At 69.3% G+C, this 115,343-nt stretch carries 89 protein-coding genes, 2 rRNA genes and 2 pseudogenes (1 of these 93 running past the window's edge); 39 read left to right on the top strand and 54 right to left on the bottom strand.

Annotation, left to right across the window (positions count from 1 at the left end; all coding sequences use genetic code 11):
- Window positions 1–542 carry the 5' end (the start) of a plasmid partitioning protein RepA gene (gene repA / locus BIX52_RS19905; protein WP_075222882.1) on the bottom strand. The gene continues 709 nt to the left of window position 1, outside the view, so only the first 542 of its 1,251 coding nucleotides appear in the window; it begins with the start codon at window positions 540–542; its stop codon lies beyond the left edge, outside the window.
- A 469-nt stretch (window positions 543–1,011) separates the two neighbouring features.
- Here repA and BIX52_RS19900 point away from each other — a divergent pair, with 469 nt between their 5' ends.
- Window positions 1,012–2,352, top strand: a complete 1,341-nt coding sequence (locus BIX52_RS19900) for a hypothetical protein (RefSeq protein WP_075222860.1) — start codon at window positions 1,012–1,014, stop codon at window positions 2,350–2,352.
- 381 nt (window positions 2,353–2,733) lie between these two features.
- Here BIX52_RS19900 and cuyA read toward each other — a convergent pair whose 3' ends face one another.
- Window positions 2,734–3,753: a D-cysteate sulfo-lyase gene (gene cuyA, locus BIX52_RS19895; protein ID WP_075222859.1), complete on the bottom strand. Its 1,020-nt coding sequence runs from the start codon at window positions 3,751–3,753 to the stop codon at window positions 2,734–2,736.
- 300 nt (window positions 3,754–4,053) lie between these two features.
- Between cuyA and BIX52_RS19890 the strand changes: the two genes are divergently transcribed.
- Entirely contained in the window at window positions 4,054–5,424 is a 1,371-nt protein-coding gene (locus BIX52_RS19890; RefSeq protein ID WP_075222858.1) for a UDP-glucose dehydrogenase family protein, read from the top strand.
- Between the two features lie 276 nt (window positions 5,425–5,700).
- On the opposite strand, the gene bfr is transcribed toward BIX52_RS19890, so the two are convergent.
- The 4 genes from bfr to BIX52_RS19870 form a co-directional block, all read right to left on the bottom strand.
- Complete coding sequence (gene bfr / locus BIX52_RS19885) at window positions 5,701–6,186, bottom strand: bacterioferritin (RefSeq protein WP_075222857.1); 486 nt, start codon at window positions 6,184–6,186, stop codon at window positions 5,701–5,703.
- A 156-nt stretch (window positions 6,187–6,342) separates the two neighbouring features.
- Window positions 6,343–6,618 (bottom strand): (2Fe-2S)-binding protein, encoded by a 276-nt coding sequence (locus BIX52_RS19880; RefSeq protein ID WP_075222856.1) that lies wholly within the window; start codon window positions 6,616–6,618, stop codon window positions 6,343–6,345.
- A 609-nt stretch (window positions 6,619–7,227) separates the two neighbouring features.
- On the bottom strand, window positions 7,228–10,524 hold the full coding sequence (locus BIX52_RS19875; protein ID WP_075222855.1) for a glycosyltransferase family 2 protein: 3,297 nt from the start codon (window positions 10,522–10,524) through the stop codon (window positions 7,228–7,230).
- 164 nt (window positions 10,525–10,688) lie between these two features.
- A complete protein-coding gene (locus BIX52_RS19870) occupies window positions 10,689–11,183 on the bottom strand; it encodes a hypothetical protein (RefSeq protein ID WP_075222854.1) in 495 nt (164 codons plus the stop codon).
- A gap of 379 nt (window positions 11,184–11,562) precedes the next feature.
- Between BIX52_RS19870 and BIX52_RS19865 the strand changes: the two genes are divergently transcribed.
- From BIX52_RS19865 to BIX52_RS19850, 4 genes are all read left to right on the top strand, one after another.
- Window positions 11,563–12,117, top strand: a complete 555-nt coding sequence (locus BIX52_RS19865) for a hypothetical protein (protein WP_139312822.1) — start codon at window positions 11,563–11,565, stop codon at window positions 12,115–12,117.
- A gap of 101 nt (window positions 12,118–12,218) precedes the next feature.
- Window positions 12,219–13,247, top strand: a complete 1,029-nt coding sequence (gene galE, locus BIX52_RS19860; protein WP_075222852.1) for a UDP-glucose 4-epimerase GalE — start codon at window positions 12,219–12,221, stop codon at window positions 13,245–13,247.
- Between the two features lie 157 nt (window positions 13,248–13,404).
- Complete coding sequence (locus BIX52_RS23030) at window positions 13,405–14,193, top strand: heme oxygenase-like domain-containing protein (protein WP_139312821.1); 789 nt, start codon at window positions 13,405–13,407, stop codon at window positions 14,191–14,193.
- Entirely contained in the window at window positions 14,190–16,751 is a 2,562-nt protein-coding gene (locus tag BIX52_RS19850; RefSeq protein ID WP_075222850.1) for an HWE histidine kinase domain-containing protein, read from the top strand. The genes BIX52_RS23030 and BIX52_RS19850 overlap by 4 nt, the downstream gene beginning before the upstream one ends.
- Before the next feature lie 332 nt (window positions 16,752–17,083).
- Here BIX52_RS19850 and BIX52_RS19845 read toward each other — a convergent pair whose 3' ends face one another.
- From BIX52_RS19845 to BIX52_RS19830, 4 genes are all read right to left on the bottom strand, one after another.
- Window positions 17,084–17,353 carry a WGR domain-containing protein gene (locus BIX52_RS19845; protein ID WP_342743856.1) on the bottom strand — a complete coding sequence of 90 codons (270 nt, stop codon included), beginning with the start codon at window positions 17,351–17,353 and terminating at the stop codon, window positions 17,084–17,086.
- A 653-nt stretch (window positions 17,354–18,006) separates the two neighbouring features.
- Complete coding sequence (locus BIX52_RS19840; RefSeq protein ID WP_075222849.1) at window positions 18,007–18,486, bottom strand: biopolymer transporter ExbD; 480 nt, start codon at window positions 18,484–18,486, stop codon at window positions 18,007–18,009.
- A complete protein-coding gene (locus tag BIX52_RS23765; RefSeq protein ID WP_075222848.1) occupies window positions 18,483–19,430 on the bottom strand; it encodes a biopolymer transporter ExbD in 948 nt (315 codons plus the stop codon). Before BIX52_RS23765 ends, BIX52_RS19840 begins: the two co-directional genes overlap by 4 nt.
- Window positions 19,427–20,734 carry a MotA/TolQ/ExbB proton channel family protein gene (locus tag BIX52_RS19830; protein WP_108676631.1) on the bottom strand — a complete coding sequence of 436 codons (1,308 nt, stop codon included), beginning with the start codon at window positions 20,732–20,734 and terminating at the stop codon, window positions 19,427–19,429. The genes BIX52_RS23765 and BIX52_RS19830 overlap by 4 nt, the downstream gene beginning before the upstream one ends.
- 421 nt (window positions 20,735–21,155) lie before the next feature.
- Between BIX52_RS19830 and BIX52_RS19825 the strand changes: the two genes are divergently transcribed.
- Window positions 21,156–21,728 carry an Rrf2 family transcriptional regulator gene (locus tag BIX52_RS19825; RefSeq protein WP_075222846.1) on the top strand — a complete coding sequence of 191 codons (573 nt, stop codon included), beginning with the start codon at window positions 21,156–21,158 and terminating at the stop codon, window positions 21,726–21,728.
- A 211-nt stretch (window positions 21,729–21,939) separates the two neighbouring features.
- On the opposite strand, the gene BIX52_RS19820 is transcribed toward BIX52_RS19825, so the two are convergent.
- On the bottom strand, window positions 21,940–23,328 hold the full coding sequence (locus tag BIX52_RS19820) for a phenylacetate--CoA ligase family protein (RefSeq protein ID WP_083552328.1): 1,389 nt from the start codon (window positions 23,326–23,328) through the stop codon (window positions 21,940–21,942).
- Window positions 23,329–24,086: 758 nt separating this feature from the next.
- On the opposite strand from BIX52_RS19820, the gene BIX52_RS19815 reads away from it, so the two are divergent.
- Entirely contained in the window at window positions 24,087–26,744 is a 2,658-nt protein-coding gene (locus tag BIX52_RS19815) for a hybrid sensor histidine kinase/response regulator (protein ID WP_075222845.1), read from the top strand.
- Window positions 26,745–27,616: 872 nt separating this feature from the next.
- Here BIX52_RS19815 and BIX52_RS19810 read toward each other — a convergent pair.
- The 4 genes from BIX52_RS19810 to BIX52_RS19795 all read right to left on the bottom strand — a co-directional run bounded on the left by BIX52_RS19810 (window position 27,617) and on the right by BIX52_RS19795 (window position 32,094).
- Entirely contained in the window at window positions 27,617–28,210 is a 594-nt protein-coding gene (locus tag BIX52_RS19810; RefSeq protein WP_075222844.1) for a hypothetical protein, read from the bottom strand.
- Between the two features lie 138 nt (window positions 28,211–28,348).
- Window positions 28,349–29,731 (bottom strand): EAL domain-containing response regulator, encoded by a 1,383-nt coding sequence (locus BIX52_RS19805; protein WP_075222843.1) that lies wholly within the window; start codon window positions 29,729–29,731, stop codon window positions 28,349–28,351.
- Window positions 29,732–29,807: 76 nt separating this feature from the next.
- The gene (locus BIX52_RS19800; protein ID WP_245803244.1) at window positions 29,808–30,548 is read right to left on the bottom strand and encodes a response regulator transcription factor; all 741 of its coding nucleotides are present in this window, start codon (window positions 30,546–30,548) and stop codon (window positions 29,808–29,810) included.
- Window positions 30,549–30,765: 217 nt separating this feature from the next.
- Complete coding sequence (locus BIX52_RS19795; RefSeq protein ID WP_075222842.1) at window positions 30,766–32,094, bottom strand: family 8 glycosyl hydrolase; 1,329 nt, start codon at window positions 32,092–32,094, stop codon at window positions 30,766–30,768.
- A 511-nt stretch (window positions 32,095–32,605) separates the two neighbouring features.
- Between BIX52_RS19795 and BIX52_RS19790 the strand changes: the two genes are divergently transcribed.
- From BIX52_RS19790 to BIX52_RS24100, 4 genes and pseudogenes are all read left to right on the top strand, one after another.
- On the top strand, window positions 32,606–33,667 hold the full coding sequence (locus BIX52_RS19790; protein ID WP_157956280.1) for a GGDEF domain-containing protein: 1,062 nt from the start codon (window positions 32,606–32,608) through the stop codon (window positions 33,665–33,667).
- Between the two features lie 259 nt (window positions 33,668–33,926).
- Complete coding sequence (locus tag BIX52_RS19785) at window positions 33,927–34,976, top strand: NAD(P)H-dependent glycerol-3-phosphate dehydrogenase (protein WP_075222840.1); 1,050 nt, start codon at window positions 33,927–33,929, stop codon at window positions 34,974–34,976.
- A gap of 379 nt (window positions 34,977–35,355) precedes the next feature.
- Complete coding sequence (locus BIX52_RS19780; protein ID WP_075222839.1) at window positions 35,356–36,558, top strand: hypothetical protein; 1,203 nt, start codon at window positions 35,356–35,358, stop codon at window positions 36,556–36,558.
- 180 nt (window positions 36,559–36,738) lie between these two features.
- Window positions 36,739–36,894: pseudogene (locus BIX52_RS24100) on the top strand (MutS N-terminal domain-containing protein); the annotation flags it as partial.
- An 870-nt stretch (window positions 36,895–37,764) separates the two neighbouring features.
- On the opposite strand, the gene BIX52_RS19770 reads toward BIX52_RS24100, so the two are convergent.
- From BIX52_RS19770 to BIX52_RS19735, 7 genes are all read right to left on the bottom strand, one after another.
- Window positions 37,765–39,207 carry a 3'-5' exonuclease gene (locus BIX52_RS19770; RefSeq protein WP_075222838.1) on the bottom strand — a complete coding sequence of 481 codons (1,443 nt, stop codon included), beginning with the start codon at window positions 39,205–39,207 and terminating at the stop codon, window positions 37,765–37,767.
- 781 nt (window positions 39,208–39,988) lie between these two features.
- Window positions 39,989–40,501 (bottom strand): hypothetical protein, encoded by a 513-nt coding sequence (locus tag BIX52_RS19760; protein WP_075222836.1) that lies wholly within the window; start codon window positions 40,499–40,501, stop codon window positions 39,989–39,991.
- A gap of 169 nt (window positions 40,502–40,670) precedes the next feature.
- Entirely contained in the window at window positions 40,671–42,482 is a 1,812-nt protein-coding gene (locus BIX52_RS19755) for a DUF294 nucleotidyltransferase-like domain-containing protein (protein ID WP_075222835.1), read from the bottom strand.
- A 443-nt stretch (window positions 42,483–42,925) separates the two neighbouring features.
- Complete coding sequence (locus BIX52_RS19750) at window positions 42,926–44,704, bottom strand: sodium:solute symporter family protein (RefSeq protein WP_075222834.1); 1,779 nt, start codon at window positions 44,702–44,704, stop codon at window positions 42,926–42,928.
- A 6-nt stretch (window positions 44,705–44,710) separates the two neighbouring features.
- Complete coding sequence (locus tag BIX52_RS19745; protein ID WP_075222833.1) at window positions 44,711–44,992, bottom strand: DUF4212 domain-containing protein; 282 nt, start codon at window positions 44,990–44,992, stop codon at window positions 44,711–44,713.
- A 156-nt stretch (window positions 44,993–45,148) separates the two neighbouring features.
- Complete coding sequence (acs, locus tag BIX52_RS19740) at window positions 45,149–47,098, bottom strand: acetate--CoA ligase (RefSeq protein ID WP_075222832.1); 1,950 nt, start codon at window positions 47,096–47,098, stop codon at window positions 45,149–45,151.
- A 248-nt stretch (window positions 47,099–47,346) separates the two neighbouring features.
- On the bottom strand, window positions 47,347–47,643 hold the full coding sequence (locus tag BIX52_RS19735; RefSeq protein ID WP_075222831.1) for a hypothetical protein: 297 nt from the start codon (window positions 47,641–47,643) through the stop codon (window positions 47,347–47,349).
- 214 nt (window positions 47,644–47,857) lie between these two features.
- Here BIX52_RS19735 and BIX52_RS19730 point away from each other — a divergent pair, with 214 nt between their 5' ends.
- Entirely contained in the window at window positions 47,858–48,235 is a 378-nt protein-coding gene (locus BIX52_RS19730) for a hypothetical protein (protein ID WP_075222830.1), read from the top strand.
- Between the two features lie 58 nt (window positions 48,236–48,293).
- On the opposite strand, the gene BIX52_RS19725 is transcribed toward BIX52_RS19730, so the two are convergent.
- Window positions 48,294–49,235, bottom strand: a complete 942-nt coding sequence (locus tag BIX52_RS19725) for a LysR family transcriptional regulator (RefSeq protein ID WP_075222829.1) — start codon at window positions 49,233–49,235, stop codon at window positions 48,294–48,296.
- A 145-nt stretch (window positions 49,236–49,380) separates the two neighbouring features.
- Between BIX52_RS19725 and BIX52_RS19720 the strand changes: the two genes are divergently transcribed.
- Together BIX52_RS19720 and rfbA are read left to right on the top strand one after the other, a co-directional pair.
- Complete coding sequence (locus BIX52_RS19720; RefSeq protein WP_075222828.1) at window positions 49,381–49,722, top strand: hypothetical protein; 342 nt, start codon at window positions 49,381–49,383, stop codon at window positions 49,720–49,722.
- Between the two features lie 123 nt (window positions 49,723–49,845).
- Window positions 49,846–50,727, top strand: coding sequence for a glucose-1-phosphate thymidylyltransferase RfbA (gene rfbA / locus BIX52_RS19715; RefSeq protein ID WP_075222827.1), 882 nt, complete (start codon window positions 49,846–49,848; stop codon window positions 50,725–50,727).
- A 260-nt stretch (window positions 50,728–50,987) separates the two neighbouring features.
- Here rfbA and BIX52_RS23980 read toward each other — a convergent pair whose 3' ends face one another.
- Window positions 50,988–51,995 carry a glycosyltransferase gene (locus tag BIX52_RS23980; RefSeq protein WP_075222826.1) on the bottom strand — a complete coding sequence of 336 codons (1,008 nt, stop codon included), beginning with the start codon at window positions 51,993–51,995 and terminating at the stop codon, window positions 50,988–50,990.
- Window positions 51,992–53,674, bottom strand: coding sequence for a glycosyltransferase (locus BIX52_RS19705; protein ID WP_075222825.1), 1,683 nt, complete (start codon window positions 53,672–53,674; stop codon window positions 51,992–51,994). The genes BIX52_RS23980 and BIX52_RS19705 overlap by 4 nt, the downstream gene beginning before the upstream one ends.
- Before the next feature lie 997 nt (window positions 53,675–54,671).
- Here BIX52_RS19705 and BIX52_RS19700 point away from each other — a divergent pair.
- From BIX52_RS19700 to BIX52_RS19685, 3 genes are all read left to right on the top strand, one after another.
- Complete coding sequence (locus tag BIX52_RS19700) at window positions 54,672–58,460, top strand: glycosyltransferase (protein WP_075222824.1); 3,789 nt, start codon at window positions 54,672–54,674, stop codon at window positions 58,458–58,460.
- Window positions 58,461–58,477: 17 nt separating this feature from the next.
- A complete protein-coding gene (locus BIX52_RS19695) occupies window positions 58,478–59,632 on the top strand; it encodes a hypothetical protein (protein ID WP_075222823.1) in 1,155 nt (384 codons plus the stop codon).
- A gap of 378 nt (window positions 59,633–60,010) precedes the next feature.
- Window positions 60,011–60,982 (top strand): UDP-glucuronic acid decarboxylase family protein, encoded by a 972-nt coding sequence (locus BIX52_RS19685; protein ID WP_075222821.1) that lies wholly within the window; start codon window positions 60,011–60,013, stop codon window positions 60,980–60,982.
- Between the two features lie 377 nt (window positions 60,983–61,359).
- Here the strand turns inward: BIX52_RS19685 and BIX52_RS19680 are convergent, their stop codons facing one another.
- Entirely contained in the window at window positions 61,360–62,262 is a 903-nt protein-coding gene (locus BIX52_RS19680; RefSeq protein WP_075222820.1) for a LysR family transcriptional regulator, read from the bottom strand.
- 93 nt (window positions 62,263–62,355) lie between these two features.
- On the opposite strand from BIX52_RS19680, the gene BIX52_RS19675 reads away from it, so the two are divergent.
- Genes BIX52_RS19675 through BIX52_RS19660 form a run of 4 tightly spaced genes read left to right on the top strand, consistent with a single transcriptional unit; the run spans window position 62,356 to window position 66,329 of the window.
- Window positions 62,356–63,507, top strand: a complete 1,152-nt coding sequence (locus BIX52_RS19675) for a mandelate racemase/muconate lactonizing enzyme family protein (protein WP_083552278.1) — start codon at window positions 62,356–62,358, stop codon at window positions 63,505–63,507.
- A 17-nt stretch (window positions 63,508–63,524) separates the two neighbouring features.
- Window positions 63,525–64,514 (top strand): DctP family TRAP transporter solute-binding subunit, encoded by a 990-nt coding sequence (locus BIX52_RS19670; protein ID WP_083660561.1) that lies wholly within the window; start codon window positions 63,525–63,527, stop codon window positions 64,512–64,514.
- Window positions 64,511–65,044, top strand: a complete 534-nt coding sequence (locus BIX52_RS19665; protein ID WP_075222819.1) for a TRAP transporter small permease — start codon at window positions 64,511–64,513, stop codon at window positions 65,042–65,044. The genes BIX52_RS19670 and BIX52_RS19665 overlap by 4 nt, the downstream gene beginning before the upstream one ends.
- A gap of 10 nt (window positions 65,045–65,054) precedes the next feature.
- Window positions 65,055–66,329 (top strand): TRAP transporter large permease, encoded by a 1,275-nt coding sequence (locus BIX52_RS19660; RefSeq protein ID WP_075222818.1) that lies wholly within the window; start codon window positions 65,055–65,057, stop codon window positions 66,327–66,329.
- 439 nt (window positions 66,330–66,768) lie between these two features.
- Here the strand turns inward: BIX52_RS19660 and BIX52_RS19655 are convergent, their stop codons facing one another.
- From BIX52_RS19655 to BIX52_RS19640, 4 genes are all read right to left on the bottom strand, one after another.
- Entirely contained in the window at window positions 66,769–67,653 is an 885-nt protein-coding gene (locus tag BIX52_RS19655; protein ID WP_075222817.1) for an NAD(P)-dependent oxidoreductase, read from the bottom strand.
- 43 nt (window positions 67,654–67,696) lie between these two features.
- Window positions 67,697–69,130, bottom strand: a complete 1,434-nt coding sequence (locus tag BIX52_RS19650) for an aldehyde dehydrogenase (protein WP_075222816.1) — start codon at window positions 69,128–69,130, stop codon at window positions 67,697–67,699.
- Window positions 69,131–69,314: 184 nt separating this feature from the next.
- Window positions 69,315–70,256, bottom strand: coding sequence for a 2-hydroxyacid dehydrogenase (locus BIX52_RS19645; protein WP_075222815.1), 942 nt, complete (start codon window positions 70,254–70,256; stop codon window positions 69,315–69,317).
- Between the two features lie 2 nt (window positions 70,257–70,258).
- The gene (locus BIX52_RS19640) at window positions 70,259–70,936 is read right to left on the bottom strand and encodes an RraA family protein (protein WP_075222814.1); all 678 of its coding nucleotides are present in this window, start codon (window positions 70,934–70,936) and stop codon (window positions 70,259–70,261) included.
- A 105-nt stretch (window positions 70,937–71,041) separates the two neighbouring features.
- On the opposite strand from BIX52_RS19640, the gene BIX52_RS19635 reads away from it, so the two are divergent.
- Complete coding sequence (locus BIX52_RS19635) at window positions 71,042–71,980, top strand: LysR family transcriptional regulator (RefSeq protein WP_075222813.1); 939 nt, start codon at window positions 71,042–71,044, stop codon at window positions 71,978–71,980.
- Window positions 71,981–72,179: 199 nt separating this feature from the next.
- On the opposite strand, the gene BIX52_RS19630 is transcribed toward BIX52_RS19635, so the two are convergent.
- The 13 genes from BIX52_RS19630 to BIX52_RS23020 all read right to left on the bottom strand — a co-directional run bounded on the left by BIX52_RS19630 (window position 72,180) and on the right by BIX52_RS23020 (window position 85,557).
- Window positions 72,180–72,866 (bottom strand): MBL fold metallo-hydrolase, encoded by a 687-nt coding sequence (locus tag BIX52_RS19630; protein ID WP_075222812.1) that lies wholly within the window; start codon window positions 72,864–72,866, stop codon window positions 72,180–72,182.
- Window positions 72,867–72,892: 26 nt separating this feature from the next.
- Window positions 72,893–74,188 (bottom strand): TRAP transporter large permease, encoded by a 1,296-nt coding sequence (locus BIX52_RS19625; RefSeq protein ID WP_075222811.1) that lies wholly within the window; start codon window positions 74,186–74,188, stop codon window positions 72,893–72,895.
- A gap of 204 nt (window positions 74,189–74,392) precedes the next feature.
- Complete coding sequence (locus BIX52_RS19620; protein WP_075222810.1) at window positions 74,393–74,899, bottom strand: TRAP transporter small permease; 507 nt, start codon at window positions 74,897–74,899, stop codon at window positions 74,393–74,395.
- Window positions 74,900–74,920: 21 nt separating this feature from the next.
- The gene (locus tag BIX52_RS19615; RefSeq protein ID WP_157956281.1) at window positions 74,921–75,916 is read right to left on the bottom strand and encodes a TRAP transporter substrate-binding protein; all 996 of its coding nucleotides are present in this window, start codon (window positions 75,914–75,916) and stop codon (window positions 74,921–74,923) included.
- 431 nt (window positions 75,917–76,347) lie between these two features.
- A complete protein-coding gene (locus tag BIX52_RS19610; protein WP_075222808.1) occupies window positions 76,348–77,052 on the bottom strand; it encodes an ABC transporter ATP-binding protein in 705 nt (234 codons plus the stop codon).
- A gap of 1 nt (window position 77,053) precedes the next feature.
- On the bottom strand, window positions 77,054–78,853 hold the full coding sequence (locus BIX52_RS19605; RefSeq protein WP_075222807.1) for a branched-chain amino acid ABC transporter ATP-binding protein/permease: 1,800 nt from the start codon (window positions 78,851–78,853) through the stop codon (window positions 77,054–77,056).
- A gap of 13 nt (window positions 78,854–78,866) precedes the next feature.
- Complete coding sequence (locus BIX52_RS19600) at window positions 78,867–79,727, bottom strand: branched-chain amino acid ABC transporter permease (protein WP_075222806.1); 861 nt, start codon at window positions 79,725–79,727, stop codon at window positions 78,867–78,869.
- Between the two features lie 21 nt (window positions 79,728–79,748).
- A complete protein-coding gene (locus tag BIX52_RS19595) occupies window positions 79,749–80,936 on the bottom strand; it encodes an ABC transporter substrate-binding protein (RefSeq protein ID WP_075222805.1) in 1,188 nt (395 codons plus the stop codon).
- A gap of 64 nt (window positions 80,937–81,000) precedes the next feature.
- Entirely contained in the window at window positions 81,001–82,083 is a 1,083-nt protein-coding gene (locus tag BIX52_RS19590) for a mandelate racemase/muconate lactonizing enzyme family protein (RefSeq protein WP_075222804.1), read from the bottom strand.
- Entirely contained in the window at window positions 82,083–83,198 is a 1,116-nt protein-coding gene (locus BIX52_RS19585) for a mandelate racemase/muconate lactonizing enzyme family protein (RefSeq protein WP_075222803.1), read from the bottom strand. Before BIX52_RS19585 ends, BIX52_RS19590 begins: the two co-directional genes overlap by 1 nt.
- 517 nt (window positions 83,199–83,715) lie before the next feature.
- Window positions 83,716–84,135, bottom strand: a complete 420-nt coding sequence (locus tag BIX52_RS19580; protein WP_075222802.1) for a type II toxin-antitoxin system VapC family toxin — start codon at window positions 84,133–84,135, stop codon at window positions 83,716–83,718.
- Between the two features lie 3 nt (window positions 84,136–84,138).
- Window positions 84,139–84,384, bottom strand: a complete 246-nt coding sequence (locus BIX52_RS19575) for a type II toxin-antitoxin system VapB family antitoxin (RefSeq protein WP_075222801.1) — start codon at window positions 84,382–84,384, stop codon at window positions 84,139–84,141.
- 177 nt (window positions 84,385–84,561) lie between these two features.
- Window positions 84,562–85,557 (bottom strand): helix-turn-helix domain-containing protein, encoded by a 996-nt coding sequence (locus tag BIX52_RS23020; RefSeq protein WP_139312820.1) that lies wholly within the window; start codon window positions 85,555–85,557, stop codon window positions 84,562–84,564.
- Window positions 85,558–85,710: 153 nt separating this feature from the next.
- Here BIX52_RS23020 and BIX52_RS19565 point away from each other — a divergent pair, with 153 nt between their 5' ends.
- From BIX52_RS19565 to BIX52_RS19530, 8 genes are all read left to right on the top strand, one after another.
- Window positions 85,711–87,324, top strand: a complete 1,614-nt coding sequence (locus tag BIX52_RS19565) for an ABC transporter substrate-binding protein (protein ID WP_205647861.1) — start codon at window positions 85,711–85,713, stop codon at window positions 87,322–87,324.
- 11 nt (window positions 87,325–87,335) lie between these two features.
- On the top strand, window positions 87,336–88,385 hold the full coding sequence (locus BIX52_RS19560; RefSeq protein ID WP_083660555.1) for an ABC transporter permease: 1,050 nt from the start codon (window positions 87,336–87,338) through the stop codon (window positions 88,383–88,385).
- Between the two features lies 1 nt (window position 88,386).
- Window positions 88,387–89,229, top strand: a complete 843-nt coding sequence (locus tag BIX52_RS19555; protein ID WP_075222799.1) for an ABC transporter permease — start codon at window positions 88,387–88,389, stop codon at window positions 89,227–89,229.
- A gap of 92 nt (window positions 89,230–89,321) precedes the next feature.
- On the top strand, window positions 89,322–90,302 hold the full coding sequence (locus BIX52_RS19550) for an ABC transporter ATP-binding protein (RefSeq protein ID WP_083660578.1): 981 nt from the start codon (window positions 89,322–89,324) through the stop codon (window positions 90,300–90,302).
- The gene (locus BIX52_RS19545) at window positions 90,299–91,369 is read left to right on the top strand and encodes an ABC transporter ATP-binding protein (protein ID WP_075222798.1); all 1,071 of its coding nucleotides are present in this window, start codon (window positions 90,299–90,301) and stop codon (window positions 91,367–91,369) included. Before BIX52_RS19550 ends, BIX52_RS19545 begins: the two co-directional genes overlap by 4 nt.
- A gap of 2 nt (window positions 91,370–91,371) precedes the next feature.
- Window positions 91,372–92,007, top strand: coding sequence for a glutathione S-transferase C-terminal domain-containing protein (locus BIX52_RS19540; RefSeq protein ID WP_075222797.1), 636 nt, complete (start codon window positions 91,372–91,374; stop codon window positions 92,005–92,007).
- A gap of 89 nt (window positions 92,008–92,096) precedes the next feature.
- Entirely contained in the window at window positions 92,097–92,552 is a 456-nt protein-coding gene (locus BIX52_RS19535; RefSeq protein WP_083660553.1) for a cupin domain-containing protein, read from the top strand.
- A gap of 194 nt (window positions 92,553–92,746) precedes the next feature.
- Window positions 92,747–93,928: an oxidoreductase gene (locus tag BIX52_RS19530; protein ID WP_075222796.1), complete on the top strand. Its 1,182-nt coding sequence runs from the start codon at window positions 92,747–92,749 to the stop codon at window positions 93,926–93,928.
- Between the two features lie 342 nt (window positions 93,929–94,270).
- Here BIX52_RS19530 and BIX52_RS19525 read toward each other — a convergent pair whose 3' ends face one another.
- The 7 genes from BIX52_RS19525 to BIX52_RS19495 form a co-directional block, all read right to left on the bottom strand.
- Entirely contained in the window at window positions 94,271–95,170 is a 900-nt protein-coding gene (locus BIX52_RS19525; protein WP_075222795.1) for an amidohydrolase family protein, read from the bottom strand.
- 14 nt (window positions 95,171–95,184) lie between these two features.
- Window positions 95,185–96,465 carry a TRAP transporter large permease gene (locus BIX52_RS19520; RefSeq protein WP_075222794.1) on the bottom strand — a complete coding sequence of 427 codons (1,281 nt, stop codon included), beginning with the start codon at window positions 96,463–96,465 and terminating at the stop codon, window positions 95,185–95,187.
- A complete protein-coding gene (locus BIX52_RS19515; protein WP_075222793.1) occupies window positions 96,462–96,992 on the bottom strand; it encodes a TRAP transporter small permease in 531 nt (176 codons plus the stop codon). Before BIX52_RS19515 ends, BIX52_RS19520 begins: the two co-directional genes overlap by 4 nt.
- A 1-nt stretch (window position 96,993) precedes the next feature.
- Window positions 96,994–98,004 (bottom strand): TRAP transporter substrate-binding protein, encoded by a 1,011-nt coding sequence (locus BIX52_RS19510; protein WP_108676630.1) that lies wholly within the window; start codon window positions 98,002–98,004, stop codon window positions 96,994–96,996.
- A gap of 57 nt (window positions 98,005–98,061) precedes the next feature.
- Window positions 98,062–99,504 (bottom strand): FAD-binding oxidoreductase, encoded by a 1,443-nt coding sequence (locus BIX52_RS19505; protein ID WP_075222792.1) that lies wholly within the window; start codon window positions 99,502–99,504, stop codon window positions 98,062–98,064.
- Between the two features lie 1,162 nt (window positions 99,505–100,666).
- Window positions 100,667–101,620, bottom strand: coding sequence for a hydroxymethylglutaryl-CoA lyase (locus BIX52_RS19500; protein ID WP_075222791.1), 954 nt, complete (start codon window positions 101,618–101,620; stop codon window positions 100,667–100,669).
- 58 nt (window positions 101,621–101,678) lie between these two features.
- Window positions 101,679–102,602: a LysR family transcriptional regulator gene (locus BIX52_RS19495; protein ID WP_075222790.1), complete on the bottom strand. Its 924-nt coding sequence runs from the start codon at window positions 102,600–102,602 to the stop codon at window positions 101,679–101,681.
- A 356-nt stretch (window positions 102,603–102,958) separates the two neighbouring features.
- Here BIX52_RS19495 and BIX52_RS19490 point away from each other — a divergent pair, with 356 nt between their 5' ends.
- From BIX52_RS19490 to BIX52_RS19470, 5 genes are all read left to right on the top strand, one after another.
- Window positions 102,959–103,936, top strand: a complete 978-nt coding sequence (locus BIX52_RS19490; RefSeq protein ID WP_075222789.1) for an SMP-30/gluconolactonase/LRE family protein — start codon at window positions 102,959–102,961, stop codon at window positions 103,934–103,936.
- Window positions 103,937–104,145: 209 nt separating this feature from the next.
- Complete coding sequence (locus tag BIX52_RS19485; RefSeq protein ID WP_075222788.1) at window positions 104,146–105,150, top strand: TRAP transporter substrate-binding protein; 1,005 nt, start codon at window positions 104,146–104,148, stop codon at window positions 105,148–105,150.
- A 21-nt stretch (window positions 105,151–105,171) separates the two neighbouring features.
- Window positions 105,172–105,696: a TRAP transporter small permease gene (locus BIX52_RS19480; protein ID WP_075222787.1), complete on the top strand. Its 525-nt coding sequence runs from the start codon at window positions 105,172–105,174 to the stop codon at window positions 105,694–105,696.
- Window positions 105,690–106,967: a TRAP transporter large permease gene (locus tag BIX52_RS19475; protein WP_075222786.1), complete on the top strand. Its 1,278-nt coding sequence runs from the start codon at window positions 105,690–105,692 to the stop codon at window positions 106,965–106,967. Before BIX52_RS19480 ends, BIX52_RS19475 begins: the two co-directional genes overlap by 7 nt.
- 15 nt (window positions 106,968–106,982) lie before the next feature.
- Entirely contained in the window at window positions 106,983–108,167 is a 1,185-nt protein-coding gene (locus BIX52_RS19470) for a CaiB/BaiF CoA transferase family protein (protein ID WP_075222785.1), read from the top strand.
- Window positions 108,168–108,922: 755 nt separating this feature from the next.
- Here the strand turns inward: BIX52_RS19470 and BIX52_RS23015 are convergent.
- Together BIX52_RS23015 and BIX52_RS19460 are read right to left on the bottom strand one after the other, a co-directional pair.
- A complete protein-coding gene (locus tag BIX52_RS23015; protein WP_075222784.1) occupies window positions 108,923–109,120 on the bottom strand; it encodes a hypothetical protein in 198 nt (65 codons plus the stop codon).
- 177 nt (window positions 109,121–109,297) lie between these two features.
- A complete protein-coding gene (locus BIX52_RS19460) occupies window positions 109,298–111,472 on the bottom strand; it encodes a malate synthase G (RefSeq protein ID WP_075222783.1) in 2,175 nt (724 codons plus the stop codon).
- A 234-nt stretch (window positions 111,473–111,706) separates the two neighbouring features.
- Here BIX52_RS19460 and BIX52_RS19455 point away from each other — a divergent pair, with 234 nt between their 5' ends.
- The 3 genes and pseudogenes from BIX52_RS19455 to BIX52_RS19445 form a co-directional block, all read left to right on the top strand.
- On the top strand, window positions 111,707–112,945 hold the full coding sequence (locus BIX52_RS19455; protein WP_139312819.1) for a polysaccharide pyruvyl transferase family protein: 1,239 nt from the start codon (window positions 111,707–111,709) through the stop codon (window positions 112,943–112,945).
- Between the two features lie 137 nt (window positions 112,946–113,082).
- Window positions 113,083–114,387, top strand: coding sequence for a polysaccharide pyruvyl transferase family protein (locus BIX52_RS19450; RefSeq protein ID WP_083660551.1), 1,305 nt, complete (start codon window positions 113,083–113,085; stop codon window positions 114,385–114,387).
- Between the two features lie 28 nt (window positions 114,388–114,415).
- Window positions 114,416–114,559 (top strand): annotated as a pseudogene (locus tag BIX52_RS19445) (integrase core domain-containing protein); the annotation flags it as partial.
- A gap of 247 nt (window positions 114,560–114,806) precedes the next feature.
- Here the strand turns inward: BIX52_RS19445 and rrf are convergent.
- Window positions 114,807–114,921 (bottom strand): 5S ribosomal RNA (rrf, locus tag BIX52_RS19440).
- A gap of 320 nt (window positions 114,922–115,241) precedes the next feature.
- Window positions 115,242–115,343 (bottom strand): 23S ribosomal RNA (locus BIX52_RS19435); the annotation flags it as partial.

The following is a 115,343-nucleotide window of genomic DNA, read 5'->3' as shown; positions in this document are numbered from 1 at the left end:
GACACGTCCGCCTCCGGCTGGTAGCCGAACAGCGACGACAGCGAGGCCTGCGGGTCGAGGTCGACCGCCAGCACCCTGAAGCCGCGCATGGCGAGGTGCTGGGCGAGGTGAACCGTCGTCGTCGTCTTGCCCGAGCCGCCCTTGAAGTTGGCCACGGCGACGATCTGCGCCGGCTCCCCGGCCGGGCGCCCCGGCAGGATCACCCGCGACTTCGCCCCGCCCTTGCGCGCCAGATAGGTGCGCAGCTCCTCCACCTGGGAAAGGCTGTAGGCGTGGCGGTTGCCCGGCAGGCGCGAGGGCTCCGGCCCCTCCCCTCCCCGCGCCATGTGGCGCAGATAGGAATCGGTGACGCCGAGCAGCTTGGCCGCCTCCTGGCTGGTGAAGGGGCGCAACGTCTTGGTGAGGTCGGGCTGGAAGATCTGCGCCCGCAACCGCGCGATCTGCGCGCTCAAGGTCGCCGCGTCCCCGGCGATGGTCGCGAACCCGACCGGCCCGCCCGCGTGGAGCCCGGAGCCTGTGAAAGTGCCTGCTGCGCCTGTCATCGTGCCCGCCATGATGCTTGCCGTGCCGCCTGTCGTGCCACCTGTCGCGTGGCGTGATGCGGATGGCGTGCCGGCGCCTGACGCGGCGGCCTGGCACGGGGCCTGGCGCTCACGCGTCGCAGCGCCGTTTTGCGCCGACCCGTCCGTTCACACCGATCCACGCCACCGCCTCCCGGTTGCGTGAGCCATTCTATCGGCCGTGAGGGCTAAGGCGAGGTTAACCGCAGCGCCCGTGCCGCACCGGTCCGGCCCCCGCCGCGACGATCGACAGGCGGCGAAGACGCACGGACGGGGCGCCGGAGGAGGTTCGAAGAGGCGCCGAATGAATTGTGATTGGCATTAATTTCATACAGATTGCATGAACGCCTTCACATCAACTCAAGGTCTGCGCCGCCTCCCATAGACATCCAGGACTCGATCGAGCGCAGACACAGCCACTTCCCGTCCTTCCCCACCAAGGAGACCGGCGATGCCCCTGTTTGAGCGTGAGACGAGCAGCCTCGAACGCGGGAGCCCCGAGCGCAGCGGGCTCGGCACCTCCGCCCCCGGCCTTTTGCAGAGCGAGGGCGCCATCATCGGCGAAGGGCTCATCCTGCCCAGTCTCACCCGCAATGCGCCCAAGATGATCGTCTCGCGCATGCAGGACCACATCGTCGAAACGTCGGGGGGCGAGATGCACCTCGTCGTCAACCTCGCCGGCGACAGGCGCATCACCATCCTCACCAGCACCGACAACGGGGAGAGCTGGGACGTCTCCGCGCGCATTCGGGGCGCTGCGCCGGACTCCTCCTCCGACGTGCGCCTCGTCGCCGGCGAAGACGCCATGCACATGGTCTTCGTCAACGACGAGGGCGGCATCACCTACCGCGAGATGACCTACGACGCGCAGGACATGCGCTGGCGCACCACCGCCACATCAGAGGTCGTGGAAGGCGGGATCGACGCCGCGATCACCAACCCGACCATCGCCGAGGGGGCCAACGGGGCGCTCCTCGTGGCCTACAATGTCAGCACCGAAGAGGGCGTGCGCGGTGTCCTCGCCGCCAGCAATAGCGGCCAGAACTGGGTCACCTTCGACGAGCTCGACACCGAGGCCGACGTCGGCTCGCTGCGCGCTCTTCAGACGCCGGACGGCTTCGGCGTCCTCTACGTGAACCCGGACCACACCTACTGGATCGTCTTCGACCCCAACGAAGGCGGCTTCACCTATGAGGAGATCGATTCCGAAGGTGCCCTCGGTCTTTATGCCAGCCACTTCTCCACCACCAGCGTGGACGGCGACATCATCATGGCCGCCGTCACCCAGAGCAACACCATCAATCTTCTCCATTATGACGGCGAAACCGGGCTGTGGAGCGAGGGGGCGACGCCGGCCGCCAGCGTCGGCGTCCACGTCACCTCGGTGCAGATGAGCGCCGATGCGAACGGCGACCTCTACATGACCTATGACGACTACGAGGCCGGCACCCTGGTGGTTCTGAAGAGCGAGGACGGCGGCGCGACGTGGGCCGAGGAGGCGATCTTGGACGTGCCGCCTCTGTTCGGGCGCGCCCCGGTGCGCTGGTTCGAGACGCCTGAGCATTTCGACGGTGAATTGCTCGTCACCACCCAGTTCTATTTCCCGCGCGCGGGCGGCTTCCAAGGGCCGAACGGGCTCTATTCTTTCGTCATCGACACCGAGGCCGGGACGGTCGACGTGGAGCGCGGCGGCGCCGGTGTGGAGGACGGCCCGCTCTCCTTGATCGCCGCCGAGGGGTTCGCCGATGCGGCCGCGGAGGCCACCCGCTTCGACCCCCTCTGGGCCCTCTGAGGGCCGCGCCGTCACCACCGGCAACGCCGCCGCCCAGTTGTCAGGTGACAACGCCGCCACCCGGTTGTCAGCCGACAACGCCGCCGCCCGGTTGTCAGCCGACAACGGCGCCGCCCCGGTTGTCAGGTGACAACGCCGTCGCCCGGTTGGCAGGTGACAACGCCGCCGCCCCGGTTGGCAGGTGACAACGCCGCCGCCCGGTTGTCAGGTGACAACGCCGCCGCCCCGGTTGTCAGGTGACAACGCCGCCGCCCCGGTTGTCAGGTGCCAACGCCGCCGCCCCGGTTGGCAGGTGCCAACGCCGCCACCCGGTTGTCAGGTGACAACGACGCCACCCGGTTGTCAGGTGACAACGCCGCCGCCCCGGTTGTCGGCTGCCCCCTACGCCGCCTTCGCGGTGGTGTCCGCCCCGGCGAAGGCGGTGCGGTAGCCGAACAGCCCGGCCGAGCCGCCGGTGTGGACGAACACCACCGTCTCCTCCTTGCCGATGACCCCGCGACGCACGAGGTCGATCAACCCCGCCGCACCCTTCCCCGAATAGACCGGGTCGAGCAAAATCCCCTCCAACTGGGCGAACATCTCGATCGCCTCGATGGTGCCGGCATTGGGAATGCCGTAGCCCTCGCCGACATAATCGGTGTTGGCCACCACCATCTCGCGGGGGACCGGCGGGGCGCCGATCTTCTCCGCGGTCGCCTGCGCCAGGGCGAAGACGTTCTCCTCCTGCTTGGCCCGCGGCGCTCTGACACCGATGCCGAGGAGAGGGATCTGCGCGTTGATCGCATGGAGACCCGCGACGAGACCGGCCTGGGTCCCGGCGCTTCCCGTCGCGTGGACGATCAGGCCGACGGCAAGGCTCCTCTCGTTGGCCTGGTGCACCAGCTCCAGCGCGCAATTGGCGTAGCCGAGCGCGCCGACCGGGTTCGAGCCGCCGCCCGGAATGATGTAGGGTCGCTTTCCGGCCGCCTTCAGGCGCGCCGCGACCTCCTCCATGGCGGCGTTCATGTCGCTGCCGCCCGGAACGTGACTGAGCGTTGCGCCGTGCAGATGGTCGAGGAGGACGTTGCCGTTGTCGTTGTAGTCGGGGCCGGGAATGCCTGTGCGGTCCTCCAGCACGGCGTGGCAGTCGAGGCCGAGGCGGGCGCAGAAGGCGGCGGTCTGGCGCACGTGGTTGGACTGGGTGGCGCCCTGGGTGATCACCGTGTCGGCGCCCAGCGCCTCGGCCTCGCCCATCAGGAATTCCAGCTTGCGGGTCTTGTTGCCGCCGGTGGACATGCCGGTGCAGTCGTCGCGCTTGATGAAGAGGCGCGGGCCGCCGAGGGCCTTCGACAGGCGGTCCATCGGCTCCAGCGGGGTCGGCAGGTGGGCAAGGTGAAGGCGCGGGAAGCGGGCGAGGTGCATGGGCGGGACTGTCCGTTGGTCGCGGCGATCTGATGGCCGTGAAGGGGGCCGCATCGTCGGCAAAAGGGGCGCCGGGAGCAAATGCATTCGTATGCCGGCCCTTCGAACAGGCCTCTTCCGGCGTCCTGCCGGAACGCACAGGCGCGCTGTGTGCGCAACCCTACATCGCTGGAGTCATAGCGGGTAAACGATCGCGTGCAGCGGCCCATGCGGACTTGCGTCAAATGCGCCTGTCGGTCATTGCGGAAGCATGAATGTTAAGGCGGTATAGGTCCTGCCGCCGTCAATTCGGGGATTGCCATGCGCGTCGTCATGATCGGGACGGGATATGTCGGGCTCGTGTCCGGCGCCTGCTTTGCCGACTTCGGCCACGATGTCACCTGCATCGACAAGGACGCCTCGAAGATCGAGGCGCTCGAAAACAACGTCATGCCGATCTACGAGCCGGGCCTCGACACCCTGGTGGAGACCAACGTGAAGGCCGGGCGGCTGTCCTTCGCGACGGATGCGGCGAAGGCGGTGGCGGAGGCGGACGTCGTCTTCCTCGCCGTCGGCACGCCGACCCGGCGCGGCGACGGCCATGCCGACCTCACTTATGTCTATGCCGCCGCCGAGGAGATCGGCCGGCTGATCACCGGCTATACGGTGATCGTCACCAAGTCGACGGTGCCGGTGGGGACGGGGGACGAGGTGGAGGCGATCATCCGCGGCGTCGCGCCGGACGCCGAGTTCGACGTCGCCTCCAACCCGGAATTCCTGCGTGAGGGCGCGGCGATCCGCGACTTCAAGATCCCCGACCGCGTGGTGGTGGGGGCCGAGAGCGAGCGGGCCTTCACGGCGCTGAAGGAGCTCTACCGGCCGCTCTTCCTCAACGAGACGCCGGTGGTGACGATGAACCGGCGCACCGCCGAGCTCACCAAATATGCCGCCAACGCCTTCCTGGCGACGAAGATCGCCTTCATCAACGAGATCGCCGATCTGTGCGACGTGGTGGGGGCGAACGTGCAGGAGGTCGCCAAGGGGATCGGCCTCGACAAGCGCATCGGCGGCAAATTCCTGAACGCGGGTCCGGGCTATGGCGGGTCGTGCTTCCCCAAGGACACGCTGGCGCTCTCCAAGACGGCGCATCAGGCGGCCTCGCCGGTGACGATCGTCGACACGGTGATCGCCGCCAACGACCGGCGCAAGGCGCGCATGGCGGAGGTGGTCACCCGTGCGGCGGGCGGCTCGCTGGCGGGCAAGACGGTGGCGGTGCTCGGCCTCACCTTCAAGTCCAACACCGACGACATGCGCGATGCGCCGAGCCTCGTCGTGGTGCCGGCGCTGATGAAGGCGGGGGCCACGGTGCGCGCCTTCGACCCGGAAGGCATGAACGAGGCGAAGAAGCACCTCACCGGCCTCACTTATGCCGAGAGCGTGCAGGACTGTCTCGCCGGGGCGGATCTCGCGGTGATCCTGACCGAGTGGGACCAGTTCCGCGCGCTGGACCTGAAGGCGATGGCGGGTGCGCTGGCGGACAAGCTGCTGGTCGACCTGCGCAACATCTACCGCCGCGAGGAGGCGGAGAGGGCGGGGCTCTCCTACGTGTCGATCGGCCGGCCCGAAGCGGGTTCGGGCATCGCGCTGACGGCGAGCGTGACCGACATCGGCGCCCGCGGCGCACGCCACTGAGGCAGACGCCCCGCGCGGGAGACGTTCACCGCGGGGGATCGCCGAAGGCCGTCACCCGGGGTGCGGCAGGGGAGGGGGCGTTCGTCTTCCGTCCCCGTCCAACTCTCACTGTCCAACTCTCCCGTCTCCGGGTGCGTTGCCATCTGCCAACCATCGGCCGGACATGAAAAAGGGACGCCTCGGCGTCCCTTTCGTTTGTCCGCTTTGTCGGGCCGCTCCGTATGGCGGCGGGCGTGACCGGATGGCCGTGGGCCCGTCCCGGTCGCGCCGGCGGTCTTACTCGGCCTCGTCGGCGGATTTGGCGTTCAGGAGCATGTAGCGCTCTTCGCCGATCTTGTTGAGGAGTTCGAGCTGGGTCTCGAGGAAGTCGATGTGGCCTTCCTCGTCTTCCAGCAGCTTGTCGAACAGCTCTTTGGAGACGTAGTCGCGTTCGGCGTCGCAGATCTCGCGGGATTCGGCGTAGGTCCTCTGCGCTTCATATTCACCGGCGAGATCGGCTTCGAGCACCTCTTTGACGTTGGTGCCGATGCGCAGGGGTGCGACGGTCTGCAGGTTGGGATGGCCTTCCAGGAAGATGATGCGCTGCACGAGCTTGTCGGCATGGTGCATTTCTTCGATGGACTCGGCGCGTTCCTTGTCGGCGAGTTTGCCGAGGCCCCAATCCTCGCACAGGCGGTAGTGCAACCAATATTGGTTGACCGCGCCCAGTTCCAGGAAGAGTGCCTGGTTGAGGCGTTCGATAACCTTCGGATTGCCCTTCATGACGTGCCCCTCGTGCGCGTTGGTCGGTGTCGCGGCTTGGTGTGCCGTTTTGGACCAGGAGCGTCAACAATTTTTTGACTTAGAACAAGTCTAATCTACCCAGGTCCCGGACGGGGAGAGGGGCCGGAGCGCAGAAGGCGGCGAAGAGGGGGCTGTTCAGCCGCGTGACGTGCCGGCGGCGACGCGCTTGGTCGAGGCGGTGGAGCCGGAGAGGGCGGGGCTGTCGACGAGGGTCATGGCTTCGGCGAGCATTTCGTCGACGATGGAGGCGACGAGGGGGAAGCAGGAGCAGCAGCGTCCGCGCTTCTGGAGCTCGCGGTAGATGTATTGGGGTTCGAGCCGGCCGGACGGATCGGCGGCGAGGATCGCGTGCACGGCCTCGCGGATGTCGTTCCGTTTGATGATGTTGCAGTGGCAGACGATCATGATCACCCCGGCGCCGCGGCGATGGTCTCGAAGACGGGCTGGTCCGGCGGGTTGATGCAGCCGGGTCCCGTTGCCTCGATCCTGTGCGGTAGAGGAGGTGTAATGCGCCCCGGAAGAACGATCAAGTCCTTGCAATAACTATGGATTTGGAACACTTCTACAGTACGAAGTCTTGTATTGGAACAGTTTTAATCTGGCATATCTGACGCGTCGGCCGGATCCCCCGCATCCCGTTGCGGCATCAGGGAAAATATGGATCGCCCCCGTCCGCCGGTGCGGGGTGTGAAGCGCGGCCGCTCCGAGGGGGGAGGGCACACCACCGCCAGCCCGGCGACATCCTGCCGCCGCGGCGCTCCCGCCAGCGCCGGCGCAGCGGTCCAAGCCGGGGGTCTGCGGAGCCTGTTTTTCGGAGCCTGCCGTCGCAAGGCCGTCAGGACGCGGGCGGGTTCGGGGTGCAAGGGTTCAAGCGCAGCGGCCCTTGCGCTCCGGGCCCGTCTGCGTCAGGGCGTGCCGCGGCGATGGCGGGCTTCGAAAAGCAGGCGGCCCCCCTGTTTTTTGGAGGGACCCGAGCCCCCTTCCCGCCTCACCCGCCAGCCCGCCTCGACCGGCCCCGCCTCATTCGGCCGCGGCCAGCACCTTGTCGATGATCTCGCTCACCCGGTTGGCGAACATGTGGTGGTCGCGTGCCAAAGCGTGGCGCGCGTCCGCCCCGTCCTGGCCGGCTGCGTTCCATTTCGCCAGCGCCTCGGCGTGGGCGGCGTGGACGGCGGCGGGCGTATAGTCCTCGAACACCGCGACGTGCCGCTCCAACGCGTCCGCCCCCAAGAACTCCAGCGCCGGGACGAGGCCGCGTGGCACCACGGGGATCTGTCCGGTCAGCCAGGCGTCGAAGAAGCGCTGGGAGAGGTCGTTGCGCAGCGGCAGGCACAGCGATGTCTTGTAGCCGCACCAGTCGGCGAAGCGCTCGCCGGCGCTCTTGCCGAAATAAGGCGCCAGATTCATCTCGTCGAGCAGATAGAGCGCGTGCGGCGCGTCGGTCCCGATGAGGTCCAGCACGAGCTGGTTGCGCTTCGAGCCCATGTTGTAGCGCACGAAGCCGCCATAGAGCCGCTCGTCGCGCGCGCCGCCGCCGAAGCGGCGGTAGAGCGTCCTCGCATTGCGCGCCGTCCACTGGGTGACGCAGAGCGGCACCGCGTCCAGCGAGACCGCATCCCGGTTCCTCAGATAATCGGCGAAGAGGACGTGGCTCGGACACACGAAGTCGAGCACGCGCGCGGTGTGGGCGTTCTCGAAATAGGTGTGATGGTTGTCCCAGAACCAGCCGACGATCGGCCCGGCGAAACCGCGGTGGCGGTAGCGCAGGGTGTCCGAATAGTCGCCCAGCACGTGGCACAGGTTGATAATGAGATCGACCTGTCTCGGGTCGAAGGCCTCGGGGCTGTCGAAGAACTCGACCTGGTAGCGCGTCTCGTGGGTGTCGAGCTCGGTGTGGACGTTGGCGGCGAAGATCTTCGCGTAGCGCTTGGAGACGACGGCGACGCGCTTGCCGGAGGTGGCGAAGCGGCGGGCGAGGCGGCGGACGGCGGCCGTGCGGGCGGGCAGCGTCTCGGCGAAGCCGTTTTCCAGGATGAGGCCGGCCTGCTCGTCGATGCAGTCGGGCAGGTCGTCGGTCTTCTGCTCGGCGTGCTTTCTGAAGAAGGCGATGGGGGCGCGCACGCGGGTATAGGTGGCGCCGAGCTTGGTGCAGCGCAGCCAGAACTCGAAGTCCATCGCATAGTGGGCGTCGAGCCGCACCTTGCCGCCCGCCTTCTCCCAGATGGAGCGGGTGAACATCACCTCGGGCTGGTAGAAATAGTCGCCCTTCAGCCAGCGCCCGAAGAGGTCGGTGATGTCTTCGGGGGTGAAGTCGCGCTCCTCGGCCTGGGGCAGGTTGAGGAGCCGCATCATGCGGTTGGAGGTCTCGATGCAGTAGCCGGCGATGATGTCGGAGCCGGTTTCGGCGTAGGTGCGGCCGATCGCGTGGAGGGCGCCGGGTGCCAGCATGTCGTCGGTGTTGAGCCAGTAGAGGAGGTCGCCGGTGGCCCGGCTCATGCCCTTGTTGATGGCGTCCGACTGGCCTTTGTCCGGCTCCACCACGAAGACGTCGAAGTGGCTCTTGTAGCGCTCGAAGACGTCCAGCGTGCCGTCGGTGGAGCCGGCGTCGAAGACGATGATTTCGAGGTTCGGATAGTTCTGGTTGACGATCGAGAGGATCGTCTCCTCGACATATTGGCGCTGGTTGAATGACGGGACGATGATCGAGATCTTCGGCCATCCCGAAGCGCTCTCCGACAAAGCGCGATCTGGTAGAGCGCTCTCTGGCAGAGCGCGATCCGGCAGCGCGTCCGACAGGCCGGTGAGGGCGTAGTAGGGCCAGGGCAGGCCGGCCGTGCTCTGCGGCCAGGCGGCGTCCTTCAGGCGGTCGGCATAAAGGCGGGTGACTTCGGCAAGGCCGGGGCGGCCGCCCATCAGGTCGCCCGCGCCGACGGCGGCGAAATAGAAGTCGAGCGCGGCGATGGGGTCCTGTGCCCCGTCCGGCGCGCCGAGGAGGCTCTGCAGCATGAAGGCGGCGTGGCCGCGCCCGGCCCGGCGCAGCGCCTCGGCCATCAGCCGCACGCGGGTCGCGACGCCCGCCGGCAGCGCCTCGTCCGCGATGGCGGGGTGGCCGAAGCCGGCGTGGATCTCTTCGGCGACGGCGCCGGCGAGGGCTTCGGCGCCGCCTTCGGTGCGCTCCGCCATGGTCTTCAGGAGGGCGAGCACGTCGAGCCGCTCGGCCGAGAGGGCGATGTCGGCCAGATGCACGGCAAGGCTCCGGGGTACCGGGGCGCCGGCGGCGGCGACGCGCTGCAGCATGGCGGCGAGCTCGGTGCGCTGGCGCCGGGGCGAGGCTTTGGCGAGCTCGCGCTCCAGAAGGAGGAGGTCGATGCGGCTCGCCTCGGTGGCGGCGCGCGGGCCGAAGACGGGATCGCCGGTCAGGCGCCTGAAGGCGCGGGCGGCGGCCTCCAGCCGCTCGCAGCGGGTGTCGATGAGCGCGCAGGCATAGGTGAGCGCCGCATCAGTCCCGTGACGGGCGTCGCGGGCGGCGAAGAGGAGGGCAGCGAGATCGCCCTCGTGCTGGCCGGCTTCCAGGAGGGCGAGGCCCATCGCCTCCACCACGAGGCCCGCCGGTGCATCCTCGTGGGCGGCGGCTTCGGCAGAGACGGCGCCGACCGGGCTCGTGGCAGAGGCGGGAGGCAGCATGTGCCACAGGTGGTGGAAGGCGGTGCGGAAGTGCCCGTCCGAGACCAGCCGGGCGAGGCGCAGGAGCGCCATCGCCACACGCGGCGTCAGCCCGTCCGCCTTGGCGTGGCCGAGGAGGAGGGCGAAGGCGGCCGGACGTTCCCGCGGGCCGGCCCAGACCGGGGCGCCGACGGCAAGCTCCGGATTGCGCGCCGCCGCCTCCAGCATCAGCGCCCTGAAGGCGGGCGTGTGCACCGAAGGAAGCCGCGTTCCGGCATAGTCCAGCACGTTGTAAGGCGGGTAGGCGGAAGGGTCGGCCCTGACGCTCGCCGAGAGGGCCTCCACCAGAGCCTCGACCTTCACCGCGCCGGACTGATAGCCGAGGAGCGCGTCGAAGGCGCGGTAGGTGGGGCCGTCCTTGCCGGCGCCGATGCGCCGGGCGAGCTCGCGCCGGATCGCCGCCACCGCGTTGGGGGAGGGGGCGCGGCGCACGAGGTCGACGATGCCGAGCAGCGTGTCCTCGCCGCCGAAGCGCATCAGCACGTCGTCGATCGTCACCACCTCGCCCGGCGCCTCGGGGAAGGCCTCGCCGAATGCCCCGCCCGGCACGGCGTCCAGCACGTCGTCCGGCCCTCTGCCGCCGTTCGCCGTCATTGTGGCCTGTGCCCTCTCCTTCGTCCGGGTCTCTCCTTCTGCTCCTGTGGGCTCTGCCCCTATGGCCTCTGCTCCTCCGGGCTCTACCCCTATGGCCTCTGCCGCTCGGGGCTCTCCTCGGGTCTCTGCTCCTGTGGCCTCACGCGTCGTCTCGCCCAGCATCGTCATGCCACCGGCTCCACGGCGAGGTGGGTGAGGCCGATGCTGCCGGGTTCGCCGAGGCTGAGGTGGATCGCCGCCAGGCGCGGCGCCGTGCCGTCATCCCGGCGGATCCCGAAGCGCGCCCGCCTGACCGCCGGTCCGTCGGCCGGATGGGGGACCGTGCCCGCCGCCACGATCCCGTCGAGGCCGATCCGCAAGGCGGCGAGACGGGCCGCGTCCTGCGGTTCCGCCGCCACCACGATGTCGACCGCCTGATGACGGGCGACCGCCGCCAGGACGAGAAGGCTCTGCGTGTCGGTGAGGCGCCGCCCCGGCACCTGGGAGAGAAGATCCGCGTTCAGCGCCGCCGCCGCCGGACCGGTGAGGGTGCCGAGCGGGGTGCGCGGCTGGGTCGCCGTGTGCATCGGGGCGCGGGTGCGCATCAGAACCCGCACCGTCTCGTCCAGGTGGTCGGCCCGCGCCTGCGCGAAGTCGAGCGCCTCGTCGAACGTCGTCATCGCCGCTCCAGACCTTCCCGTCATATCTCACCTCGTCGGCTAGCATCGACACGCGCCCCTTCCAAGTCTCGTCCCAATCCGAGTGCCGTCCAATCCAAGTCTCGGCCGATCCGAACCTCGTCCGGTCCGAGTGTCGGCGATCCTCGGGCGGGGGGAGGCTCCTGCCCCATTCCCCGCTTGCGCCGTTACGATGTGCGCCCCACATTAACACAACCTAAAGATGCCGCGCGCTGGCTTTGGTCTTGAAGTGGCTTGGTTAAGAGGATACCCGCTGAGCGATCCATCCGCGGCTTGGCCCGGGCACGCGAAGATGCTCGCGGCGGCCTGTGGACCGCGCACGAAACCGCGCACGAACCGCGCACGAAAAAGGGCCCGAGTCTTGGATTCCGAACGCAGGTTGTCCGCCGTCGAGGAGCGTCTCGGGGCGCTGGAAACCACCCTCAGCACCCTTTATGCCAAGAATGTCGCCCTGGTGCCGGACCTGGTGCCGGATCACCCCGTGGCCGAACAGGCCTCGGCCACCCTGTGGCTCGACATGGGATTCGACCATCCCGCCTTCTACACCTACGAGGCGCGCGGGGACGGCCTCGGCTACCACTGGATCGGGCGTGAGAACAGCGCAACCTTCACCCTTCCCGTGACGCGCCGCCAGCCGCGCAGGGTGGACGTCTACGTGGTCATCAGCATCAACGACAAGACGCTGAACGGGCTCACCATCTCGTGCGACGGCCGGACCCCGGCGAGCTACGACCAGACCAAGTGCCCCGATGGGACGATCCGCAAGAGCGCCACCTTCGACGCCGTCCCCGGCTCCGCAGGCGCCGCCTTGACGGACGTGAAGCTGTCGATCGGCGCCAAGGTGGACCTCACCCCCCAGGGCGACCCGCGCACCCTCGCCGTCGGCATCCACAAGATCGTCGTCACGGCGTTGTGATGGCATGGGCCGTGCCACGCTGAAGGTTCGGAAAAGGCGAATGGCCGCCTGACGGCAGAGCTTCTGGCATTGGCTCAAGCAATATTTTTAGGACTCATCAGATGACGACCATCCTCGTGACCGGCGGCGCCGGCTATATCGGCGCACACACGGCCCGCGCCCTCGCCGCCGAGGGCTACCGGCCCGTCGTCTACGACAACCTCCTCAAGGGCCACACGGACGCCGTGCAATGGGGCCCCTTCGAAGCGGGCGACATCGCCGACGAAGTCCGTCTCGACGCCGTCTTCGCGAAGTGGAAGCCGGCCGCCGTCATCCACTTCGCCGCGCTGTCCGAAGTCGCTCACTCCGTGGCCGACCCGCTGCACTTCTACCGCGTCAACGTTGCAGGCTCCCTCACCCTCGTCAGCCGCGCTCTGGCGCACGAGGTGAAGGCCTTCGTCCTCTCCTCCACCTGCTCGGTCTACGGCCAGCCCGAAGTGCTCCCCATCACCGAGGAGACCCCGTGCGCGCCGGTCAACACCTATGGCCGCACCAAGTTGATGGTCGAGACCATGCTGCGCGACGCCGCCGCCGCCTACGGCCTCAACGCCGTCGCCCTGCGCTACTTCAACGCCGCCGGCGCCAGCTTCGAGGCCGAGATCGGCGAGCGCCACGACCCCGAGACGCACCTCGTCCCGCTCGTCCTCGCCGCCGCCGGCGACCCGGACCGGGTCATCGGCGTCAACGGCGCCGACTATCCCACCCCGGACGGCTCCTGCGTGCGCGATTATGTCCACGTGCTCGACCTCGCGAGCGCCCACGTGAAAGCCATCGCCCGGCTGCTGGACGGGCGCTTGAGCGGCTTCGAGGCGATCAACCTCGGCACCGGCAAGGGCACATCGGTGCTGGAGATCCTCGCCCATGCCGAGCGCATCACCGGCCGCCCTGTGCGCCGCGAGATCCGCCCGCGCCGGCCGGGCGACCCGCCGCTCCTCGTCGCCGACCCCGCGCGCGCCGCCGAGCGCCTCGACTGGCGCGCGGTCCACTCCGACCCCGACACCCTGATCGCCACCGCCTGGCGCTTCATGGAAGCCCGGCGCGCCGCCGAAACCGTACCGGCGGCCGAGGCCGGATCGCCCGCCGGAGCCTGAGGCCGCCGCCGGAAGGGGCGGCAGAAGGGCGCGGCAGGAGGGCCAGCCGGGCCGCTCGGGCAAAACGGCACATCCTCATCGAAGGACGCGGGCCCAAAAAAGCCCCTGTCCAAAAACGGATCCCTGCATTAATTGCGCCGGGGTTCACAGGTTGCAGATGCCCGAACTTGCCTGTCCGTCGTCCTTGGAAGGGTCGGCCCGCACCGATCCAGCCAGCCTCAGGCAGCATCTGAGCGCGGCCACGGGCGGCGTCCATCGCGCCCTCGACGCACGCTATGCCGGCATCGTCGATCCGGCCGATCGCCGCCTCTATCACGCCTTCCTCGTGATGACCCATGCCAGCCACACAGTGCTCGAAGCCTGGCTGGCGCCGCACCTGCCGGACGCCGTCGCCGCGCTGCGCCCGGTGCTGACGCAGGCTCTGGAAGCGGACATCGCCGCTCTCGGCCTGCATCCCCGTTCCCCCCTCGGAACGCGCGATCCGCAGTCCGGCCCCCCCTTTGCCGAGCCGATGCCCTTTTCCCTGGACGGAGCCTTTCCCCTGAATGGAAAAGGGGGACTTCCAGAAGCCGCCGGGGTTGTTTATGTCCTGGACGGTTCACGGCTCGGTGCGCGCATGATCCTCACGCAGCGCCGGCGCCGTGAAGAAGAACGCGGTCCCCGGCTTCCGGACGGCCCGATGGCACGCGAAGCCGGTGGCGCTGGTCCAACCCGTCAGGCTGAACCAACCGAGGAGACTCGCCGCGCAGGAAAGCCGGGCCGAGCCGGAAATCCGGGCGAAGCCTACTTGCGGGCCGCCGCACGGCCCGGCCCCGTCTTCGCCGCCTTCGATGCGCTCTGTCCGGCGCTTCGTCCCGGCGACCATGCGCGAACGAGCGCGGCAGCGCAAGCTGCATTTAAACTGTTTGAAAGGGCGTGCCCGCTGACCCTCGACGTGGCCTCATGACGGACGATCCGACGTTCCCCGTGGATCTCTCCAACTGCGACCGGGAGCCCATCCACCTGCTCGGCCGCATCCAGTCCTTCGGCACCCTCGTCGCCGTCTCCATGGACTGGATGATCAGTCACGTCTCCGCCAACATCGCCGAGATCACCGGGCGCACGCCCGACGACTGCCTGGGCCTGCCCCTCGCCGACCTCCTGCCCGGCTCCAGCCTCCACGACATCCGCGACCGCCTGCAGGGCCTTGCCCCCGGCGAAGGCTCCGAGCGCCTCTTCGGCATCGACCTCTTCGGCAACGGCCGCCGGTTCGACGTCGCCATCCACATCACCGGCCCCTCCATCGTCATCGAGGTCGAGCCGGTCATCCCCGTCCCGGCCTCCTCCGGCACCCTCGTCAAGACGATGATCGGGCGCATCGAGCGCACCCCCTCCATGGACGCGCTCTACACCGAAGCGGTGCGCCAGTTGCGCGCCGTCACCGGCTTCGACCGCGTGATGCTCTACCGCTTCGCCCCGGACGGCTCCGGCGAGGTCACCGCCGAAGCCCTGCGCCGCGGCATCGAGCCCTTCCTCGGCCTCAATTATCCGGCGACGGACATCCCCGCCCAGGCCCGGCGCCTCTACGTCAAGAACCGCACCCGCATCATCGCCGACGTCGCCGATCCCACCGTCCCCGTGGTCCCCACCACCAGCCCGGACGGGACGGTGCTCGACCTGTCGCTGTCGGTCACCCGCGCGGTGTCGCCGATCCATGTCGAATATCTCACCAACATGGGGGTCGGCGCCTCCTTCTCGATCTCCATCGTCATCGGCGGCGAGCTGTGGGGGCTGTTCGCGCTGCACCATTATGCGCCGCGGCGGCTGTCCATGGAGCTGCGCGCGACCTTGGAGCTGTTCGGCCAGATCGTCGCCCTCGTCATCGAAGGGCGCCTCGCCAAAGCGCTGCGCCAAAGCGAAGAGGCCGCGCGCGACCTCCACGACAAGGTGGTCGGCCGCCTCGTCTCCACCTCGCCCTCACCGGACGAGCTCATCAACTTCGCCGCCGATTTTCGCGAGATGATCCCCGCCGACGGCTTCGCGGTGTGGTCCGAAGGCAAGGTGAAGACCTCAGGCATCTGCCCCTTCGCCGACGACATGCCAGGCCTCGCCCGCTTCCTCAACCGCGCCGCCGCAAGCCGCGTCTACGCCACCAGCGAGCTGTCCGCCGTCTATCCCAAGGCGCACGACTTCATGGACCGCGCCGCCGGCATCCTCGCCATCCCGATCTCGCGCTCGCCGCGCGACTACCTGATCTTCTTCCGCCGCGAGCTCGTCGAGACCGTCACCTGGGCGGGCGATCCGGCCCACAAGGAGACGAGCTTCGGCCCCAACGGGCCGCGCTTGTCGCCGCGCAAGAGCTTCGAGGCCTGGCAGGAGACGGTGCGCGGCAAGTCCGCCTTGTGGTCGCTCGCCGAGAGGAAATCGGCCGAGGCGCTGCGGGTCGCCATCCTCGAAGTGCTGCTCAAATTCACCGAGGAGAACGAGCGGGTGCGCCAGGCCGCCTCGCAGCGCCAGGAGCTCCTCATCGCCGAGCTCAACCACCGTGTGCGCAACATCCTCGCCGTGATCCGCGCGGTGGTGCTGCAAAGCCGCGGCAGCGCCGTCTCGGTGGACGATTTCGCCAAGATCATCGGCGGGCGCATCCAGGCGCTGGCGCGGGCGCACGACCAGATCACCGATTCGGCCTTCGCCGCGCAGTCGCTGGAAGGGCTCATCCGCACCGAGGCCGAAGCCTATGTCGGCGAGAAGGCCGGTCGGGTGGAGCTCTCCGGCCCGCCCGTCCTCGTCAATGCCGAGGCCTTCTCCACCCTCGCCCTCGTCATGCACGAGATGGTGACGAACTCGGCCAAATATGGCGCCCTGTCCGATTCCACCGGCATCGTCCACGTGGACTGGACGCTGGACGACACCGATTCGTGCGTCATCGGCTGGCGCGAGGCGGGGGGGCCTGCGGTGCAGGCGCCGACGCGGCGCGGCTTCGGCTCCACCATCATCGAGCGCTCGATCCCGCATGAGCTCGGCGGCGAGTCGGAGCTCTTCTGGCGCCTGAAGGGTCTGGAGGCGCGTTTCGTCCTGCCGTCCAAGGTGATCAGCCTCGGCGCGTCGAACGCCGCCCCGGCACCGCGCGCCCCGGAGCCGGCCCCTGCGGAAACCGAGCTGACAGGCCTCACTGCCCTCCTGGTGGAGGACAACATGATCATGGCGCTCGATGCCGAGCAGCTCCTCCTGGAGAAGGGGCTCGGCAACGTCTTGACGGCGATGAGTCTGGCCGATGCGCAGCGCATCGTCGCCGAGGAGCCCGTCGATATCGCCATGCTAGACGTCAACCTGGGCAGGGAGACGAGCTTTCCGCTGATCCCCGTGCTGAACGCCAAGGGGATCCCTTACGTCTTCGTCACCGGCTATGGCGAGACGATGGAGCTGCCCGCCGAGGCCGCTCCCGGCACCCCGTCGATCAAGAAGCCCTATTCGGCCGACGACGTGCTCGAGGCCCTGGCCCAGATCGCCCACCGGCGCGGCTGACGCCGGCCCCCGGCACGGTCGGCGCTGGCACTGCGCACCGGCACGGCTGGCGTCGGCGCCGCCATCGCTGCGTCTGGCGTCGGCACCGCACACCGGCATGGTTGGCGTCGGCACCGCACATCGGTGTGGCTGACGTGAGCGCCCCCATCGGCGCGATTGGCGTGGGCGCCGCACACCGACGTGGCTGACGTGGGCGCTCCCATCGGCGCGGTTGGCGTGGGCGTCGCGCACCGGCGCGGCTGGCGTCGGCGCCGCCCATCGAGGCGGCTGGCGTCGGCGCTGCACAGTGGCGGCGATATGGAGCCTCGTGGGTGCGGCTGAAGCCCTCTTGTTCAGCCCCTGTAGCCGCGGCGGCGCTTGTCTTGCGCCGCGGCGTAGAGCGCGTCGATCGCCTGCCCCGCGGAGGAGTAGCGTTCGGTCTGCACACGGCCGGCATGGCCGAGCCGCCCCGCCTCGCGCACCAGCGTCCATTCCCCGAACAAGGTCGGCTGGATCGACAGGGAATAGAAGCGCCACATGCCGCGTGCCGGGTCGATGCAGCGCAGCCTCATGTCGGTGGGGAAGAGGTCGAGCTGCATGAGGGGGTCGAGCTGCAGGGACAAGGGCACTCCGTTCGAAACGCACAGCGCTGTCGCATCCAAGGCATCCGGGGCGCGGCCGGGCCTTGGATCCCGATGCTCCGGGCTGAGGAGAATAAGGGCTGGGGCGGGAAAGGTTGAGGCGCCCGTACACGTCATCCACCGGCAATGGAGGGGACGGTTCGCATCACGGCCCCGCCCACGCGGCACCCACCGGTGGAGGGGGCACATGGGCGCAAGGCGGCGTTCCGCCCACCCCGGCGGTACCCGGCCCCGGTGGTGCCCGGCCCTGGCGGTCTCCACCCCGGCGGCGCCCGGCCCCGGCAGCGTCCGGCCTCGGTGGCGTTCGGTCCCGGTGGCGTCCGACCCCGGCGGCGTCTGGTCCCGGCCGCCTCGGTGGCGCCCGGCCCCGGTGGCGTCCGACCCGGCGGCGTTTGGCCTCGGCGACGCCCGATCCCGGCGACGCTCGATCCCGGTGGCGTCCGGCCCCGGCAGCGTCCGGCCTCGGCGGCGTCCGGTCCCGGTGACGCCCGGTCCCGGTGGCGCCCGGTCCCGGTGGCGTCCGGCTCCGGTGGCGTCCGGCCTTGGCGGCGTCCGGCCTCGGCGGCGTTCGGTCCCGGTGGCATCCGCTCCCGGTGGCATCCGCTCCCGGCGGCGCCCGGCCGTTCGTAGGGGCCTTAGCCGCCGCTCCCGACGGGCCGCTCGGTCAGGATGCGGATCGCGAGGTCGCCGGCGGCCGCGCGCAGCTCGGCGAGGCGGGTGAGAAGAAGAGGCGCTTCCAGCGTACGGTCGGGCACCACGATGAGAGCAGCTGCGCCATCCCCCTGCGCCGCCACCTCCGTGCCGTCACCACCAGCGGCCGCACCCGTCCCGCCCGCAGCCGCAGCGGCAGCCCTCACGGCGGCAACGGCGGCGGACGCGTCCACCACCCGCCCCGCAACACGCAGCGCCCCCGCCGCGTCGACATAGACGGCCCGCGGATCGAGCGCCGCCGGGTCGAAGGCGGCCGCCCTCGCCAGCTCCACCGAAGGGTCGCGCGGCGCCGACAGCGTCCCCGCCACCAGGAAGAAGACGAGAAGCAGAAACACGACGTTGATGAGAGGGATGGTGCTCTCGTGCTCGGCCCTGCGGCGGCGCGGTTCGCCCAGCCGCCTCATGGACGTGCCCCTCCGGGCGCAGCGCTCTGCGCTCCGGACGGCCCCGCAGAAGAGGGGCCTGCAGAAGACGCTCCCGCCGCACCGGACCGAGCTGCGCCGGGCGCGCCTTCGCCCGGCTCACCCGCAGCGGACGCCCCAGCCCCCGACGCGCCACGCCCGGCGATCCCCGTATTCGTACCAGGAGCTCCCGCACCCTGGCCGGCCGTGCCCGCACCCGCGCCGGACGTGCCCCCACCCGCTCCGGGCGCACCCGCACCCGCGCCGGGGGTACCCGCACCCACGCCGAGGGTACCCGCACCTGCGCCGGACGTGCCCGCGCCTGCGCCGGGCGTGCTCGCACCCGCGCCGGACGTGCCCCCACCCGCTCCGGGCGCACCCGCACCCGCGCCGGGGGTACCCGCACCCACGCCGAGGGTACCCGCACCTGCGCCGGACGTGCCCGCGCCTGCGCCGGGCGTGCTCGCACCTGCGCCGGGCGTGCTCGCACCTGCGCCGGGCGTGCTCGCACCTGTGCCGTGCGTGGCCGCGTTTGTGCCGGGCGTATCGGCGGCGGGCGCTGTGCCGCCGCCCGCCAGCACCACCGGCAAAGGTCCCCTCTCCAACAGGGCGAGGAGGTCGACGAGGTCCTGCACCGCGCTGCCGGGCCCCGCCGTCAGAACCAGCCGCGCCGTCCCCTCGTCCTGCAGCCGCTGCAGCGCGTCGGCCAGCGTCTCGCGCGGGACCGGGGCACCGTCGAGGGTCAGGCCCCCGTCGCCCGACAGACTGAGGAGCGCCGCCGGGCCGCTCGCCGCACCGCCCGCCGCAGCCCCCGCCGAGGCCACCTCCACCTCGGCAAAGCGCAGGAAGCTCGACGACAGCATGAAGAAGAGGAGGAGCAGGAAGATGACGTCGATCAGCGGCGTCAGCGGCAGGCGGCGGCGCCGCCGCGGCGGCAGGCGTTTCATCGCGGCGCCGTGGTGAGGCGGCCGGGCGTGTCACGGTGCGGCCCCGGCCCGTCCTGATCGGCGCCGGCCTGATGCCCATCGGCCCCGGACGCATGCGCATCGGCCCCGGCCTCATGCCTATCGGCTCCCGCCTCCAGGGCACCCCCGTTGCGACGCGGCAGGCGCACATCCCTGCTCTGGCGCGAGGGGCGCACATCCTGGCTCCGGTGCCCGGTGTCCCGGACCTCTTCGCCATCAGGTTGGGCGCTCACCTCATCGCCCTGCCGCGGGGCGCGCTGATGTTCGCCCTGGCGCGGCAGGGGCATATGCTCGCCCTGGCGCGTAACGCGCCTAGGCCCATCGGGGCGCGGATCGCCACGTGAATCGTCGCCGTGGCGCGGGGGGCGCTGATGATCCTCGCCCGGCTCCTGCGCGCGGAGGGGGCCATGACCCGTCCGCTGACCCGCCCCCGCCCGCGGGCCCGCCCGCTGACCCGTCCGCTGATCGGACTGCTGCACCGGTCGGGCCCCAAGGGCGGCCTGCGCCCCGCGTTCCACCGCGGCCTGCGCCCCCTGTTCCGCCGCGGCCTGCGCGCCACGTTCCACCGCGGCCTGCGGCCCGTGTTCCGCCGGCCTCTTGCGTCCGCGCGGCGGAAGCGCCTCGGCCTCGGCCTCCTCGCCGGTCACGATGCCGTTGAACACCTCGGCGATCAGCGCCCCCAGCGCCACCTCCTCGTCCTCCAACCGCCCCTCGAACCAGGAGGCCAGCACGGAGGCCGGCATCGCCACGCCGAGCCCCACCGCCGTCGTCAAGAGCGCCACCCAGATGCCGCCCGCCAGCACCGACGGATCGACCGCCGCCCCCGCACCCTCCAGCGCCTTGAACGCCTCGATCATCCCCAGCACCGTGCCGAACAGGCCCAGAAGCGGCGAGATCTGGGCGATGATGTCGAGCACCCCGGTGTGGCGCCGCATTCCGTGGAGACGCGTCACGGCATAGGTCTCCGCCCCGTCGCGCGCGGCGGCCGGCGGCTCCTTCTGCGCCGCCTCGATGGCAAAGCGCACCACCGCCGCGCTGAGGCTGTGCCCCGCCGCGGCCCGCCGCAGCGCCTCGCCCGTCTCACCTCGTCCATAAAGGGTGAGCGCCTGGCGCGCCCTCTCGTGCCGACCGATCCCGGCCCTGGAAAATTGCAGCGCCTTGGCCCCGGCGACGCAGGCCGCCGCCGCCGCCAGCAGCAAGAGCAGCGCCACCACCGGTCCGCCGAGGACGAGGAAGGCGAAGGCGCTCTGCGCCGCCGCACCGAGACTGCCGAAGATCGCGTCCATCGTCCCCTCCATCGTCCTCGCCGGCCGTCGTCGCGCAGAACGCGGCGGTCTGCCCGTTCTCGTCCGTCGCTCGCGCCGCCCGGCGGCGGCCCATCCACGCGCCGACAGCCATCGGCCGCACCCGCGCACATACCGGCTCGCTGCCGCCGATGCACGTCCCCGGCCGGACATCCCGGCGGAGATCATGGCGGACGTCCCGGCGGAGATCATGGTGGACATCCCGGCCGGCGCCGCACCGCCCGGTTCCGGCCGTCCTCCGCGATGCCCTTCGCGGCCGCACGCCTTCCCGGTGGCCCTTCGCGGCCGCACGCCTCCTCGGTGGCCCTTCGCGGCCACACGCGCCGTGCCCTTCGCGGTTCCGCCCCGTCCGGCACCGCTCGTTCATATTGATTTGGACAAATTCTAAGGTTAGATGCCGTTTATGCGGTTCACCGATCAGACGCGCTACGCGCTGCAAGTCCTCACATATTGTGCGGAACGCCATCCTGATCTTGTGCAGGTCAGCGCCATCGCGGCTGAAACCGGCCTCACCGACTATACGATCTACAAGCTGCTGAAGATCGCCACGAAGGAGGGAATCATCGCCTCCACCCGCGGGCGCGGAGGCGGCATTCGCCTCGCCCGGGCGCCCGGCGCGATCACCGTCGGCTCCGTCATCCGCCTGTTCGAGCCGCGCTTTCGCGAGTGCCAGCCCGCCACCATGATGCGCACCGACATGATGCGCGAGGAGGGCACCCTGCGCCACGCCGACCGCCGCCTCGACAGCGCGCTCGGCGCCGGCATCCGCGCCGTGCTCGACACCTACGACACCATCACCCTCATCGACCTCGCCGGCGGCCCCGGCCCAGGCGCGGCGGGCTCCGCCGACAACGGTTCCGCCACGAATGGCCCAGGCGCGAATGGCCCGGGTGCGAAAGGCCCAGGTGCGAACGCCCCGAGTGCGAACGGCCCTGAGGCAAACGGCTCCGGTACGAGCGGCCCGGCCATCCGCTGAAAGCCGGGCCGTCCGCCTTCACGCCGCGGCAGCGCCCGTCATCGGACGGGCCGCACTCGGGTTGGCCTCACTCGGCTGAGCCGCACTCGGGGATGGGCCCGGACACAGCCGGGCCGCACTCGGAGGGGGCGGGCCCAGGCGGTCAGAGTCGGGCCGTCCAGACTGGGGGCCGTCCAGACTGGGGGGCGTCCAGACTGGGGGCGGTGCGGACTCAGGCGGTCCAAACCTGGCCGCGGCGGTCGTCGACGCGCTTCGCCTTGTGCGTCTCGCGCGGCAGCGTCTCGGCGGGAAGGATCGTTACCGCCGCGCCGACGCCCGTCTTGGTCTTGATCCCGCTCTTCAGCCGCGCCGCCAGCTCGTCGTCGGTGCCGTTGAAACCGTGGATCTTCTCGGCCTCCACGGTGAGCGTGTCGAGGTGGTTCTCCCGTGTCACGATCAGGCGATATTCACCGGTGAAATCGTGGTCCTGGCGCACGATCGCCTCCACGTCCGACGGGAAGATGTTGACCCCGCGGATCACCAGCATGTCGTCGAGCCGGCCGTGCACGCCCATCAGCCGCATCGAGGTGCGCCCGCAGCCGCAGGTGTCCTCGTTGAACGACACGATGTCGCCTGTGCGAAAGCGCACCAGCGGCCGGGCGCGCTTCTTCAAGGTGGTCAGCACCATCTCGCCGCGGCCGCCCGGCGCCACCGGCTCGCCCGTCTCCGGGTCGATCACCTCGACGTGGATGTGGTCCTCGGCCCAGTGCAGCCCGTCCTTCTCCTCGCACATCCCCGCACACGCGCCGAAGATGTCGGAGAGGCCGTAATAGTCGTACACATCGGCGCCCCACAGCGCCTCGATGCGCGCCCGCGTCTCGGGGATCGAGCCGCCCGGCTCACCGGCGACGAAGATCTTCTTGATGGCGAGGTCGGTCTTGGGGTCGATGCCCTTCGCCAGCGCCGTCTCGCCGAGATACCAGGCGTAGGACGGCGTGGTCCACATCGCCGTCGCCTGGAAGGTCTCGAGGATCGAGAGGAGACGCTCGGACGGCACCGTGCCGGCATGGATCGACAGGGCGCCGATCTTCTGCGCCCCCAGGACGCACGGCCCGCCGATGAACAGGGAGAAGTTCAGCGAGTGGGCGTAGCGGTCGCTGGGCCTCAGCCCCGATGACCAGAACTGGCGCGCCTCGTAGTCCATCCACGCCTCGAAATCCTCGGCGGTGAAGGGGGAGACGGTCGGCACCCCCGTCGACCCCGACGAGGCGGAGACGTAGACGACCTCCTCCTCGGGGACGGCGGCGAGGTCGCCCAGCAGCGGGGCGGCGGTCTGACGCTCGCGCAGAACGCTCTTGTCGATGGTCGGGAAGCGGGCGAGGTCGGTCAGGCTTGTGACGTCGTCCGGATGAACCCCGGCTTCGTCGAAGCTTCGCCGATAATAAGGCGCGTTGGCATAGGCGTGGGCCAGGCTCTCCTTCAACAGCTCCAGCTTCATCGCCGCCCAGTCCTCGCGGCTCTGGGTTTCGAGGGCGGGGTCCCAATAAGGGCTGTCCGCGGGCCGGGCTCCGCGCGCCGTCACCGGGGTGGCGGGGGTGCGTGGAGGGGTGTCGTTCGTCATAAGTGTCCTCGTATGGGCCGGGCGGCACCTGTGGAGCATGTCGGCCGACCGGGTGGGGGAGGGGCGGTGCGACGGCCGATCGAACGGGGTTTCGATCGATAGGGGTCCCCAGTGGAACGGCCTGATCACGGCCGACTCGCGCCCGCCGTGCCGGAGCACGTCCTGAAGCGGATGCCCGCATCGGGGCCGTCGCCCGCCCCGTGTCCGGATCCGGCGCCTCGAAAGGTCTCGGCGCCGCCTCGAAAGACCAAAACTTCGCCTTTCGCCTTCGAAAGGTCCGGGCTTCGCCTTGGCCAAGGCGGGCGGCGACCGAGCGAAACGGAGTGTAGCGACCGGCCTGTGAGGGGGCCACCGGGGCGGGGCCAACAAAGGGCCACAAACGCGCCAAGGTTGCGGGCATCAGCCTTGCGCGGGCGCCATAGCTGGCGATCTGGACCGCCTCAGGTTGTCCTTATAGGAGAAAGTGCCCACAACCTGAGACGTATGAACATATCCCCTGGGGTGGTTCAAGTCCGATCAATGGGTTAACTTATGACCATTCTGGGCTCGTTTCGAATCAAGAATAAGGCGAATTTGTTTGAGTTTTTGTGCGTTTGTGTCTAAGTGATATTGCTTTGTATCAAGTTGGTTGTGCGGCCGAATTCGCACTGGACAAAGCCACCCCCACGCAAAATATTGTAATTGCGACGCGAGAACCCCAAGCCTCTGCCATGCCCTATAGGATTTTTCCCCGCCCCGATGGGCAAACTGTCGGGCTGATGGCTCCGCTGCCGACCGATCGTGCCGTCGAGGAGATCGGCGTCACGTTGGCGCCTCTGATGACCCTCGCCGGCAGCCTCACAGGCTATTCGCGTATCGGGATAACCCTGTTTCGCGAAAATGGACACCAGCGCACCATTGCCGCGTCCGACTTCCCGCTCGCCGAGTTGACGGCAGAGGAACAGCTGATCGACCCCGACGCACCGGCGGCGATCGTGGTGGAGGACATGGCCGCCTCGACGTTGGCCTCGAAGTCGACCTGGCTCGATGCGGGGATCGGTTTCGTGGCCGCCGAGCCGATCTACGCCATGACCGCCAAGGACGCGAAGGGCGGGGTCTCCAAGACCGCCGCCGCCAACGGGCACGGCGCCTCCCATGCCGCCAACGGGCACGGCACCTCCCACGTCGCCGCCAACGGGCACGATATCTCCCCGGACGCCGCCGACGGGCATGGCTCCGGCCACGACTCCGGCCATGACGCGGCCGACGACTATGCCGCCTTCAAATGCTGCGCGAAGAGCCTCGGCCTCGTTCATGACGGTGTTCATGACGGGAGCGGGAACGGTGCGGCCCGCTCCGCCGCATCCGGAGGCACGGCGCCCGCCGACCTCGCGGTGATCGGCGTCCTCTATCTGATCGCCGATGCGCCGCACCGGGCGGACCCGGCGCTGGCCGGGCACCTCACCATGCTGGCGGCCAATGCCAGCGCCGTCATTCGCGGCGGCCAGGCCGCCTATCAGCTCAGCACCAGCGAGACGAAGTTTCGCGAGGAGCAGCACCGGCGCGAGCTGCTCGGCCGCCAGGTCGAACGGCTCAGCCAGATCGGCGTCTGGTCGCTCGACGTCAAGACGGGCCACCTCAGCTGGTCCGACAAGGTGTTCGAGATCTACGGCCTGCCGATCGGCGAGACGCCCCCGGTGGAGCAGGCCCTCCTCGCCTATTCGCAGGAGGACCGCGAGCGCATCATGGCGGCGCTGGAGCGGACGAAGACGCACGGCGAGGCCTACTCCTTCGAAGCCAAGATCACGGCCGCCGACGGCGTCGAGCGCCGCGTCATGTCGGCGGGCGACGCGCATTTTTCCGACGGCGAAGTGGTGTCGATCACCGGCGTCATCCAGGACGTGACCCTGCACCGCGAGCGCGAGGCCACCCTCGAATGGGTGCTGGAGATCGTCTCCCATGCCCGTGAGGCCTTCGTGGTCTACGACATGGACGAGAAGGTCGTCTTCTGGAACCGCCAGGCGGGGCGCACCTTCGGCTGGTCGCGCGACGAGGCGATCGGGCGCGACATCGTCGATCTGTTGCAGATCGACCCCGACCTCCACGCGATGCGTCACGACATGATGATGCGGCACGGGTCCTGGTCGGGCAAGGCGATCTACAAGAACCGCTCGGGCCTCAACGTCACGGTGCTCGCCCACAAGACCTTCATCAAGGGCAAGGGCAACATGCAGGACGGCTTCATCGTCGTCTATCAGGACATCTCCGAGAAGATGGTGCTGTCGGAGAAGATGCAGAGCGCCACCCGGCTCGACGCGATCGGCCAGCTGACCGGCGGCATCGCCCACGACTTCAACAATCTTCTGACCGTGATCATGGGCTCGGCCGACATCATGAAGATGCGCGCGCGGGGCAACGACAAGCTGCTCGAGCTCATCGACATGAACCGCGGGGCGGCCGAGCGCGGGCGCGATCTCGTCAACCAGCTCCTGGCCTTCGCGCGGCGGCAGACCCTGGACCCGACCGCCACCGACGTGGCGACGCTGATCGAGGATGCGCGGCCGCTGATCCAGCGCGCGCTCGGCGAGCAATATAGCCTGACGATCGAGATGGAGCCGGACCTGTGGTTCGCCGAGGTGGACCCGACCAAGCTCGACAGCGCCTTGATGAATCTCTGCATCAATGCGCGCGACGCCTGCGAGCCGGGGCGCGGGCGGATCGCCGTCAGCGTGCGCAACGTGGTGATCGACGACGACTATGTCTCGGCCCAGGCGGACGGGCTGGAGGGCGACTTCGTGCTGCTCTCGGTCTCGGACAATGGCTGCGGCATGTCGCCGGACGTGATGCGGCGGGCGATCGAGCCCTTCTTCACCACGAAGGAGGAGGGGGAGCGCACCGGCACGGGTCTCGGCCTGTCGATGGCCTATGGCTTCGTGAAGCAGTTGGGCGGCAGCCTGCAGATCTATTCGGAGGAAGGGGCGGGGACGACGGTTCGCCTCTACTTGCCGCGGGCGAGCAAGGGGGAGACCGCGGCGAAGGCGAGCCCGGAGGAGCTGAGCCCGTCGACGCCGCTGCGCATTCTCGTGGTGGAGGACGATCCGCGGGTGCGCGACAACACCGTGGTGATGCTGGAGGCGCTCGGCCATCACCCGGTGACGGTGTCGTCGGGTCCGCAGGCTCTCCTCCACCTCGAGATCCACCGCAAGGACATCGACCTGATGTTCACCGACGTGATCTTGCCGGAGGGGATGTCCGGCTTCGATCTGGCGCGGGTGGTTCATGCACGCTGGCCGGACCTTCGGGTGCTGTTCTGCTCGGGCTATACGCGCGGGGCGCTGGAGGGGGAGGAGGCGCGTCTGGCCCGCGGCAAGATGCTCAGCAAGCCCTACTCGCTGGCCGAGCTGTCCCACGGCCTGGCGATCATGGGCGCTCACTGACCCTCACGGGCCGGCGCACCGCGCACCACCCGCTTGGGCACCGGTCTTCGCGGCACGGCCTGCGCACTATGGGCCTTCGCGGCACGGCGTCGCCCGCCTGCGGGGGCGCCCCTGCGGTCGGCGCCCCGGCTCCGCGTTTTGCCCCCGACGTTCGCGCTTCCCCGGCCGTGGCGCATCCGGGCCGTCGCGCACGCGCCTTCGCGCACCGAACCGCGGCGCCGTCGATTCGTGGCGCACCTCGGGGGGCGCCTTGGCGAGACGCCGCATGCAGACCCCCGCGTGCAGATCTCGCCCCCCGTGCGCCGAAGATGCCGTGGCGCACGCTTCTTTCATTCGCATTGAGATGGGCGCGGGCGGCATTCGGTGCCGGTGTGCGCGCGATGGTGTGCGCCTGGTGTGCTCGACCCCCGGCCGAGGGTGGGGCGCGGTTCGCCGCTTCTCGTTCCGCTTTCTCGTCGGCCCCTGCCTTCGAGGACCGTGGCGGGATCGAGGATGCGTCCGTGCTCGGCGGCCTCTTTCCCAGCGCCTCATGCCCCGCGCTTCCTGCCATCGCGCGTCCTGCCCCGCGCGTCCTCGCCTGCGGTGTCGGCTCGCGCGGGTGGGGTGGGTCGGGCCGTTGCGCAGCCCCGCGCCTCCGGCACCGGCGATCGGGTGCGGGTGGCGGCGTGGCGCGGGCTTCACGGGGCATCCCTGGGCTCCGCTCGGGCGAACCCGTGCCGGACGGCTGGATCGGTTCGGCCGATCGCGCGACGGGGGCGAAGTCGCCGGCCCCGCCCGTAGCCTGCGCCGCCAAGGGCAGAAGTCAGAGCTCAGAGATCAGCCGGTCAGAAGCCGAGAGCCCGCCGCAGGCCCCGGGCGCCGGGCGGAAAAGTTCAGCGCGCCGGCGCGATGTGGATCTCGCGGGCGAGGCGCCTGATCAGGCGGTGCTCGTCCTTGTCGAGGAACAGGCTGCCTTCCATGCTGAAGCAGCCCATCATGCCGCGCACGCGCCCCGCCTCGTCGACGAGAGGCACGCCGATGTGAGAGCCGAAGGCGAGAGGCGCCTCGCGCAATGAGGCCGCTCCGCCGGGCACCTCACCCTGCGCCCTGCCGAGCCCCGGCACACGAGGGGTGCACTCGGCGACCTCACCGGCGGCGATCCTCACGCACAGGCTTTCCAGAAGCGCGCTGACCTTGCCGAGAACGCCCTCCACCTTGCGCCGGTCCGCCTCCAGCAGATGGAGCCGGGTGCCGCGGGGCGTCATCTCCAGCACGTAGGCGATGTCGGGGCCGCACGGCGCGCCGCCGGTGCGCACGGGGGCGCCGATGACGCGGCTGAGGCGGCGCGTGGCCGCCTGATCGCGAAAGGCACACAGGGCGAGATGAGGCGACAGCGTGCGCCGCCGCCGGCCGCCTCCTGCGCCGCTGACGAAACCGGCGATGGTGCGGGAGAGGGAGCCGCGCTGCGGGCGATGAACATCGAACATGACGAGCCTTGCACGGGCGGCACGGCCGCCCGCAGTGGATGAACGGGGCTGGATGAACGGAGCTGGATGATGTGTGCGCCTGTCCCGCCGTTCCCGCCCCCTTGCGGGGGGCGGGGGCAGGTGCGCCGCAAGGGCGCCCTATTGGAAGGGGGCGCAGACCGGGCTCGGGCTGCAGGAGCGCGCCGAACCTGTCACGGGGGCGGCGGAGGCCTCGGTGAGGGGCACCGTGCGGGACGCCGCGTGCGCCTCGGAGTGCTCGCCAGAGGAGGACCCGTGCGCTGCGGACCCGTGCGCTGCGGACCCGTGCGCTGCGGGCCCGTGCGCTGCGGGCCCGTGCGCTGCCCCTGGGACGACGTCCGCGGGCGGGCCGTCGGGCGCGAACTGCATCTCCAGCATGTCCGCATTGACCGGCCGGGCGAGGCCGAACCCCTGCAGGTGCGAGCAGCCGCAGCGCAGCGCCTCGCACATGATCTCGTAGTTCTCGATCCCCTCCGCGCACACGCTCATGCCGAGCGAGCGGGCAAGGTCCACGGTGGAGGTGAGGATGTTGCGCGCATCCTCGTCGCGGTCGGCGCGCGAGACGAAGGAGCGGTCGATCTTCACCTGGTCGAAGAGCCCGCCCTGCAGGCGCTTCAGCGAGGAATAGCCGACGCCGAAATCGTCGACGCTGATCGAATAGCCGCGCATCTTGAGGCGCATCAGGTTGGCCTTGTCCTCCAGGATGGAAGAGAAGTCGCTGTCCTCGGTGAGCTCCAGCACGAGATCGTGGGGGTCGACGCCGTGCGCCCGGGTGACGCGGTCGATGAGGCCGGGAAGGTCGCGGTTGGCGAGCAGCACCGGCGGGATGTTGATGGCGATGCGCGGGCGGAAGCCGACCCTGTGCCAGCTTTCGAGCTGGCCGCAGACGATGCTCAGCATCTCGCGCGTCAGGTCGAGCCAGGTGTCTTCCGCGGTGATGTTGGGAAGGAACGCGCCGGGCGACAGAAGGCCGGCGGTCGGATGCTCCCAGCGCACCAGCGCCTCGAGGCTCGACAGGGACAGGCGGCGCCGCTCGGAGATGGCGAAGATGGGCTGATAATGGGCCCTCAATTCGCCGGCCTGAAGCGCGTCCTCGACGCGAAAGGTCTCCGCCTGCGGCTCGGCCTTGTTGGCCATGTAGGTGGTGACGACGGTTTCCAGCGCGGCGGTGTCGAGCGGCTTGCCGAATTCGGCGATGACCTCGACGCCGTATTCGTTGGCGAGCTGGCGGGCGGACTGGCGGGTGCGCGCGTCCTGGCCGCTGATGAGGATCATCGCCGGACGGTCGGGCAGGCTGGCGAGCTCGGCGAAGAACTCCACCCCGTCGCAGTCGGGCATCAGAAGATCGCTGATGACGACGTCGACCGGGGTCTGGCGCAGATGGGCGATGAGGTCGAGCCCGTTGCCCCACTGCGACGTCGCAACGCCCGACGGTTCGAGAAGCATGCCGATGAGGGTGCGGATGTCGGCTTCGTCGTCCAGGATCGCGACGTGCTGTGTCATGGGTCTTTCCTCACGAGGCATGCGCCGATCCCGGAAGCGGCATGAAACGGGGGGTCAAGGGAGGCGAAGCGGGTCATCAGTCGATCACGTAGCCGACACGGTGAACGGTGCGGATGATGGGGTCGCTGCCGGCCTTCAATTTGCGGCGGATGCTGGACACGTGGACGTCGATGCGCCGGTCGAGCGGGTCGCGCTGGCCGCCGCCGACGACGACGCCGTAGATGTCGTCGCGCGAGAGCACCTTGCCGCGGCGCTCCAGGAGGGCCTGGAGGGTGCGGAACTCGGGCTCGGAGAGATAGGGGGCGCGGTCGCCGACCTGGCCGTTGGCCGGGTTCACGGCGGAGCGTTTGGCAAGGTCGATCTGCCAGCCGGCGACGTCGTAGACGACGGGCTTGTCGCCGACCGCACCGATGAGGCTCTGGTTGCGCCGGGCATGGCGCTTGACACGGGCGACGAACTCGCGGGCCTCGAACGGCTTGACGATATAGTCCACGGCGCCGAGCTCGATGCCGACCACACGGTCCATCGACGAGCCCCGGCCGGAGACGACGATGACGGCGGTCGCCAAGTTGTCGGCGAGGGAGCGCACGAAATCCAGACCGTCACCGTCGCCCAATCGGAGGTCGACGAGAGCAACGGTGAAAGTCCGGCGTTCGACGAGCGCGCGGGCGGCCGACAGATTGGCCGCGGGCGTCACATCGAAGCCCTCCTCCACGAGGAGGGTCGCGATGATAGTACGAATACTCTCGTCGTCTTCGACGACGAGGATCGATGGAGACGCGGGGGATACATCCGCAAAGGAGCGATATGTCTCCACCAACTCAACCTCTGGCGGTCCGGATCGCAACAAGGAGCAACCTCAAGAAGCGGGTTTAAAACAAGCGTCCAATTGCTTTATCAAAAATGTTGAGCTCTGAGATTATTTTTCAACCTGTCTTTTGAAAATGGTTGTTACTTTGCATGTCCTGGTGCCCGAGAGGCAACATGGGCCGGCAGCCGCGAAATTCCGCGATTTCAGCGCTATAATTCCATATTTACCGCGCTGTGCGAGAGCCGATCATCACCGCGGTGGATGCGTTGTCGCACAGCCCAGCCTTGCGTGCCGCAACCAACCCGAGCATGTGCAAGCTCGACGCGAAATAGGTTGTCGAGCGATAGCTTTGCAGGTGGGCCGGGATCGGGGCGCGCCGCGTGGAGCAGGCCGACAGGGCGGCGACCATCCGGTAGCCGGGGTCGTTCATCTCCTCGGCGACGTCGGTGATGAGGTCGCGCGCCTTGGGGGCGCCGGAGCCGTTGCGGTTCCATGCCGCGTCCTGGGCGGACATGTCGAAGCCGGTCATGCTGGCATAGGCCATGTAGAGGGGAATGCGCACCGCGTCGTAGGAGGCGCGCTTGGCAAAGCCGCGGGCGATGGTGAGATCGCCGCGCGAGACCGACACCCAGTCCGGCACCAGATTGCGGTGCCCGAAGCGCGCCTTGGCGGTCAGTTCGCGGCCGTGGGCGGCGAGCTCGGCCCAGGGGAAGCGCGGCTGCACCACGGCGAAGAGGTCGAACGCGGCATAGAAATAATAGGACAGGTTGACGACCGGGCCGCGGTTGCCCTCCATCCGGTCGAAGCCGGCGGCGCCGGGCTTCAGGATCGGCTTGCCGTTGTCCCAGCCGATGAGCTGTTCGCCGATCGCCTGGACGATGTCGTCGCCGGCCTTGGCATAGTCGGCCGCGTTCCACTTCACCGCCGCGCGCAGCAGCGCATAAGCGACGAGGATGTCGCCGTCGCTGGCATTGTTGATGTCGGTGACGCGGGGGGTGGTGGCCGGATCGTAGCGCCAGGCGAGAAGGGAATCGCCGCGGATCTGCAAGGCCCGGCGGGTGAAGCCCCAGATGCGGTCGAAGGCCTCGCGGTCGCCGGCGTGCATGGCGAGGATCATGCCGTAGCCCTGGCCTTCGGAGTGGCTGATGCCGCGGTTTTCCCGGTCGATCAGGCGTCCGTCGGGGGCGAGGAAGCGGGCCTTGTAATCGGCCCATTCGTGGGCGGCGATGAGGGTCGCATCGGCGCCGGCAGAGGCCGGAGCGCGAGAGACGGGGGCGGACGTGCGCAACACCGGAGCGCGCAGGGCCGGAGCGCGTAGGGCCGGAGTGCGTAGGGCCGGAGTGCGCAGGGCCGAGGCGCGCAGGGCGGTGCGAGAGCTGCGGCGCGGCGTGTGGGCGGCCGCGGCGACGACATCGGCGCGCGTGACGCGGAAGCCTTCGGTGCCCATGGTGGCGTTCGCGGCGGCGGGGAAGAGGCTGATCAAAGCGGCGGTCAGAACACCGGCCGCCCGAGACCGGACACGGCGTATCGAATATCCGTTTTCTTGCAGCATGGGGCCTCTTCCCGGCACAACATTGGCGATGCGCCCAGGTTTGCGGCGATATCGCCGCAATTCAGTGCCGATGATTTGAGGCTCGTGCTTTAATTATCGCGAATTTATTTGCTTCTCGTACGAAGAGAGCACGATTTTGTTCGTGTTTATGGGGTTTTTATTTCTGTCTTTGCCGAGTTGATTTTGCGACAAGCGCGCAAAGGCGGTGGGGCGGACGTGAGTTCTGTCCGCCTCGTGTCGGAGGTGTTGGTGTTTTGTGCGGCGGGGCCGGGGCGGCGTGGGTGGCCCTCTGCGCTCCAAAGGGCGCAGAACGCGGGGCCTTATGGCCGGATCGCCCCTCTTCGCAGGGCGTCGTCCGGCACTACAAGATTGCTACACCATCAACGCAATTTGCCATGAAGTGCAGGAGAGGCCGCGCTCTTTAAGGCTCAGGATCGGACAGCCGCAGGGCAGGTCACCGGTCCTCCTTCGACGTCCACCCCCGTGGCGTCCTCATTGTGCCGGAGCCGCGATGTCTGACGATCTCACTCAAACCGCTCATCTTCCCGCCTCGACGGTGGCGACGGTGCTGCGGGAGGCAAGTTACGACCATATCGCCGAGCTGGGGCGCCGGCTGCTCGAGGTGAGCCTGTGCGCCGTGTGCCTCGGCCCCGATCATCGCTGGCTGTCCCTCGGCGAGGGCGTCTCCCCCGAGCACGCCGACCTGGCCCTTTCGCTGGCCGAGGATGCGGACGCGGAGGCGCAGAGGGAGGCGTCCGTGCACACCCTCAACAGTCCCGTTCTCAATGGTTCGCCTCTCAAGGGCCGCATGCCGAACGGCGCGGCGTCCGCCGTCCCCTCCTTCCGCCCGGTCGTGCGGAGCGGCAAGATGGGCACCGCCGCCACCGCACCGATCTGCGTCAACGGCACCGAGCATGTCGGCCTGCTGCGGGCGATCGATTTCGACAACCGCGTCTTCAAGGAGACCGACATCAGGGCGCTCGCCCATCTCGGCGCCTGCGTGTCGCGCGAGCTGACGCTGGGCCTGCGCTGCGCCACCGATCCCTTGACCGGCGTTCTCGCCCGCACCGCCTTCCTCGACAGCCTGGATGTCGGCCTCGACAACGGGGCCGTGGCGCTCGCCATCCTGGATCTCGATTCCTTCAAGGCGATCAACGACACCTTCGGCCACGTCAACGGCGACACGGTGCTGTCGGGGACCGGGGCGCTGATGCGCCGCGAGCTCGACACGGCGCAGATCCAGATCGGCCGCCTGGGCGGGGAGGAGTTCGGCCTGCTCTTCTGCGACATGACGATGGGCGAGGTGATCGGCACGCTGCATTCGCTGCGTCAGGCGCTGTCCGGACTGGTGTTCGAGTCGGTGGGGGGTATCCGCGTGACGGCGAGCATCGGGGTGACGGCGATCACGCCCGGCCGCACGCGGGCCGAGCTGCTCTACCGGGCCGACCTCGCGCTCTACCGCGCCAAGCGGTTCGGCAAGGACCGGGTGGAGACGGCGGAGGCGAGCGAGGGCCTGCCGACGCCGATCGCCCGGCGTCACCGCGATGCGCCGGTCCGCCAGCACAGCCTGTGAGACCGGCCGGCGCGCGATGAGACCGGCCGGGGCGCGATGGGGCCGCCCTTCGCGCCCCGGCACCGCATCCTCAGCCACCGCGCCGGGCGGGCGCGCTTTTGCTGACGGAGAGCCTGAGCCGGCGGTCCCTTGCGGCCCGTCCGCCTGCCGCAGCGCCCGCGCCGCAGGGGTCCCGCCCTGTTGCGCCGGCGGGCGATCCGGGCCACCTCCCCGGATGCATCCGGCCGAAGCTGGCCATTCGCATCGGGAACCGCCTTCAATGACCGCGATCTGTGTCCTCGGCGCCGGGGCCTTCGGGACGGCCCTTGCCATCGCCCTGTCGTCCGGCGGAGGGGCGGTGCGGCTGTGGGCGCGTGATCCGGAGGCCGTGCGCCTCATGGACGAAACGCGCGTCAATGCGGCCCGGCTTGCCGGTGTCATCTTTCCGCAAAGCCTCGAGGTCACCGCCGACCTCGGCGCCGCGCTCTCTTCCCGCACGGTCCTTCTCGCGGTGCCGATGCAGTCCTTGGCCGGGCTTCTGGCGCTGCCGGCCTTCGACGCGGTGCGCCGCGCTCCGGCCACGCGCGAGGGGGCGAGGGACGGCGAGGACGAAAGGGCCGGCGAGGGGGAAAGAGCGGGGGAAGACGAGCCCCGCTGCTTCGTCGCCTGCGCCAAGGGTGTCGATCTTGAAAGCGGTCTCGGCCCGACCGGGGTCATCGCCGCGGCCTGTCCGGGTGTGGTGGGGGCGATCCTCACCGGGCCGAGCTTCGCCGCCGACATCGCCCGCGGCCTGCCGACGGCGCTGACCCTCGCCTGTGCCGATCCGCGCGCCGGTGCGGCTCTGCAGGCGCGCCTCTCGACACCGCAGCTGCGGCTTTATCTCAGCCGGGACACGGTCGGTGCGGAGCTCGGCGGGGCGCTGAAGAATGTCGTCGCGCTGGCGGCGGGGGTGGCGATCGGGGCCGGCTTCGGGGAGAGCGCGCGGGCGGCCGTCATCACCCGCGGTTTTGCCGAGATCCGCCGTTTCGCCGAGGCGGCGGGGGCCGATCCCGACACCTTGAACGGCCTGTCGGGGCTCGGCGATCTGACGTTGACGGCGACGTCTGAGTCCTCGCGGAACTACCGGGCGGGTCTGGCGCTGGGGCGCGGCGAGGGGGTGCCCCAGGGCACCACGGAGGGGGTGGCGACTGCGGCGGCGGTGGCGCGCCTTGCCGCCGCGCGGGGCATTGCCATGCCGCTGACAGCGATGGTGGCGGCGCTCACCCGTGGCGAGGTGTCGGCGGGTGAGGCGGCGGCCGCACTGCTGGCCCGCCCGCTGAAGGCCGAGTGAGGCGCCACTTCCGCGCCAGCCCGGCCTAACCCCGGCACACGGCGCGGCGCGGCGCGGCGCCCGGCGTGACCCGGCATCCGGCGCGGCCCCGGCATCCGGCGTGGCCCGGCATCCGGGGCGGCCCCGGCATCCGGGGCGGCCCCGGCGCCCGGCGTGGCCCGGCATCCGGTGCGGCACGGCACCCGGCGTGGCCCGGCACTCGGCGTGGCCCGGCACCCGGCGCGGCGCGGCATCCGGCGCGGCCCGCCCCCGCACCGCGGCGGCGCTTCAAAAGGCGGCGGGGTCGCGGCCGCGGGGACACGTCATCTGGGGATCGGATGCGCTGCCGCCCGGTTCGGCCTCTCGACGCTTCGCACGACTTGGGCGACATCATGGGCCCATGGATCAGACCCGCCTCATCTTCCACCTCGGCATGCCCAAGACCGGGACCAGCATTCTCCAGAACAGCGTGACACGTGCGTTGCGCGAGACCGGCCCCCGGCTGATGGTGCCGGCCTTCGGGCGCGGCATGGGGATCGCCCACCACGCTTTGGTGCGCCGGGTGGCCGAGGCCGAACCCGGCTCAACCCTCCCGATCGCCGCCGAGCTTTCCCGCGAGATCGCCGCCCACAGGGCCGAGCAGATGGCGCGGACCCAACAGACGACACGCCCCGAGAAGACACGGGCCGATGGGACACGGCCCGAGAAGACGCAGCCCGAGAAGATGGCGGAGCAGGCGGCCACCCTGGAGAAGGGCGCTGCACAAGAGGGCGACGTGCAGGAGGGCGGCGCACAGGAGAGCGCCGCGCCGGAGGCAGACCTGAGCGGGGCCGGACCGGAGAGCGGCGCAGGCCACCCCCTCACCGTCTTCGTCAGCTCGGAGGGCTTCACCAACCTGTGCGGCGTGAAGCGCGCCGACCACCTGGCCGATTTCATCGACGCCTTCGAGGGCGTCTCGGTGGAGGTGCTGGTGGTGATCCGCGAGCTCTCCGACTTCCTGGAATCGATGTACCTGCAGAGCGCCCGCTTCGGCCACATGAAGGGGACGTTCGCAGACTATCTCACCTCGCGCCGGCGCTGGGTGCGGGACTATTTCAGGGGCCTTCTCGTCCTGCGCGCGCGGCTGGGGGAGCGGCTCGACATCGTCTTCCAGGCGCCCGGATTCGACATCCTGACCCATGCCAACGCGCTTCTGCGGCTGGAGGAGGGGACGTTGACGCGGGCCTCGCGCACGGTGCGCTCCACCGCCAAGCGCGAGTTGAAGGAGCAGGTGGCGCTCTCCTTCCTGGCCGAGACCGAGGCGGCCGCGGGCTTCAAGATCAGCCGCGACAAGCTGATGCGCGTGTTCGACGACCGGCCGGACGTCTTCGCCGGCCGCGTCGAGCGCTACACCCTCTATGGGCCCGAGGCGCGTCAGGCGACCTATGACGACCTCATCGCCGCGGCCGCCGAGACGGGGTTCACGGCGTATCTGGACGCCTTCGGGGGCGGTCTCAAAAGGCGTGACGTTCCGGTTTTCCCGTTCACCTTCGACCAGCTCGGCGCGGCCGATATCGCCGCCATCGCCGCTCTGCGCCCGCAGATCGAGGCGACGCCGCGCTGATCGGCGGCGACACGGCTCTCCCGCTGCCGCTCCTGCTCTCTCCCTCTCCCTCTCCCTCTCCCGCTTCTGCCCGCGTCCGCCCTGAAGACCGGGCGGGACCGGAGACGCACAGCCAGCTTTGCCGAGGACGATGTGGCCGAAGCGGTGTGGTCCGACGCCGAGATCGCCAGCGCCACGCCGATGACGGTGCAATATCTCACCATCAAGGCGCAGAATCCGGACGGCATCCAGTTCCACAGGATGGGCGAGGTCTACGCGATGGCGGACGCGGAGCTGGCCGCCAAGGCGCTCTTTATCCACTGCACCACGCGCGGCACCCATGCGGGGCAAGCCTGGCCTCGCGCCGGTTCCACGCGCCGCCCGTCCTACGCGCCTCTCTCCCATGCGCCCCCGCCCCGTGCACAGATCACCCTCTGGGGAGGGGCGAGCGGCGGTCACGTTCCTCAACGGCCCGGATCAGCCGGTGAGAGTTCGCAGGCCCGGCACGCGGCCTGTGCGGCGCACGAACTGAGGCGCTGCATCTGGATACCGTCGGGCTTTCTTGCCGACCCGTGCCTTCGAGAACCGTGGCGGGGTCAAGCAACCGCCAACAGTCGCCACGCACAGCTCCGAAAAGAGCGAGCATGGGGGAGGGCGCATGCTCGACGCCGCCACGGTTCGCCCCTGCCTCGCAGCCGCCGCTTCCTCTTCAGGATTGAGCGGCCGCCCGCCGGCGAGAGCCGACTGCGCTGCCGCGCAACCGGGTCTCATGGATGCCGCAGTCGGCAAAAATCGGTTCGTGGGCGTGCGAGGGGAACGTCCCTCGCGGCAGCGTTTCCACCCGGCAACGTGCCGGCGGGCCGGTCCAACGGCGCGGGTCCACAACGGCGCGCGGGGGTGCGCGGGTCCGAGAGGCGCGCGGCCGCCGTCGGCCTCATCGCCGTCACGGCACTGATCGAGCGGTCGCACCGCTCCGGCGCGTCCGATTCGGCGCCAGGGCGCACCCGCCGCGGCCTGGCCCGTTTCGGCAAGCACGACGTCGTCGGCCGCACCGTCACCATCAACCGCCCCCGCGCGGGCCCAAGGCCGGCCGATTGCAGCGGGAGCGCGCAACGGGAGAGCACGAAGAGGGAGCGCGCTCGCCGCGCCGGTCCTTTGGCACGGCCTGCGGATCACCGGCGCGACCTCACCTATCCAGCCCACCTCGCCGCCTCACCTCGCCCGGCCTCACCTCGCCGGCGTGGCCTCGGCGGCGAACAGGCGGCGCGCTTCGGGCATCAGGCGCTGGTGGCGGCGCATCGCGGCCTGCGCCTCGCCGAGCGTGGTGATCCCCGCCGCCTCCAGCATCGGGATCATGTGGAGAAGCACCTGACCCGTCGCCACCGCATCGCCCAGCGCGGTGTGGCGGGCGGCGGCGTCGATCGTCACACCCAGCCGCTCGGCGATGGCGTCCAGCGTATGGGTCTCGGCCTCGCCGAACAGAGCCGCCGACAACAGCACCGTGTCGAGCACCGGCGCGTCGAACGTCACCCCCTGCGCATGGCGGCCGAGAATGGCGAGGTCGAAGGGCGCGTTGTGCGCCACCAGAGTCTCGCCCCGCGCGAAGGCGTGGAAGGCGGCGACCGCCGCGGCCGGACCCGGCGCCTTGGCCACCATCTCCCCCGTAATACCGTGGACGCGCGAGGCGGCGGCCGGGATCGGCCGGCCCGGATCGACCAGCGTCTGAAACGCCTCCCCCTTCACCAGCCGCCCGTTGAGGACGCGAATGGCGCCGATCTGCACGAGGGCGTCCCGCTTGGGGTCGAGCCCGGTCGTCTCGGTGTCGAACACCACGAAGGGGAGCGCCTCCAGCCGGATCGCCGGGTCGACACCGCGCACCGGCCTGTCGATGAGCGCGAAGTCGAACACCAGAGGGCGCTCGGGAAGCTCTTCGCGATCGACGTCCATGGAGATGAGATAGCCGCCGCCGCGCCCCGTCAGGCGCAGGCTGGCGGTCAGCCGCCCGGCCCCGTCCGCCGTCGGCAGCGTGGTCTTCAGCGGCACCCCCGCCTGGGCGCGCAGAAGGTCGATCGCCGCCCTCAGCGCCCCTTCGTCGAAATAGCGGAAGATGGAGCGGCCGAGCCCCAGCGCCGCCACGCCGCCCAAGGCATGGACGCTCTGCCGGTCGTAGAGGGTGACGCGGTGATTGTGGTCGACCGCCATCACCGCGAGCGGGATTTCCGACAGGATGTCCGACAGGCGGGCCTTCTCCGCCTCCAGCTCGGCGGTGGCTCGGGCGAGGCGCTGGGCGGTGCCGAGGTCGGCGGCGGACAGGCGTTCGCACACCGCGGCCGCCGCCGGGGCGAGGTCGGCGAGGTGGCGCGCGGTGCTCACCTTGAGCGGCGCGGAGACCTTGCCGTGGGCATGGGCGCGCAGCGCCGCGGCCAGCGCGTCGATCGGCCGGGCGACGTTTTCGTCGAACAGAAGGGCGATCAGCGCGGCGGCGGCCGCGATGCCGAAGACGGCGACCGCGGCGGGGCCGATCAGAGCGTCCGCGGCAATGCCTGCCCGCAGCGCCACCAGTCCGCCGAGGCCGACCGAGAGGATGCCGAGCGCGGCCAGCGCCACGAAGAACAGCGCCATGCGCAGGCGCAATGTGAGCCGCGTGGGGCGCCGCTCCCGGCCGCTCATGGCTGCCCCCCGTGCCCTGGCGTGAGGAGGCCCGGCTGCGCGCCCATGCGGCGCGGATGGAGCGACGCAAAGAGAAGGCGTGTACCGCAGGCGTGGCGAGCTCCGTCTTCCCCCGCCCGCACCGCCCCGCGCCGAACGCCGTCCCTGGCCAAGCCGACGCCGCACTGAGCCGTGCGGCCTCCCTCCTGGGCCACCCGGTCGCCGTGCAGGGCCTCGCGGCTGCCTGGCGAGGCCACGCGATCCCCGTGCGAGGCCACCCGGCCGCCGTGCGGAGCCACGCGGCCGTCATGCGGAGCCACGTGGCCGCCCTGCGGGACCATGCGGTCGCCGTACGGAACCACGCGGTCGCCGTGCGGAGCCACGCGGCCCCCGTGCGGGACCACGCGGCCCCCGTGCGGGATCACGCGGCCCTCGTGCAGGGCCTCGCGGCCGCCGTGCGGAACCACGCGGCCGTCATGCGGAGCCACGTGGCCGCCCTGCGGGACCATGCGGTCGCCGTACGGAACCACGCGGCCGCCGTGCGGAGCCACGCGGCCGCCCTGCGGGACCATGCGGTCGCCGTGCAGAGCCACGCGGTCGCCGTGCGGGATCATGCGGACGCCGGATGGGGCCACGCGAATGCCGCGCGGAGCCATGCCGACAACGAACGGGGTCACGCAATCACAGCGCGGGGCCACGTGGACGCGGTGCGGGACCGTGCGAATGGCGGAGGGGGCCGGGCGCGCGATGGGCGGGTCCCTATCGAGACCACGCAGGACCCCGCACCCCGCCGCGGACAACCTCATGCGCAGACCCGGCGGGCAACCGGATTGTCCGCCCCCGTGTCGTACCACGTCGCCCCGTCCAGGCTGCCGTCCTCGCCAAGACGGGTGGCGCCGGTGATGTCCGCCCGCCGCCCCGCCTCGCAGTCGAACACCGCCTTCACATGCGCCGTCCTCTGCCAGCGCGCGAACACGAAAAGATCCGCCAGCCGCTGCCCCGGCGCATTCTCGTGCGTCAGAATGGAAGACCGGTCCACGGCAATGAACCGGTCGACATATGGATAAGCATAGGTCCACGGCCGCCACGGCGCCTTCGCCTCGTGGGTGAGCGCCACCTCGACCCCCATCGGCAACGCCTCCGACGTGCGCCCGAACCACGAATATTCCAGCGAGATCGCCACCCCCAGCATCCCGCACCCGGCCGCGACCGGCACCGCCCAGCGCGGCAGCACCCGCACCAGACGCCGCAAAATGAGCGCCAGCCCGCCTCCCAGGAATCCCGCCGTCAACACGGCGATCAACTCGAACAACATCTTTGTCCTCCCGTCCGGCGCGCTCTTCGGCAAAGCCGGTGCCCCTCGAGGGCGCTGCCGCAGACCCCTTCTCGCGGGGGCCTCTCCTCGTCTTCGATCGCCCGCCGTGCTGGGCCGCGATGCCTCTCTTATAGGGGCACCGCACGCCCCTCACATCACGCCGCGCCCCTCACATCACACCATGACCCTGGGTCGCCGCCGCCTGCATCTGCCGCACCACCACGAAAGCGTTGCGCAGATGACTCCGCTCGAACTCGCTGAGCACCGTCGGCGCCATGAAATTGTCCGGCCTGTCACCCCGCCGCGCTTGCCGCGCCTGATGCTCCAGCCGCATCTGCGCCACCAGATCATAAGCGTCGATCAGATCGTGCCCGCCACGCTCCGACACCACACCCGCCGCCACCGCCGCCTCCAGCCGCGCCCGCGTGTTCACCGCCGTCAGCCGCCCCCTCAGCGCATAGATCCGCCCCAGATCGACGATCGGCACCACACCGTTCAGCTTCATGTCGAGGTGGTTGCGGTGCTCGCCCGAACGCAGCGTCGCCAGCCCCCTGAGCAGGTTCAACGGCGGCGCATGCTTTAAGGAGTTGGACACCATGTGCGCCACGAAGATCGAGTTCCGCGACGCCGCCTCCAGCGTCTCCCCCTGCAGCCCCTCGTAGAGCGACACCTCGCCGCCGATCGGCCGCAGATCGAACATCACCGAAGCCAGCATCTGCGCCATCGGGTCGGGCTTGGCGATCCATCCCGCGAAATAGCGCCGCCACACCGCCAGCGGCTGACGCCACTTCGGGTTCGTCGCCATCATCTCGCCCGGACAATAGACGTAGCCGCAGCGGTGCAGCCCGTCCGACACGAATGTCGCCAGCGCCGCGAAATAGACGTCGTCCCCCGGCGCCATGGCGTCGGACAGGATGAGGCAATTGTCCTGGTCCGAGGTCCCCGTCTGCTCCCGCCGCCCCTGACTGCCGCACGCCAGCCATAAATAGGGAACCGGCGGCGGCCCCAGCTCCGCCTCCGCCATCCGCAGAAGACGCCGCGTCACCGTGTCCGCCACGTCGGTGATGAGCCGCGTCACCACCTCGTGCCGGTTCCCCGCCCCCACGAGCTGCACCAGAAGCTTGGGGATCCGGTCGGCGACGATCGCGAGCCCCTCGATGTCCGGCGCCGACGCCAGATCGCCGATGAGGTCGGCCGACGTCTCCGCCTGGAACCGCGTCAGATCCGTCTTGGAGACGATGCCGGCGAGCCCCGACACCCCGGCGACCGGAACGTGGCTGATGCCCCGCTCCATCATCATGTGCAGAACGTCGCTGCCCAGCGCGTCCGCCGGCAGCGTCGTCGGGTCATGCGTCATGATGCCGGCCACCGGACGCGACGGGTCCAGCCGCTCGGCCACCACCCGCGCCGCCATGTCCCGCACGGTGACGATCCCCCTCAGCGCCCCCGCCTCCACCACCAGAAGGCTGGAGATGCGCTCGTCGCGCAGGATCGCCGCCGCCTCGGCGATCGGCATCTCCGGCGGCACCGTCCGCGGCGGCGCCGACATCAGCGCCGCCACCTGCGTCTCCGCCAGCGTCTTCACCGCCGGACGCGCCGCCCGCCGCCGGGCGAAGAAGGCGTAAAACTCCTCGCCGCGCTCCAGCAGACGGCGGAAATCGTCCGCCGGAAGCATCAGCAAAGTGACGTCCGACAGCGCGATGGCCGACGCCTGCGCCAGACCGTCGACGATCAGCCCCCGCTCGCCGAACGTGTTGCGCGGGCCCAGCAGGGAGATGGTTTCGCCCGGATTGGCCGGGTCGACGATCTGCACCTGACCCGACACGATGATGAAGAGCCCCTCCAGCGCCTCCCCCTTGCGGAAGACCGCCGTGGCCGAGGGGACGGTGCGTTCGGTGAAACTCTCCGCGATCGCCGCCAGCTCCCGCGGAGCCAGCGCCGCCCAGGGCGGAATCGTCGCCAGAAATTCGGCCGTCGCCATGCCGTGTCCTCCGGCTCAAGCAGCGCGAAGCGCGATAGCCGGAACAAACCGGCTCAAGCAGCGCGAAGCGCGGTAGCCGGGAGAAACCGGCTCGAGTAGCGCGAAGCGCGGTAGCCGGGAGAAACCGGCTCGAGTAGCGCGAAGCGCGATTCACCCGAAGGCTCTGCCGGGAGGCACCGCCCATGCGAGGGGAGTTCCCCCCTCGCGCTCCCTCCGCTTCGCCAGCGGGCAGGCGGTCAGTTCGGGCTAAGAAGCCCGAGACTGACCACCTGTGACAAGGCTTGGAAGAAGCGTGACGGCGTCAAGGACCCGTGCTCCCCATGCTCGCCCGCCCCCCAAGAGGGCGGCCTGCGCGTGGGTCCGCGCGGATCCTTGACCCCGCCCCGCTCCTTCAGACGAAAATGATGAGAGGAGGGGGGCGCGAGGCCCCCCCTCCGCCGTCCTCAGTGGGCGCTCGCCGCACCCGCACCGCGCGGCACACGGACACTCTCGACGAGGTCCTTGATGTGCTGCGGCGTGTCCGCCGTCCGCGACGCCACGACATAGGCGACCGCGAAGTTGATCACCGCACCCACCGCGCCGATCGCCGTCGACTGAATGCCCAGAAGCGAACCCGCGATCGTGTCCGGGAACTGGTTCGTCCCCGGCAGGAAGAACCAGCCCTTGTGCATGAAGATGTAAACGACCGTGAAGATCAGACCGGCCAGCATGCCCGCGACCGCCCCCTTGTCGTTGATGCGCTTCGAGAAGATGCCCATCATCAACGCCGGGAAGATCGTCGCCGCCGCCAGACCGAACGCCAGCGCCACCGTCTGCGCCGCGAAACCCGGAGGGTTGAGGCCCAGATACGTCGCGACCGCAATGGCGACCGCCATCGAAATACGCGCCGCCAACAGCTCGCCCTTCTCCGAAATGTTCGGATTGATCGTCGCCTTCACAACGTCGTGGCTGATCGCCGACGAGATCGCGAGAAGCAGACCCGCCGCCGTCGACAAGGCCGCCGCGAGGCCACCCGCCGCCACCAGCGCGATCACCCACCCCGGAAGCTGCGCGATCTCGGGGTTCGCCAGCACCAGGATGTCGTTGTTCACCGTCAGCTCGTTGCCCTGCCAGCCACGCTCCGACGCCGTCGCCGCAAAACCATCCGACTTGTCGTTATAATACTGGATCAGACCGTCGCCGTTCTTGTCGTCCCAATTGAGAAGACCCGTGACCTCCCAGTTGTTCATCCAGTCCGGACGGTCCGCACCCGCGATCGGCGCCTCCGCCGTGCCGTTCGGATAAATCGTGTCGACGATGTTGAGACGCGCCATCGCCCCCACCGCCGGCGCGGTGATGTAGAGAAGCGCGATGAAGACCAGCGCCCAACCCGCCGACCAGCGCGCATCCGCAACCCGCGGCACCGTGAAGAAGCGGATGATCACGTGCGGCAGACCCGCCGTGCCGATCATCAGCGACAAGGTGAAGAGCGTCATGTTCATGACCGCCAGAGGCGAGCCGTCCTGCACCGTATAGGCGCCGAACCCGAGCTCCTGAATCACCTCGTTGAGACGGCCCAGCAGCGGCTCACCCGACGCCGTGTGCTCGCTGAACAGACCCAGACCCGGAATCGGCGTCCCCGTCAGATGCAGCGAAATGAACACCGCCGGAATGGTGTAGGCGGTGATCAGAACGATGTACTGCGCCACCTGCGTGTAGGTGATGCCCTTCATGCCGCCCAGAACCGCATACATGAAGACGATCGCCGCGCCGATGAAGAGACCGGTCGACGCATCCACCTCCAAAAAGCGCGAGAAGGCCACACCCACACCCGTCATCTGACCGATGACATAGGTCACCGAGGCGACGATCAGGCACACCACCGCCACCATGCGCGCCGTGCGGCTGTAGAACCGGTCGCCGATGAACTCCGGCACCGTGAACTTGCCGAACTTGCGCAGATAAGGCGCCAGAAGCAGCGCGAGAAGCACATAGCCGCCCGTCCAGCCCATCAGATAGGCCGACGCCGAGTAGCCGTTGAAGGCGATGAGACCCGCCATCGAAATGAACGAGGCCGCACTCATCCAGTCCGCCGCCGTCGCCATGCCGTTGGTGACCGGGTGAACACCCCGCCCCGCCGCATAGAACTCCGACGTCGACCCCGCCCGCGCCCAGATGGCGATGCCGATATACAGCGCGAAGGTCGCACCGACGACGAGAATATTGAGGGTATATTGATCCATGAAACCTTACTCCTCGTCCACGCCGTGCGTGCGGTCGAGGCTGTTCATCCGAAACGCATAGAAAAAGATCAGCACCAGGAAGACCAGAATGGACCCCTGCTGCGCGAACCAGAAGCCGAGATCCGTGCCGCCGACCGCAATGCCCGACAACAGCGGGCGAAGCAGGATCCCGAAGCCGAAGCTGACGATGCCCCAGACGATCAGGCAACCCACGATCAGGCGCAGATTGGCCTTCCAGTAGGCCTCACCCTCCGCCGTCAAGGATGAGGAATGTGACGTGTCGGCCATCGGCCGCCCTCCTTCGTTGTTTCCACTCGTGTCGTTCGGCAACCGGCGAAACCCGCCGGTGTCGTGGCAGCGCCGCCATCAGGCGGACGGCGCATCGTCGGGCGGTCATCCCCCGCCGCACGGCCCGGCCTCAGCCGCAACTGATAAAGACCGGCCTCAGCCGCGATTCATGCGGTGCGCGACGAGATCGTCGACCACGCCGGGGTCCGCCAAGGTCGAGGTGTCGCCGAGCTCCCCCGGCGCATCCTCCGCGATCTTGCGCAAAATCCGCCGCATGATCTTGCCCGACCGCGTCTTCGGAAGCCCCGGCGCCCACTGGATCAGATCCGGCTTGGCGATCGGCCCGATCTCGGACCGCACGAAGTCGCTGAGCTCCTTCCTCAGCGCCTCCGTCGGCTCCACGTCCCCCATCAAGGTCACATAGGCGTAGATGCCCTGACCCTTGATCGGATGCGGGAAACCCACCACCGCCGCCTCGGCCACCTTCTCGTGCGCCACCAGCGCCGATTCCACCTCGGCCGTCCCCATCCGGTGGCCCGACACGTTGATCACGTCGTCGATCCGCCCGGTGATCCAATAATAACCGTCCGCGTCACGCCGACAGCCGTCACCGGTAAAATAATACCCGGGATATTGCTGGAAGTAGGTGTCCATGAAGCGCTGGTGATCGCCCCACACCGTACGCATCTGCCCCGGCCATGACGCGGCGATGACGAGAACGCCCTCCGCCGGATCGGTGGTGATGACCTCACCCGAGGTCGGCTCCAGCACCTTCGGCTCGACCCCGTAGAAAGGCAGCGTCGCCGAACCCGGCTTGGTCGCGATCTGCCCCGGAATGGGGGTGATGAGATGCCCGCCCGTCTCCGTCTGCCACCAGGTGTCGACGATCGGGCAGCGCCCCTTGCCGATCACCCTGTCATACCAGTTCCACGCCTCCGGATTGATCGGCTCGCCCACCGTGCCGAGGATCCTGAGCGAGGACAGGTCGTATTTCGCGACCACCTCCTCGCCCTTGCCCATCAGCGCCCGGATCGCCGTCGGCGCGGTGTAGAACTGGTTGACCTTGTGCTTCTCGCAGACCGCCCAGAAACGCCCCGCGTCCGGATAGGTCGGCACACCCTCGAACATCAGCGTCGTCGCCCCGTTGGCGAGCGGGCCGTAGACGATGTAGCTGTGCCCCGTCACCCAGCCGACATCGGCGGTGCACCAGTAGACGTCGCCGGGGCGGTAGTCGAACACCGTTTCGTGGGTCAGCGCCGCCCACACCAGATAGCCGCCGGAGGTGTGCACCACCCCCTTGGGCTTACCCGTCGAGCCGGAGGTGTAGAGGATGAAGAGCGGGTCCTCCGCCCCCATCTCCGCGGCCGGACAGTCGGCCGGAACGGTGGCCTCCATCTCGTGCAGCCAGTGGTCGCGCCCGGTGGTCCAGGCGACCTGCTGGCCGGTGCGCTTCACCACCAGCACCTTGGGATCGACCGCCGCGTGGTTCAGCGCCTTGTTGACGTTGTCCTTCAGGTTCGTCACCCGGCCGCCGCGCGGCGCACCGTCCGCCGTCACCACCACCTTGGCGCCGCAATCGTCGACGCGGTTGGCGAGCGCGTCGGGCGAGAAGCCCGCGAACACCACCGAGTGGATGGCGCCGATGCGCGCCGACGCCAGCATCGCCACCGCCGCCTCGGGGATCATCGGCAGATAGAGGACGACCCGGTCGCCCTTGCCGACGCCGAGCTCCTTCAGGACGTTGGCGAACCGGCAGACGCGCGCGTGAAGCTCGCGATAGGTGATCGCCTCCGCCGGCGCGCTGGGATCGTCCGGCTCGAACAGGATCGCGGTCTCGTCGCCGCGCGTTGCAAGGTGACGGTCGAGGCAGTTGGCGGCGACGTTCAAGGTGCCGTCGGCGAACCATTCGATCGACACGTCCGGGTAATGGAAATTGACAGAGCGCACGGTCTGGAACGGCTTGATCCAGTCGATGCGCCGGCCATGCTCGGACCAGAAGGCGTCCGGGTCGGCGAGAGATCGCGCATAGGCTGCGTCATAGGCCGCGCGGCCGGTGGCGGGGCCGGTCGATGAGGAGCCGGGAACGGTGGAGCTTAAAGCCTCCATGACGGTTCTCTTTCGTGATGATCAACGGCACACTGGGCGCTTACACATCAATCCAGAGTTTTGAGAAGATCCTGAACGACCTGCACCAACGATCTTGTAAATTCATTGTTGCGTCGATCACCGTGCTGAAAATTGCTCACGATGCTTGAGGCTTGAACTATCGGGATTGCGGCCTGGCGACCACGCTGCGAGGGCGCCCCAATCCGGCCTCATGGTGCGCGAAACGCGGCAGCGACCACGCCGCGCCGTCACTCCAACCCGGCCTCAAGGTGCGCGAAGCGCGATAGGCCGAGAAAGCGCCTCATGTAGCGCAAAGCGCGGTAGGCCAAAAAAGACTGCGACAGGCCAAACAAACCCCGCTCGGGCACCCACCAAAGGACAGGCTTGGTCTGTCCCCCGGACCCGGCCATCACGAACTGGCCCTGCCCGCGGACGAGGCCCTGCACAAGGGACGCCTTCGGCTCTACGCCCTTGTGCAGAACCTCGCCCGCAGGCCGGCTGGCGTTCGCGACGGCCGGCTCCAGAGGACAGACCAGCGGCACCATCCTCCTGTGACGCGGAACGCGGAACCGCCGTGATGGGACGCGGCGGAACGTGGCGCCTCACTGAAGAAGGGGGGGATGTGAAGGGGCGGCGGGCGCAATTTCATGCTCGGTTCGCCCCTGTGCTGGCGGGCACGGCGGGGGGACGAGGGGGCAGCCATCTTCAGTGTGTCGGCAGGACGCCACACCCTCAGAGCACACGAAGAGGAACGACCCCATGAACAAGACCTTCATCGCCGCTTCCACCGCCATCGTGATGACGCTGACCGCCGTCGCCGCGACCGCCCCCGCCACCGCCGCGCCGCTCAACTTGGGCGCCAAGATCGAAGCCCAAGGCAGCATCGAAACCGTCGGCAACCGCAACGGGCGCAACGCCGCCGCCGCCATCATCGGCCTCAGCGCCTTCGCCATCGGCGCTGCCGCCGTGGCCTCCGGCACCTATCAGGAACCCCGCCGCCACCGCGGCTACCGCGACGATCACGGCGAGGTCCGCCCCGTCCGCGAAAGCCGCCGCCGCTGCCACATCGAGCGCACCGAGCGCTGGTCCAACCGCCGCGGCGCCTACGTCGTCACCAAGGAGAAGGTCTGCTACTGAGGCCGGAGCCCTCCCGCTCGAACGAAAGGCGTCGCCCCGTGGGCGGCGCCTTCGCCGTTCAGCCGCCGCGCAATTCACCCACCAGACCGACGAGAAGCTGGCGCAGCCAGGCATGAGCCGGATCCCGGTCGCGCGAGGCATGCCACAACAGCGACACCGCAACGTCGTCGATCTCCACCGGCGGCGGACTGAGGTCCAGCGTGTAGGCCTCCGCGAACAACCGCGCCACGCGGGCATGCATCGTCACCAGGACAGGCGCCCGCGCCACGAGGGCCGGTACACTCAAAAAGTGCGGCGTCGTCAGCACCACCGTGCGGCTGAGACCGAGCGGCTCCAACGCATCGTCCACCACACCGCGCACCCCTTCGCCATGGCGCAGGCTCGTCAGGATGTGCGGCACGCTTAAATAGTCGTCTAATGAGATCGGCGCCGACAGCCCGGTCTGCGCCGCGGAAAACATCGTCACATAGCTCTCCGACATCAGAAGGCGCCACTTGTGGTGCGCCCGCCCGTGCGGAAAGTCGCCGTAGCCGATGGCGAGCTCGATCCGGTCGGCATCGAGATCGTCGAGCAGACCGGCCGAATCGATGGTCTGAAGATGCAGCCCGATACCCGGCGCATGCGCCCGCAAATGGGCGAGAAGCGCCGGGCCGATCAGCATTTCCATGGAATCGGGCAGTCCGAGGCGGAAGGTGCGCACCGCGGTGCCGGGATCGAATGTCTCGTCGCGGGCGAGGAGGGCGCGGATGTCCCTCAGCGCCGCATCGACAGGCTCGGCCAGCGCCATGGCCCGCGGCGTCGGACGCAGACCGTCCGGACCCCGCACCAGAAGCTCATCATCGAACAGTTGACGCAGGCGGGCGAGGTTGTGGCTCATCGCCGACTGGCTGAGCCCGACACGCGCGGCGGCCCGCGTCACGCTGCGTTCGGCGATCAGCGCCTCGAAATGCACCAGGAGGTTGAGGTCGGCCTTGGAAAGATCGACGCCATCGATACCCAAAATGCATCCTATCCGTTTGATCGATGCGCCGATCCATCCGATCTCTGGGGACACGCCAAACGGTTCGCCGCTGCGCCGGTCCCGCCTCGTCGAGGCCGGGCCTGTGCGGTCGCGGGACCCCCGGCCCCTTGTTCAGGAGAGTCCCATGTCCTTCGCTTCGAAGCTCGCCCCCTTCCTCGCCACCGTCGCCCTCGGCGCCACCCCCGCCTTGGCCGGTGACACCACCCCGAGCGCGGCCCATCTTCTCGACCTCGGCGCCGTGTCGGGCGTCGCCTACTACACCATCGAGCCGCAGGGCTTCCGCGTCGTCGCGACTTTGGTCGAAGGCGAGGGCGGCACCCCGGTGCGCGTCAGCGGTCTCCTGGCGCCGGGCCAGAGCCTGACCCTGTCGACCCCGCGCGAGGCGGGCCTGTCCCCGGTCGCGGTCGAGATCAGCCGCGAGGCGGACACGCTGCTCGTCACCTCCAGCGAGATGATCACCAACTGATCGCCCCGTGATCGCGGTCCCTTCCCTTGCGCCTGCGCCCGCGGCCTGCCAATGGCGGGTCACGCGGGCGCGAAAAGGGACAGCGATCATGATGATGTCGACGATGCCGGAGACGGTTCTTCCATGAAGGGCATCGTTCTGGCCGGTGGATCGGGCACGCGGCTTTATCCGATCACGCACGTGATCTCCAAGCAGCTCCTCCCGGTCTACGACAAGCCGATGATCTACTATCCCGTGTCGACGCTGATGCTCGCCGGGATCCGCGACATTCTGGTGATCACCACGCCGCACGACGCGCCGTTGTTCGAGCGCATGCTGGGCGACGGCAGCCAGTGGGGCATTTCGATCACCTTCGCCCAGCAGCCGAAGCCGGAGGGTCTGGCGCAGGCCTTCATCATCGGCCGTGAGTTCGTGGGCGACGACAGCGTCGCCTTGGTGCTGGGCGACAACATCTATTATGGGCACGGCCTGGAGGAGATGTTGCAGGAGGCCGCGGCGCGGGACAGCGGCGCCACCGTCTTCGCCTATTATGTGCGCGACCCGGAGCGTTACGGCGTTCTGGAGTTCGACAAGGCGGGGACGCCGGTTCGCATCCTCGAAAAGCCGCCGGTGGCACCGTCCAACTACGCGGTGACGGGCCTTTATTTCTACGACAACGACGTTCTGGACATCGCGGCGAACATCAAGCCGTCTCCGCGGGGCGAACTCGAGATCACCGACGTCAACCAGGTCTATCTCGACCGGCGCGCCCTGAACGCCCAGACGATGGGGCGGGGCTATGCCTGGTTCGACACCGGCACCCACGACAGTCTGCTCGATGCGGCCCTCTTCATCCGCGCGCTGGAGCAGCGGCAGGGTCTGAGGATCGCGTGTCCCGAAGAGATCGCGTGGCGTCAGGGCTGGCTGTCCGACGAGGCGCTGGTGGCGATGGCCGAGCCCTTGAAGAAGAGCGGCTACGGCGCCTATCTGCTCGGCCTTCTCGAAGGAGACGGCGTGCGCCGCTGAGACGGCTCATGTTCTGAAGGAGTGTGGTGGGGTCAAGACCTCGCCCGGACCCGCGCACAGGCCGCTTCTTCAGCGGGCGAGCACGGGGAGGACGAGGTCTTGACGCCGCCACACTCCTTCTCAGCCTGCCGATGGGTTCCATGCTTCTTACGCATGGAACCCTGCCTGCCGGCGAGGCGGGGGAGCGCGAGGGGGAACTCCCTCGCATCGGCGGTCCCCCCGGCACAGCGCTCGAGTGACGCGAAGACAGTGCCGCAAGCTCACCCCGCCCGGCGCCGTGCGACCTCTTTCTGCATCCGATTGCCGAGGTGGGCGGAGAGATCGCCGCCGGACCAGCGCGTGCCGTCGTCGGTGAGGACGGAGCGGCGGCGGGGGGCGTCGGCCTGCCAGCGCTGCCGGCCGAGGGTGGCCTTGTGCCGGGCGCCGTGGGCGAGGCGTTCCACCAGCTCTTGCGTCAATTCGGGCAGGTCCGTGGGGCGGGCGGGATCCACCAGGATGCCACTCGACAGGTGGCCTATGGTTTCGGCGGCGGCGCCGATGCGGGGGGCGACGACGATCTGGCCGCGGCCCATGGCGGCGCGCACGGTGTGGTCGATGCCGGGTTCGGGCGCGGCGAAGACGAAGAGGGCGCCGTCCTTCATGCCGCCGGGGGCCGCGGCTTCGTCCGGGGTGAGGACGGTGAGGTCGCCGATGCCGAGGATGCGGCACTGCTGGGCGACGCTGGCGGCGGTCGGCAGCGTGTCCCCGCCGGCATCGACGAAGACCGCGCTCCAGTCGGCCGGAGCGACGGCGCGATGGGGGATCGAGGCGGGCGGCTCGGGCCAATAATCGAACACGGCGGAGCGGCATTCGGCGGCCTGCAGCGCCTCGTGCAGGCGGCGCGAAAGGGTGAGGAAGCGCGCCGATCCGGTGAACATCTGCCAATAGGCGGCGGGGCGCTGGCGGGCGGAGGGGACGATGACCGCAGGCCCGAGGCCGAAGGCGAGGAGGCGGGCGGCGACGTCCTCGGTGCGCCAGAAGAGGGTGAGGGCGGGCTCTTCCCCATCGCCTGGAGGGGCGAGGAGGGCGGCGATCTCGGCGAGGCGTTCGGGCGCGGCATCGAGACGGCCAAGGTCCACCTCGATGCGGCGCACCTCACCTGTTTCGCCGAGCGCGGTGCCCTCTCCGGCACGCTCGGGGGCAAGCTCGGAGGCGAGCCCGGCGAGGTCGGGGGCGAGGATGTTGGGATCGGCGGCGAGGCCGGCGGCGGGTTCGACGACGAGGATCATCGGGCCTCCTCCATGGGCGAGGCCGCCGCGCCGGTGGCGGGGGCAGCAGGGGCGGGGGCGGCGGACGCGGGTGTCACGATCATCCTCTCCAGCGCCAGGCCGAGGCTGCGCGGGTCGGACGGCGGCTCGGCGAGGGCCGATACGGTGAGGGTCAGGCGGTTCTCCCCGGCGGCGTTCCAATGGGGGCCGACCTTGGCGCGCAGGTCGGTCCGTCCGGACAGGGGGGCGGTGGCGAGAGGTTCGCCGTTCAGCGCCAGGGTGAGGGTCTGCCCGCCGGGAAGGACGGGGTTGGGATGGGCGACGACGACGATCTCGCGCGCAGGGCCGGACGCGGTGAAGGCGATCTCGGCCGATTTGACCAGGGACCAGACGTGCGTGGCTTCGAGGTCGGCCCAGCCGAAGGCGAGGAGGGCGGCGCTGTCAGGCTGGCGTGTGGAGGAGAAGACGGTTTCGCCGAAGGGGAGCGGCGGGGCGGGGAGGGCGGTGAAGGGCTCGAAGGCGGCGCGCTCCAGGCGCAGGCTGGCATAGCGCCCGCCCGCCTCGTCGAGGACGGCGCCGTGGCGTGTTTCCACCTGCACGGCGGTGCCCGGCGGCAGCAGGGCGGAGAGGGGGAGGGTGACGGCGAAGGCGCCGCGAGGGAGGCGGCGGGATGCGATCTCCTCGCCGGCGGTGCGAAGGGTGATGGTCTGCTCGCCGAAGGGGGTTTCGCCGGCGAGGGTGAGGGCTTTGGCGCGGCTGCCGCGCGGGGTGAGGAGGGTGAAGCCGGCTCCGGCGCACCATGATCCGTCCTGGCTGGACCCGTCCTGACCGCTCCCGTTCCGGCTGGCGCCGTCCGGCGCGGCGCTCTGCGGCCCGGCCTTGTCCCGGTCCGTTGGACGCACGGTGCCGGGCGCATCCAGCAGGCCGGCGATGACGGCGCCCATGGCGGGGGTGGTCAGCGGGAAGGCGGGCGGCGTCTCCTCGGGAAAGAAGTAGCGGTCGACGCGGGCCGGGTGGTCGCTGAAGCGGCGGTAGAGGGCGGCGAATTCCAGCCGGCAGCGCAGGTTGCGCCGGGCCGACAGGCCGCCCCCGGCATAGATCGCCACCGGCTCGTCGACATAGTGGAAGCTGGCGCCCGAGGCGAAGGCGTCGAACAGGAAGGCGTGGTCGGCGCAGATCTCGAACAGGGTGTCGTAGCCCTTGGCCTGGAGGAGGCGGGTGCGGGTGAAGGTGGCCTGGTGGGCGGGGATGGCCGACTGCCAGGCGGGCGACAGGCGGCCTTCCTTCAGCGTGGCGGCGAGTTCGGCCATGTCGCCGGCTCGGGTGAGGGTGGTGCGCCCGCCGGCGGCATAGAGGTGGTCGCCGTAGATGATGTCCGGATCGCCGATGCGCCGGGCCCAGACGGCGGACAGGGTGTCCTCTGCGAGAAAGCGGTCGCCGGCATTCATGAACAGCACGTAGTCGCCGGTGGCGTGGGCGAGGGCGGCGTTCATGGCGTAGAAGATGCCGGCGTCGAACACCTCTGCGACGACGTCGACGGCGTCTTTGTAGCGGGCGATGACCTCGGGGGTGGCGTCGGTGCTGGTGCCGTCGACGAGGATGGTCTGAACGGCCTCGAAATCCTGGGCGAGGATGCTTTCCAGGGTGGCGGGCAGGGTGTCCGCCGCGTCGAGCGCGACGGTGATGATCGAAAAGCTCATGTCTCCCCTCGGGCCGGCTGCCGTGTGGACGTGGTTCTGGGTTGTTCAACGCGGGGACGCTGAGGCTGCCGGCGGCTCCTTTTAACATGCCATTGTGGACGAGGCGCCCGCCCCGTGTCCCTGCCTTATCCCGTGTCCCCTTCGGATGCGCTCTTCCCCGCCGGATCCCCGCATGGGCGATGACCACGGGACTTGCCCGCATGGGCGGTGACCGTGGGCTTGCCCGCATGGGCGATGACCACGGGTCTTGCCCGCATGAGCGGTGACCGTGGGGCTTGCCCGTATGGGCGATGGCCGTGGGGCTCGGCCCGCATGGGCGGTGACCGCGGGACATGCCCGCATGGGCGATGACCGCGGGGCTTCGCCCGCATGGGTGATGACCGCGGGGCTTGCCCGCATGGGTGATGACCGCGGGACTTGCCCGCATGGGCGATGACCGCGGAGCTTGCCCGCATGGGCGATGACCGCGGAGCTTGTCCGCATGGGCGATGACCGCGGGCTTGCCCGCATGGGCGATGACCGCGGGGCTTGCCCCGCATCGGCGGTGACCGTGGGGCTTGCCCGCATGGGCGATGACCGTGGGGCTTGCCCGCATGGGTGATGACCGCGGACTTGGCCCGCATCGGCGGTGACCGTGGGGCTTGGCCCGCATGGGCGATGGCCGCGAGGCTTGGCCCGTATGGGCGATGGCCGCGGGGCTTGCCTCGCATGGGCGGTGATCGCGGGACTTGCCCGCATGGGCGGTGACCGTGGGGCTTGGCCTGCATGGGCGATAGCCGTGGGGCTCGGCCTGCATGGGTGATGGCCGTGGGGCTTGACCCGCATGGGCGATGACCGCGGGGCTTGCCTGCATGGGCGATGACCGTGGGCTTGCTCCGCACGGCCAATTCGGCCACGGACAGGCAGGTGCGGCGGTCCTCCTCAGGCGGACGGCGCCGTGATCCGACAGGGCAACCGGCCGGCGAGGCCCGAACGAGGCCCGAGGCCAGGAGCAAGTGTGAGCGCCGATCGACCCGACACCGCACGAGGCGGCCTCTCGCCAGAGGACCTCGCGACCCTCGCCGCCCATTTCGACGCGGACTTCTACCTTGCCGAGAACCCGGACGTCGCCGCGGCGGGCATGGACCCCCTCACCCATTATGTGCGCTTCGGCGAGGCGGAGGGGCGCGCCCCCCGCGCCGACTTCAACCCCGCGCGCTACAGGCTGCGCTATCCGCACCTCGTGACCGGTGGGGACGCCGGGAAAGCCAGCGTGCCAGATAACGGCGCATCAGGCAGCGGCGCGTCAGGCAACGGCGGGGCGGACAGCAGCGGAACGAGCAGCGGCACGGCAGGCAGCGAGACGGCAGGCAGCAGCGGAACGGACAGCGGCGCGTCAGACAACGGGCCGGGCAGCAGCACGCCGGGCAGCGGGACGGGTGAGGGGGAGGCGGTGAAAAACCTCTTCCTCCACTACGTCACCGTGGGGGCGGCGGCGGGCTACGCGGCGGACCTTGCGACCGGGCGCCGGGCGCAGGAGGCGCTGGTGGCGCGGCACATGGACGAGGCGGCCTATCTCCTCGCCCACCCGGAGGCGGCGACGCACGACGGCGGTCCCGCGCGGCATTATCTCACGATCGGCGAGGCGGCCGGAGCCTCGCCGCGCGCCGACTTCGACCCCGCCTTCTACCGCGCCGCCTATCCCGACATCGCCAAGGCGCCGTTCAACCTCTTCTGGCACTATCTGACCGCCGGACTGATCGAAGGGCGAGCGGGACGCGAAGGGGCCGCTCGCACAAGTCCCATCCGGCGCGCCGCCGAAGAGGCCGCCATCGCGCCATTTTTCGACACCGCCTTCTACCTCGCCGCCCACCCGGAGGCGGCGGCGCACGAGGGCGGCCCCATCCGGCATTATCTGGAGGCCGGGGAGGCGGCGGGGTTCGCCCCGTCCGCCGATTTCGACCCGCTCTTCTACCGCGCCGACAACCCGAATCTGGCGCACGCCCCCTTCAACCTCTTCTGGCATTTTACGGCGATCGGCCTCTTCCAGGGCCGCAAGGGGCGCGCGTCGACGACCCCCCTCTATACCCCGGACGGCGTCCCGGCCGAGCTCGACCCCGCCACCGACGAGGCGCGGCTGATCGAGGCGCTCGGCCCCTTCATCGACCCGGCCGGCTATGTCGCGATGTATCCGGACGTCGCCGCGGCGGGGTTCGATGCGGTGCTTCATTATGTGCGCCATGGCGAGGGGGAGGGGCGGCAGCCGGTGAAGGGGTTCGACCCCGTCCTCTACCGCGCCGCCTTCCCGGAACTCGCCGGGGCGCGCTTCAACCTCTTCTGGCACTTCATCGCCCATGCGGGGCCGGAGGGCTTTGCCGATCCGCAAGCGCTCGCCCGCAGCACCGAGGAGTTCGCGCGGCGCCAGGCGGAAGCGCGGGTGCCGGTGGAAGCGCCCGTCGTCGCCCCCTTCTTCGACGCTGATTTTTATTGCGCCACCTATCCGGAGGCGGCCGCGAGCGGGCTCGATCCTCTGACCCATTATCTCACCATCGGCGAGCGGGCGGGCTTGCGGCCGGAGCCGGGCTTCGACCCCGTCTTCTATCGCCGCTCCAACCCGGACCTCGCGGGCCACGCCTTCGGCGCCTTCTGGCACTACCATGCCCACGGCAAGGCCGAGCTTCGAAACCCCGACGCCTACTATGCGCGGGCGGCGGGGGCGGACCTCCTCGTCAGCGCCATCGTGCCGAACTTCAACCACGCGCGCTTTCTGGAAGAGCGCATCGCCTCGATCGAAGGTCAGACCTACCCGCATCTGGAGATCGTCATCCTCGACGACGCGTCCACCGACGACAGCCGGGAGGTGATCGAGCGGCTGGCGGCGGGCTGTTCGCGCCCGGTGCGCACGGCCTTCAACGCCGCCAATGCGGGCAACGTCTTCGCCCAGTGGGAGAAGGGGGTGGGCCTTGCCCGGGGCGACCTCGTGTGGATCTGCGAGAGCGACGATTTCTGCGAGCCGGACTTCGCCGAGAAGCTGGTGCGCCACTTCCGCGACGAGAGCGTGACGATGGCGTTCGGGCGGATCGAGTTCGCGGCCGCGGACGGCGCGCCGATGGGGGGGATGGACGGGCTGAGGGCGAGCGCCGAGCCGCTCGACTGGTCGGCGATGGTGAAGCGTCCCGCGGCGGCGTGGTTCGCGGCCGCGTTCGGCGTGCGCAACGTGATGGCCAACGTGGGCGGGACGATGTTCCGCCGCCAAAGCCTTCCCGCCGCGGTGTGGGAGCGGGCGAAGACCTTCAAGATCGCCGGCGACTGGTACCTTTATAGCCGCATCGCCGGCGGCGGGCAGATCGTCTACGAGCCGCAGGCCGTCGCCTATTTCCGCCAGCACGGCAGCAACACCTCCGCGTCCAACTTCACCAAGCCTTATTATTGGGGCGAATATGGGCGGATCATGCCGGCGCTGTGCGAGATGTGGGACATTCCCGCCGCGACGCGCCGGCGTTTCCTCGACATCGTGCGGGCCGAGTTCGCCCACTTCGGCATGGACGAGACCCACGTCTTCGAGGAGCTCGTCCCGGTGGAGGCGATCATGGCGGCGCCGCGGGCGATGCGGCATCTGCAGATCGGCTTCCTCGGCTTCCATTCGGGGGGCGGGGAGGTGTTCGCGATCCGCCTCGCCGCGCTGATGGCGGAGCGCGGCCTCACCGTGTCGCTGCTGGCGCAGAACCTGTCGGAGGTGCAGCCGGAGATGCGGGAGATGCTGCCGGCGGGGATCCCCGTCTACGACATCGCCGACATGGCGATGATGGGGCGCGACGCCTATCTCGCCGCGGCGGAGATCGACATCGTCCACACCCATGTGAACGCGATCGACAGCTCCTTCTTCAGCCTCGATTTCTCGCTGCAGGCGGCGCCTTATGTGGTGACCTTGCACGGCTCGCACGACTTTCTGGACCTCTCCGATCACAAGGTGGCGGCCTATGTGGAGGCGCTCGGAAACAACGCCTCGGCGGTCGTCTACACGGCGGACAAGAACCTCTCCCTCTTCCGCCACGGCGGTTTTCCGCGCGACAGGCTCTTCAAGGTCGGCAACGCGCTGACGCGGGACACGGCGCCGTTCGAGAGGACGCGGGCGGAGATGGGGATCGGCCGGGACGCCGTCGTCTTCACCTTCGTGGCGCGGGGGATCGAGCGGAAGGGGTGGCGTGTCGCGGTGATGGCCTTCAGGGCGCTGAAGGCGGCGCATCCGGGCAAGGCGATGCATCTCCTCCTGGTCGGCAACGGCGAGAAGGCGGAGGAGGCGGAGGCGCTGGCGGGGGATCTGGCCGGCGACGGTGTGACCTTCCTCGGCTACCAGTCGCGGGTGAACGGCATCTACGCGCTGTCGGACGTCGCCATCCTGCCGACGCGTTATCCGGGCGAATCGGCGCCGCTCTGTCTGATCCAGGCGGCGCAGGAGGGGCTGGCGATCATCGCGAGCGACATCGGCGAGATCGCCAACATGCTGGCGCTGGACGAGGGGCCGGGCGGGGCGCTGATCCGGGTGCAGCGGGACACGGAGGCCTTCGCCGCGGACGTGGCGCGGGCGATGGGCGAGATGCTGGACCCGGCGGTGCGGGCCGACTTCGCCCGGCGCGGGGCGAAGGTGGCGGACAAGTTCAGCCCGGACCTGATGGCGGACGCCTATCTCGACATCTACGGTTTCGCCGCGCGGCGGCACAAGGCCGAGGTGGCGCGCCGTTCCGCCTCGTCCGCTGCCGCCTCGTCCTCCTCCGCCTCGCCCCGCCCGACCTCACCCGCCTCCTGACCGCCGGACCCGCCCCGATGACCCGCACGCTTCTCTTTCATTCCGGCATGCCGAAGACCGGGACGACGTCGATCCAGAACGCCTGCCACGCGGCGCGGGGGGATCTTCTGGCGCTGGACAGGATCCTTTATCCGGGCCTTGCGGCGAACCACACCAACCCGGTGTGCACGCTCTTCATGGACGATCCGGCGCGGCACATCTCCAACAAGATGGCGAACATCCAGACGGCGGAGGCGCTGACGGGGCTTCAGGCGCGTTACCGGGCCGAGCTCGTCCACGAGCTGGAGCGGGACGACTGGGACACGCTGGTGATCTCGGCGGAGGGTGCGGCGAACCTGTCGCGCGGCGAGCTCGGCGCGTTGCGGGACTGGTTCGGTCTCTATGTGGACCGGATCGAGGTGATTTATTATCTGCGCGAGCCGATCGGCTACACGGCCAGCGTGACGCAGCAGCTTCTGAAGGGCGGGATGGTGCTGGCCGATCTCTACGCCAAGCCGGAGCTTCCGAACTGGAAGGGGCGTCTTGCCAACGCGATCGCGGTGTTCGGGCGGGACCATGTGAGGATCCGCGATTTCGGGGCGGGGACGAAGGCGGAGGGCGGCTTGGTGGCCGACTTCTGCGACACCTTGGGGTTCAGCGCGGCGGCGAAGGCGGCGGTTCTGGCGCATGAGAAAAGGGACAACGAGTCCCTTTCCATGGAGGCGGCGGAGATGTTGTCAGCGCTGAACACGTTGCGGCCGATGTTCGGGCCCGAGGGTCGTTCGGCGCGGCGCACGGGGCGCGAGACGCTGACGTTCGAGCAGCTTCCGGGGCAAAAGTTCACGCTGCCTCTCCCGGTCCGCCGGACGGTGCACGAGAGGACGCGCCCGGACGTCGCGTTCGTGAACGAGACCTTCGGCACGTCCCTGTTCGACACGCCGCCCCCGGAGGGATCGGACGCCCCTCCCGCGGCCGGCCCCGGCACGCCGGCCTTCGAGGCGACGGTTCTTCTGGTGTCGGATCTTCTGAACGCCAACGAGGCGCTGCGGGCGTGCCTCCAGGCGCGTCACATGGCGGACGGGAAGAACCTCGACGGGGCGCGGTCGCGTCTGGCCTATGCCGAGGGCCTGTGCCCTGACGATCCGGTGGTGACGACGGAGGCCGACCGGATCCGCAGAAGGTACAAGCTTTAGGCAGGGAAGTCGAAGACCCTGAGGAGCGCGTCCTGGTCCTTGACCAGGCACCCCACGGCCTTGGCGTATTGGGCGGCCTTGGCGTATTGGGCACCGTCCTTGTCGGCGAACACCCGCGATCGCGGCCTCGGCGCTCGCCCGGTCGGGCGCATCCCGAACCTCGACGAGGTCGGCTTGAGCACGCTGCGGTGCAGCCGGTTGCAGCGGCAGGGGCCGGCGCACGGATCCATCCCTCCCATCCGTTGCCCTCTCCGCCGAGAGCGCCTCCACGGCGGCAATGCTCGTTTGATTTGGTGACCGCGGGCCGATAGCGTCGTCCGGCTCGGCGGCACAATCGCTGATGAGCTCTCGACACCCACCCTTGCGCCGAAGGCCCTCATGCCCCGTCTCTACGAGTCCCGCAAACGCATCCTCGTCACAGGCGGCGCCGGCTTCCTCGGCTCGCACCTGACCGACAAACTGTTGGCGGAGGGTCACGAGGTGCTGGCCGTCGACAACCTCTTCACCGGCACGAAGCGCAACATCGACCACCTCCACAACGAACCCCGCTTCGAGTTCCTGCGGCACGACATCACCTTCCCGCTCTATGTGGAGGTGGACGAGATCTACAACCTCGCCTGCCCGGCCTCGCCGATCCACTACCAGCACGACCCGGTGCAGACGACGAAGACCTCCGTCATCGGCGCGATCAACATGCTGGGCCTTGCCAAGCGGGTGAAGGCGAAGATCTTCCAGGCTTCCACCAGCGAGGTCTATGGCGACCCCTCGGTCCATCCGCAGCCCGAGGAATATTGGGGCAACGTCAACACCATCGGCCCGCGCTCCTGCTACGACGAGGGGAAGCGCTGCGCCGAGACGCTGTTCTTCGACTATCACCGCCAGCATGGGCTTCAGATCAAGGTGGCGCGCATCTTCAACACCTACGGGCCGCGGATGCACCATGCGGACGGGCGCGTCGTCTCCAACTTCGTCGTCCAGGCGCTGACGGGCGAGCCGATCACCATCTACGGGGACGGCTCGCAGACGCGCTCCTTCTGCTATGTCGACGATCTCATCGACGGGTTCGTCCGCCTGATGGACACCGGCCCCGAGGTCACCGGGCCGATCAACATCGGCAACCCCGGCGAGTTCACCATCCGCGAGCTCGCCGAAAAGACGATCGCGAAGACGGGCGCCCGCTCCGAGCTCGTCCAGATGCCGCTGCCGCAGGACGACCCCAAGCAGCGCCGCCCCGACATCACCAAGGCCAAGGCGCTTCTCGGCTGGACGCCCAAGGTGGCGCTGGACGACGGTCTCGACCACACGATCGGCTACTTCCGCAAGCTGGTCGGCGAGCTGGAGCTGATCTGACCGCAGCGCAGACGAGGAGCGTGGCGCACCCCCCGAAACCGCCACTTTTCAGTACGGCTCCGCACGATGCCGGGCCATCGCGGCCGGCCGAGGAACGCGGCGGGGTCAAGTTGCCGCCCGGACCCGCGCGCAAGGCCGCCCTCTTCTGGGCGGGCGAGCACGGGGAGGACGGCGGCTTGACGCCGCTGCGGTCCGACCGAGCCTTGCAGCGTGTCGGTACGGTCGTCTTGCGACCGGACTGACACCTGCCCGCCGGCGAGGCAGGGGGAGCGCGAGGGGGGAACGCCCTCGCAGCGGCGGCGCCCCCTTCGAACAGCGCTCGGGCCGCGCTCCATCAAAGCCGCCCTTCCTCACCCGCCCTTCACCTCTCACGCGCCTCACCCCGGCCGCACATAGTCCATCCCCGCCAGCACCTCGCGCACGCTCTCCAGCACGGCGCCGATGGCCGGGTTCGGCGGACCCTCCGCGTATTTCGCCGCGATGGTCACGTCCTGCAGTGCGGGATCGGTTCGCAGCACCCTGACGCGCCCCGCCGCCACCGCCGCCTCGGCCATCTTCACCGGATAGATCCCCGCCGCCGCGCCGGTCTCGATGATGTGCGCCTGAAGCGCGACGCTGGAACACGTCACCAGCCGCTCAGGCCGCGCCCCCGCCGCGCCGAACCAGCCGATCGTCTGCCGGTAGCTCGCCGTGTTCGGCGGGTTCACGATCACCGGCCGCGCGGCGAGATCGGCCGGCCGCACCACCTGTGGCAGATCCCACCCCGCCGCCGCGACCCATCCCACCTCCTGCACCCCGAAGGGGAGGATCGTGAATCCCGGCGCCGCAGCCGGGCTCACCAGAACGGCAAGGTCGAGATTGGTCTTGTGCAGCTCGGTCTCCAACGTCATCGACGTCGCCACCACGAGGTCCGGCTGCAGCCGCGGATAGTGCCCCGTCAGCCGCTCCAGGATCTGCGACAGGCACACCATCGCGAACCCCTCCGCCACGCCGATGCGCACAGGACCGGCGACGCCGCCGCCCTCGCCGTGCCGCGCCATCCTCTCGATGCCGAGGAGCACCCCTTGCGCCTCCGGCATCAGCTCGCGCGCCACCGGCGTCAGCCTCACCCCGCGGCCGGAGCGGTCGAACAGCGGCTTGCCGATCGCCTCTTCAAGTCCTTTCAGCCGCAGCGAAATCGTCGGCTGGGCCAGGTTCAGCTGCTTCGCCGCCCGCTCCACCGACCCCAGAGCCGCCGTCCAGTGGAACGCTTCGAGCTGCGCGATGGTGATCCGACTCATTGAAAATCCTGATCATTGGGGCGCAGATAATCTCATTGGAGGCAAAAATCACAATGAAATAAACACCCCTCACCCATCATTTGAGGAGGCATCGTGGGAACGGCCGACCGGATCGTGCGGATCGAAGGATTTGCACTCAGCTGCGCCATGCCGCGCGAAGCGGGCAACGCAACCCGCACCTTCACCGAGCGGCGCAGTCTCCTCGTTCGGCTCACCACCGCCGGCGGCCTCAGCGGCTGGGGCGAGACCTGGGCCTTCGCCGACGCTTCGGCCGCCTTCATCCGCTCCGTCCTCGCCCCCACCGTGCTCGGCGCCGACATCACCGCCCCGCGCGCGCTGCAGGCGGCCATGCTGCGCCGCGTCGTGCCGGACCGGCGCGGCCAGGCCCACATGGCGCTCAGCGCCATCGACATCGCCGCGTGGGACGCCTTCGGCCGGGCCTGCGGCCAGTCCATCGCCGGGCTCCTCGGCGGCCGCCTGAGGGACAGCGTCTCCACCTATGCGAGCGGCCCGCTGATGCCCGCAGGGGCCGATCGCTATGACGGCTTCGAGGAGGCCGTCACAGGCTTCGCGAAGGCGGGCTTCAAGGCGGTCAAGCTGAGGGTCGGCGTCGGCCCGGCGCGCGACGAGGCGGCGATCCGCACGGCGCGCACCATCCTGGGGCCGGACACCGACCTCATGATCGACCTCAACGAGGGCTCGACCGTCCACGACACGCTGGAGCTTGCCGCCCGCGTGTCCGACATCGGCCTCAGGTGGATCGAGGAGCCGGTGCCGCACGACGATCTTCCCGCCTATCGCGAGATCGCGGCGCGCCTGCCGGTCCCGCTCTCCGGCGGCGAATCCTTCTGCGGCGCGGGCGCCTTTCGCGAGGCGATCGCAACGCGCGCCCTCGCCATCGTCCAGCCGGACATCGCGCTCGCCGGCGGCATCACCGAGACGATGCGCATCGCCGGTCTGTGCGACGCCTTCGGCCTGCCGATGATCCCCCACGTCTGGGGCGCGGGGGTCAACTTCCTCGCCGGGCTGCAGATCGCCTCGCTGACGACGACGCCGCAGGGCGCGCGCCCTCTCCCCCTCTTCGAGTACGACACCAGCCACAACCCGCTGCGCGCCGCCGTGCTCGACCCCACACCCGGCGCCGACGGCACCATCCCCGTTCCGGACGGGCCGGGCCTCGGCCTCGCCATCGATCCCGAGGCGCTGGCGCCGTACGTCACCGACCACTGGTCGATCGAACAATAATCAGGGAAGGAAATCTGATGAAACATCTGCCGCTCGCCGCGCTCCTGGCGGCTGCCCCCCTCGCCTTCGTCGCAACCTTCGTCTCCCCGGCGATCGCCCAGGACACCACCCTCAGCCTCGGCTTCGTCGGCGGTCCCGCCGCGCCCGAAGCCATCGCCATGGGCCAGTTCGCCGAAGAGGTCGCCGAGAAGACCGGCGGGCGCATCGCCGTCCGGCTGTCCGGCGGCGGCGCTCTGGGCGGTGACCGCGAGGTCATCGAGGGCCTGCAGCTCGGCACCGTGGACATGACCGTGTCGTCCACCTCCATCGTCGCCAATTTCGTCCCCGAGCTGCGCGTCTTCGACATCCCCTTCCTGTTCCGCGACTTCGACCACGCCGAGGCCGTGTTGAACGGCGACATGGGCGAGGAGATCCTCGAGAGCATGCCGAGCAAGGGCCTCGTCGGCCTCGCCTTCGGCGGCATGGGCTTTCGCGAGCTGACCAACTCGGTCAAGCCGGTCGAGACCGTCGCCGACGTCGACGGCCTGAAGATCCGCACCCAGCAGAACGAGATGCACATCAAGGTGTGGGACGCGCTCGGCGTGCTGCCGACGCCGATGGCCATTCCCGAGGTCTATACCGCGCTGCAGCAGGGCGTGGTCGACGGCCAGGAGAATCCGATCGGCGCCATCGTCAACAACCGCTTCGGCGAAGTGCAGAAGTACGTCAGCCTCACCGACCACGCCTTCACCCCGCTCGTGGTGCTCATCTCGCCGATGGCCTGGGGCAGCCTCTCAGACGAGGATCAGGCGATCATCAGCGAAGCCGCCCACAACGCGATGACGCGCAACCGTGAAGAGGTCGAAAAGGCCATCGCGACCGGGCTCGACACCCTGCGCGGCCAGGGCATGACCGTGATCGAGACCGTCGACAAGCAGTCCTTCCAGGACGCCCTCGGCCCGGTCTTCGAGGATTTCGCGGCGGAATTCGGCGCCGAGACGCTCGACAAGATCCGCAACGCGCAATGAACGCTGCGCTGACGCACATCCGTCGCGGCGCGCTCGCCACCGAGCGCGCCGTCACGGTGACGGCGGTGGCACTCGGGTGCTTCTGCCTCGTCGCCGCCGTCGGCGTCGGCTTCTATCAGGTGTTGGCGCGCTTCGTTCTGTTCGTTCCGGCCTCATGGTCGGAGCCGTTCATTCAGAGCGCGCTGATCTGGATGACCTACCTTGCTTTGTGCGGGGCGATGCGCACCGGGACGCTGATCTCGGTCGACGCGCTGAAGAAGGCCACCACGGGGCACGCGCGGCACGTGCTGCGTCTCGCCGGCGCCGGGGCCATCCTCATCCTTTTGTGGATCCTTCTGTGGCAGGGCATCTCCATCGTCTGGCGCGTGCGCTTCCAGACCATCGCCGGGCTCGGCGTTCCGGCGTCATACGTCTACGCCGCGCTGCCGGCCGGTGCCGCCTTGTCGATCCTGGCCCTCGTCGCCCACGTCATCGACCCGCCCGCCGAGGAACCGGACGCGGACCCGTCCGCCCCCGGCGCCGCGCTTTAAGGACCCCGCCATGCTCGCTGCCATGATCATCGCCATGGTGGGGCTGATGCTGATCGCCGTTCCGGTGGCCGTCGCCATCGGCCTGTCCGGCGTCATCGGCACGCTGTTCACCGGCCTGCCCCTCATCGTCGTGCCCCAGCAGGCCTTCATCGCCCTCGACAAGTTCCCGCTGGCCGCCATCCCCTTCTTCATCCTCGCCGGCAACATCATGGCGGCGGGCGGCATCTCGTCCCGCCTCGTCGATCTCGTCGACAGCATCCTCGCCGACGTGCGCGGCGGCCTTCCCATCACCTGCGTGATGGTGTGCATGATCTTCGCCGCCGTCTCCGGCTCGTCCGTCGCCACCACCTTCGCGATCGGCGCCATCCTCATCCCGGCGATGACGCGGCAGAATTATCCCGTCGGTTTCGCGGCCTCCCTCCAGGCGACGTCGGCCGAGCTCGGCGTCCTGATCCCGCCGTCGATCCCGATGATCCTCTACGGCGTGTCGGCCCAGGCGCCCGTCGGCGACCTCTTCGTGGCCGGCCTCGGCCCCGGCGCGCTGATCGCCCTGGCGCTGACGGTCTACGTCATCGTCTGGACGCGCATCACCGGCCACACCCCGGCCGAGGACCTGCCCGTGAAGCCGTTCGGCCGCAGCCTGCGCCGGTCGCTGCTGGCGCTTCTGATGCCGGTCGTCATCCTCGGCGGCATCTATGGCGGCATCTTCACGCCGACCGAGGCCTCCGTCGTCGCCGTGGTCTATGCGCTGGTGGTGTCGATGCTGGTCTACCGCGAGCTGACCCTCATGGGGCTTCTGCGGGTGGTCCGCTCGTCCACCCTGTCGGCCGCCATCGTGATGTTCATCATCTCCATGGCCGGGCTCTTCTCCTTCGTCATCACCCGCGCCGGCATTCCGGCGATGATCGGCGGCTTCATCGTCGAGACCTTCGACGGGCCGGTGATGTTCCTCCTCGCCGTCAACGTGTTCCTCTTCCTGGTGGGCATGTTCGTGGAGACCGCGGCGTCGATCGTCGTCATCGCGCCGATCCTGGCGCCCGTCGCGATCCGCTTCGGCATCGACCCGGTGCACTTCGGTCTGGTGATGATCACCAACCTGGCGCTCGGCATGATCACGCCGCCGTTCGGCGTGAACCTCTTCGCCGCCGCCGCCGTGGCGAAGATCGGCCTGGAACAGATGATCCGCCACCTGTTGCCGCTGGTCGCCGTCATCATCGCCTGTCTGATGCTGGTGACCTACGTGCCGTGGATCACGTCGGCGCCGCTCGCTCTCATCGGGCGCTGAGGCGGGCGTTACGGGGATGTTTCGCGGGCGAAACATCGTGGCGCGGTTCTGGGGGTGAAAGGGCCTTAAGCTGAAGGGCCGGGGGCGCGCCGCGCTCCGGCCCTTTTGCGTAAGGGGCGCGCCTTCCCCGTTCGTGCGGCGCGCCGGTGCTTCCGGCGGGCTCCGGCTCGGCCAGGCCGCCCGTTGCGAACTGGGCACTTGGAACGTGAAGCGCCCCGCGGCTCAGGCGAACGGGGCCGCGAGGCGGCCGCGCTCAGGCTGACGGGGCCGCGGGGCGGCCGCGCTCAAGCTGACGGGGCCGCCGGGCGGCCGTGCCCAAGCGGACGGGGCCGCGGGGCGGCTGCGTTCAAGCTGATGGGACCGCGGGGCGGCCGCGCTCAGGCGGACGGGGCCGCGGGGCGGCCGCGTTTAAGCTGATGGGGCCGCGGGGCGGCTGCGTTTAAGCTGATGGGGCCGCGGGGCGGCCCCAATCGCGCCACAGCTTGGCGATCGCCGCATAATCCTCCTCGGCGTAGCCGGCGGCGACACCCAGCTCGTAGATGCTGTGGCAGGCCTGGATCGCGAACAGCGGAACGCCGCTCTTCTGGGCCAGCGTCAACGCCAGCTCGGAGTCCTTGCGGGCGGCGGCCAGCGGCATGCCGCCGGCATAATCGTCGTCCATCACGCGCTTGGCATAGCGGAAGGTGAGCGGCCGGTGCAGGCCCATCTCGGCGTCCGACAGGAGACCGACGAGCTTGTCGACCTCGACATCGTTGGCCATCGCCATCGATCCGGCCTCGGCGACCACCACCATCACCGCGTGGGCGACCGCGTTGTTGATGACCTTCGCCGCGGCCCCCGCCCCGAGCGCACCGAAACGGATCTGCTTGACGGCGATGGCGTCGAGCACCGGCTTGGCCTCGTCCATCGCCGCGTCGTCGCCGCCGAGAAGCAGCGTCGCCGTGCCCGCCGCCATCTGGCTCACCCCGGCGAGGATCGAGGCGTCGATCAGCCGGGCGGAGGTGCCTTCCAGCGCCTTCGCCTCGGCGCGCACGTCGTCCGGGTTCACCGTGCTGGTCTCGATCACCACCGCGCCGTCCGCCAGCTGCGGGGCGATGGCGGCGAGCACCGCGCGCGAGGCCGCGGGCGTCGGCAGGCACAGAACGACGAAGCGGCAGCCGGCGACGTCCGCCGGCCCCGTCATCGGCCGGGCGCCGAACGCCTCGGCCGCCGCCATGCGCTCCGGCGACAGGTCATAGACCACCGTCGGCAGCGCCTTCGCGATCCGCTCGGCCTGCACGAACCCCATGTTGCCCAGCCCGTAGACTGCCACCTTGTCGGTCATAACGTCTCTTCTTCTTGCCTGATGTGAGGGCCCGCGGGCCGCGTTACTTGGAGACGGGGAAGGGCGTCGTCTGCAGGCCGAAATAAAGGCTCTTCACCTGCGCATAGAGGCGCAGCCCGTCGAGCCCCTTCTCCCGTCCGATGCCGCTCGACTTGAAGCCGCCGAAGGGCGTCGAGGTGACGGACTGCTTGTAGGTGTTGACCCACACCGAGCCCGCCTCGAGCGCGCGGCCGAGGCGCCAGCCCTTGCGGAAGTCGCCGGTCCAGATGCCGCAGGCGAGGCCGAAGGCGGTGCCGTTGGCGAGCGCGATCAGCTCCGCCTCGTCGCTGAAGGGAAGCGCCACCAGGACCGGGCCGAACGCCTCCTCCTGACAGGTCAGGCTGTCGGGGGCGAGGCCGTCGATGACGGTCGGCAGATAGTAGGCGCCGGCCTCGTAGGCGGCTCCTTCCGGCCGGGCGCCGCCGGCGAGAACGCGCCCGCCCTCGCTGCGGGCCCGCGCCACGAAGGCCTCGACCCGCTCGCGGTGGTGGAACGAGGCGAGCGGCCCCATCTCCACGCCGTCCGCATCGGGCGCGGCGACGCGGATCGAGCGGGCCCGCTCGGCGACGCGCCCCAGCACCTCGTCATAGATCGACGCTTCGATGAAGACGCGCGAGCCGGCGACGCAGGACTGCCCCGCCGAGCCGAAGATGCCCGAGATGACGGCCGCGACGGCGAGGTCGAGATCCGCGTCGGCGCACACGATGTGGGGCGACTTGCCGCCGAGCTCCAGCGCCACCGGCGCGACGCGGTCCGCCGCCACCTTGCCGATGGCCCGGCCCGTCGCCGTGCCGCCGGTGAAGGAGATCATCGCCACGCCCGGGTGCGCCACCAGCGCCGCACCGATCGCAGCCCCCCGGCCCTGCACCACCTGGAGAAGCCCCTCCGGAAGCCCCGCCTCCAGCGCGATGCGCGCCAGCTCGGGCGCCAGAAGCGGCGCATCTTCGGACGGCTTCAGCAGCACCGCGTTGCCCGCCGCGAGCGCCGGGGCGACCTTCGTCGCGTCGTTCATGATCGGCGAGTTCCACGGCGTGATCGCCGCCACCACGCCGTAGGGCTCCAGCACCGTCATCGACACATAGGGGCCGCGCGGCGTCGTCACCTCGGTCTGCAGCGTCTCGCAGGCGGAGGCGTAGTAGCGAAAGGTGCCGACGGCATAGTCGACCATGCCCCGGCATTCCGAGAGCGGCTTGCCGTTGTCGCGCATCTGCAGCCGCGCCAGGCTTTCCTTTTCGGCCTCCAGCCGGTCGGAGATCGCCCGCAGCACCTCGGCCCGCTTGTGCGGCAGAAGATCCTTCCAACCGCTGTCCCGGAACGCGGCGGCGGCGGTCTCCACCATGCGGTCGAGCGCGGCGGGCGTGGTGACGGCGACGCTGCCGGCCTCGGCGCCCGTCGCGGGGTCGATGCTCGTCAGCCGTTCGGCGATGATGTGATCCATGAGGGGTCTCGGTCGTTGGGGACGCGCATGCCGCCCCGGTATCTGATGGGAAGGGAGCGGCGGCCCCCCGGCGCGGGGAGGACACGCCGGGGCCGCCGCTCCGCCGGTCGGACCGGCGGGCGTGCGCCGGCCACCGGATCTCGTCGCGCGTCGCCGCAGGGCGGCGCGCCTCGAAGGGTAGGGGTCAGGGGATCGGGGTCAGCAGGGCCCCGCCGTCCAGCACCGCCTCCGCGTTGGCGACGACGAGGTCGCCCATCGCCCGGCGGGTCTCTTGGGTGCAGCTGCCGTAGTGGGGTGTCAGCACCACCTGATCCATCGCCACCAGGGCGGCCGGGGCGGAGGGCTCTTCCTCGAACACGTCGAGCCCCGCACCGCCGAGCGTGCCGGCCTGGAGCGCTGCCACGAGCGCGGCCTGGTCGACCACCGAACCGCGCGCGATGTTGACGAGGATGCCGCGCGGCCCCAGCGCCTCCAGCACCGCGGCGTTCACCAGGCGATAGGTCGCCGGCCCGCCCGGACAGGCGACGACGAGGACGTCCGCCCATGTGGCGAGCCCCGCCAGGTCGTCGAAATAGATGCCCGGCGCATCCGCCTTGGGGCGCCGATTGTGGTAGCCGATGGGCATGTCGAATCCCGCCCCGCGGCGGGCGATCGCCTCGCCGATCCGGCCCATGCCGAGGATGCCGAGGCGCTTGCCGCTGACCTTGACCGTCTCGGGAAAGGCCCCGGATCGGCACCAGGAACCGGACCGGACATAGCGGTCCGCCTCGGCCAAGCGCCGCGCCGTTCCCAAGAGCAGCGCGAAGGCGAGATCGGCGACGCAGTCGTCGAGAACGCCCGGCGTATAGCTGACGCCGATGCCCATCTCGCGGGCCGCGCCCACGTCCAGCGTGTCGAACCCGACGCCCCAGCTGCACACCGCCTTCAGCGCCGGAAGCGCCGCCATCAGCTCGCGCGTCACGCCGCGCCGCACGGTGGTGACGAGCACCTTCGCGTCCGGCGCCAGGGCGGTGAGGTCGGCCGGGATCGGTGCACCGATGAGGTTCAGCACCTTGCGCCGCTCGGCCAAGGCCGCGTCGGCGGCCGCACCCACCGTGTCGATCTGAACGACGTCGTAGCCAGCCATGATCAGCCCGCGGCGGGGAGATAGTTGGCCGCCGCCGCCGCCTCGGCGAAGGGCTTGCCGGCGCGCACGCCCCCTTCCACCGCCTCATCCACCGCCAGCGCCTTCTCGGCCGCCGCCAGCACCTCGGCGATGCGCCCGCGCGGGATCACCACGATGCCGGTATCGTCCGCCACCACGAGGTCGCCCGCAGTGACGCGAATGCCGCCGACCAGAACGGAACCGCCCATCTCCACCAAAGACAGCCGCGTCTTGCCGGTGCGCGGGGTCACATGGCGCGTCGCCATCCACAGCCCGGTCGCCGCGATCTCATCGACATCGCGGCAGGCGCCGTCGATCACCACGCCGGTCGCGCCCTGCTTGGAGGCCGCGAGGGCGGCGATGCCGCCCATCGAGGAGACCACGGCCCCGTTGGAGGTGACCATCAACATCGTGCCCGGCCGCGCCGCGTCGACCAGCTTGCCGACGCCGAACTCGCTCCGGTCGAACTGGCCGAATTCGCCGGCGACCTGCTGCGCCGTGACCGCGAAACCGACCGCGCGGCCCTGTCCGCCGCGTTGCGTCAGCCCTTCCACGAGCCCGCCGAGGCCGAGTGAATCCATCGCATCCGACCAGGTGCTGCTGGCGATCTTGCCACAGCGCTCCAGCAGCGCCTCGTCCGACAGCCCATCCACTGCGCTCATTCCGCCCTCGCGTCGTTGTTGCCCGGCTCTGTGACCAGCCTGGTGGAAATTCTAGGCGCGGCGGTTATTAGATAAAAATAGATATTGCCGAGGCTTTGTTAGCGTATGACGATGAATATCAAATACCGTGCCCTCAAGGCCTTCCTGCTCGCGGTGGAGACGGGGTCCTTCACCCATGCGGCCGAGCGGCTGGGGGTCACCCAGCCTTCGTTCACCGCGCTGATCAAGGATCTGGAGGCGATCCTCGGCCTCAAGCTGTTCGAGCGGACGACGCGCAGCATCAGCCTGACCTCGGCGGGGGAGGAGTTCGCGTTGCGGGTGGAGCGGCCCGTGGCCGATTTGGAGGAAGCCTATCATTCCATGAGCGACCTCAGCGCGCTGCGGCGCGGCGGGGCGGTCCTGGGGGCTCTGCCGTCGGCGGCGCTGTCGCTTCTGCCGGAGACGCTGGGGCGGCTGCGCCGGCGCAATCCGGCGGTGCGCGTGCGCATCGTCGAGGCCCACAACGACGATCTCATCTCGATGGTGCGCACCAATCAGATCGAATTCGCCGTGGCGACGCTCGCCCGGCAGGCGCCGCAATTCTCCTTCACCCCTCTGGTGGCCGACTGCTTCACCGTGGTCGCCCCGCCCGATCACCCGATCGCGCGGCACGACACCATCACCTGGCGCGATCTGCAGCCGCTCGACCTCATCTTCCTGTCACGCGGGTCCAGCGCGCGCGCCGTGTTCGAGCGCGCCTTCGGGCGGGAGGAGGGGCCGCCGGGCCTGCGCTACGACGTGACCAACATGGCGACGGCGGTGCTTCTGGTGCGCGAGGGGCTGGGGATCGCCCTCCTGCCGCGCCTGGCGCTCGACGCGCTGTCGGTGGGCGACCTCTTCAGCCGCCCCATCGCCGAGCCGACCGCACACCGGCTGATCGGCATCGTCCATCGGCGTGACCGCCACGTCTCCCCCGCCGCGCAGGCGGTGCATGACGAGTTGGGCGTGGTCGCACGGGAGATCGCGGCGCGCTTCGGTTGGAGCGCGCCGGACGGGGTGGCTTAGACCCCGCTTGCCGAACCGCTCGGCGACGAACGCGGTGAGATCGGGCAGCGTCCGGCGCGACGGGCCGGCATCCTCGGGATCGGGACCCTTGCAGACCCGCTCGGCGAGGAGGGCCTGCTCCCCCTCCACGCCAAACCGTTACGGGTCACAGCGGCGGTATCATAGGTCGCCGAAGACCGAACCGAGCGGTGCGCGCGTCCTACCGCAGAAGCAGGTTGAGTTCGGCGGCGTCGTCCCAGGTCCAGCTGTCGCCCTCGCGGCGCATCTCGACGAAGTGGCCGGGGATGATGCGGTCGCCGAGGGTCAGGAGATGGCGGATCGTTTCGGTTGCGCGCTCGGGGGTGTCGAAGGCGTCGTTGACACGCTGGGCGAAGACCTCCTTCGGGAACTTGATGGCGTCCTGGGCCACCACCGTCTTGCCGCCCTCGGTATCGAGGACAAGGGCCATGCAGCCGGGCGTGTGGCCCGGGGCCGGAAGGTAGCGCACCCCCGGCGCCAGCTCGCCCGAGCCCTCCAGGAAGTGCGTGCGGTACTTGGCGACCTGCTCGCGCACCATGAACGGCACGAACGGGTCGTTGGGGTGCGGATTCGCCGCGTAATCGTACTCGGCGCGACTGACGAAGACCTCTGTCGTCTCGGGGAACTTGTGAAGGTTGAGGACGTGGTCGCAGTGCAGATGGGACAGGAAGATCCGCGACACATCTTTCGGCGCCATGCCGCGCTCGGCGAGCGCGCGCTCCAGCCCTTGCCAGTTCACCGCGTGGCCGACGTCGACCAGGATCGGCCCGGTGTCGGTGTGGATCAGGGTGAGGTTCGTCAGCCCGATATAGCCGACGTCCAGCATCGCGCTCGATCCCTTGAGGAGGATCTCGTAGCTCACGGTCATGGCGGGGTCTCCGGTATAGGGGCGCGCTAGCGCATCATGAGGTCGGGCAGCCACAGCACCAGTTCGGGGAAGACGACGATGAGCGCCGTGGCGAACAGCAGCGTGGCGAAGAACGGCAGTGCGGCCGCCGAGATGAAGAGGATGTCCCGCCCCGAGATCTGCTGGATGACGAACAGATTGAAGCCGATGGGCGGCGTGATCAGCGCCATCTCGATGATGATGACGAGGTAGATGCCGAACCAGATGAGGTCGAAGCCCATCGCCGAAACCACCGGCACGAAGATCGCGGCCGACAGCACCATGATCGAGATCCCCTCCAGCACGCAGCCGAGCACCAGGTAGATGGCCGTCAGGACGAACATGAAGAGGTAGGGGTTGAGGTCGAGCGCGGCGACCGCCTTGGCGAGGGTCAGCGGGATGCCGGTATAATTGAACATCACGGTGAGGACCGTGGCGCCGCCGACGATGAAGCCGATCATGCAGGTGGTGCGCGCCGCCCCCATGAGGCTCTGCGCGAAGGTGTTCCAGGTGAGGGACCCGCCCGCCAGCGACATGACGAGCGCGCCCAGCACGCCGACCGCGGCCGATTCGGTGGGCGTGGCCCAGCCGGCGTAGATCGAGCCGATGACGGCGACCATCAGGCCGAGCACCGGGAGCAGCAGGAGCAGCGCCTTGAGCTTCTGGCGCCAGGTGTAGTTGTCGACCTCCTTCGGCATGTCGCCGCGCAGCTTCGACCAAACCCCCGTGAGGATCATGAAGAGCGCCAGGATGATCGCCGCCGGCACCAGGCCGCCGATGAAGAGGCGGGCGATGGAGACCTCCGCGCCGACGCCGTAGACGATGAGCGGCACCGAGGGCGGGATGAGGAAGCCGAGCGTCGCCGCCCCCGCGAGGGTGCCGACGGCGAGGCGGTCGGGATAACCGCGCGAACGCAGCTCCGACAGCGAGATCTTGCCGATCGTGGCCGCCGTGACGGCGGACGAGCCGGAGACCGCCGCGAAGATCCCCGAGCCGACATTGTTCACGTGAAGGAGCCCCCCGGGGAGGCGGTTCACCCACGGCGTCAGGCCCCGGAACATGTCCTCCGACAGGCGGGTGCGGAAAAGGATCTCGCCCATCCAGATGAAAAGCGGCAGGGCGGCGAGCGTCCAGATTGTCGTCGATCCCCAGATCGCAGTGGAGACGACGGGGCCGATCGGGGCATTGGAGAGGAAGAAGAGCCCCAGGATGCCGACGATCACGAGCGTGATCGCGACACTGATCCCGAGGCCGAGGAGCCCGAAGAGGAGCGCGCAGAGAGCCAGCGCCTGTAGGATTTCCATAGAGCTATATCGAGGTTGCGGCGCCGCGGCGCCCGAAGGGGGAGGGGCGCCGCACCGCCTGCCGAACGACGTGGGCGCCTCGGATCCACGGTCGTCGGCGCCGCATCTTGCGCAGGTGGGCCGGCAGGATCGGCGCGCCCTGCCGGCGGTCCGGCCGGAGCACGTGCGGCGGGGCGGGCCGCGTGAACGCCGCGCCGCTTCGGCTCATGAGCCGGACGGGGAGTGGATGTCGTAGGTGATGATCGTGCCCTTCAGGACCATGATGGCGAGCTCCTCCAGGAAGCGCACGCCAAGGAGCAGGATCCCGACTGTCATCGCCGCCTGCGGAATCCAGACCGGGATGCCGACGAGCCCGGCCGAGCGATCGCCGAAATCCCAGGAATCATAGGCGAGGATGGCAAGGCGCCAGGCGAGGTACAAGGCGACCGCCGCCCCCACGACGCGGAACAGAAGCTCCAGCACGAAGCGCAGCCGCTTCCCCATCGTGTCGAGGACGAGGGTGATACGGATCTGCTCGCCTGAGCGCATCGTCGCCGGCATCGCGAGGAAGATCGTCGCGCCGAGAAGGAAGCCCGCGATTTCCGGCACCGCGGGGATGAGGACGCCGGCGAGACGCCCCCCGACCTGGAGCAGAACGAGCAGCGTGGTGACGCCGACGCATGCGCCGGCGAGCACCAGGCCCGCGGTATAGAGGGCGTTGAGGACGCGCATGGGATGCCGCTGGCTCGGGGCCTAGTCCTGCGTGCGCTTGCGGAACTCGGAGACGATGGCCTCCCCCTTCGGGCCGACCTTCGCGATCCAGTCCTCAATGATCGGCGCGGTCGCCTCGCGCGCGGCAGCGATGAACTCGGAGTTGCCCTCCAGGACGGTCATGCCGTTCTTCTCGAGCGTCCCCATTTCGCCGACGTGGGCGTCCTTGGACATCTGCAGCCCCCGCTCGGCGGCGCGCGCGGCGGCGTCCAGCACGATTTGCTGCAGGTCCTCCGGCAGGCGCTGGAAGGAGCGGACGTTCATGACGATCTGGTCGTAGCCGAACCAGGCCTGCACGTCGTTGAAGACGTCGACATAGTCCCAGGCCGACGCCGACGCGCCGAAGGCGGACGAGGTGATCATGGAATCGATCATGCCGGTGGAGAAGGCCTGGGGCACCTCACCGCCGCCGACGAGCACGGGCTCGGCCCCCATCGACTCGGCCATGCGCGCGCCGATCGGGTTGTAGACGCGGAACTTCAGGCCCTCCATGTCGGCGAGCGTCTTCAGCTCTTTGTTGGCGTAGAAGGCCTGCGGCGGCCAGGGCACCGTGTAGAGCGGCATGATGCGGTCCTGCTTCAGCCGCTCGGTGATGGCCGGGAGGGCGATCTCCCACAGGGTCATCGCCTCGTCGAAGCTCTTGGCGAGGTAGGGGAGGGCCTCGACGTTGTAGAGCTCCTCCTGGTTGGCGAACTGGGTCAGCTGCAGTTCGGCGATGTCGACCTGGCCGGTGCGCACCGCCTGCATCGCTTCGGAGTGATTGAAGAGCGACTGCGCGGGATAGAATTTGACCGCGATCCGCCCGTCAGAGGATGTCTCGAGATCCTCGATGAACATGCGGATGTTTTCGACGTGGAAAAGCGCGTCCGGGTAGGGGCTCGCGAAGGTGAGCTGGACCTCTTGTGCGTGGGCGTCGGAGACGAGGGGGGTGGCGGTGAAGGTGGTGGCCAAGGCGAGCACGGCAAAGGTGCCGCTCACTCCCGTGGCCACGCGCCCGACGAAACGGCCCGCGCGAGCCGATAGGCCCTGTCCGATTCCGGTCATAGACGGTCGTCCTCCCTGAGCGAGGGTCTGAAACCCTCTTGTTATTAAGCAGAGAGGCTAGGTGCGTCGTGAAAGCCCTGTCAACAAAGTGTTTCGCGTGGGGCAGGCCGCCCCCCCTCCCGCAAATGCCGGATACCGGTGAAAAAGGGTTTTCGCAGCGCGGTTGAGGCACCGCCCGGCGATCGTCGTGCCGTTCGGCTTGGGCGGATTTTGCGTGACGGGCCGTCCGTTGCCGCCTGGCGTGGGCGGTTTGCCGCTCATTCCGCGGCCCACTTGACGAGGCGGCGGATGTTCTGGGCTGTTGCTTCCCCCCCATCGGGGAAGGCCACGCGCGCGACGCCGACGGGATCACCGCCGGCAACGACTCAGCCGCCGAAATAGGCCGCTTCGAGGCGGTGGTGAAGGTCGGAGGTATCGGCCGACGTCTCCACGACCATATGGCCTTGGGCGAGCGCATAGATGCGGTCCGACACCGACACCGCCTTGTCCACCAGCTGCTCGACCAATAGGACGGCGGTGCCCGCGGCCTTCAGCTCGGAGACGACCGTGAGCACGCGATCGACCAGAACCGGCGAGAGGCCCGCCGACGGCTCGTCCAGCAGCAGGAGCTTCGGATTGCGCACCACGCTCTGAGCGATGGCGAGCATCTGCTGCTGACCGCCGCTCAGAGCCCCGCCTTTGTCATCGCGCTTGGCGCTGATCTCGGGGAACAGCGACAGCGCCGTCTCGATCCGCTCAGTCCGCTCGTGACGTGACAGATCGTAGCCGGCAAGGAGCAGATTGTCCGTCACGGTGAGCTGGCTGAAGATCCGGTGCCCCTCGATCACGTGCGCCAGTCCCGCCTTGGCATAGTGGCGAGCGCTGGCGCCCTTCATGTCGTTCCCGTCGAACCGGACCGTGCCGGAGGTGACGGGGATGAGGCCGGAGATCGCCCCCAGCAGTGTGGTCTTGCCGGCTCCGTTCGGTCCCAGAAGGGACACCACCTCTCCCGCCGCGACGTGAAGGGTCACGCCGTGCAGGACGTCGATCTTGCCGTAGCCGGCGACGAGGTCGGTAACCTCCAGGAGCATGTTATCCGCCAAGGTAAGCACTCACCACGTCCTCATGGGTTCTCACCTCGTCCGGCGTTCCGTCCGCCAGCACCCGGCCCAGATCGAGCACGGTCACGTGGTGGCAGATCTTGAAGATCAGATCGGCGTGGTGCTCCACGAGCAGGACGCCGACGCCGTGGCGGCTGACGCTTTCGATGAGGCTGCCGAGGCGGGCGATCTCGTCGCCCGAGAGGCCCGCGGCGGGCTCGTCGAGGAGCAGGAAGCGCGGTTGCAGCATCAGCGCCCGCGCGATCTCCATGAACCGCAGCTCGCTGTGCTGCAGCCGGTCGGCCCTGACGCCGGCGAGCGCCTCCAGCCCGACGATGCGCAGCGCCAGATCGGCCCGTTCCCGCAGCATCACCTCGTCCGCGTGGTTGCGCGGTAGGTTGAGCAGCGCCTCGGCGAAGGTGGCGCGGCCGCTGGTGTCGCCACCGACCATCACGTTCTCGAGCACGGTGGATTCGCCGATCAGGCGCGGTGTCTGGAAGGTCCGGGCGATCCCCACCTCGGCGCGGTGCTGCGGCTCGCCGGGCTTCAGGACGTCGTCGCCGACCCGGACGGTGCCGGTATCGGGCTTGTAGAAGCCGCAGATCACGTTGAGCGTGGTGGTTTTGCCCGAACCGTTCGGACCGATGAGGCCGTGCACCTCGCCCGGATCGATCGTGAGGTCGAGGCCGTCGATCGCCCGCACCGCGCCGAAGCTCAGCACCACGTCCTTGAGGACGATGGCACTGGATGCCGGCCGCTCGGTGAAGAGGGCGCCGAGGAGCTCCTCGCGCGGCACCACGGCGCGATCGCGCGCCAGCGGCCGCCGGCTGCCGAAGTCGAGCATCGCGGCGATGCCGCCGGGGACCGCCAGCACGATGACGAGGAGCAGCAAGGCGTAGAGGAAGGTCGACCACACCACGAGGGGGGCGGCGAACTCCGGCAGCCAGGTGAGCACGATCGTCGCGATCAGCGGTCCCAGGATCGACCCGCGCCCGCCGATCAGGATGGCGATGAAGAACAGCACCGACAGGTCGAAGGTGAAGGCTTCGGGCGAGATGTAGGACTGCAGCGTCGCGAACAGCCCGCCCGCGACCCCGGCCGCGGCCCCGCTGAACAGGAAGACCGCCACCAGAAGCGCCGGTTTGGAGATGCCCGACACCTCCGCCGCCACCTCCGCATCGCGAATGGCGACGAGGCCGCGGCCGAAGCGGCTGCGGGCGACGTTGGCCGTCATCCAGGTGAGCACGGCGGCAAGGCCGAGGCACAGGAGGTAGAAGCCGAGCGCGTTGTCGAACGGGGAGGGGAGCCAGGGGCCGGGGATGCCGATGCCGCCGCCGGTGACGTCCTGCCAGGCGAGGGCGATCTGGGTGGTGATGGTGGCGAAGCCCAGGGTCGTCATCGCGAAGTAGAAGGTGCGCAGGCGCAGCGCCGGAAGACCGACGAGGAGGCCCGCCAGCGCACCGACCACGGCGGCCGCCGCGAAGGCGACGAGCAGCGGCATCGGCGGCAGAACCGTACCGGCGGTGAGGACGCTCGTCGTGTAGGCCCCGAGCGTCAGCAGCGCGACCCAGCCGATGGCGAGCTGGCCGGCGAACCCGACGACGAGATTGAGCGCCGAGACGAGCACCCAGTAGATCGCCGCGCGGGTGGCGATCAGCACCCAATAGTCGTTGGCGATGAAGGGCAGGACGAGCGCGACGGCGAGGATGGCCGCGTAGGGGATCAGCTTCAGGAGCGTGTGGCCGAGCGCGGGGGCCGCGGCGGGGCGGGGGGTCGAGGCGGTGTGGTTCACGTCATCACCTCGGTCAGACCCGGCGTTGCTTCGGCTGGCCGAACAGACCCTGAGGCGCGGCGAGCAAGGCAACGATGAAGACGGCGAAGACGGCGACCGAGGTGAACACGCCGCCGAAGGTGAAGTGGGCGGCCTGCTGCACGAGTCCGAGCAGCAGCCCGGAGATGATCGCGCCACGATTGTTGCCGAGCCCGCCCAGCGCCACCGGCACGAAGCCGTAGAAGTTGAGGTAGGGCCCGTTGGCGAAGAAGGCGAGCAGGAGCTGGCCGGACGCGAAGCCGGCGAGACCGCCGATCATGCCCGCCAGCGCGTAGCTCGCCATCCTGAGGCGCCGCTCGGGCAGGCCGAGCGCGCGGGCGGCATAGTTGTCCTCCGAGATCGCCAGGAAGGCGCGCCCGACGAGGGTGTGGCGGAAGAGGAGTTCCAGACCGACCACGGTGACCGCGCAGGCGAGCACCGGCAGCCAGAACTTCTCGTCCGTCGGGCCGCCACCCCCGAAGCCGATGAGCTGCGGGAATGGCTGAGGCTCGGTGCTCCACTCGATCGCCACGAACTGCTGAATCATCAGCGCGAGGGCGAGCGTCGACAGCACGTAGAGGTGCTGGTCGAGCTTGTCGAGAACCGGACGGACCGCGACGACCTCGGTCACGATGCCGACGAGGGCGCAGCACGCGAGGGTGAGAACGAGGCCGACGATGGCCGGAAGCCCGAGGATGCCCACGAAGGCGGCGCCGAGGACGCCGCCGAGCATGCCGAGCTGTCCGGTCGTGAAGCTCATCACCCGAGAGGCTGAGAACATCACGTTGTAGACGACGCCCATCATGGCGTAGATCGACCCCATTGCGAGGCCGGACGCTAAGATCGCTGGGAGCATTTTTGTGCTGTCGGTTAGGGTCTATTCGTAGCCCGGCGCCAGCTTGTAGGCCCCGTACTTCTGACTGTTGGCTTCGGACATGACGAGGTCTTCGGGCGACAGGCCGTTGTGCTGGTCCGGCGAGAAGGTGTAGCTCGCGAACAGACCGGGATAGTCCGCCTGAGCGTTCCAGTAGCCGATGATGTCCTTCGGGTCGGTCGTGCCGGTTTCGCGCACGGCATCCGCGATGATGTTGATCGAATCGACGCCGTCGAGGATCCACCACAATGTCGTGTCGTCGAGGTCGATCTCGCTCTTGATCTTGTCCACGAAGGCCTGGACGTGATCCGGCAGCTTGCCGTCGTCGCCATAGCTCGTGTTGCGGAAACCGAGAATGTAGGCGTTGCTCCAGTTTTCCGGCTTGTCCACCAGGCGGCCGACCTCGCCGGACCCCATCGCCGGATGGCCGATGACCGGTACGTCCCAGTCGAGGTTGGCGCGGGTGTTCAGGATGCGCGAGATGAGGCCGGGGGAGACCGTCCAGATCGCGATCGCCTCGGCGCCGGCGTTCTTCATGCGCAGCATGTCGCTCGTGACGTCGGGCTGGGTCTGCTCGATGGTGCCGGCGTAGACCACCTCGGAATCGCGCGCCTCGAAGGCGGCGGACGAACTCTTCACCGTGGTGGTGCCGTAGCCGGTGGTGTCGCCGATGACGGCGAACTTCTTCTTGCCAAGGATCTTAACGCCGTAGTCGCCGACGGCATTGTCGATCTGCGTGTTGGACGGGGCCATGCGGAAGGCGTTGGGATAGCGCTTGGTGTCGATCAACGCGTCGACGAAGCAGGGGTGGACGTTCGGCACCCCGGCGCGGGCCATGATCGGCGTGGTCGCGAGCGATTCGCCGGAGTTGGTCGGCCCCCAGATGGCGTGGACCCGCGCGCGGCTGATCATCTCCTGCGCGGCGTTGACGGCCTTGGTCGGGTCGCCCTGCGTGTCGCGCACGACCAGCTCGATCTGACGGCCGTTGACGCCGCCGGCCGCGTTGATCGCATCGGTGGCATAGTGCACGCCGCGATCGAAACCGATGGCCGGTGCCGAGCTCGGCCCGGTCAATGCGGCGAGCCAGCCCACGCGGATCGGTTCGCTTTGCGCCAGAGCCGGGCGTGCGAGCGTCGTGCTCGCCGCCAGGCTCGCGGCTCCGAGTGTGAATCCCCGACGGGTGATCCTCATGCCGCTTCCTCCTATGTTGTTATTTCTATGTTGTTATTTTCGTCGGCGTTATCTTATGCCGATCTTAAGCACTTACTTTATCGATGAAGTCCGCATTGAAAGTAAAGCCCCACCCCGGACGTTCCGGAACCAGGGCCATACCATCCGCGATCTCAAGCCGTTCGTTGTAGAGGTCGCTGAACCAGGGCATGTACTCGAGGAAGACGGCATTGGAGAGCGCGCCGAGGACCTGGATGCTGGTTTCCGGGAAGAGGTGGGACGACACCGCCACGTCGTACGCCTGGGCCATGTGGCCGACCCGCATGAACTCGCTGACACCGCCGACACGCTGCAGATCCGGCATCAGGATGTCGGCCGAGCGCAGCTCCAGCATGCGGCGGAAACCGTACCGCGTATACTCGGTCTCGCCGCTGGCGATCGGCGTGTCGAGCGCGGCCGCGACCCGCGCCAGCCCGTCGAGATCCCAGGCCGGCAACGGCTCCTCGAACCAGGTTAGATCGAATTCCTCTAACAGGCGGCCGAGCCGGATCGCCTTTGCCTCGGTCTGTCCCTGGTTGGCGTCGGCCATCAGCTTGATGTCCGGGCCGATGGCCTCGCGCACGGCACGCACGCGGGCCGCGTCCACCCGCGGGTCGGCGTTGCCGAGGCGCATCTTCATGGCCTTGAAGCCTTGCGCCATGAACCGCCCCGCCTCTTCCACCAGTTCATCGGTGGAGCGCGACAGCCATAGGCCGCCACTATGGTAGAGCGGAACGGACGAACCGGCGCCGCCCAGCAGGCGATAGAGCGGCAGCCCCGCCGCCTTGCCGAGCGCGTCCCACAGCGCCCCGTCGAGGGCCGAGATCGCCATCACCGCCACGCCCTGGTGGCCGATGAAGTTGATGTCCTTCCATGCACGCGCCCAGAAGGCGGCGATGTGGCCGGCATCGAAGCCGACGATCTGATCGGCGAGGTCGTCGACCATCTGCCGCAGCACCTTGGTGCGGCGGTCGTTCAGGGTGAAGACGAGATTTTCTCCGGTGACGCCGCCGTCGGTCCGCACGGTCACGAGGATCACGCCGAACCCCTCGATCGCGCCGAGCGCGCTGCCGATCGGCGCGGCGAGGGGGAGTTTGAGGGCGCGGGTCTCGACCTGTGTCACGCGCATCAGGAACGCTCCGTCCGTACGGTTTCGCCTTTGGCGTAGGCTTTCAGGACGTCCGGGTCGGGATCGCAGCCGAGGCCCGGCCCGTCCGGCACGCCCACCGTTCCGTCCGTGACCCGCACCCAGGGGTCGAACGGGTTGGCCTCCATGTCCATCCACAGCACCTCGACCAGCGGCCGCTCGAGGAGCGCGGCGGACAGGTGCAGAGTCGCCAGGAAGCCCGGCCCGAAATAGGGGCTGTGCGGCATCATCTCGACGCCGTGCGCGTCCGCGAGGGCGATGATGCGCATCATCTCGCCGATGCCGCCGACCTTGGTGACGCTCGGCTGGGCGATGTCGATGGCGCCGGCTTCGATCAGCGCGCGGAAGCCGAACAGACCCGCGGTGTTCTCGCCGGCCGCGAGCGGGATGCCGTAGCGCTTGAGGCTGGCGAGGCCGGCCGTATCCTCCGGCGGCCAGACCGGCTCTTCCAGCCACCTGAGGCCGTCACCGGCGAGTGATCGCGCCGCCTCGCGGGCGACCGGCGGCAACCAGGCGCAATTGACGTCCAGCATGATCTCGCAGTCGGGCGCGGCCTCCTTGGCGGCCAGCACGGACGGGCGGGTCACCTCGTGCAGCTTGATGCCGCGATAGCCCTGGGCGCGCGCCTCGGCGGTGCATTTGCCGACGAGGTCGACGTCGCCGCGGTAGGACAGGAGGCTGGCATAGGCGCCGAGCCGGCCCGGCCGGCTGCCGCCCAGAAGGCGCCACAGCGGCTGGCCGGTCCGCTTGCCGAGGAGGTCCCACAGCGCGATCTCGATGCCGCTGAAGGCGTAGACGAACGCCCCGTTGCGTCCCAGAAGGTGGACGCTGTGCAGGATTTTGCGTGTGAGCGCGTTGATGTCGCCGGCATCCGCCCCCACCGCCAATGGCGCGACGATATGGTCGAGCGCGGCGCGCGTGGCGTCGAGACCGGCATGTCCGAACGCCTCGCCCCAGCCGACGAGACCGTCCTCCGTCTCGACCTTGACGAGCAGGATGTCCAGTCGATCCCAGGTCTTACCGGCGAAAGACCAATACGGTCCGCCCATCGTGAAGGGCACCGAGACGACGGAACTTTCGATCGCCGTAATGAGCATGTCCTGGTCCGTTTATGGTTATTATTGCAGCAGGTGTGCCTGCACCTATTTAGATGCGTTCGTGTTGAAGTTGCCAAGTCCCATCCTGGCCCATTCCCGAAATGTGATCACACTTTCGCGTCGGAACGTCCGCCTGGCGTCCGCCGTCGCGGCCGTCGGTGGCCGATGGACGGCGCGCGTTCCGGGAGAAATCCCCTGCCGGCCGCAAGCCCTTCACGTCCACGCTGCCTCGACAGGAAAAGCCGGCTCAATCCGCAACGCGAATGTGCAACGCGGCGAGGTCGCAGGACTGCTCACGTCTCGGCGCGTCGCATAAGTCCTGGTTTGCCAACAACCAGGCAGACTGCGCTTGAAACAAAAATGGCGGATGCTGTTTCAGAGGACGCTAGAAGGCTAGCAATTCCGGCCCATTGGTGACCGGCGAGGGATCGAAGTCTGAACAGGACCGCGAGCGCGCCGGGCTCGCCCAGATTGGCGTCTGTCAGTTTCTTGGGTCGCCCCCGACGTCATCCCGACGTCATGCGAGGTCGGTCTTCAGGAAATCATTGCCTTTGTAGAGGAGGGCGATGCGGCGAGCCTTCGCGCAGGCATAGGCGAAGCAATCGCCGAAGTTGAGGTCGGCCTCGTGCCCCACGGCCTTGCCATAGGTCTCTGCGGCCCTGATCGCCGCCAAACCGACGGTGTCCGAAATCGGCATGGTCTCGGCCCGAACCTCGGCCAGAAAGGCGTCGACGGCTTTGCGGGCCGCCTCGACCTGCGCTGCCGTCGGCGAGCGATGCCGCCCCGATCTGGAACGCGCCAGCCCGATCACCGCCTCGAAATGGGCGAGCGGCGAGAAATAGGCTTGGCTGCGACTGGCCGCGAGGCGCTTGACCAGTTCCTCCGAGCCCGGTTCCCGATTGAGGATCGCGATGATCGCGGACGCGTCGATGAACACCGCTCAGCTTTCCCACAGCGCATCGGAGTCGGCCTTCGCGTCATAATCCGGATCGACGGGGCCGATCTTATCGGCGAGCGCCTGCGCGGCTTCGAGCCGTTGATGCAGCGGCACGCGCTCCTTGGCCGAGGCGATGGCGGCCTGCAGCGCGGCGCGAACGGCCTCGGTCTTGTTCTTCGCCCCGGTCAGCGCCATGGCTTCCACGGCGAGTTCGTTGATGGTCTCATCCCTGATGAACAGGCCCGGCATATGTATATCCCGTCATGGATATCCTGATGTCTCAAATTGAATATCCGCGTGCCTGCGTGTCAAGGCTTCCGCCGGAGCGGGCGGGCCGCGATCTCCAACCGATCTCGCACCGTGCGACCAATCCGGACGCCGTGCGGCGAACACGATGAGATCAACATAGCGCCGCGGTTCAGCCGTTCACAGCTTGCGCCAGGCGGCAGGGGAGAGGCCGACACGCTGGCGGAACGCCGCCGTGAGATGGCTCTGGTTGGAGAAGCCAGCCTGGAGGGCGATCTCGGCGATCGGCAGGTTGCTCCCCGCGAGGAGCGCCTTGGCGCGCTCCACCCGGCGGGTCAGCACGTACTGGTGCGGCGTCTGGCCGAAATGCCGGGCGAACGCCTTCGGAAAGGTATGGATGCCGATGCCGGCCTCCCCGGCGAGGCGCTCGAGCCCGAGCGGCGTGTCGAGCGAGGCCTCGATGAAGTCGCGCAGCCGGTGCAGCTGGCCGGCGTCGCCGAGGGTGCCGCCGCCCTGCGCGACCTGCGGCACCAGCGAGTGGCGCACGAGGAGGTGGCTCGCCATCATATGGGCGACGCTGTCGATATAGAGGGGGTCGGTCTCGCCGCTGGTGCGCTCCAGCGCGCCGACGACAGAGAGGGCGAGCTGCTCCAGCATCGGGTCGACCTCGCCGAACCGGGGCTGCAGCTCGGCGCCGGCCGGTCGCCCCGAGGCCGCCGCGATCGCCTCGATCAGCTCCTGCCGCAGATACACCATCAGCATGTCCGAGGTGCCGGAGCGGTCCCAGTTCGTCTCCTCATAGGCCGGGATGATGAAGAATTGTCGAGGACGAACCGTGAGTCGCTTCGGTTTGCTATCGCTCGATAGGGTGCGCGTCAGCGTAACGGGTTTGTTTAGACAAAACGCCACGCAGTAATTTTTGACGGGCGTCAGCGCGCCAGACCATCGATTGACTTGCGCAACCGAGGCATAGACGTTCCGCCATCCGCGCCCGGCGCTTTGTGCAATCATGCGGTGCTCGGGCCACAAGCCGATCCGATGCGTATCCGCTGCGGAAAATTCGTCGGACCCGCCGACAGGTTGCTCTACCATGACATGCACCCTCCTGTCCGATCCGATTTCCTGAAAAACTTCGCTGGCTTTTCGATAGACCGCAGAACGGTTCTTGGCAAACATGCCGATCACGCCAAACGTTCACAGAAAGGCGGGCACGAAGACTGAAGGGATATTGCTTATTACATGAGCAGGTCACTGTCGATCTTATGTGCAGATGGCGCCTCAGGGCAGGAACGACCAGTGAACCGCACCCCTAAGACCTCGGAGAGCCTTGTGATTTCCAGACTTTTCGCCACCTTCGCGCGCTGTGCGTTCGCCGGCGCCCTGACCATCGCCGCGGCAGCGCCCGCCTTCGCCGAGGAGCCGCCGACGAACGGAGGGGCGATCACCTTCGCGCTCTCCCCCGAGCCGCCCTTCGTCCTCACCTCGATCAACACGACGCTGCAGATGGGAATCGTCGGCTCCAAGATCATGGAACCGCTGATGGCGCTCGGCGTCGACCTCGAAATGCGCCCGGTGCTCGCCACGAGCTGGGAGATCAGCCCGGACGGCCTCACCTACACGTTCCACCTGCGCGAAGGCGTGACCTGGCACGACGGCGAGCCGTTCACCTCGGCCGACGTCCAGTTCACCATCATGGACGTCCTGAAGAAGCTCCACCCGCGCGGCCGCTCGGCGTTCGCCAAGGTGACGGCGGTCGAGACGCCGGACGAGCACACCGCGATCCTCAAGCTCTCCGAGCCCGCCCCGCCGCTCCTCGTCGCCCTCGCCTCCGGTTACGAGGCGCCGATGACGCCCAAGCACGTCTTCGGCGGCACCGACATCCCGGCGAACCCGGCGATCAACCAGCCGATCGGCACCGGCCCGTTCGTGTTCAAGGAATGGGAGAAGGGCAACTACATCCTGCTCGAGAAGAACCCGGACTACTGGGACGCCGGCAAGCCGCACCTCGACAGGATCGTCTTCCGCATCATCAACGACGCCTCGGCACGCGCCGCCGGCCTCGAATCGGGCGAGATCGACATCGCCGGCCTCAGCCCGGTCCCGCTGACGGACATGGTGCGCCTGCAGGACGATCCCGACCTCACCATCACCACGGACGGCTACGCCTACATGTCGCCCTTCATGCTGATGGAGGTGAACACCCGCAAGCCGCCGCTCGACGACCGCCGCGTGCGCCAGGCGATCGCCTACGCCGTCAACCGCGACCTCATGACGAAGATCGTGTGGATGGGCTACGGCAAGCCGGCGACGAGCCCGATCCCCTCCCCGGTCGAGGCCTTCCACGCCGCCGAGGGCACCATCCCGGCCTACCCCTACGACACCGCCAAGGCCGAGGCGCTGCTCGACGAGGCGGGCTATCCGATGAAGGGCGGCAAGCGCTTCTCGATCACCATCGACCCGATCCCGCTCGGCACCGACTACGTCCGCACCGCCGAGTTCATCAAGCAGCAGCTCGGCAAGGTCGGCATCGACGCCTCGATCCGCAGCCAGGACCTGCCGACCTTCTTCAAGCGCGTCTACACCGACTACGACTTCGACATCGACAGCCTCTATTACGGCGCCTTCGCCGATCCGACGCAGGGTGTGCAGCGGCTGTTCTGGTCGAAGTCGATCCAGCCGGGCGTCGTCTATTCCAACCCGACCGGCTACGCGAACCCCGAGATGGACCGCCTGCTCGAGGCCGCGCAGAGCGAGAACGACCCCGAGAAGCGCAAGGCGCTCTACCTCGACATGCAGGCCCTCGCGATGACCGACCTCTCCGTCATCCCGCTGATGGAGACCCGCTTCGCCACCATCGCCAGCGCGAAGCTGAAGAACCACACGATCACCGCCGACGGGGTGATCGGCGGCAGCTTCGCCGACGCCTACCTGATCGCCGACTGAGGCACCGGCCCATGACGATGCCCATCACCTCCCCCGACCTCACGCTGAAGGAGAAGGCCCGCGCGGCCTTCTCCCGCCTCCCCGTTCCGGCCGGGGTGCGCTTCGTCGCCGGGCGCCTGGTGCGGGCGATCCCGCTCCTGTTCGCGGTCGTCCTCTTCAACTTCGCCCTGCTGCAGCTCGCGCCGGGTGACGCGGCGGAGGTGCTCGCCGGCGAATCGGGCTCGGCGACGGCCGAATATCTCGCCGACCTCAAGGCCCGCTTCGGCCTCGACCAGCCGGTCCACGTCCAGCTCGCCAACTACGTCTGGCGCCTCGTCCAGCTCGACCTCGGCTTCTCGTTCCGCCACAACGAGCCTGTCCTCGACCTGCTGCTCGGCCGCCTGCCGGCGACGCTCCTCCTGATGATCTCCTCGGTCGTCCTCGCGGTCGCCGTCGGCGCGCTGCTCGGCGTCCTCGCCGCGAGCCGCGTCAACTCCTGGCGTGACAATCTCATCTCCGTGTTCGCGATGCTCTCGTTCGCGACGCCGGTGTTCTGGCTCGGGCTGATGATGATCGTGCTCTTCTCGGTCAACCTCGGCTGGCTGCCGTCGAGCGGGATGGCCTCGATCGCCGCCGGCTACACCGGGATCGACGCGGTGCTCGACGTCGCGCGGCACATGGTGATGCCGGTCGTCACGCTCGCGATGTTCTACGTCGCCATCTACACGCGCGTGATGCGCGCGGCGATGCTGGAGGTGTTCAACCAGGACTACGTGACGACCGCGCGCGCCAAGGGCCTGTCGCAGCGGCGCATCACCTGGCGCCACGTGGTGCGCAACGCGCTCCTGCCGCTGACGACGCTCCTCGGCGTCCAGATCGGCACCATGCTCGGCGGCTCGGTGCTGGTGGAGACGGTGTTTTCCTGGCCCGGCCTCGGCCGCCTCGCCTTCGAGGCGGTCTACCAGCGCGACGTCAACCTGCTCCTCGGCATCCTCCTCATGTGCTCGGTTCTCGTCGTCGTCACCAACATCCTGGTCGACCTTGCCTACACCCGCCTCGACCCGCGCATCAGGATCCGCTGAGATGAACGGCATCCTCTCCTTCGCCCGCCGCTTCGCGCGCAACCGCGCGGCGCTCGCCGGCGTCCTCGTCCTCCTCTTCGTCGGCGCGATGGCGCTGTCCGCCCCGTTCGTCTACCCGTCCGACCCGTGGGACATGGTGACCATGCCCTTCGTCTGGCCGGGCGAGGACGCCGAGGTGTGGCTCGGCTCGGACATGATGGGCCGCGACCTTGCGAGCGGCATCTTCCACGGCGCCAAGGTCTCGCTCACCATCGGCTTCGTCGCCACTCTCCTCGCGACCCTCTTCGGCACCCTCGTCGGCGCGCTCGCCGGCTACTATCTCGGCCTCGCCGACACGCTCCTGATGCGCGTCACCGAGCTGTTCCAGACGATCCCGCAGTTCATCTTCGCGATCGTCGTGGTGGCGATCCTCACCCCCTCGGTGACCAACGTGACGCTCGCCATCGCGCTCGTCTCCTGGCCGTCCGTGGCGCGCCTGGTGCGCGGCGAGGTGCTCGCCCTGCGCGAGCGCGAGTTCGTCCAGGCGAGCCGCTCCATCGGCATGGGCGACCTCAGGATCATCGCCACGCAGATCCTGCCGAACGCGCTGGGGCCGATCATCGTCATGGGCTCGCTCATGGTGGCGACGGCGATCCTCACCGAGGCCGGCCTCGCCTTCCTCGGCCTCGGCGACCCCAACGTCATGAGCTGGGGCTCGATCATCGGCGCCGGGCGCGATGCGCTGCGGAGCGCCTGGTACATCACCGCGATCCCCGGCTTCGCGATCCTCCTCACCGTGCTCGCCCTCAACCTCGTCGGCGAGGGGCTCAACGACGCGCTCAACCCGCGTCTCAAGAACAGGTGACGCCCGTGTTGTCCCCAACCTCCGCTGCGGCGCCCGCCCCGCTGCTCGAGATCCGCGACCTCCACACCCACTTCTTCACCCCCCGCGGCGTGATGAAGGCGGTGAACGGCGTCTCCCTCGCGGTGCGCCGCGGCGAGATCCTCGCCGTCGTCGGCGAATCGGGGTGCGGCAAGTCCGTCACCGCGATGAGCGTCCTGAAGCTGATCGCGACCCCGCCGGGACGGATCGTGAAGGGCGAGATCCTGTTCGAGGGGCGCGACCTCGTCCCCCTCACCGACCGCGCGATGCAGGAGGTCCGCGGCGAGGGGATCGGCATGATCTTCCAGGAGCCGATGACCTCGCTGAACCCGGTGCTCACCGTCGGCGAGCAGATCGCCGAGACGCTGATCCGCCACAAGCGCCTGTCCCGGCGCGAGGCGCGCGAGAAGGCGGTCGACCTCCTCGACCTCGTCGGCCTCTCCGACCCGTCGCGGCGCGTCGGACAGTACCCGCACGAGCTGTCGGGCGGGATGCGCCAGCGCGTCGTCATCGCGATGGCGATCGCCTGCGACCCGAAGCTCCTCATCGCCGACGAGCCGACGACCGCGCTCGACGTGACGGTCCAGGCGCAGATCCTCGACCTCCTGATGGAGATGCGCGACCGGCTCGGCATGGGGCTCGTCATCATCACCCACGATCTCGGCGTGGTGGCCGAGACCGCCGACCGGGTGGCGGTGATGTACGCCGGGCGCAAGGTGGAGGAGGCCGGCGTACAGGAGCTGTTCGCCCAGCCGCGCCACCCCTACACCCAGGGCCTCATCCGCGCGACGCCGGACGGCGGGATCGCCGCGGGCCCCCGGATCGCCGGGCGCCGCCCGCCCCGCCTCACCGAGATTCCCGGCATGGTGCCGCCGCTCGACCGGATGCCGGACGGCTGCGCCTTCGCGCCGCGCTGCCCCCACGCGATCGAGGCCTGCCGCGCCGCCGTGCCGCCGCTGGAGCGGGCCGGCGGAACCCACGCCGTCGCCTGCATCCGCAGCGGCGAGACCTTCGCCCACAAGCGCGTCCCGCACGCCGTGGAGGCCCACGCATGACCAACGTCCTCCTCGTCAACGACCTCGTGAAGCACTTCCCGGCCGGCGACGGCCGCGTGGTCCACGCCGTCGACGGCGTATCGCTGGAGCTCGACCGCGGCGAGACCCTCTCCCTCGTCGGCGAATCGGGCTGCGGCAAGTCCACCCTCGGCAAGACCATCATGCAGCTCCACGCGCCGACCTCCGGCTCGGTGATGGTGGAGGGCCGCGAGATCACGCGCCTCCCGAAGCGCGCCCTGCGCACCCTGCGGCGCGACCTCCAGATGGTCTTCCAGGACCCCTTCGCCTCGCTCAACCCGCGCGTCACGGTCGGCCGTGCCCTGGAGGAGCCGCTGATCGTCCAGAACCAGGGGGCGCGCAAGGAGCGGCGCGAGCGCGTCGCATGGCTCCTCGAGAAGGTGGGCCTGCCGGCCGACGCCGCCGGGCGCCACCCGCACGAGTTCTCCGGCGGCCAGCGACAGCGGATCGGCATCGCCCGGGCGCTGGCGCTGAACCCCAAAGTCATCATCTGCGACGAGCCGGTGTCGGCGCTCGACGTCTCGGTCCGCGCCCAGGTCCTCAACCTCCTCGCCGACCTCAAGGAGGAGTTCGGCCTCGCCTACCTCTTCATCTCGCACGACCTCTCCGTGGTGGAGTACGTCTCCGATCGCGTCGCGGTGATGTACCTCGGCAGGATCGTCGAGGTGGCGCGGCGCGAGGATCTGTGGGCGCGCCCGCTCCACCCCTATACCCGCGCCCTCCTCGACGCCGCGCCGGTGGCCGACCCCTCGCGCCGCCGCGCCCGCCGGCCGCGCCTCGCCGGCGAGGTGCCGAGCCCGACCAACCCGCCGTCCGGCTGCCGTTTCCGCACCCGCTGCCCGATCGCCATCCCCCGCTGCGCCGAGGAGGTCCCCCACCTCACCGACGCGCGGGACCGCCACATGGTCGCCTGTCACAGGGCGTTCGAGGCGGGAACGTTCGAAGGCGGCGCGCTCGCGGAAAGGGCGCTCGCGGGGGCCCCGGCCACCCCGCGCCCCGGCGGCGCCGTCGCCTCTTCCCCCCGTTCCATCGCCACCGCGAGACTTTGAGAATGTACCGCCTCATCAGCGCCACCCCGAGCCCCTACGCGCGCAAAGTGCGAATCCAGCTCATCGAGAAGGACATCCCCTTCGACCTCGTCACCGAGGTGCCTTGGGATTCCACCACCCAGACGCCGCAGCACAACCCGCTCGAGAAGCTCCCCGTGCTCATCTGTGACGACGGAACCTCGGTCTTCGAATCCCGCTACATCAACGAGTGGGTCGAGATGATGCATCCCGAGCCGCCGCTCGTGCCGAAGGACCGGGACGGCATCCTCGCGGTGAAGCGCTTCGAGATCCTCGGCGACGGCATCTGCGACGCGCTGGTGCTGATGTTCTGGGAGAACAACCGCGACCCCTCGCGCCGCAGCCCGGAATGGTACGCCCGCCAGGAGCGCAAGCTGGTCGGCGGCCTCGCCGAGCTCTCCCGCGTCATCGGCGACAAGGCGTTCGCCTGGGGCGAGACGTTTACCCAGGCCGACATCTCGGTGGCGACGGTGCTGCGCTACCTCGACGTGCGCTGGCCGGACAATCCCTGGCGGCAACAGCACCCGAACCTTGCCGCCTACTCGGACCGAATGGAGAAACGCCCCTCCTTCGCAGCGACGGTGCCGGTGCCGCAGATCATCCGCGACAAGGTGGCCTGACGCGGCCCCGCAGGACGCCCCGTGCGGCGGCGCGTCCGACGCCTGCCGACTTTCCCAGACGAGCGCCCGAAGGCGCCAGGAGACCCGACGTGCTGACCAAGAACACGACGCGTGCAAGAACCGTGGCCGTCTCGCCCGGCGACGTCGACACCATCGCCTCGAGCTGGGTCGTCGGAAAGGTTCTCGCCGAGCCTGCGATCAACGGCATGCAGAACCTCTCCGCGGTGTCGATCGTCTTCGCGCCGGGAGAGGGCCACGCCCGCCACAACCATCCGGCCGCCGAGCAGCTCATCTTCGTCCACGTGGGCGAGGCGGAGATGATGATCGAGTTCGATGAAGGGAAGCCGCAGTACCGCACGATCCGCCGGGGCGACCTCGTCTCGATCCCGCGCGGCGCCTACCACTCGACGATCAACCGCGGCTGGGAGCCGGTCCACATCCTCGCCATCTACTCGCCCCCCGGCCCCGAGGAGGCGATGCGCTCCTCCGAGGAGTTCACCACCACTCCCGCGGGAGAGGTGCCGCGGCGGCCGCGCCAGGCCTGAGCCGAGGGCGGGGGGATCCCCCGCCACCTCCGGGGCGGACGACATCCGGCGCCCCGGCAACAGCGCACCGGCGATCCGACGTCGGGCGGCAAGCGACGACGTCTGCCGAGGAGACGACCGGGACCGACGCGCGAACCGAGACGGGCGCGCGTGCGCACTGACCCCCGAGGCCCGATTCTCACTGGAGATCGCCCATGCCCGATCTGTTCAGCCCCTTCACGCTGAAGGGCGTGACGCTGCGCAACCGCATCGTCATGTCGCCGATGACGATGTACAACTCCGTCGACGGCAAGCTCGACGACTATCACGTCAGCTATCTCGGTGCCCGCGCCGCCGGCGGCTTCGCCCTGGTGTTCGGCGAGCAGATGGCGATCACGCCGGACGGGCGCACCACCACCTCCTGCGCCGGCATCTGGAGCGACGACCAGATCGAGGGCCACGCGCGGGTCTGCGCCATCATCGAGCGCATGGGCGGCGTACCGGCGATCCAGCTCGGCCACACCGGCCGCAAGGGCAGCGAGCTGCCGCCGCACAAAGGCACCAACGCGGAAGGCACGTGGAAGCAGCTGCCACCGGACCATCCGGACGGGTGGACCTGCGTCGCCCCGTCCGCGATCCCCTACGGCGGCGGCGGTCACGTCTATCCCGTCCACGCGCTGACGGTCGAGGAGATCGCGGCGTTGCACCGGTCCTACGCAGACGCCGCGCGGCGCGCGCTCGACGCGGGTTATAAGTGGCTGGAGATGCACTACGCGCACGGCTATCTCGGCGCGAGCTTCCTCTCGCCGATCGCCAACCAGCGGACCGACCAGTACGGCGGCAGCCTCGAGAACCGCGTGCGATTCCACCTCGAGGCGCTCGACGCGGTGCGGGCGGTCTGGCCGGAGGAGTACCCGCTGACGATGCGTCTCGGCGCCGACGACCTCAACCCGAAGGGCACGCAGTTCGAGGACGCGGTCACCGCGATCGGCATGATGAAGGCGCACGGCCTCGACCTCGCCGACGTCTCGCTCGGCTTCAACACCGACGAGATGGTCGACCCGCCCTTCAACGAGGTCGCGTTCATGATCTCGCGCGCGAAACGGGTCCGCGATGCGGTGGGGCTGCCGGTGGCCACGAGCTGGAATCTCGGCGTGCCGCAGAACGCCGACAGGGTGATCCGAGAGGAGTTGATCGATCTCGTCTTCCTCGGCCGGCCGGCGCTCGCCAACCCGCACTGGCCGATCTGGGCGGCACGCGAGCTCGCCCACCCCGACCCGTTCCACCTCGTCCAGCCCGACTGGGCCTGGTGGCTGCGTAACTTCCGCGGCCACGGCCCCAGCATCGGCTGGCCAGAGGCGCGGGAGGTTTCCGAACTGACCTGGGCCGCGCAATAGGCTGCTGGGACGAGCGCCCCGGCGCCATGCCAGCCTGCGCCGTCGAGGGCCATGACAGCGTGCTCTGAGGTGCCTGATGAAGCGGCACAGGTCCGGTAGCGTCCAGCAGGACACACCATCGGCACGCGGGTCGGGACCGCGGAAGATCCGCTCCGCGACGAGCGCCAGCTCGCCTTCACCCGAGTGCGGGCGGCCGGCCCGACCTCGGGCGATCGACAAGCCCTGCCACGCCTTGTGCGTTGTGGCGCAAGGCGCATAGCGCAGCGCCTGCCGCTCCATCCCGGCCGCCGCGGCCGCGTGCGCGGCGGCCCGCCCCTCCCGAGGATCGCTGAGTCTGCTAGGCTAGAAGCCGTAGAGACGCGCCGGGTTGTCCACCAGAATGCGCTGGGCGATGGCCGCGTCGTTGCCGATCCAGCGCATGAACTCGTCGACCAGCGCCCCGTCGTCGGGCATCGGCGTCTTGAGCCTCACGTGCGGCCAGTCGGTGCCGAACACGAGCTGATCGGGCGCGGCCTCCACCAGCGCCTCGGTCAGCGGAACGGCATCGTCATAAGGCGGCACCGGCTGACGGGCGAAGCGGTTGGGCCCGCTCACCTTGACCCAGGTCCGCCCCTCCCTGACGAGCGCCAGGAGATCCTGGAAGCCCGCCGATTGCGGCCCGAGCTGTCCGGGAAAGTGGCCGATATGGTCGATCACGCTCGTCACCGGCAGCCGCGACATGCGCCCGCGAAAATCCGCGAACGTGGAGATGTCGATGAGGAACTGCAGGTGCCAGTCGAGCGGGGCGAGACGGTCGGCGAGGGCCTTCACGTCGTCGAACGACAGGCCCGCCCCCTTGTTGAGGAGGTTGAGCCGCGCGCCGCGCACGCCGAGGCCGTTCAGCCGCTCCAGCTCGGCATCGCTGACGCTTTCCGGCAGCACCGCGATGCCGCGCCACTCGATGCCGTGCGGCTCGCTCTTCGCCGCCTCCAGCGCGTCGGCCATCTGGCTGTTGTCGGTGCCGTAGACGCTGGCCTGCACCAGCACCGCGCGCGAGAAGCCGAGGTGGTGGAGAAGCCCGGCATACATCGACAGCGGCGCGTCGTGCGGGGTGTAGTCCCGCTCCGCCGCGTAAGGGTAGCGCTCGGCCGGCCCGAAGATGTGGGCGTGGCAGTCGCAGCTGCCGGCGGGCAGGATATGGTCCGGCTTCTTCGGCTCGGCCACGGGCGCCGGGATGTCCGGCGTGGTGTTGGCGACGCTCATCGTCGGCCCTTTCGTCATCCGAGTTGGTTGGGAAGCCACAAGGTCACCGCGGGCACGAACGTCACGGCGAGGACGACGAGGACGAAGACGAGCAGGAACGGCCACAGCCGCTTGGCGATCGTCTCCACCTTCAGCCCGCTCACCGCGGAGGCCACGAAGATCGAGTAGCCGACGGGCGGCGTCACCATGCCGACCGCGAAGTTGATGACCACCATCGCGCCGAGCTGGATCGGATCCATCCCGACCTGCACGCCGATGGCGGTGAGAACGCCGGACAGGATCACCATCGCCGACACGTTGTCCATCACGGCGCCGAGCACCAGCAGGAGAACGTTGACCATCAGCAGGATGACGACCGGGTTGTCCGAGACCGAGAGCAGCACCTCGGCGATCTGCAGCGGGATCTGCTCGCTCGCCATCAGGTAGGCATAGCCGTAGGCCGCGGCGATGATGAACATGATCATCCCGCTCAGCTTCAGGCTGCGCAGCACCGTGTCGTAGAGCGCTTTGAGCGACAGTTCGCGGTAGATGAACACGCCGGTGATGAGGCCGTAGAGCACGCCCACCATCGAGGCCTCCGTCGGCGTGAACACGCCGCCATAGATGCCGCCGAGGATGATGACCGGCGCCAGAAGCGCCCACACGCCGTCCTTCAGAACGTGGACGAACTCGGCCCGCGTCACCGCGGCATCGGCGGGGATGCCGTTGCGCTTGGCGGTCCACACGCACACGACGATGAAGCCGAGCGCGGAGAGGATGCCGGGAACCACGCCGGCGAGGAACAGCTTGCTGATCGACTGCTCGGCGAGCACGCCCCAGATCACCATCGGGATCGACGGCGGGATCATCTGGCCGAGCGGGCCGACGGAGGTGGAGAGCGCCGCGGCGAAGTCGCGCCGGTAGCCGCGCCGCTCCAGCTCGTCGATCATCACCGAGCCCACGGCGGCGGTCGTCGCCGGCGCGGAGCCGGAGATCGCGCCGAAGAAGGTGCCGGCCATCACGGTGGCGATGCTGAGACCCCCGGTGAAGACGCCGAAGATCGCCGCGGCGAAGCGCACCAGGCGCCGCGACAGGCCGCCCGCCCCCATCAGGTCGCCGGCGAGGATGAAGCCGGGGATGGCGAGCAGGCTGTTGACGTCCGTCCCCGCCAGCATCCGCTGGGCGGCGATGATCGGGTTGATATCGGCGATGTAGAGACCGCCGATGGTGAGGATCGTCAGCGTGAAGGCGATCGGCACGCCGATGACGAGAAGGACGATGAGGCCGAGAGAGAGGAAGAGGGCGAGCACGCTCATGCGGCAAGCTCCGTGCGGTCCGCGGGGCGGTCGCCGCGTGCCGAGGCCAACAGGCGCAACAGCGCGTAGACGGCGATCAGGCCGCCGGAGACCGGCAGCGACAGGTTGCGCACCCACAGCGGATAGCGCACCGCCGGCGAGGTCTGTCCGAATGTCAGCGTCATGAAGGCCCATCCGGCCCAGACCATGTAGCCGCCGGTCACAGCGATCGCGATCCAGATGAGCATGTCCAGCACCCGGAAGACCGGCGCCGGCAACAGCGACTCGATGATCTCCACCCGAACGTGCGCGTTGTCGCGCACGAGGATCGGCGCGGCCAGGAAGACCGACCAGGAGAAGCACAGCATCGCCACCTCGTCGGTCCAGCTCAGCGAGGCCTGGAGGACGTAGCGGTAGAAGACACCGATGATGAGACTGAAGATCAGCGTCGCGCCCGTCAGAACGGTCGCGACGCCGATGCCAGCCGCGAGCCCGCGCTCAAGGCCCGAAAGCCAGCGCGGGCCGCCCGTCAGAAGGGGCGCGGGCATCTCAGCTCTTGGTCTTTTCCATCGCGAGGTCGAAGATCTCGGGACCGATCGTGTCGCGATAGCTCTCGTAGATGTCCGTCACGCGCTCGCGGAAGGGGGCGAGATCGGACACGTCGTTGACCTCCATGCCGGCCTCTTTGATCTTGTCGACGATGTCCGCCTCGATGCCGGTCATCGTCTCGCGCTGGCGCGCCGCGGCCGCCTTCGCCGCGTCCATCATCACCTGGCGGTCCTCGTCGCTCATGCGGCCGATGAACTGCTTGGAGCCGATCAGCGCGATGGCGTTGTAGGTGTGCTTGGTGAGCGACAGATACTTCGTCACCTCGGGATACTTGTTGGCGTAGATCACCGGCAGCGGGATCTCCAGCCCGTCGACCGTGCCCTGCTGGACGGCGGTGAAGACGTCGCTCCACGTCATCGGCACCGGGTTGGCGCCGAGCGCGCGGAAGGTGTCGAGGAAGAGGTCGCTCGGCTGCACGCGCAGGCGGATGCCGGCGAGGTCGTCCGGCGTGTTGATCGGCCGCGTGTTGTTGATGACGTTGCGGAAACCGCCCTGGCCGAAGGTGAGGCCGGTCATGCCCTTGGAGTCGAGCGTGCCGAGGATCGCCTGGCCCACCTCGCCGTCGAGGACGGTGTTGGCGGTGTCGTAGTCGGCGTACATGAACGGCAGATCGTTCAGCTGGAAGGCCGGAGCGATGTTGCCGACATAGGTGCTGGTGAAGACGCCGACTTCCAGGGTGCCGAGCTGCAGGCCCTGGAGCATCTGCGTCTCGTCGCCGAGCTGGTGGTTGCCGTAGAACTGCACCTTGTACTTGCCGGGGGCGGCCTTCTCCAGCTCGTCGGCGAAGGTGCGCGCCATGATGGCGTAGGGATCGGTCTCGGTGTCGGACGTCGGCCAGCCGAGCTTGATCACGGTCTGGGCGTCGGCGGCGCCGGCCACCATGGTCGCCATCAGCGCGGCGGCGCCGATGGTCGCCATGCGGCGACGCAGGTTCGTGCGGTCGATAAACATTCTGATCCTCCCAGTTTATTGTGGTCGTCGCGGCGCGGTGCGAGGTCGATCTGTGACCTAGGGCACCGGGTCCGGTACGGGTTGGGGCGCGGTCTCGGGAGCGAGAACCTTGCCGGGATTCATGATCCCGCGCGGGTCGAGGGCGGCCTTGACGCGGTGCATCAGGTCGAGCGCGACGGGATCCTTGTAGCGGCGCAGATCGTCGATGCGCGCCCAGCCGATCCCCTGCTCGGCGCTGATCGAGCCGCCGGCGGCCACCACGCGGTCGTGCACCATGCGCTGCACGGCGGGGCTCATCGCCGCGACGTCGGCGCGGCTCGCTCCCTCGGGGCCCAGCACGTTGTAGTGCAGGTTGCCGTCGCCGAGATGGCCGAAGACGATCAGCCGCGCGCCGGGATAGAGCATCGCGAGGTCGGCGTCGCTCGCCGCCACGAAGGAGTCCATGCGCGAGCGCGGCAGCGAGACGTCGTGCTTGATGCAGGGCCCGGTCTCGGAGATGGCGAGGGTGATGCTTTCGCGCAGCCGCCACATCGCGGCGCGCTGCGCGTCGGATCCGGCGACGGCGGCGTCCACCACGCGGCCCTCTTCCATCGCCTCGGCGAGCGTCGCCATCAGCCTCTCGTCGTCCTCCGCCGCCCCGGCGGTCTCGACGAGGGCGAACCAGGCGACATCGTCGGCGATGTCGGTCAGCGGCAGGCGCTGCTCGGGAAAACGGGCGGCGACGAGGGCGAGCGCCGGGCCGGACATCACCTCGAAGGCCACCAAGGCATCGCCGAGCGCGGCGCGGGCGGCGGCGAGCACCGCGGAGGCGTCGGGCAGCGTGCGCAGGGCGAGGAAGGCGGTGTGCTCGGCCGCCGGCAGCGGATAGAGCTTCAGCGTCGCCGCGGTGATGATGCCGAGCGTCCCCTCCGCGCCGATATAAAGATCGCGCAGGTCGTAGCCGGTGTTGTCCTTGCGCAGACCCGCGAGGCCGTTCCAGATCGCGCCCTCGGCGGTGACGACCTCGAGCCCCAGGGTCAGCTCGCGCGCATTGCCGTAGCGCAGCACCTTGATGCCGCCGGCATTGGTGGAGAGGTTGCCGCCGATCTGGCAGCTTCCCTCGGCGCCGAGGGACAGCGGGAAGAGCCGCCCCGCCTCGCGCGCGGCGTCCTGCACCGCGGCGAGGATGCACCCCGCCTCCACGGTGATCGTGTCGTTCGCTACGTCGATCTCGCGCACGCGGTTCATGCGTTCCAGCGACACGACGAGGGCGGTGGCGCTTTCGTCGGGCGTGGCGGCTGCGACCTGACCGGTGTTGCCGCCCTGCGGGACGATGGGCACGCCCTCGGCGGCGCACAGGCGCACCAGCGCGGCGACTTCCTCGGTCGTGCCCGGACGCGCCACGGCGAGGGCTCGTCCCGTCCGCAGCTTGCGCCAGTCGGTGAGGTAGGATTGGGCGTCGTGGTCGACCAGCACATTGGCCGAACCAAGCAGCGCCGTCAGTCGGCTATGGAAGGTCATTGTTCTTGTTCGCTGCCTTGCAGACCTGATGCTGCAGGATCCGCAGACTTCGGGCAATTCAAAAATTGACGCTGATTATGAGTCGTTGACGATATATGCGCCCCTCTCCTCGCGGCCCGGCGGGCGCCCATGATGATGCCGCCGCGCCGTCGTCGGCCGCAGCGCGCGGCGCCGCCCTTCGACACCGCCTCATGGGACGGACCTTATCGCCACCATGGTCTCGGCAGGCGGGTTCCGGCCGGGACCCATGCGGAACTCTTCGTCACGAACGAGGGCGTCAACGGTCTCGCCGCGGAGGTGATGGGCTCGCCGGGGCGCGGACCAAGGCCCAGGCGGTGCGCACCGCCGTGAAGGCCGCCATCGCCTGCGCCGAGACGCGCAAGTTCGCCGGTAGCGCACCTTTCCGCAGCAGGCCGCCATGGTCTTTTCGCTCCCGCCTTCGATGCCGATGCCGGCGCCTCGGACCTCCGGACGGACCGAGGCGTCGCCGCCGGCCGGCCGAACGGCGAGTGAAAGAGGGGCTGCCGCCCCTGTCTGTTGTCGAGATGGTCGCATGAGAGCTGCGGAAGGGAGCCCGTCCCCCCGAGTGTCGCCGAGCATGTTAGGGAGCATGGGTCCCTTCCGCGTCGCTCTTGAACCCTGAACAGTTGCTTGGGACGCCCCTCCCGCACGATAGGGAGAGGATCTCCAGCATATCCCCGGCGGCAAGGCGGCGGCCGATGCGGCTGGTCGCCCGCCTCGCCGGACACCGAGGCCCGGCGCTCTATTGGCCGCTCGCCCGGTTCGGGGCGGTGATCGGCCTTCGCCCGGATACGCTCCGGCCATCACACGGCGCCGGGGGTGTCGAGGGCCGCAAAGGTGGCCGCGGCATGCCGGGGGCCGCCCTCCTCCTCGCCTGGCGGGGGGCCGGACGCGCAGGCGGGGCGGCGCGCCGCCGGCGCCGGGCGCGGGCCCCTCAGGCAGGAGGATGTGGCGCCGGCCCGCCCGACCGAACGAAAGTTCGCATGATCCGCCCGAGCGAACGGCAGCTCGCACGATCCGCCCGAGCGGACGGCAGTCCGCATGATCCGCTCGAGCGAACGACAGTTCGCACGATCCACTCGAGCGGACGGCAGTCCGCACGATGCACCCGAGCGGGGGCGCCGCGTCGGCGGGCCGTGCCTCAGGCCGCGACGGCGCGGCTCGGCGGGATGCCGAGGAGGTCGGCGAACAGGCGCGCCCGCGGGATCGCCCGAACGTGGCTCGCCATCGGCGCACCGCTTTCGGCCAGGATCATCGTGCCCGCGTCGAGCAGCTTCTCGAGGTCGATACCGGTCGTCACGCCGAGGCGCTGGAACAGGTAGACCACGTCCTCGCTCGGGATGTTGCCCGTGGCGCCGGGCGCGAAGGGGCAGCCGCCGAGACCCGCGACGGAAGTGTCGAAGGAGCGGATGCCGCCCTCCATCGCCGCCAGGACGTTGGCGATGCCGAAGCCGGCCGTGTCGTGCCCGTGGAAGCAGAAGCGCGCGCTGCCGCCGAAGGTGTCGATGCACCGCTTGGTCAGGCTCTTGACGTGGGCGGGAGTGGCCATCCCGGTGGTGTCGCTGATGGCATATTCCATGCCCTCGCGGATCGGGACGATCTTCTCGATCGTGGAGATCACCTTGTCCTCGTCGATCACGCCGTCGAAGGGACAGTGGAAGCAGGTGGCGAGGCCGACGCGGATGGTGAGCTCGCCCAGCGGGTCGATCTCCTCGAGCGTCGCCTTGAAGTCGGCGATGGAGGCCTCGGTCGGGCGGCGCACGTTGGACTGGTTGTGAGGCTCGGAGACCGACATCACGAAGATGAGGTCCTTCACCCCCGCCGCGAGCGCGCGTTGCGCCCCTTTGGAGTTGGGCACCAGGGTCATCCCGGTGACGCCCGGCATCGGCGGCAGGCCCTCAAGCACCGCCTCCATGTCCTTCATCTGCGGGATCGCCTTGGGGCTCACGAAGGAGCCGAATTCCATGCGCGTGAAGCCGGCACCGGCGAGCTGCCGGATCAGGTCGATCTTCACCGCGGTCGGAACATATTTGGCGATGTTCTGGAGTCCGTCGCGCGGCCCCACCTCGACGATTTCGACTTCGTTCTCGGTCATGGTGCTTCCTCTTCCTTGTTCTTTCTTCCAGTCTAGAGGGGGGGCTGGAAGGGAACCATTATTCGTTGGGAAGGGGCGTCCTCTCCGGTCGATAAGTCTCCGCCTCGCTGCTGAGATGGCGCAGCATCAGCCGCACCGCGGCGTTGAGGCGGCCGGAGGAGCGGATGCACAGGGACAGCGTGCGGCGCGCCCAGGCGTCCTCGAGCGGCACGCACAGCACGCGCGGATCGTCCGGCACCACACCGCCCGGCATGATCGCGAAGCCGAGGCCCGCCGCCGCCATTTCGATCGCCGAGCCGAAGGTCGTCACCTCCAGCAGCGGATCGATCGTCACCCCCTGGGCCTCGGCCGCCTTGGACAAGAGGACCTGCAGCGAGCTGCCCGTCTCCAGGCTGATGAAGGAGCGCTTCGAGAGGGCGCTGAAGGGCACCGAGGCACACGAGGCGAGCGGGTCGGAGGCCGGCAGCAGCGCGATGAGCTGATCCTCGCGCCAGGCGATCGCCGACAGTCCCGCCGGCAGCGACATGTGGCCGGCGACGACGCCGATGTCGGCGATGCCGTCCTGCATCGAGTGGAAGACGTTGGGCGTCGTCTCCTCCCGCAGGATGACGCGGATCTCCGGATAGAGGCGGGTGAAGCTCGCGATCTCGCACGGCAGGAACTGATGCATCGCCGATGAATGGGCGTGGATCCGCACCTCGCCGCGCGAGCCGCTGGCATAGGTGGAGAGGTCCGCCGCCATCTCGTTGACGCGCTCGAACAGGACGCGGGCGTGAACGGCGAGGGCCTCGCCCGCGGGCGTCGCGCTGACCCCGCGCGGGTGGCGGTAGAAGAGCTGCACGTCGAGCTCTGTCTCGAGATCGTTGATGCGCTTGCTGACGGCGGAGGAGGCGATGTGCTCCTGTTCCGCCGCCCGCGTGAGGCTTTTGAGATTGTAGACCGCCACGAAAATGCGCAGGGTCGTGAGGTCGAAGCGGCTCATCGGTGTTTCGGCTGTTGCGGCGCAGGTCGCGCCGGGCGCGCGCGGCTCGCGGCGCCGACACCGCGCCGGCGCCGGCTCTTGGCTGCACGTCGTATCGTCATACCGCGATCCTAGATCGCGGCGCCCCCGCTGGAAAGCGGCGCGCGCCCGCCGGCGGACCTCGCGCCGCCGAAGCGCTCACCCGGCCGGTCTTCGCCGATTCAGAACGCGGGTATTCCGAACGACGTCTTCTCTCTTCGTCGCCTGACGCAATAGCGTTCCGACGGGGCCGCGCACCATCCGTCGGCCCCCCGGTCAGAAGCCCGCCGCGCGGCCCAGCGTCCGCGACAGAGACGGGTCGAATTGTGGAGGACCTTATGGATGGCATCTCGCCCGGCGCAATCGGCGGGGTCGGCGAAGCGTTGGCTCGTCCGGAATGCGTGATCACCACCCTCACCGGCGATCTCTACGTCTCCTATTGTGCCGGGAACGGGGTCGGCGGCGTCAGCCATGTGGATCCCTCCGGCGCGACCCGTCACATCATTGCGAAGGACGCCCCCGAGGGGTTCCTGCCCAACGGCATCGCTTTGCTTCCCGATCGCTCCTTCCTGATCGCCAATCTCGGCCCGACCGGGGGCGTCTATCATCTCGCCGACGACGGCACGCTGACCCCGCGCCTCCTCGAGATCGACGGCATGGCGCTGCCGCCCACCAACTTCGTCGGCATCGACACGCTCGGGCGGATCTGGGTGACCGTGTCCACCCTGCAGGTCCCGCGCGAAAAGATGATGTTCAAGGGGCGCGGTGACGGTTTCGTCGCGGTGATGGAGAGCGACGGCGCGAACGCGCGCATCGTCGCCTCGGACATCGACTTCACCAACGAGGGCGTCGTCGATCCGTCCGGGCACTGGCTCTATGTCAACGAGACGATGGGCCAGCGCACCTCCCGCTTCGCCATCGCGCCGAACGGCGATCTCGGCCCCAAGGAGCTGGTCGCTCAATACGGCCCCGGCACCTTCCCCGACGGCCTCACCTTCGATGCCGAAGGCGGGCTGTGGATCGTCTCGGTGTGCTCCAACCGCGTGGTGCGCACCCATGCGGACGGGCGCCAGGAGATCCTGGTGGAGGACTGCGACCCTGACGTTCTGGCGGACTGCATCGCCCGGTTCGACGCGGGCGAGTGCGCGCGTCCTCTGGTCGACAGCGGCGGCAAGCGATCCCTCGGCAACCTCGCCAGCATCGCCTTCGGCGGGCCGGATCTGTCGACGATCTATCTCGGCACCCTCTTCTGCGAGAAGATCCTCCACATGCCGGCTCCGGTGAAGGGGGCCGAACCGGTTCATTGGCGCTTCTAGTCGCGCCGTTCGATGCATCCGGCGCGTCCAGCGCCGTACGGTGCTGCACCCAACGCCGCCGCCAGTAAGATCGACATGAAAGCGAGGCCCCGCGCCGGGCCCGCGCCGTGCCATTCCTCCCGGCTCGCAGGGAGGTTCGGCCGCCTCCAGCGCGAGGCGGCCCCATCGCACCGGCACCCGCCGGGCTCATAATAACGGGAGGACCATCCATGATGAAGAAGACCCTACTCGCCACCCTCGCCGCGGCCGGCCTCGCCGCGGTGAGCGCGATGCCCGCCGCCGCGCAGGACATGACCCTGCGCATGGGCACCTTCGCCACCGCCACGAGCCCCTGGGGCCAGGCCATGCACGCCTTCGCCGACATCGTGAAGGAGAAGACCGACGGCCGGATCGAGATCGCCGTCTACACCGACGGCCAGATCGGCGGCATGCAGCAGCTCCTCACCGGCATGCAGCTCGGCACCATCGACATGGCCTATTTCGACGTGACCGTCGCCTCCTTCATGAAGGGCGCCGAAGAGATGAAGGTCGCGATCGTGCCTTACCTCTTCGACAGCAAGGCGAGTGCGGCGAAGGTGCTGAACTCGGATCTCTTCCAGAAGATCTATTCCGACATCGCCGAGCGCACGGGCGTGCGCATCTTCAGCACCTATGGCGACCGTTCGCCCCGCGCGATCCAGACCACCAAGGGCCCGATCGAGAAGCCGGAGGACCTGAAGGGCCTGCGCATGCGCGTCGCGGGCATCGACATCTACGAGTCGACCTTCGAGACGCTGGGCACCCAGATCACCCCGCTCGGCATGACCGAGATCTACAACGCCCTGTCCCGCGGCATCGTCGACGGCCAGGACAACGGCTTCGAGCTCGCCATTCCGCCGAAGTTCCACGAGGTCGCCAAATATTGGTCCGCCACGGACCACGTCTACGGCGTCACCGGCTGGTTCATCTCCGAGCAGGTCTGGAACCGTCTGTCCGACGCCGACAAGGAGATCTTCCGCGAGGCCGGCAAAGAGGCCGGACAGGTCTCGACCGACGCCACCAACGCCCTCGACGCCGAGGCGCGCAGCATCCTCGAAGAGGCCGGCGTGACCTACACCGAGCCCGACCGCGAGGCGTTCCGCGAGGCCCTGAAGGACGTGTACAAGGAGTATGAGGGCAAGGTCTGGCCCGAGGGCCTGGTCGCGCAGATCCGCGCCCTTCAGCACCAAGACTGAGCGGACAGGGGCCCTCCCGATATGCTCGGCATTCTCGCGCGGATCGAGGCGGGCCTCGCCTTCATCCTCAAGGTCGCGGCGATGATCGTCATGGTCATCGTCGCGATCTTCACCCTCGGCTCGGCGTCCGACCGCTACATCTACGACACCGCCTTCAACGCCTATGACCAGATCGCGCAGCTCGCGCTCGTCTGGGTGACCTTCCTCGGCCTGGTGCTCGCCTTGAGGGCGCGCACCAACATCCGCGTCGACCTCATCGACGGGATGCTGCCCGCCCGCCTCCTCGCCGCCCGCGACGTCGTCAGCGACGTCGCGGCGATCGCCATCTTCGGCGTCATCCAGTGGAAGGTGTGGCGCCTGGTCGAGGTCGGCTCCGGACAGGTGATCATGGGAACGCCCTTCTCCTCGGACGTCACTTTTCTGGCTCTCGCCGTCAGTTCGGCGGCGGCGATCATCATCCTGGCGGTGCGGCTCGTCCTGCGCTTTTCGGGCCGGGACGCCCCCCGTGTCGTCGACGGCACCGGGCCGGAGGATCAGGCATGCTGACCATCATCTTCCTCGTCTTCCTCGGCGCCGTCCTCGTCGGATTCGACGTGGGGCTGTCGATGGTGGCCGCGGCCATCGTCGGCATGATCGTGCATCCGAGCTATCCGGTCGACCTCATCATGGTGCCGCTCACCATGTCGAACGCGGTCAACGATTCCACCCTGGTGACGATCCCGCTCTTCGTGCTGGCGGCGGAGATCATGAACCATGGCGGGCTGACGCGGCGCCTGGTGGACTGGGCGCTGTCGGTGATCGGCCACGTCAAGGGCGGCCTCAGCCAGGTCTCGATCACCTCCAACCTCATCATGGCCGGCGTATCCGGCTCGGCCGTGGCCGATGCCGCGGCGACCGGCGGGCTCTTGATCCCGGCGATGAAGAAGGAGGGCTATCCGGAGGGCTATGCCGGCGCGGTCGTCGCCGCGGGCGCCATGCTGGGGCCGATCATCCCGCCTTCGGTGCCGATGATCATCTATGCGGTGATCGCCAATGTCTCGGTGCTGAAGCTGTTCATGGCGGGCATCGTGCCGGGCGTTCTTCTGGCGGCCGGATACATGGTGATCTGCTGGCTGATCGCGCGGACGAAGAACTATCCCTCGCGACCGCGCCAGACGCTGCGGGCGATCCTCGCCACCACACAATATTCGCTGTTCGCGCTCGGGATGCCCGTCATCATCGTGCTCGGCATGCGCTTCGGCTACGTGACCGACATCGAGGCCTCCGCGGCGGCCGCGCTCTATGCGCTGCTGGTGTCGGTGTTCGTCTACCGCGCCATCGGCCTGAAGGCGCTGGGGCGGGTGATCTTCCTCGCCACGCGCTCGGCGGCGGCGGTGCTCTTCCTGCTCGCGGCCGCGGGACCGTTCGGCTGGCTCCTCGCCGAGGCGAAGATCAACGACGCCATCGCGAACGGGATCCTGTCGGTCACCTCCGACCCGCTCGTGGGGCTCATTCTCATCAACCTGATCCTGCTGGCGATCGGCTGCTTCCTGGAGCCGCTGCCGGCGCTGGTGATCTTCATCCCCTCGCTGCTGCCGGTCGGCGTGGCGCTGGGCATCGATCCGGTCCACCTCGGGCTCGTGATGGTCATGAACCTCATGATCGGCATGCTGACGCCGCCGGTGGGTCTGCTTCTCTTCGTGGTGGCGGGCATCGGCCAGATCCCGCTGGTGCGCGTCATCCGGGCGGTCTGGCCCTTCCTTCTATGGTCGCTCGTCGTTCTCGGCATCGCGACCGTCTTCCCGGCCGTCATCCTGTGGCTGCCGGGCCAAGTCTGATCATTGGAGCAATTCATGTCGCAAGGTCCGCTCGCCGGCATCCGCGTCGTCGACCTCACCCGCGTGCTCGCCGGTCCGTTCTCCACCATGCTCCTCGCCGACCTCGGTGCGGAGGTCATCAAGGTGGAGACCCCGGCCGGGGACCAGATCCGCGGCCAGGGCGGCATGCGTGACGGCTTCTCCTGGTACTTCGCCGGCTTCAACCGCAACAAGCGCTCGGTGAAGCTCAACATGCGCACCGCGGAAGGCATGGCGGTCGTCAAGGAGCTCGTCGCGACGGCGGACGTTCTGGTGGAGAATTTCCGCCCCGGCGTGCTGGCCAAGATGGGTCTCACCGACGAGGTGCTGAAGGCGCTGAAGCCGGACCTCGTGGTCTGCTCGATCTCCGGCTACGGCCAGACAGGGCCCTACAAGGACCGCCCGTCCTTCGACTTCATCGCCCAGGCGATGAGCGGCTTCATGAGCTCCACGGGCTATCCGGACCGTGAGCCTCTGCGGGCCGGCCTGCCGATCTCCGACCTCGTCGCGGGCCTCTACGGGGCGCTTGCGGTGGCGGCGACGCTGCGGCGGCGGGAGGTGACCGGGAAGGGCGAGCGCATCGACGTCGCGCTGGTCGATTCCATCCTCTCCTTCTCGTCCTATTTCGCGGCGAACTACCTCGCCACCGGCAACGAGATGGGCCGCAACGGGAACGATCATCCGGTGGTGGCGCCCTACGGCGTCTTCCGCGCCCGCGATGGTGACGTCGCCATCGCGCCCAGCAACGACCAGATCTACGACCGCCTGATCGACGCGCTGGAGCTGCGCGAGGCTCTCGCCGGCCCCGACTTCGCGACCAATGCGGCGCGGATGAAGAACCGCCCGCAGGTCAACGCGATCATCGACGCCAAGATCGGCACGAACACGCGCGACCACTGGGTCGACGTGCTCAACGCGGCGGGCGTTCCGTGCGGGCGGGTGCTCACCTATCCCGAGGTGTTCGAGGACCCGCAGACCAAGGCGCGCGAGATGCTCTGCGAGGTGGAGCATCCGGGCCGCGGTCCGGTGCGCATGCTGGGCTTCCCGATGAAGCTCACCGAGGCGCCGTGCGAGATGCGCGCCCCGGCCCCCGAACTCGGCGCCGACACCGACACCGTCTTGGCGGCGCTGGGCTACGACCCGGAGCGGATCGCGTCCCTGCGCGAAAGCGGTGTGATCTGAAGCAGGGCGGGGCGGGATGGGCCGGGGCGCGGCCTGAACTCCAGCCACCTGGAGCGACGTCGAGCGCGGCGACCGACGACGTGATGCCCGGACGGACTTCGCCCTGCATCACGCGGCGTCCGGTGGCCCAGCGCCGTCCCGCCGGCGCCGACCCGCTGCCGGGCGTCGATGTGCGTGCGCCGCTCGGCGCTGCCCGGCCTGATCGACAGGACCGGTTGCTCGCGATCGAGCGCCTCTTCTCGTCCGCGTCCAGGACCAGCGCCCGGTCCGGCGGCGATCGGTACAGTCCGACGATATCGCACACCTTGACGACGAACTGCGGGTCGGTCGGGCCGCCTTCGCCGGTTGCGGCTGCGTTCGCACTGCAGCCGAATCCGGCGGACCGTGGTGTGCACGACAGGCCGATTTCCTTCACCACCGCGGATGGACCAGTGCGTCGCGTCACGCGGCGTCCGGCTCAGCGTCCGCTCGATCCCCTCGGCGAAACGGTCGTCTTCGATGCTGCGTGTCCGACCGGAACGCCGCGGCTCGTCGATCTGCGGCGAGCCGTTCGTTCCGCATCGTCGCCAGAAACGCCTCGGCTTCTGCCTTCACCGCCTGCCCGCTGGGGAGACCCAACTGCGCTGTTGCGCAGTTTGGGCATCTGAGAGGCTGAAGTCGGCAACAGCCGACTTCAGAGGGAGCGCGAAGGTGGAACTCCCTCGCAACGGCGGTCCCATCGGCACAGCGCCTTGGGTGAGCCGCCGGCCGCGCCGCTACTCCACCGGCGTGGCGTGGATCCCGGGGCCGCGGCGGCCGACACGGTCGGCGGTCGCCCAGTCGGGCCAGAGGCCGGCGGCTTCGATGCTCATGACGACGGCGACGAGGATGGCGACGCCGACCAGGGCCAGCATCATCTGGCGCGAGGGGCGGCGCCGGGCCCACATGACCATTCTGAACCACCACAGATCCATGAGGCGCCTCCCGCGTCGGGATGAGGCCGGGCCAGAGCCCGGCATGTTGGACAGCGCGGGGCCGGAGCCTGGCGTGTCGGACAGCGCGGGGCCGAAGCCCGGCGCGTCGGTAAAGGCGGACCGGGCGAAACCGGTCCGGTCACATCAGGTCCGGTCACATCAGGTCCGGGGAGACCCTCAGGCGGCGGCCTTCGCCTCGCGGCGGAAGCGGTGCAACAGGGGCTCGGTGTAGCCGGACGGCTGGGCGGCGCCTTCCATGATCAGCGCGCGGGTGGCGCGGAAGGCGTAACCGTCGAAGCCGGGGGCCATCGGCTTGTAGGCCGGGTCGCCGGCATTCTGGGCGTCCACCTTCTCGGCCATGCGCTTCAGCGAGGCGTCGATCTCGGCCTCGGTGATAAGGCCGTGCATCAGCCAGTTGGCGAGGAGCTGGGCGGAGATGCGCAGGGTCGCGCGGTCTTCCATCAGGCCGACATCGTTGATGTCGGGCACCTTGGAGCAGCCGATGCCCTGGTCGACCCAGCGCACGACATAACCGAGCATGGATTGGCAGGAATCGTCCAGCGCGCGGGCGACGGTCTCGGGATCGAGGTTGCGTCCGGCGAGAAGCGGCGGCGTCAGCAGCGTCTCCTTGGCGCCCTTCGCGCGGCCCTTCAGCTCGGCCTGGCGGGCGGCGACGTCGACGGCGTGGTAGTGCGTCGCGTGGAGGGTGGCGGCGGTCGGGGAGGGCACCCAGGCGGTGTTGGCGCCGGCGCTCGGGTGGCCGATCTTGGCGTCCAGCATCTCGGCCATCTTGTCGGGCTTGGCCCACATGCCCTTGCCGATCTGGCCGTGCCCCGGCAGCCCGGCGGCAAGGCCCGCGTCGACGTTCATGTCCTCGTAGACGGCGAGCCAGGCGGCGGACTTCATCTCGTCCTTCGGCACCACGGGGCCGGCCTTCATGGCGGTGTGGATCTCGTCGCCGGTGCGGTCGAGGAAGCCGGTATTGATGAAGACGAGCCGCTCCTTCACCGCCTCCATGCAGGCGAGGAGGTTGGCGGAGGTGCGCCGCTCCTCGTCCATCACGCCGAGCTTCACGGTGTTCTTCGGCAGGCCGAGGATGGTCTCGACGCGGCCATAGAGCTCGCCGGCGAAGGCGACCTCGTCGGGGCCGTGCATCTTCGGCTTCACCACGTAGACCGAGCCGGCGCGCGAGTTGGTGATCTTGTCGAGATCGGTGCGCTTCTTCGGCTTCACGTCCCGCTTCTTCAGGTCGTGCATGGCCGCGGCGACGGTGACGATGGCGTCGAGCATGCCTTCGGGCGTTTCCTCGCCGTTCAGCATCACCGCATCGGTGGTCATGAGGTGGCCGACATTGCGCACCAGGAGAAGCGAGCGGCCGGGCAGGGTGACGACTTCGCCGGTGGGCGCCTCGACTTCGAGGTCCGGGTTGAGACGGCGGGTCATCGTCTCGCCGCCCTTCTGGAAGGTCTCGGCGAGGTCGCCCTTCATGAGGCCGAGCCAGTTGCGATAGACGAGGACCTTGTCCTCCGCGTCGACGGCGGCGACGGAATCCTCGCAGTCCTGGATCGCGGTCATCGCCGATTCCAGGACGACGTCGGCGAGGCCGGCGGGATGGGCGGCGCCGACCTCGGTGGAGGCGTCGATGACGAGGATGACGTGAAGCCCGTTGTGCTTCAGCACATAGCGGACCGTCTCGCCCTTTCGGATCTGGCCGACATAGGTGACGGTGTCGGCGAAGGGCATCGGCGTGCCGCCGACATCGGCGAGGAGCTCGCGCCGGTCGGGACGGTAGGCGGTGACCTCCTTGTGGGAGCCTGCGGCGAGCGGCAGGTGGGCGTCGAGGAAGTCGGCGGCCCAGGCGACGACCTTCTCGCCGCGCTCGGCATCGTAGCGCGAGCCTGCGGCGGCGCCGGGGATGGCGTCGGTGCCGTAGAGGGCGTCATAGAGGCTGCCCCAGCGCGCGTTGGCGGCGTTGAGGGCGAAGCGGGCGTTCATCACCGGCACGACGAGCTGCGGCCCGGCGATCGAGGCGATCTCGGGATCAACGTTCTTCGTGGTGACCTCGAAGGGGGCGGGCTCGTCCTTCAGGTAGCCGATCTCCTTGAGGAAGGCGACTTCGGCGGCGACGTCGTAGGGCTGGCCCTTCTGGGCCTCGTTGAAGCGGTCGATCTCGGCCTGCAGGCGGTCGCGCTCGGCAAGCAGAGCGCGGTTCTTCGGCATCAGGTCGGCGAGGAGCGCGGCATAGCCGGACCAGAAGGCATCGGCTGAGACACCCGTCAGCACCTCGTCCTCGATGAGCCGGGCCAGAGGCTCGGCAACGGTCAATCCGTGGCGCTGGACGGTTTCGCTCATCCTCGTCTCCCAAGTCTTTTGCAGGGTGCGCGCCCTGGAAGGCGCACTGATTGTTCAGGGGCTTTTAGAATAGAACAGTCTCAACGCGAAGCACGGGGTCGAGGGAGAGAGGCCCGCGGCGCAAATTGCCATCCAAGATTGTGAAGGGTGGCGGCGAAGCCCCCCTTGTGGGCGCGGTCACCGGCCCTTAAGGGGCCTTGTGGGAGAAGATCCGGCGGCGGGGCGGAGACAGGTTTGAGCGTTCTGAAGGCTGGAACTCACCTTGCCGTCCTCGGTCCGCCGGGTGCCGTGGCCGATGCGGGGGCGCTGTCCACGGAGGCGCTCCTGGCCCGCGTCGGCGCCAATTCCGGCAACCTGATGTTTCAACGCGCCGCACCGCGACTTTTTGCCGAAGAGACGGTGCATGTGGCCACGCTCGCCGGGGCGGACGCCGAACGGGTGCTGGCGGGGGCGCGCGCCCTCGTTCTGCCGGTCGCCAATCACCTGCGCCTGGGGACGGACTGGGACGGCTTCGCGAGCGCGCTGGAGCGTGTCGACGTGCCGCTGATCGTGCTCGGCCTCGGCAGCCAGGCGCCGGGCAAGGACGGCGAGGAGGCGACCATCGCGGCGCTGAAGGCGGACCGCTCGGTGACGCGCCTCGCCGGGGTGCTGGCGGACAAGGCGGCGCTGGTGAGCGTGCGCGGGCCGTTCTCGCAACGGGTGTGCGAGGCGCTGGGGCTGGCGGGCACGGTGGCGCTCGGTTGCCCGTCCCTGTTCCTCAATCCGCGGCCGGACCTCGGCCGGGCGATCGCCTGGCGGCTCGGGAAGGCCCGCGATAAGGGTGCGCCCGATAAGGGTGCACGCGATAAGGCCGGGGCGCGTTTCGCGCTGGCCGCCGCGGCGCCCTTCGAGATCCAATCCGACCCCGCCAAGCTGGAGGCCGAGCGGGTGCTGTTCGCCGAGATGGCCGCCTGCAACGGGCTTTACGTGCAGCAATCGGGCGGGACGGTGGCCGTCTCCATGGCCAAGGGCGATTTCGCCGCGGTGCCGCTGTCGGCGGCCTTGTCGCTGCGGCGCATCCTGGCGCCGGCGATGGGTCTGGACGATTTCGCGGCTCTGATGCGCGAGCGCGGCCGCCTCTTCAGCGATGCGGCGGCGTGGATCGACGCGGTGAAGCCCTTCGACGCGGTGATCGGCACGCGCCTGCACGGCAACATGGCGGCGATCGCGGGGGCGATCCCCGGTATCGTCGTCACCCACGATTCGCGCACCGGCGAGTTGGTCGAGCGGATGGCGCTGCCGTCGCTGACCCTCGGCGACGTTACGGCGGCCGCGGCGGGGGAGGCGGGGGCGCGTGCGACGATGCTGGAACGCGCCCGTTTCGACGCGGCCCGTTTCGACGCCAATCGGGCCGAGATCGCGGCGGGCTACCGGGACGCCTTCGCCGGGCTGGGGCTGCGGCTGGCGGACGAGATCGCGGCGCTGGCCGCATGAGGATGCGGCGCCATGCGGCCTCCGGTTCGCCCTACGGCGTTGACCTGACGGGCAGGCTGTGCCGATTGAACGCCGGATTCACGGAGGGCTCTTCATGACAAGGGAGACCTCTTCATGACCGAGGACAGGGGGCGGAGATGAGTGAGCCGGTGGCGATCCTGGGGACGCCGGGCTATGTGCGCGACCCGTCCCGGTTCGACATGCCGGAGCTTCTGGCCGTGCTGGGGGCCAATTCCGGGAACCTCATGTTCCAATTCGCGGCGTCTCGGCTGCTCGCCGCGCCGCAACGCCACATCGGCCGGTCCGAGATCCCCTATACGGATCCCAAAGCGCTGGCCGGGGTGAACTATGTCGTCGTGCCGGCGGCCAATCACCTGCGCCTGGGGGCGGATTGGACCGGCTTCTCGAACTTTTTGGAGCGCGCCAAGCGGCCTTTGGTGGTGCTCGGCCTCGGCGCCCAGTCGCCCAAGCTCGGCGGGGAGAGGGCGACCATCGCCGCCTTGAAGGCGGATCCGCAGGTGTCGCGGCTCGCCGGCGTCATCCGCGACCGTGCCGCCCTCGTCACCGTGCGCGGGCGGTTCTCGCAGATCGTTTGCGCCGAGTTCGGCATCGACGATGTGGAGGTGCTGGGCTGCCCTTCGGCCTTGCTCAACCCCGACCCGGCGGCCGGGGCGGCGATGGAGGCGCGTCTCACCGCCATCAAGGAAAGCCCCGAGATCCCGCTCTTCGGGCTGACGGCGGCGGCGCCGTTCGAGATCGCCCGCGAGGCGCACAAGAAGGCGCTGGAGCAGCGTCTCCTCGCCTGGCTGCGAGAGCGGGGCGGGCTTTATATTCAGCAGTCCGGCGGGCCTGAGACGATCCATGCGGCCGGGCGGCGCTGGGAGAACGTGGCGGCCGGGCCGCGCGCGATCATCCGTTCCGTGCTGGCCCCCGAGGGGGAAGGCGGCGGCCGGTCCGGCGAGACATCCGAGGGCAGGACGTCTGGGGGCGGGACGTCTGTAGGCGAAACGTCCGGGGGCGGGACGTCGGAGGAGGGCGAGGCCGCCTTCTGGAGCTTCATGGCCCGGCGCGGGCGGTTCTACACCTCCGCGCCCGAGTGGATCCGCGAGATGGGGCAGCTTTCCCTCGTCATCGGCACGCGCTTGCACGGCAACATGGCGGCGATCGCGGCGGGGACGCCGGGGGTGGTGATCGCCCACGATTCGCGCACAGGCGAGTTGGCGGAGACGATGCACCTGCCGTCGCTGTCGATGGAGGCGGTGATGGCCGCCCCCGCCATCGGCGCGGCGCTGGGGGAGATCCGCTTCGACGGCGCGGCCTTCGACGCCTGGCGCCAGCGTACCGCCGCCACCTTGAAGGCGCGGCTGGGTGCGCTCGGCATCGGCGTATCCGACCATCTGGAGCAGCTCAGCGCGGGCGCTGCGGCGGATCTGGCGTGTTGAGGGGTGTGGGCGGCGGGGGCTGACGTGCGATTTTCCGGCCGCTCGCCGCATCGTCGGGGAGTGGCGGGCCGACTACAACCACGACCGCCCGTACACCAGCCTGGGCGGTCTCACCCCGAACGGGTTTGCAACCCGGTCTGGGCAGACCATAGTACGAACAGAGTCCGGCTAAGAGCGGGGACACTTCGGGGGCAACGTCAGGTCGGCCCGCTCGTCGGCTCGACGATTTCATGCCCTGGCACCCGCGCCCGGCGTAGACGGTTGCGGCTGACAGCTCGCCTTCCCGCAGGGGCGGCCTTCGGGTGATCGCGTGTGGTGGGTGTTGGGGTGCGGACACGACGACGCCCCCGTCGCGGTTAGGCGATCGGGGGCGTCGTGTGTGTGGGGGTGTGAAGAGAAGGGTGCAACAATCTTGGCAGGCCTGGCGGCGACCTACTCTCCCGTGGCTTAAGCCAGAGTACCATCGGCGCTGAGGGGTTTAACGGCCGAGTTCGGAATGGGATCGGGTGGAGGCCCCTCGCAAAGGCCACCAGGCCGGCGAAGATTGTTGTGTTCGTGAAACTGGATTTTTTTTCGTGCGCATCGGCCTTCGGGCTCGATGAGCGCGTTTCACGGGGCGATCGCGTTCCGCGCTGCTTAAGCGCGGAGGGTGCGATGGGAACCCGTGTTCGCCTGTGTCCGGCGAACCGGACCGCACGTCTTTCCTGTCTTATGGTGTGCCAGAGGCACATGTGTTGGGGTGCTTTGTGTGCAGCGCCACTTGCAGCCCGAAGGCCTTCGAAGTGTCGCTTGCGACCAACAAAGAACATTAGCTAGGTCCATCCGGCTCTGCCGGATGGGCACAGGTAATGAGAGTGATCAAGCCGATCGAGCGATTAGTATCGGTAAGCTACGCATGTCGCCACGCTTCCACATCCGACCTATCAACGTTGTCGTCTACAACGGCTCTCAAGGGA

The organism is Acuticoccus yangtzensis, from assembly GCF_001927245.1.
In the GTDB taxonomy this organism is placed as follows: domain Bacteria; phylum Pseudomonadota; class Alphaproteobacteria; order Rhizobiales; family Amorphaceae; genus Acuticoccus; species Acuticoccus yangtzensis.
Note: the sequence above shows the minus strand (reverse complement) of the source record. Positions and strands in the feature narration are given on the sequence as shown.

Bases quoted from the DNA above. Each gene is read 5' to 3' on its own strand.
- BIX52_RS19475 (WP_075222786.1), top strand. From the start codon at position 105,690: ATGCTGACCATCATCTTCCTCGTCTTCCTCGGCGCCGTCCTCGTCGGA.
- BIX52_RS19730 (WP_075222830.1), top strand. From the start codon at position 47,858: ATGAACAAGACCTTCATCGCCGCTTCCACCGCCATCGTGATGACGCTG.
- BIX52_RS19480 (WP_075222787.1), top strand. From the start codon at position 105,172: ATGCTCGGCATTCTCGCGCGGATCGAGGCGGGCCTCGCCTTCATCCTC.
- BIX52_RS19840 (WP_075222849.1), bottom strand. From the start codon at position 18,486: ATGAGGCGGCTGGGCGAACCGCGCCGCCGCAGGGCCGAGCACGAGAGC.
- BIX52_RS19685 (WP_075222821.1), top strand. From the start codon at position 60,011: ATGCCCCGTCTCTACGAGTCCCGCAAACGCATCCTCGTCACAGGCGGC.
- BIX52_RS19545 (WP_075222798.1), top strand. From the start codon at position 90,299: ATGACCAACGTCCTCCTCGTCAACGACCTCGTGAAGCACTTCCCGGCC.
- BIX52_RS19625 (WP_075222811.1), bottom strand. From the start codon at position 74,188: ATGGAAATCCTACAGGCGCTGGCTCTCTGCGCGCTCCTCTTCGGGCTC.
- BIX52_RS19900 (WP_075222860.1), top strand. From the start codon at position 1,012: ATGCCCCTGTTTGAGCGTGAGACGAGCAGCCTCGAACGCGGGAGCCCC.
- BIX52_RS19735 (WP_075222831.1), bottom strand. From the start codon at position 47,643: ATGGTGCCGCTGGTCTGTCCTCTGGAGCCGGCCGTCGCGAACGCCAGC.
- BIX52_RS19750 (WP_075222834.1), bottom strand. From the start codon at position 44,704: ATGGATCAATATACCCTCAATATTCTCGTCGTCGGTGCGACCTTCGCG.
- BIX52_RS23980 (WP_075222826.1), bottom strand. From the start codon at position 51,995: ATGATCCTCGTCGTCGAACCCGCCGCCGGCCTCGCCGCCGATCCCAAC.
- bfr (WP_075222857.1), bottom strand. From the start codon at position 6,186: ATGAAGGGCAATCCGAAGGTTATCGAACGCCTCAACCAGGCACTCTTC.
- BIX52_RS19785 (WP_075222840.1), top strand. From the start codon at position 33,927: ATGACCGCGATCTGTGTCCTCGGCGCCGGGGCCTTCGGGACGGCCCTT.
- BIX52_RS19510 (WP_108676630.1), bottom strand. From the start codon at position 98,004: ATGTTTATCGACCGCACGAACCTGCGTCGCCGCATGGCGACCATCGGC.
- BIX52_RS19680 (WP_075222820.1), bottom strand. From the start codon at position 62,262: ATGAGTCGGATCACCATCGCGCAGCTCGAAGCGTTCCACTGGACGGCG.
- BIX52_RS19870 (WP_075222854.1), bottom strand. From the start codon at position 11,183: ATGACGACGTTCGACGAGGCGCTCGACTTCGCGCAGGCGCGGGCCGAC.
- BIX52_RS23765 (WP_075222848.1), bottom strand. From the start codon at position 19,430: ATGAAACGCCTGCCGCCGCGGCGGCGCCGCCGCCTGCCGCTGACGCCG.
- BIX52_RS23030 (WP_139312821.1), top strand. From the start codon at position 13,405: ATGCCCGAACTTGCCTGTCCGTCGTCCTTGGAAGGGTCGGCCCGCACC.
- BIX52_RS19875 (WP_075222855.1), bottom strand. From the start codon at position 10,524: ATGACGGCGAACGGCGGCAGAGGGCCGGACGACGTGCTGGACGCCGTG.
- BIX52_RS19470 (WP_075222785.1), top strand. From the start codon at position 106,983: ATGTCGCAAGGTCCGCTCGCCGGCATCCGCGTCGTCGACCTCACCCGC.
- BIX52_RS19500 (WP_075222791.1), bottom strand. From the start codon at position 101,620: ATGACCGAGAACGAAGTCGAAATCGTCGAGGTGGGGCCGCGCGACGGA.
- BIX52_RS23015 (WP_075222784.1), bottom strand. From the start codon at position 109,120: ATGGATCTGTGGTGGTTCAGAATGGTCATGTGGGCCCGGCGCCGCCCC.
- BIX52_RS19450 (WP_083660551.1), top strand. From the start codon at position 113,083: ATGAGTGAGCCGGTGGCGATCCTGGGGACGCCGGGCTATGTGCGCGAC.
- BIX52_RS23020 (WP_139312820.1), bottom strand. From the start codon at position 85,557: ATGTTTGCCAAGAACCGTTCTGCGGTCTATCGAAAAGCCAGCGAAGTT.
- BIX52_RS19705 (WP_075222825.1), bottom strand. From the start codon at position 53,674: ATGAGCTTTTCGATCATCACCGTCGCGCTCGACGCGGCGGACACCCTG.
- BIX52_RS19600 (WP_075222806.1), bottom strand. From the start codon at position 79,727: ATGCTCCCAGCGATCTTAGCGTCCGGCCTCGCAATGGGGTCGATCTAC.
- BIX52_RS19595 (WP_075222805.1), bottom strand. From the start codon at position 80,936: ATGAGGATCACCCGTCGGGGATTCACACTCGGAGCCGCGAGCCTGGCG.
- BIX52_RS19620 (WP_075222810.1), bottom strand. From the start codon at position 74,899: ATGCGCGTCCTCAACGCCCTCTATACCGCGGGCCTGGTGCTCGCCGGC.
- BIX52_RS19760 (WP_075222836.1), bottom strand. From the start codon at position 40,501: ATGTTGTTCGAGTTGATCGCCGTGTTGACGGCGGGATTCCTGGGAGGC.
- BIX52_RS19755 (WP_075222835.1), bottom strand. From the start codon at position 42,482: ATGGCGACGGCCGAATTTCTGGCGACGATTCCGCCCTGGGCGGCGCTG.
- BIX52_RS19485 (WP_075222788.1), top strand. From the start codon at position 104,146: ATGATGAAGAAGACCCTACTCGCCACCCTCGCCGCGGCCGGCCTCGCC.
- BIX52_RS19585 (WP_075222803.1), bottom strand. From the start codon at position 83,198: ATGCTCATTACGGCGATCGAAAGTTCCGTCGTCTCGGTGCCCTTCACG.
- BIX52_RS19790 (WP_157956280.1), top strand. From the start codon at position 32,606: ATGTCTGACGATCTCACTCAAACCGCTCATCTTCCCGCCTCGACGGTG.
- BIX52_RS19720 (WP_075222828.1), top strand. From the start codon at position 49,381: ATGTCCTTCGCTTCGAAGCTCGCCCCCTTCCTCGCCACCGTCGCCCTC.
- cuyA (WP_075222859.1), bottom strand. From the start codon at position 3,753: ATGCACCTCGCCCGCTTCCCGCGCCTTCACCTTGCCCACCTGCCGACC.
- BIX52_RS19495 (WP_075222790.1), bottom strand. From the start codon at position 102,602: ATGAGCCGCTTCGACCTCACGACCCTGCGCATTTTCGTGGCGGTCTAC.
- BIX52_RS19560 (WP_083660555.1), top strand. From the start codon at position 87,336: ATGACGATGCCCATCACCTCCCCCGACCTCACGCTGAAGGAGAAGGCC.
- BIX52_RS19850 (WP_075222850.1), top strand. From the start codon at position 14,190: ATGACGGACGATCCGACGTTCCCCGTGGATCTCTCCAACTGCGACCGG.
- BIX52_RS19815 (WP_075222845.1), top strand. From the start codon at position 24,087: ATGGCTCCGCTGCCGACCGATCGTGCCGTCGAGGAGATCGGCGTCACG.
- BIX52_RS19820 (WP_083552328.1), bottom strand. From the start codon at position 23,328: ATGACGAACGACACCCCTCCACGCACCCCCGCCACCCCGGTGACGGCG.
- BIX52_RS19460 (WP_075222783.1), bottom strand. From the start codon at position 111,472: ATGAGCGAAACCGTCCAGCGCCACGGATTGACCGTTGCCGAGCCTCTG.
- BIX52_RS19780 (WP_075222839.1), top strand. From the start codon at position 35,356: ATGGATCAGACCCGCCTCATCTTCCACCTCGGCATGCCCAAGACCGGG.
- BIX52_RS19830 (WP_108676631.1), bottom strand. From the start codon at position 20,734: ATGGACGCGATCTTCGGCAGTCTCGGTGCGGCGGCGCAGAGCGCCTTC.
- BIX52_RS19805 (WP_075222843.1), bottom strand. From the start codon at position 29,731: ATGACACAGCACGTCGCGATCCTGGACGACGAAGCCGACATCCGCACC.
- BIX52_RS19630 (WP_075222812.1), bottom strand. From the start codon at position 72,866: ATGACCGTGAGCTACGAGATCCTCCTCAAGGGATCGAGCGCGATGCTG.
- BIX52_RS19540 (WP_075222797.1), top strand. From the start codon at position 91,372: ATGTACCGCCTCATCAGCGCCACCCCGAGCCCCTACGCGCGCAAAGTG.
- BIX52_RS19555 (WP_075222799.1), top strand. From the start codon at position 88,387: ATGAACGGCATCCTCTCCTTCGCCCGCCGCTTCGCGCGCAACCGCGCG.
- BIX52_RS19640 (WP_075222814.1), bottom strand. From the start codon at position 70,936: ATGAGCGCAGTGGATGGGCTGTCGGACGAGGCGCTGCTGGAGCGCTGT.
- BIX52_RS19515 (WP_075222793.1), bottom strand. From the start codon at position 96,992: ATGCCCGCGCCCCTTCTGACGGGCGGCCCGCGCTGGCTTTCGGGCCTT.
- BIX52_RS19550 (WP_083660578.1), top strand. From the start codon at position 89,322: ATGAAGGCGGTGAACGGCGTCTCCCTCGCGGTGCGCCGCGGCGAGATC.
- BIX52_RS19650 (WP_075222816.1), bottom strand. From the start codon at position 69,130: ATGGATCACATCATCGCCGAACGGCTGACGAGCATCGACCCCGCGACG.
- BIX52_RS19635 (WP_075222813.1), top strand. From the start codon at position 71,042: ATGACGATGAATATCAAATACCGTGCCCTCAAGGCCTTCCTGCTCGCG.
- BIX52_RS19530 (WP_075222796.1), top strand. From the start codon at position 92,747: ATGCCCGATCTGTTCAGCCCCTTCACGCTGAAGGGCGTGACGCTGCGC.
- BIX52_RS19590 (WP_075222804.1), bottom strand. From the start codon at position 82,083: ATGCGCGTGACACAGGTCGAGACCCGCGCCCTCAAACTCCCCCTCGCC.
- rfbA (WP_075222827.1), top strand. From the start codon at position 49,846: ATGAAGGGCATCGTTCTGGCCGGTGGATCGGGCACGCGGCTTTATCCG.
- BIX52_RS19810 (WP_075222844.1), bottom strand. From the start codon at position 28,210: ATGTTCGATGTTCATCGCCCGCAGCGCGGCTCCCTCTCCCGCACCATC.
- BIX52_RS19655 (WP_075222817.1), bottom strand. From the start codon at position 67,653: ATGACCGACAAGGTGGCAGTCTACGGGCTGGGCAACATGGGGTTCGTG.
- BIX52_RS19890 (WP_075222858.1), top strand. From the start codon at position 4,054: ATGCGCGTCGTCATGATCGGGACGGGATATGTCGGGCTCGTGTCCGGC.
- BIX52_RS19670 (WP_083660561.1), top strand. From the start codon at position 63,525: ATGAAACATCTGCCGCTCGCCGCGCTCCTGGCGGCTGCCCCCCTCGCC.
- BIX52_RS19645 (WP_075222815.1), bottom strand. From the start codon at position 70,256: ATGGCTGGCTACGACGTCGTTCAGATCGACACGGTGGGTGCGGCCGCC.
- BIX52_RS19795 (WP_075222842.1), bottom strand. From the start codon at position 32,094: ATGCTGCAAGAAAACGGATATTCGATACGCCGTGTCCGGTCTCGGGCG.
- BIX52_RS19695 (WP_075222823.1), top strand. From the start codon at position 58,478: ATGACCCGCACGCTTCTCTTTCATTCCGGCATGCCGAAGACCGGGACG.
- BIX52_RS19770 (WP_075222838.1), bottom strand. From the start codon at position 39,207: ATGAGCGGCCGGGAGCGGCGCCCCACGCGGCTCACATTGCGCCTGCGC.
- BIX52_RS19505 (WP_075222792.1), bottom strand. From the start codon at position 99,504: ATGACCTTCCATAGCCGACTGACGGCGCTGCTTGGTTCGGCCAATGTG.
- BIX52_RS19825 (WP_075222846.1), top strand. From the start codon at position 21,156: ATGCGGTTCACCGATCAGACGCGCTACGCGCTGCAAGTCCTCACATAT.
- BIX52_RS19520 (WP_075222794.1), bottom strand. From the start codon at position 96,465: ATGAGCGTGCTCGCCCTCTTCCTCTCTCTCGGCCTCATCGTCCTTCTC.
- BIX52_RS19575 (WP_075222801.1), bottom strand. From the start codon at position 84,384: ATGCCGGGCCTGTTCATCAGGGATGAGACCATCAACGAACTCGCCGTG.
- acs (WP_075222832.1), bottom strand. From the start codon at position 47,098: ATGGAGGCTTTAAGCTCCACCGTTCCCGGCTCCTCATCGACCGGCCCC.
- BIX52_RS19660 (WP_075222818.1), top strand. From the start codon at position 65,055: ATGCTCGCTGCCATGATCATCGCCATGGTGGGGCTGATGCTGATCGCC.
- BIX52_RS19490 (WP_075222789.1), top strand. From the start codon at position 102,959: ATGGATGGCATCTCGCCCGGCGCAATCGGCGGGGTCGGCGAAGCGTTG.
- galE (WP_075222852.1), top strand. From the start codon at position 12,219: ATGACGACCATCCTCGTGACCGGCGGCGCCGGCTATATCGGCGCACAC.
- BIX52_RS19525 (WP_075222795.1), bottom strand. From the start codon at position 95,170: ATGAGCGTCGCCAACACCACGCCGGACATCCCGGCGCCCGTGGCCGAG.
- BIX52_RS19745 (WP_075222833.1), bottom strand. From the start codon at position 44,992: ATGGCCGACACGTCACATTCCTCATCCTTGACGGCGGAGGGTGAGGCC.
- BIX52_RS19610 (WP_075222808.1), bottom strand. From the start codon at position 77,052: ATGCTCCTGGAGGTTACCGACCTCGTCGCCGGCTACGGCAAGATCGAC.
- BIX52_RS19665 (WP_075222819.1), top strand. From the start codon at position 64,511: ATGAACGCTGCGCTGACGCACATCCGTCGCGGCGCGCTCGCCACCGAG.